The sequence below is a fragment of the Streptomyces sp. NPDC006385 genome (assembly GCF_040612485.1).
Lineage (GTDB): Bacteria > Actinomycetota > Actinomycetes > Streptomycetales > Streptomycetaceae > Streptomyces.
The window spans coordinates 1-111,654 of record NZ_JBEXQG010000024.1 but is presented as its reverse complement, the minus strand read 5'-3'; the positions used below and the strand labels follow the sequence as shown (position 1 = coordinate 111,654).

General features: G+C 70.8%; 106 protein-coding genes, 6 pseudogenes and 1 riboswitch (1 of these 113 only partly in view). Of the genes and pseudogenes, 58 read left to right on the top strand and 54 right to left on the bottom strand.

Translation table 11 applies throughout. From position 1 onward, the window contains the following. A protein-coding gene (locus tag ABZ078_RS20550) for a LysR family transcriptional regulator (RefSeq protein ID WP_356577206.1) crosses the window boundary here: on the bottom strand, positions 1-232 show its start. The gene continues 692 nt to the left of window position 1, outside the view; only the first 232 of its 924 coding nucleotides appear in the window; the start codon lies at positions 230-232; its stop codon lies beyond the left edge, outside the window. Between the two features lie 90 nt (positions 233-322). On the opposite strand from ABZ078_RS20550, the gene ABZ078_RS20545 reads away from it, so the two are divergent. Beyond that, entirely contained in the window at positions 323-937 is a 615-nt protein-coding gene (locus ABZ078_RS20545; protein ID WP_356577204.1) for a LysE family translocator, read from the top strand. A 53-nt stretch (positions 938-990) separates the two neighbouring features. On the opposite strand, the gene ABZ078_RS20540 is transcribed toward ABZ078_RS20545, so the two are convergent. The 3 genes from ABZ078_RS20540 to ABZ078_RS20530 form a co-directional block, all read right to left on the bottom strand. Then, complete coding sequence (locus ABZ078_RS20540; protein ID WP_356577203.1) at positions 991-1,464, bottom strand: C40 family peptidase; 474 nt, start codon at positions 1,462-1,464, stop codon at positions 991-993. 3 nt (positions 1,465-1,467) lie between these two features. Then, a riboswitch (cyclic di-AMP (ydaO/yuaA leader) is annotated at positions 1,468-1,677 on the bottom strand. Positions 1,678-2,017: 340 nt separating this feature from the next. Next, on the bottom strand, positions 2,018-2,326 hold the full coding sequence (locus ABZ078_RS20535) for a hypothetical protein (RefSeq protein WP_356577201.1): 309 nt from the start codon (positions 2,324-2,326) through the stop codon (positions 2,018-2,020). A gap of 7 nt (positions 2,327-2,333) precedes the next feature. Next, complete coding sequence (locus ABZ078_RS20530; RefSeq protein ID WP_356577199.1) at positions 2,334-2,969, bottom strand: ATP-dependent Clp protease proteolytic subunit; 636 nt, start codon at positions 2,967-2,969, stop codon at positions 2,334-2,336. Positions 2,970-3,037: 68 nt separating this feature from the next. Here ABZ078_RS20530 and ABZ078_RS20525 point away from each other — a divergent pair, with 68 nt between their 5' ends. Beyond that, the gene (locus ABZ078_RS20525) at positions 3,038-3,325 is read left to right on the top strand and encodes a type II toxin-antitoxin system Phd/YefM family antitoxin (RefSeq protein WP_356577197.1); all 288 of its coding nucleotides are present in this window, start codon (positions 3,038-3,040) and stop codon (positions 3,323-3,325) included. A 99-nt stretch (positions 3,326-3,424) separates the two neighbouring features. Here ABZ078_RS20525 and ABZ078_RS20520 read toward each other — a convergent pair whose 3' ends face one another. Beyond that, the gene (locus ABZ078_RS20520) at positions 3,425-4,438 is read right to left on the bottom strand and encodes an ABC transporter permease (protein WP_356577195.1); all 1,014 of its coding nucleotides are present in this window, start codon (positions 4,436-4,438) and stop codon (positions 3,425-3,427) included. Between the two features lie 146 nt (positions 4,439-4,584). Between ABZ078_RS20520 and ABZ078_RS20515 the strand changes: the two genes are divergently transcribed. The 7 genes from ABZ078_RS20515 to ABZ078_RS20485 all read left to right on the top strand — a co-directional run bounded on the left by ABZ078_RS20515 (position 4,585) and on the right by ABZ078_RS20485 (position 9,939). Then, positions 4,585-5,214 (top strand): TetR/AcrR family transcriptional regulator, encoded by a 630-nt coding sequence (locus tag ABZ078_RS20515; protein WP_356577193.1) that lies wholly within the window; start codon positions 4,585-4,587, stop codon positions 5,212-5,214. Between the two features lie 132 nt (positions 5,215-5,346). Beyond that, positions 5,347-5,649 carry an urease subunit gamma gene (locus ABZ078_RS20510; protein WP_356577191.1) on the top strand — a complete coding sequence of 101 codons (303 nt, stop codon included), beginning with the start codon at positions 5,347-5,349 and terminating at the stop codon, positions 5,647-5,649. 14 nt (positions 5,650-5,663) lie between these two features. Next, positions 5,664-5,975: an urease subunit beta gene (locus ABZ078_RS20505; protein ID WP_356577189.1), complete on the top strand. Its 312-nt coding sequence runs from the start codon at positions 5,664-5,666 to the stop codon at positions 5,973-5,975. Next, the gene (locus ABZ078_RS20500) at positions 5,968-7,689 is read left to right on the top strand and encodes an urease subunit alpha (RefSeq protein ID WP_356577187.1); all 1,722 of its coding nucleotides are present in this window, start codon (positions 5,968-5,970) and stop codon (positions 7,687-7,689) included. Before ABZ078_RS20505 ends, ABZ078_RS20500 begins: the two co-directional genes overlap by 8 nt. Positions 7,690-7,701: 12 nt before the next feature. Beyond that, entirely contained in the window at positions 7,702-8,376 is a 675-nt protein-coding gene (locus ABZ078_RS20495) for an urease accessory UreF family protein (RefSeq protein WP_356577185.1), read from the top strand. A gap of 127 nt (positions 8,377-8,503) precedes the next feature. Further along, positions 8,504-9,181 carry an urease accessory protein UreG gene (ureG, locus tag ABZ078_RS20490; protein WP_356577183.1) on the top strand — a complete coding sequence of 226 codons (678 nt, stop codon included), beginning with the start codon at positions 8,504-8,506 and terminating at the stop codon, positions 9,179-9,181. Continuing rightward, positions 9,169-9,939: an urease accessory protein UreD gene (locus ABZ078_RS20485; RefSeq protein ID WP_356577181.1), complete on the top strand. Its 771-nt coding sequence runs from the start codon at positions 9,169-9,171 to the stop codon at positions 9,937-9,939. The genes ureG and ABZ078_RS20485 overlap by 13 nt, the downstream gene beginning before the upstream one ends. Positions 9,940-9,950: 11 nt before the next feature. Here ABZ078_RS20485 and ABZ078_RS20480 read toward each other — a convergent pair whose 3' ends face one another. The 6 genes from ABZ078_RS20480 to ABZ078_RS20455 form a co-directional block, all read right to left on the bottom strand. Beyond that, positions 9,951-10,682, bottom strand: a complete 732-nt coding sequence (locus ABZ078_RS20480) for a lysophospholipid acyltransferase family protein (RefSeq protein WP_356577179.1) — start codon at positions 10,680-10,682, stop codon at positions 9,951-9,953. 320 nt (positions 10,683-11,002) lie between these two features. After that, positions 11,003-12,238 (bottom strand): SpoIIE family protein phosphatase, encoded by a 1,236-nt coding sequence (locus ABZ078_RS20475; RefSeq protein WP_356577177.1) that lies wholly within the window; start codon positions 12,236-12,238, stop codon positions 11,003-11,005. 106 nt (positions 12,239-12,344) lie between these two features. Beyond that, positions 12,345-14,804: a SpoIIE family protein phosphatase gene (locus tag ABZ078_RS20470; protein ID WP_356577175.1), complete on the bottom strand. Its 2,460-nt coding sequence runs from the start codon at positions 14,802-14,804 to the stop codon at positions 12,345-12,347. 213 nt (positions 14,805-15,017) lie between these two features. Further along, positions 15,018-16,235: an ornithine--oxo-acid transaminase gene (gene rocD, locus ABZ078_RS20465; protein ID WP_356577173.1), complete on the bottom strand. Its 1,218-nt coding sequence runs from the start codon at positions 16,233-16,235 to the stop codon at positions 15,018-15,020. Continuing rightward, the gene (gene ddaH, locus ABZ078_RS20460; RefSeq protein WP_356577171.1) at positions 16,235-17,044 is read right to left on the bottom strand and encodes a dimethylargininase; all 810 of its coding nucleotides are present in this window, start codon (positions 17,042-17,044) and stop codon (positions 16,235-16,237) included. Before ddaH ends, rocD begins: the two co-directional genes overlap by 1 nt. A 154-nt stretch (positions 17,045-17,198) precedes the next feature. Then, the gene (locus tag ABZ078_RS20455) at positions 17,199-17,684 is read right to left on the bottom strand and encodes an Lrp/AsnC family transcriptional regulator (RefSeq protein WP_356577169.1); all 486 of its coding nucleotides are present in this window, start codon (positions 17,682-17,684) and stop codon (positions 17,199-17,201) included. A gap of 78 nt (positions 17,685-17,762) precedes the next feature. Here ABZ078_RS20455 and ABZ078_RS20450 point away from each other — a divergent pair, with 78 nt between their 5' ends. The 4 genes from ABZ078_RS20450 to ABZ078_RS20435 are packed head-to-tail and all read left to right on the top strand — an operon-like array spanning position 17,763 to position 21,863. Beyond that, positions 17,763-18,512 carry a LytTR family DNA-binding domain-containing protein gene (locus ABZ078_RS20450; protein WP_356577168.1) on the top strand — a complete coding sequence of 250 codons (750 nt, stop codon included), beginning with the start codon at positions 17,763-17,765 and terminating at the stop codon, positions 18,510-18,512. A 2-nt stretch (positions 18,513-18,514) separates the two neighbouring features. Continuing rightward, positions 18,515-18,874, top strand: a complete 360-nt coding sequence (locus tag ABZ078_RS20445; protein WP_356577166.1) for a hypothetical protein — start codon at positions 18,515-18,517, stop codon at positions 18,872-18,874. Positions 18,875-18,895: 21 nt separating this feature from the next. After that, positions 18,896-20,608, top strand: a complete 1,713-nt coding sequence (locus tag ABZ078_RS20440) for a cation acetate symporter (protein ID WP_356577164.1) — start codon at positions 18,896-18,898, stop codon at positions 20,606-20,608. A 37-nt stretch (positions 20,609-20,645) separates the two neighbouring features. Then, positions 20,646-21,863, top strand: a complete 1,218-nt coding sequence (locus tag ABZ078_RS20435; protein WP_356577162.1) for a histidine kinase — start codon at positions 20,646-20,648, stop codon at positions 21,861-21,863. Between the two features lie 3 nt (positions 21,864-21,866). On the opposite strand, the gene ABZ078_RS20430 is transcribed toward ABZ078_RS20435, so the two are convergent. The 7 genes from ABZ078_RS20430 to ABZ078_RS20400 form a co-directional block, all read right to left on the bottom strand. Then, complete coding sequence (locus ABZ078_RS20430; RefSeq protein WP_356577160.1) at positions 21,867-22,037, bottom strand: hypothetical protein; 171 nt, start codon at positions 22,035-22,037, stop codon at positions 21,867-21,869. A gap of 12 nt (positions 22,038-22,049) precedes the next feature. Beyond that, positions 22,050-23,873, bottom strand: coding sequence for a protein kinase (locus ABZ078_RS20425; RefSeq protein WP_356577158.1), 1,824 nt, complete (start codon positions 23,871-23,873; stop codon positions 22,050-22,052). A 39-nt stretch (positions 23,874-23,912) separates the two neighbouring features. Then, entirely contained in the window at positions 23,913-25,310 is a 1,398-nt protein-coding gene (locus tag ABZ078_RS20420) for a DUF6777 domain-containing protein (RefSeq protein ID WP_356577156.1), read from the bottom strand. A 67-nt stretch (positions 25,311-25,377) separates the two neighbouring features. Continuing rightward, positions 25,378-26,328: a cytochrome c oxidase assembly protein gene (locus tag ABZ078_RS20415; RefSeq protein WP_356577154.1), complete on the bottom strand. Its 951-nt coding sequence runs from the start codon at positions 26,326-26,328 to the stop codon at positions 25,378-25,380. 116 nt (positions 26,329-26,444) lie between these two features. Then, positions 26,445-27,470 carry a 6-phosphofructokinase gene (locus tag ABZ078_RS20410; protein WP_356577152.1) on the bottom strand — a complete coding sequence of 342 codons (1,026 nt, stop codon included), beginning with the start codon at positions 27,468-27,470 and terminating at the stop codon, positions 26,445-26,447. 179 nt (positions 27,471-27,649) lie between these two features. Further along, positions 27,650-28,378: a glutamine amidotransferase gene (locus tag ABZ078_RS20405; RefSeq protein WP_356577150.1), complete on the bottom strand. Its 729-nt coding sequence runs from the start codon at positions 28,376-28,378 to the stop codon at positions 27,650-27,652. Between the two features lie 45 nt (positions 28,379-28,423). Further along, complete coding sequence (locus ABZ078_RS20400) at positions 28,424-29,662, bottom strand: MurT ligase domain-containing protein (RefSeq protein WP_356577148.1); 1,239 nt, start codon at positions 29,660-29,662, stop codon at positions 28,424-28,426. A 111-nt stretch (positions 29,663-29,773) separates the two neighbouring features. On the opposite strand from ABZ078_RS20400, the gene def reads away from it, so the two are divergent. Continuing rightward, a complete protein-coding gene (gene def / locus ABZ078_RS20395; RefSeq protein WP_356577146.1) occupies positions 29,774-30,313 on the top strand; it encodes a peptide deformylase in 540 nt (179 codons plus the stop codon). A 33-nt stretch (positions 30,314-30,346) separates the two neighbouring features. On the opposite strand, the gene ABZ078_RS20390 is transcribed toward def, so the two are convergent. Beyond that, positions 30,347-30,991: a TetR family transcriptional regulator gene (locus tag ABZ078_RS20390; RefSeq protein ID WP_356577144.1), complete on the bottom strand. Its 645-nt coding sequence runs from the start codon at positions 30,989-30,991 to the stop codon at positions 30,347-30,349. Between the two features lie 185 nt (positions 30,992-31,176). On the opposite strand from ABZ078_RS20390, the gene ABZ078_RS20385 reads away from it, so the two are divergent. Both ABZ078_RS20385 and ABZ078_RS20380 read left to right on the top strand, forming a co-directional pair. Next, positions 31,177-32,403 (top strand): acyl-CoA dehydrogenase family protein, encoded by a 1,227-nt coding sequence (locus tag ABZ078_RS20385; RefSeq protein WP_356577142.1) that lies wholly within the window; start codon positions 31,177-31,179, stop codon positions 32,401-32,403. Positions 32,404-32,456: 53 nt separating this feature from the next. Continuing rightward, positions 32,457-33,068: a transcriptional regulator gene (locus tag ABZ078_RS20380; protein ID WP_356577140.1), complete on the top strand. Its 612-nt coding sequence runs from the start codon at positions 32,457-32,459 to the stop codon at positions 33,066-33,068. A gap of 2 nt (positions 33,069-33,070) precedes the next feature. Here the strand turns inward: ABZ078_RS20380 and ABZ078_RS20375 are convergent, their stop codons facing one another. The 5 genes from ABZ078_RS20375 to ABZ078_RS20355 all read right to left on the bottom strand — a co-directional run bounded on the left by ABZ078_RS20375 (position 33,071) and on the right by ABZ078_RS20355 (position 37,768). After that, positions 33,071-33,304: a DUF6213 family protein gene (locus ABZ078_RS20375; protein ID WP_356577138.1), complete on the bottom strand. Its 234-nt coding sequence runs from the start codon at positions 33,302-33,304 to the stop codon at positions 33,071-33,073. Positions 33,305-33,329: 25 nt separating this feature from the next. Next, entirely contained in the window at positions 33,330-34,724 is a 1,395-nt protein-coding gene (locus tag ABZ078_RS20370) for an NADP-dependent succinic semialdehyde dehydrogenase (RefSeq protein ID WP_356577136.1), read from the bottom strand. Positions 34,725-34,800: 76 nt separating this feature from the next. Further along, a complete protein-coding gene (locus tag ABZ078_RS20365) occupies positions 34,801-35,274 on the bottom strand; it encodes an NUDIX domain-containing protein (protein ID WP_356577134.1) in 474 nt (157 codons plus the stop codon). Continuing rightward, positions 35,271-36,809: an ATP-dependent DNA ligase gene (locus ABZ078_RS20360; RefSeq protein WP_356577132.1), complete on the bottom strand. Its 1,539-nt coding sequence runs from the start codon at positions 36,807-36,809 to the stop codon at positions 35,271-35,273. Before ABZ078_RS20360 ends, ABZ078_RS20365 begins: the two co-directional genes overlap by 4 nt. A gap of 29 nt (positions 36,810-36,838) precedes the next feature. Next, positions 36,839-37,768 (bottom strand): NAD(P)/FAD-dependent oxidoreductase, encoded by a 930-nt coding sequence (locus tag ABZ078_RS20355; protein WP_356577131.1) that lies wholly within the window; start codon positions 37,766-37,768, stop codon positions 36,839-36,841. Positions 37,769-37,832: 64 nt separating this feature from the next. On the opposite strand from ABZ078_RS20355, the gene ABZ078_RS20350 reads away from it, so the two are divergent. The 6 genes from ABZ078_RS20350 (at position 37,833) to ABZ078_RS20325 (ending at position 43,143) form a co-directional block, all read left to right on the top strand. Further along, positions 37,833-38,405, top strand: a complete 573-nt coding sequence (locus ABZ078_RS20350) for an XRE family transcriptional regulator (RefSeq protein WP_356577129.1) — start codon at positions 37,833-37,835, stop codon at positions 38,403-38,405. Between the two features lie 117 nt (positions 38,406-38,522). Then, positions 38,523-39,500, top strand: a complete 978-nt coding sequence (locus ABZ078_RS20345) for an NADPH:quinone oxidoreductase family protein (protein WP_356577128.1) — start codon at positions 38,523-38,525, stop codon at positions 39,498-39,500. Then, positions 39,497-40,678 (top strand): acyl-CoA dehydrogenase family protein, encoded by a 1,182-nt coding sequence (locus ABZ078_RS20340; RefSeq protein WP_356577126.1) that lies wholly within the window; start codon positions 39,497-39,499, stop codon positions 40,676-40,678. Before ABZ078_RS20345 ends, ABZ078_RS20340 begins: the two co-directional genes overlap by 4 nt. Continuing rightward, positions 40,675-41,769: an acyl-CoA dehydrogenase family protein gene (locus ABZ078_RS20335; protein ID WP_356577124.1), complete on the top strand. Its 1,095-nt coding sequence runs from the start codon at positions 40,675-40,677 to the stop codon at positions 41,767-41,769. The genes ABZ078_RS20340 and ABZ078_RS20335 overlap by 4 nt, the downstream gene beginning before the upstream one ends. A 185-nt stretch (positions 41,770-41,954) precedes the next feature. Next, entirely contained in the window at positions 41,955-42,818 is an 864-nt protein-coding gene (locus tag ABZ078_RS20330; protein ID WP_356577122.1) for a phosphatidylinositol-specific phospholipase C/glycerophosphodiester phosphodiesterase family protein, read from the top strand. A gap of 130 nt (positions 42,819-42,948) precedes the next feature. Continuing rightward, a complete protein-coding gene (locus ABZ078_RS20325) occupies positions 42,949-43,143 on the top strand; it encodes a hypothetical protein (protein WP_356577121.1) in 195 nt (64 codons plus the stop codon). Between the two features lie 3 nt (positions 43,144-43,146). Here ABZ078_RS20325 and ABZ078_RS20320 read toward each other — a convergent pair whose 3' ends face one another. Together ABZ078_RS20320 and ABZ078_RS20315 are read right to left on the bottom strand one after the other, a co-directional pair. Then, positions 43,147-44,385, bottom strand: coding sequence for a phosphodiester glycosidase family protein (locus tag ABZ078_RS20320; protein ID WP_356577119.1), 1,239 nt, complete (start codon positions 44,383-44,385; stop codon positions 43,147-43,149). A 75-nt stretch (positions 44,386-44,460) separates the two neighbouring features. Beyond that, on the bottom strand, positions 44,461-44,820 hold the full coding sequence (locus ABZ078_RS20315; RefSeq protein ID WP_356577117.1) for a DUF779 domain-containing protein: 360 nt from the start codon (positions 44,818-44,820) through the stop codon (positions 44,461-44,463). Between the two features lie 67 nt (positions 44,821-44,887). Between ABZ078_RS20315 and ABZ078_RS20310 the strand changes: the two genes are divergently transcribed. Beyond that, the gene (locus ABZ078_RS20310; protein ID WP_356577115.1) at positions 44,888-48,049 is read left to right on the top strand and encodes a BTAD domain-containing putative transcriptional regulator; all 3,162 of its coding nucleotides are present in this window, start codon (positions 44,888-44,890) and stop codon (positions 48,047-48,049) included. A 12-nt stretch (positions 48,050-48,061) separates the two neighbouring features. On the opposite strand, the gene ABZ078_RS20305 is transcribed toward ABZ078_RS20310, so the two are convergent. The 8 genes from ABZ078_RS20305 to ABZ078_RS20270 all read right to left on the bottom strand — a co-directional run bounded on the left by ABZ078_RS20305 (position 48,062) and on the right by ABZ078_RS20270 (position 56,754). After that, on the bottom strand, positions 48,062-49,324 hold the full coding sequence (locus ABZ078_RS20305; RefSeq protein ID WP_356577113.1) for a cytochrome P450: 1,263 nt from the start codon (positions 49,322-49,324) through the stop codon (positions 48,062-48,064). 86 nt (positions 49,325-49,410) lie between these two features. Next, positions 49,411-50,358 (bottom strand): alpha/beta hydrolase, encoded by a 948-nt coding sequence (locus tag ABZ078_RS20300; RefSeq protein ID WP_356577223.1) that lies wholly within the window; start codon positions 50,356-50,358, stop codon positions 49,411-49,413. Beyond that, positions 50,289-50,969, bottom strand: coding sequence for a hypothetical protein (locus tag ABZ078_RS20295; protein WP_356577111.1), 681 nt, complete (start codon positions 50,967-50,969; stop codon positions 50,289-50,291). Before ABZ078_RS20295 ends, ABZ078_RS20300 begins: the two co-directional genes overlap by 70 nt. Before the next feature lie 233 nt (positions 50,970-51,202). Next, positions 51,203-51,835, bottom strand: a complete 633-nt coding sequence (locus ABZ078_RS20290; protein ID WP_356577221.1) for a DedA family protein — start codon at positions 51,833-51,835, stop codon at positions 51,203-51,205. A 118-nt stretch (positions 51,836-51,953) separates the two neighbouring features. Beyond that, complete coding sequence (locus tag ABZ078_RS20285; protein ID WP_356577109.1) at positions 51,954-52,973, bottom strand: peptidogalycan biosysnthesis protein; 1,020 nt, start codon at positions 52,971-52,973, stop codon at positions 51,954-51,956. After that, the gene (locus ABZ078_RS20280; protein WP_356577107.1) at positions 52,970-54,244 is read right to left on the bottom strand and encodes an MFS transporter; all 1,275 of its coding nucleotides are present in this window, start codon (positions 54,242-54,244) and stop codon (positions 52,970-52,972) included. Before ABZ078_RS20280 ends, ABZ078_RS20285 begins: the two co-directional genes overlap by 4 nt. Then, a complete protein-coding gene (locus tag ABZ078_RS20275) occupies positions 54,241-55,500 on the bottom strand; it encodes an ATP-grasp domain-containing protein (RefSeq protein ID WP_356577105.1) in 1,260 nt (419 codons plus the stop codon). The genes ABZ078_RS20280 and ABZ078_RS20275 overlap by 4 nt, the downstream gene beginning before the upstream one ends. 3 nt (positions 55,501-55,503) lie before the next feature. Then, on the bottom strand, positions 55,504-56,754 hold the full coding sequence (locus ABZ078_RS20270) for an ATP-grasp domain-containing protein (protein WP_356577103.1): 1,251 nt from the start codon (positions 56,752-56,754) through the stop codon (positions 55,504-55,506). A gap of 217 nt (positions 56,755-56,971) precedes the next feature. Between ABZ078_RS20270 and ABZ078_RS20265 the strand changes: the two genes are divergently transcribed. The 5 genes from ABZ078_RS20265 (at position 56,972) to ABZ078_RS20245 (ending at position 62,819) form a co-directional block, all read left to right on the top strand. Beyond that, entirely contained in the window at positions 56,972-58,411 is a 1,440-nt protein-coding gene (locus ABZ078_RS20265; RefSeq protein WP_356577102.1) for a radical SAM protein, read from the top strand. Next, complete coding sequence (locus ABZ078_RS20260; protein ID WP_356577100.1) at positions 58,408-59,475, top strand: DUF1152 domain-containing protein; 1,068 nt, start codon at positions 58,408-58,410, stop codon at positions 59,473-59,475. The genes ABZ078_RS20265 and ABZ078_RS20260 overlap by 4 nt, the downstream gene beginning before the upstream one ends. A gap of 160 nt (positions 59,476-59,635) precedes the next feature. Then, positions 59,636-60,325 carry a GAF and ANTAR domain-containing protein gene (locus ABZ078_RS20255; RefSeq protein ID WP_356577098.1) on the top strand — a complete coding sequence of 230 codons (690 nt, stop codon included), beginning with the start codon at positions 59,636-59,638 and terminating at the stop codon, positions 60,323-60,325. A gap of 229 nt (positions 60,326-60,554) precedes the next feature. Beyond that, positions 60,555-62,027: an ornithine decarboxylase gene (locus ABZ078_RS20250; protein ID WP_356577096.1), complete on the top strand. Its 1,473-nt coding sequence runs from the start codon at positions 60,555-60,557 to the stop codon at positions 62,025-62,027. Positions 62,028-62,111: 84 nt separating this feature from the next. Beyond that, a complete protein-coding gene (locus ABZ078_RS20245; RefSeq protein WP_356577094.1) occupies positions 62,112-62,819 on the top strand; it encodes a VOC family protein in 708 nt (235 codons plus the stop codon). A 27-nt stretch (positions 62,820-62,846) separates the two neighbouring features. Here ABZ078_RS20245 and ABZ078_RS20240 read toward each other — a convergent pair whose 3' ends face one another. The 3 genes from ABZ078_RS20240 to modA are packed head-to-tail and all read right to left on the bottom strand — an operon-like array spanning position 62,847 to position 65,634. Continuing rightward, the gene (locus ABZ078_RS20240; RefSeq protein ID WP_356577219.1) at positions 62,847-63,905 is read right to left on the bottom strand and encodes an ABC transporter ATP-binding protein; all 1,059 of its coding nucleotides are present in this window, start codon (positions 63,903-63,905) and stop codon (positions 62,847-62,849) included. A gap of 47 nt (positions 63,906-63,952) precedes the next feature. Then, positions 63,953-64,804 (bottom strand): molybdate ABC transporter permease subunit, encoded by an 852-nt coding sequence (gene modB / locus ABZ078_RS20235; protein ID WP_356577092.1) that lies wholly within the window; start codon positions 64,802-64,804, stop codon positions 63,953-63,955. After that, positions 64,801-65,634, bottom strand: a complete 834-nt coding sequence (gene modA / locus ABZ078_RS20230) for a molybdate ABC transporter substrate-binding protein (protein ID WP_356577090.1) — start codon at positions 65,632-65,634, stop codon at positions 64,801-64,803. The genes modB and modA overlap by 4 nt, the downstream gene beginning before the upstream one ends. Before the next feature lie 260 nt (positions 65,635-65,894). Here modA and ABZ078_RS20225 point away from each other — a divergent pair, with 260 nt between their 5' ends. Further along, the gene (locus ABZ078_RS20225) at positions 65,895-67,325 is read left to right on the top strand and encodes an APC family permease (protein WP_356577088.1); all 1,431 of its coding nucleotides are present in this window, start codon (positions 65,895-65,897) and stop codon (positions 67,323-67,325) included. A 153-nt stretch (positions 67,326-67,478) separates the two neighbouring features. On the opposite strand, the gene ABZ078_RS20220 is transcribed toward ABZ078_RS20225, so the two are convergent. Genes ABZ078_RS20220 through ABZ078_RS20205 form a run of 4 tightly spaced genes read right to left on the bottom strand, consistent with a single transcriptional unit; the run spans position 67,479 to position 70,918 of the window. Further along, positions 67,479-68,180, bottom strand: coding sequence for a GntR family transcriptional regulator (locus ABZ078_RS20220; protein WP_356577086.1), 702 nt, complete (start codon positions 68,178-68,180; stop codon positions 67,479-67,481). A gap of 34 nt (positions 68,181-68,214) precedes the next feature. Next, positions 68,215-68,718 (bottom strand): flavin reductase family protein, encoded by a 504-nt coding sequence (locus tag ABZ078_RS20215; protein ID WP_356577084.1) that lies wholly within the window; start codon positions 68,716-68,718, stop codon positions 68,215-68,217. Between the two features lie 29 nt (positions 68,719-68,747). After that, the gene (locus ABZ078_RS20210) at positions 68,748-69,176 is read right to left on the bottom strand and encodes an ester cyclase (RefSeq protein ID WP_356577082.1); all 429 of its coding nucleotides are present in this window, start codon (positions 69,174-69,176) and stop codon (positions 68,748-68,750) included. Positions 69,177-69,232: 56 nt separating this feature from the next. Next, complete coding sequence (locus tag ABZ078_RS20205) at positions 69,233-70,918, bottom strand: BCCT family transporter (RefSeq protein WP_356577080.1); 1,686 nt, start codon at positions 70,916-70,918, stop codon at positions 69,233-69,235. Between the two features lie 315 nt (positions 70,919-71,233). Between ABZ078_RS20205 and ABZ078_RS20200 the strand changes: the two genes are divergently transcribed. From ABZ078_RS20200 to ABZ078_RS20180, 5 genes are read left to right on the top strand one after another with little or no spacing between them, the layout of a single operon-like run. Next, on the top strand, positions 71,234-72,403 hold the full coding sequence (locus ABZ078_RS20200; protein ID WP_356577078.1) for an LLM class flavin-dependent oxidoreductase: 1,170 nt from the start codon (positions 71,234-71,236) through the stop codon (positions 72,401-72,403). Continuing rightward, positions 72,400-73,026, top strand: coding sequence for an amino acid synthesis family protein (locus tag ABZ078_RS20195; RefSeq protein WP_356577076.1), 627 nt, complete (start codon positions 72,400-72,402; stop codon positions 73,024-73,026). The genes ABZ078_RS20200 and ABZ078_RS20195 overlap by 4 nt, the downstream gene beginning before the upstream one ends. Next, positions 73,023-73,574 carry an amino acid synthesis family protein gene (locus ABZ078_RS20190; protein ID WP_356577074.1) on the top strand — a complete coding sequence of 184 codons (552 nt, stop codon included), beginning with the start codon at positions 73,023-73,025 and terminating at the stop codon, positions 73,572-73,574. The genes ABZ078_RS20195 and ABZ078_RS20190 overlap by 4 nt, the downstream gene beginning before the upstream one ends. A 4-nt stretch (positions 73,575-73,578) precedes the next feature. Continuing rightward, positions 73,579-74,346: an alpha/beta fold hydrolase gene (locus ABZ078_RS20185; RefSeq protein ID WP_356577072.1), complete on the top strand. Its 768-nt coding sequence runs from the start codon at positions 73,579-73,581 to the stop codon at positions 74,344-74,346. Then, positions 74,343-75,869 carry an aldehyde dehydrogenase gene (locus tag ABZ078_RS20180; protein ID WP_356577070.1) on the top strand — a complete coding sequence of 509 codons (1,527 nt, stop codon included), beginning with the start codon at positions 74,343-74,345 and terminating at the stop codon, positions 75,867-75,869. Before ABZ078_RS20185 ends, ABZ078_RS20180 begins: the two co-directional genes overlap by 4 nt. 171 nt (positions 75,870-76,040) lie before the next feature. Here the strand turns inward: ABZ078_RS20180 and ABZ078_RS20175 are convergent, their stop codons facing one another. After that, positions 76,041-79,688, bottom strand: coding sequence for a LamG-like jellyroll fold domain-containing protein (locus ABZ078_RS20175; RefSeq protein ID WP_356577068.1), 3,648 nt, complete (start codon positions 79,686-79,688; stop codon positions 76,041-76,043). Between the two features lie 476 nt (positions 79,689-80,164). On the opposite strand from ABZ078_RS20175, the gene ABZ078_RS20170 reads away from it, so the two are divergent. The 6 genes and pseudogenes from ABZ078_RS20170 to ABZ078_RS20145 form a co-directional block, all read left to right on the top strand. Continuing rightward, positions 80,165-81,211 (top strand): LacI family DNA-binding transcriptional regulator, encoded by a 1,047-nt coding sequence (locus ABZ078_RS20170; RefSeq protein ID WP_356577066.1) that lies wholly within the window; start codon positions 80,165-80,167, stop codon positions 81,209-81,211. Between the two features lie 136 nt (positions 81,212-81,347). Next, a complete protein-coding gene (locus ABZ078_RS20165) occupies positions 81,348-82,595 on the top strand; it encodes a sugar ABC transporter substrate-binding protein (protein WP_356577064.1) in 1,248 nt (415 codons plus the stop codon). A gap of 10 nt (positions 82,596-82,605) precedes the next feature. Continuing rightward, positions 82,606-83,589 carry a sugar ABC transporter permease gene (locus ABZ078_RS20160; RefSeq protein ID WP_356577062.1) on the top strand — a complete coding sequence of 328 codons (984 nt, stop codon included), beginning with the start codon at positions 82,606-82,608 and terminating at the stop codon, positions 83,587-83,589. Continuing rightward, positions 83,586-84,410, top strand: a complete 825-nt coding sequence (locus ABZ078_RS20155) for a carbohydrate ABC transporter permease (RefSeq protein WP_356577060.1) — start codon at positions 83,586-83,588, stop codon at positions 84,408-84,410. Before ABZ078_RS20160 ends, ABZ078_RS20155 begins: the two co-directional genes overlap by 4 nt. A gap of 97 nt (positions 84,411-84,507) precedes the next feature. Beyond that, positions 84,508-86,250: a trehalase family glycosidase gene (locus ABZ078_RS20150; RefSeq protein ID WP_356577058.1), complete on the top strand. Its 1,743-nt coding sequence runs from the start codon at positions 84,508-84,510 to the stop codon at positions 86,248-86,250. Between the two features lie 115 nt (positions 86,251-86,365). Then, a pseudogene (locus tag ABZ078_RS20145) lies at positions 86,366-86,871 on the top strand (serine hydrolase domain-containing protein); the annotation flags it as partial. Between the two features lie 121 nt (positions 86,872-86,992). Here ABZ078_RS20145 and ABZ078_RS20140 read toward each other — a convergent pair. From ABZ078_RS20140 to ABZ078_RS20125, 4 genes are all read right to left on the bottom strand, one after another. Continuing rightward, entirely contained in the window at positions 86,993-87,838 is an 846-nt protein-coding gene (locus ABZ078_RS20140) for a sensor histidine kinase (protein WP_356577057.1), read from the bottom strand. Beyond that, positions 87,831-88,526, bottom strand: a complete 696-nt coding sequence (locus ABZ078_RS20135) for a response regulator transcription factor (RefSeq protein WP_356577055.1) — start codon at positions 88,524-88,526, stop codon at positions 87,831-87,833. Before ABZ078_RS20135 ends, ABZ078_RS20140 begins: the two co-directional genes overlap by 8 nt. 76 nt (positions 88,527-88,602) lie before the next feature. Further along, complete coding sequence (locus ABZ078_RS20130) at positions 88,603-89,307, bottom strand: VanZ family protein (protein ID WP_356577053.1); 705 nt, start codon at positions 89,305-89,307, stop codon at positions 88,603-88,605. 217 nt (positions 89,308-89,524) lie between these two features. After that, on the bottom strand, positions 89,525-89,725 hold the full coding sequence (locus tag ABZ078_RS20125; RefSeq protein WP_356577051.1) for a type II toxin-antitoxin system VapB family antitoxin: 201 nt from the start codon (positions 89,723-89,725) through the stop codon (positions 89,525-89,527). A 176-nt stretch (positions 89,726-89,901) separates the two neighbouring features. Here ABZ078_RS20125 and ABZ078_RS20120 point away from each other — a divergent pair, with 176 nt between their 5' ends. After that, positions 89,902-90,237, top strand: a complete 336-nt coding sequence (locus ABZ078_RS20120; protein ID WP_356577049.1) for a hypothetical protein — start codon at positions 89,902-89,904, stop codon at positions 90,235-90,237. Positions 90,238-90,636: 399 nt separating this feature from the next. On the opposite strand, the gene ABZ078_RS20115 is transcribed toward ABZ078_RS20120, so the two are convergent. After that, entirely contained in the window at positions 90,637-91,266 is a 630-nt protein-coding gene (locus ABZ078_RS20115; protein WP_356577047.1) for a superoxide dismutase family protein, read from the bottom strand. A 952-nt stretch (positions 91,267-92,218) separates the two neighbouring features. On the opposite strand from ABZ078_RS20115, the gene ABZ078_RS20110 reads away from it, so the two are divergent. The 9 genes and pseudogenes from ABZ078_RS20110 to ABZ078_RS20070 form a co-directional block, all read left to right on the top strand. Beyond that, complete coding sequence (locus tag ABZ078_RS20110) at positions 92,219-92,977, top strand: GntR family transcriptional regulator (RefSeq protein ID WP_356577045.1); 759 nt, start codon at positions 92,219-92,221, stop codon at positions 92,975-92,977. A 121-nt stretch (positions 92,978-93,098) separates the two neighbouring features. After that, a complete protein-coding gene (locus tag ABZ078_RS20105; RefSeq protein ID WP_356577043.1) occupies positions 93,099-94,325 on the top strand; it encodes an MFS transporter in 1,227 nt (408 codons plus the stop codon). A 334-nt stretch (positions 94,326-94,659) separates the two neighbouring features. After that, the gene (coaD, locus tag ABZ078_RS20100; protein ID WP_356577041.1) at positions 94,660-95,085 is read left to right on the top strand and encodes a pantetheine-phosphate adenylyltransferase; all 426 of its coding nucleotides are present in this window, start codon (positions 94,660-94,662) and stop codon (positions 95,083-95,085) included. A 55-nt stretch (positions 95,086-95,140) separates the two neighbouring features. After that, positions 95,141-95,937, top strand: a protein-coding gene (locus ABZ078_RS20095) for an IS5 family transposase (RefSeq protein ID WP_356577039.1) whose coding sequence is annotated in 2 segments (ribosomal slippage) — positions 95,141-95,483 and positions 95,483-95,937 — 798 coding nt in all. Because the reading frame shifts where the segments join, the coding sequence is not laid out codon by codon here. 104 nt (positions 95,938-96,041) lie between these two features. Continuing rightward, positions 96,042-96,641 (top strand): SMI1/KNR4 family protein, encoded by a 600-nt coding sequence (locus ABZ078_RS20090; RefSeq protein WP_356577037.1) that lies wholly within the window; start codon positions 96,042-96,044, stop codon positions 96,639-96,641. Between the two features lie 459 nt (positions 96,642-97,100). Next, on the top strand, positions 97,101-98,057 hold the full coding sequence (locus ABZ078_RS20085) for an aminoglycoside phosphotransferase family protein (RefSeq protein WP_356577035.1): 957 nt from the start codon (positions 97,101-97,103) through the stop codon (positions 98,055-98,057). A gap of 210 nt (positions 98,058-98,267) precedes the next feature. After that, positions 98,268-99,518, top strand: coding sequence for an FAD-dependent oxidoreductase (locus ABZ078_RS20080; RefSeq protein ID WP_356577033.1), 1,251 nt, complete (start codon positions 98,268-98,270; stop codon positions 99,516-99,518). A gap of 26 nt (positions 99,519-99,544) precedes the next feature. Further along, positions 99,545-100,501 (top strand): sigma-70 family RNA polymerase sigma factor, encoded by a 957-nt coding sequence (locus ABZ078_RS20075; protein WP_356577031.1) that lies wholly within the window; start codon positions 99,545-99,547, stop codon positions 100,499-100,501. 91 nt (positions 100,502-100,592) lie between these two features. Further along, a pseudogene (locus ABZ078_RS20070) lies at positions 100,593-100,941 on the top strand (hypothetical protein); the annotation flags it as partial. A 130-nt stretch (positions 100,942-101,071) separates the two neighbouring features. Here the strand turns inward: ABZ078_RS20070 and ABZ078_RS20065 are convergent. Continuing rightward, positions 101,072-101,314 (bottom strand): DUF5302 domain-containing protein, encoded by a 243-nt coding sequence (locus ABZ078_RS20065; RefSeq protein WP_356577029.1) that lies wholly within the window; start codon positions 101,312-101,314, stop codon positions 101,072-101,074. 110 nt (positions 101,315-101,424) lie between these two features. On the opposite strand from ABZ078_RS20065, the pseudogene ABZ078_RS20060 reads away from it, so the two are divergent. Beyond that, positions 101,425-102,306: pseudogene (locus ABZ078_RS20060) on the top strand (transposase); the annotation flags it as partial. 7 nt (positions 102,307-102,313) lie between these two features. Here the strand turns inward: ABZ078_RS20060 and ABZ078_RS20055 are convergent. Together ABZ078_RS20055 and ABZ078_RS20050 are read right to left on the bottom strand one after the other, a co-directional pair. After that, positions 102,314-103,048: a hypothetical protein gene (locus ABZ078_RS20055; RefSeq protein WP_356577027.1), complete on the bottom strand. Its 735-nt coding sequence runs from the start codon at positions 103,046-103,048 to the stop codon at positions 102,314-102,316. Positions 103,049-103,214: 166 nt separating this feature from the next. Further along, positions 103,215-103,417 (bottom strand): annotated as a pseudogene (locus ABZ078_RS20050) (mini-circle protein); the annotation flags it as partial. Positions 103,418-103,747: 330 nt separating this feature from the next. On the opposite strand from ABZ078_RS20050, the gene ABZ078_RS20045 reads away from it, so the two are divergent. Next, positions 103,748-103,948 carry an SCO3870 family protein gene (locus ABZ078_RS20045; RefSeq protein ID WP_356577025.1) on the top strand — a complete coding sequence of 67 codons (201 nt, stop codon included), beginning with the start codon at positions 103,748-103,750 and terminating at the stop codon, positions 103,946-103,948. Positions 103,949-104,236: 288 nt separating this feature from the next. Here the strand turns inward: ABZ078_RS20045 and ABZ078_RS20040 are convergent, their stop codons facing one another. Next, positions 104,237-105,127, bottom strand: coding sequence for an NAD(P)-binding domain-containing protein (locus tag ABZ078_RS20040; RefSeq protein WP_356577023.1), 891 nt, complete (start codon positions 105,125-105,127; stop codon positions 104,237-104,239). A gap of 179 nt (positions 105,128-105,306) precedes the next feature. Between ABZ078_RS20040 and ABZ078_RS20035 the strand changes: the two genes are divergently transcribed. The 4 genes and pseudogenes from ABZ078_RS20035 (at position 105,307) to ABZ078_RS20020 (ending at position 107,640) form a co-directional block, all read left to right on the top strand. Next, the gene (locus ABZ078_RS20035; RefSeq protein ID WP_356577022.1) at positions 105,307-105,636 is read left to right on the top strand and encodes a helix-turn-helix domain-containing protein; all 330 of its coding nucleotides are present in this window, start codon (positions 105,307-105,309) and stop codon (positions 105,634-105,636) included. A gap of 446 nt (positions 105,637-106,082) precedes the next feature. Continuing rightward, positions 106,083-106,523, top strand: a complete 441-nt coding sequence (locus ABZ078_RS20030) for a cytidine deaminase (RefSeq protein WP_356577020.1) — start codon at positions 106,083-106,085, stop codon at positions 106,521-106,523. 354 nt (positions 106,524-106,877) lie between these two features. Next, positions 106,878-107,251 (top strand): annotated as a pseudogene (locus tag ABZ078_RS20025) (transposase); the annotation flags it as partial. Positions 107,252-107,472: 221 nt separating this feature from the next. Next, positions 107,473-107,640, top strand: a complete 168-nt coding sequence (locus ABZ078_RS20020; RefSeq protein ID WP_356577018.1) for a hypothetical protein — start codon at positions 107,473-107,475, stop codon at positions 107,638-107,640. A 440-nt stretch (positions 107,641-108,080) separates the two neighbouring features. On the opposite strand, the gene ABZ078_RS20015 is transcribed toward ABZ078_RS20020, so the two are convergent. Both ABZ078_RS20015 and ABZ078_RS20010 read right to left on the bottom strand, forming a co-directional pair. Continuing rightward, on the bottom strand, positions 108,081-108,314 hold the full coding sequence (locus ABZ078_RS20015; RefSeq protein ID WP_356577016.1) for a hypothetical protein: 234 nt from the start codon (positions 108,312-108,314) through the stop codon (positions 108,081-108,083). 374 nt (positions 108,315-108,688) lie between these two features. Further along, entirely contained in the window at positions 108,689-108,943 is a 255-nt protein-coding gene (locus tag ABZ078_RS20010; RefSeq protein ID WP_356577014.1) for a hypothetical protein, read from the bottom strand. Positions 108,944-109,302: 359 nt separating this feature from the next. Between ABZ078_RS20010 and ABZ078_RS20005 the strand changes: the two genes are divergently transcribed. Continuing rightward, a complete protein-coding gene (locus tag ABZ078_RS20005) occupies positions 109,303-109,743 on the top strand; it encodes a VOC family protein (RefSeq protein ID WP_356577013.1) in 441 nt (146 codons plus the stop codon). 83 nt (positions 109,744-109,826) lie between these two features. Next, positions 109,827-110,695 (top strand): annotated as a pseudogene (locus tag ABZ078_RS20000) (transposase). Positions 110,696-110,716: 21 nt separating this feature from the next. Here the strand turns inward: ABZ078_RS20000 and ABZ078_RS19995 are convergent. Continuing rightward, positions 110,717-111,481, bottom strand: a complete 765-nt coding sequence (locus ABZ078_RS19995) for an alpha/beta hydrolase (RefSeq protein ID WP_356577011.1) — start codon at positions 111,479-111,481, stop codon at positions 110,717-110,719. Positions 111,482-111,654 lie beyond the last annotated feature (173 nt).

Below are 111,654 nucleotides of genomic sequence, written 5' to 3'. Positions count from 1 at the left end.
GCTCCAGCTCGTCGAGCACCCGCCGGGCCCGCGCCACCAGGAGCTCTCCCGCACCCGTGAGCCGCGCCCCGCGATGATGCCGTACGAGCAGAGCGGTGCCCGCCTCGCGCTCCAGCTTGGCGAGCTGCTGGGAGAGCGCGGGCGTGGTGTAGCCGAGCCGTTCGGCGGCCCGGGTGATCGAACCCGCCTCCGCTACGGCCACCAAGGCGGCGAGGCGGGTCGGGTCGTACATGCGGGCCCCTGTCTGCCTTAAGGAATGCTTTAGGGCTTCCCAGGATATTCGACATACCTACTGAAGGCCCCCGCACGGCACGCTGGCGGCATGGACGCTCAGCTCCTCGCCTTCACCGGGGTCTCCGCCGGCCTGGTCGCCATGCCCGGGGCGGACTTCACCGTCGTCGTACGCAACGCCCTCGTCTCCCGCCGGGCCGGCGTCGCCTGTGCGCTCGGGATCGGGGCCGGGCTGCTGGTCCATGTGACGCTGGCGGTGGTGGGAGTCGCCGCGGTCCTGGCCGCCGTGCCGGCGCTGTTGCGGGCGCTGCAGGTGGTGGGCGGCGGCTATGTGCTGTACCTGGGTCTCCGGACGCTGCGGCAGCCGCACACCGACGTGGCCGACCCGCGCGAGGATTCCACCGCGCGACCACTGCGGCAGGGCTTCGTGACCAACGCCCTCAACCCGAAGGCGTCCCTCACCTTCCTCAGCGTGCTCCCGCAGTTCGTGCCCGCGGGCGCTCCGGCGCTGCCCAGGACCCTGCTGCTCGCCCTGATCGTGCTCGCGATCGCGCTGGTGTGGTTCCAGGTCGTCGTCCTGCTGGTGGACCGGCTCGGCAGATGGCTGCGCAGGCCGCGCGCCGCCCGGGCGGTCACGGTCGGCACAGGCGCCGCACTGACGGTCTTCGGCCTGGCGCTCCTCGTGGGGCCGCTGTCGGCCCTGTGAGGCCCCAGGGGCGGTGACGGCGCGTCAGGACGCCCTCACCGCCCCCGGGAAGGTCACTTGACCCGGCCGTACCAGACGCTCCTGGTCCAGATCTTCTGCAGCCTGACGACATCCCCGCTCTTCGGGGAGTGCCAGATCTTTCCCTTCCCGGCGTAGATGCCGACGTGGTAAACGTTCGACCCCGAGTGGAAGAACACCAGGTCTCCGGCCTTGCGGTTCTGCGCGGAGATGTGGCGGGTCTTGTTGTACTGCTGGGCCGCCGTACGGGGCAGCTTCTTGCCCGCCTTCTTGTACGAGTACAGCGTGAGCCCGGAGCAGTCGAACCTGTGCGGCCCGGTGGCACCCCACTTGTACGGGGAGCCCTTCTTGGAGGCCGCGATCTGGAGGGCCTTCGTCGCCGGCGTCGCGGCTTCCGCCTCGGAGGCGAAGCCGGGGGCGACGACGGTGCCGCCCACCGCGGCGAGGGTGAGAGCCGAGGCCGTACCGGCCCGGGCCATGAGCGACGGGACACGATTGAGCGCTGTCATGCGCAACCCTTCGTCAGCCGCCTGTGAAGGATGACCTGTCGGATTCGGGCTGGCGAAGTTGCCCGGCCGCGTTGCCGCGGCTTCACCCCAAGGGTTGCTCGGCTCGAACGAACGTCCGCTCCGGCGACCCGTCTTGCTCGGGTCCTCCACTCCTGCCGATCCACTCCGTCGACCGGTCATCCGGGCGGCGGCAGGACTCGGCGTCCGCTCGGATCGCCCCGCCGCTGTGGCGGGGGCTTGTCGTCAGACAGGGATCTTGACGCACGGATGAACGAAAAGCCCAACGGAACCGGGTATTTGTGGCGTTGCTCACCACTCACCCGTTCGGGTGGACACCCTCGTGTCCGGGCGGGTGTCCAGATGTCCGAGGAGCCTCGGACCAGCGGCGGAGCGCTCAATTCCACTTAGTGTCGACGGCCGTTGCGCAACTTGGAGGGGCGCGCAAACGGAGACATAGATACACCGATGGGGGGTACATCGTTTGGTCCGTTTCAGTGCGGATCCGGACGGCTCGTCAGAGGGCCGAGACGTCCGGATCGGTCTGGACGGGTCGTCAACTGTCGGAGCGCGGCGGCACCGTGACGCGAGCCGTGCGGCGTTCCCCGTCCAGCACGCGCAGCGCGCGCGCCAGCGTGGGCGCGTGCAGCTCCGTCTCACCCCGCTGGTGCATCAGCGCCAGCGCGTCCCGCAGCGCGGCCGCCTTGGCCACCAGCGCCTGGGCGGCGCGCAGTCCGCGGTAGGTGTCGCCGTACTGGGCCGGGTTGATCCGGCCCAGCAGGTCGACCACATCGAGGTAACGGTCGATCAACTCCCCCTCCGCGCGCGTCAGCGCGGGCAGGGGCGGCAACTCGGGTGGGAGCACCGACCGGTCACCTCCCCGTGGGCGGGGCGAGGGTGGCCTTGCGGCTGGGGATGATCCGGTCGACCAGCCCGTACTCCAGCGCCTCCTGGGCGTCGAGGATCTTGTCCCGCTCGATGTCGGAGGCCACCTGCTCGCGGCTGCGCCCGGTGTGCTCGGCGAGCATCTCCTCCAGGCGGGTCCGAATACGCGTCAGTTCGTCGGCCTGGATGGCCAGATCGCTCGCCTGGCCCTGCACCGGCTCCGGCAGCGCCGGCTGATGGATCACCACCCGGGCCCCGGGCAGCGCGAAGCGCTTCCCCGGTGTGCCCGCGGCCAGCAGCACGGCGCTCGCCGAACCGGCCTGGCCCAGGCAGATCGTCTCCACGTCACAGGCGACGAACCGCATCGTGTCGTAGATCGCCGACATGGCGCTGAACGAGCCGCCGGGCGAGTTGATGTACAGCGAGATGTCCTGATCGGGGCCCTTGTGCTCCAGATACATGAACTGGGCCATCACGTCGTTCGCCGAGATGTCGTCGATCCGGGTGCCGAGGAAGACGATCCGCTCCTCCAGCAGCTTCGAGTACGGGTCCTGCGTCCTGGTGCCGGAACTCGTGCGCTCGGTGAACTCGGGCAGTACGTAGCGGGCGGACGGTCGGGTCATGGCTCACGCTCCCTTGCCGGGGTGCCTGTGAAAAATGTACAGGACGTACATGACGTAATGTAGGGAGCATGGCCTACGAGATTCCGGTGACGCAAGCCAGGGCTGAGCTCGCCGACCTGATCAATCGCGTGGTGTACGGCGGTGAGCGCGTCGTCGTGACGCGCCACGGAAAGCCCCTTGTCGCCCTTGTCTCCGCCTCCGACCTCGAACGACTGGAGAAGCTCGGGGAGCCGGCGGACCTCGTCGAGGACCAGGTGGTCAGCGCGGTCTCCAGCGTCCGCGAGGTGGCGTCCGCTCCCCGCGAGCGGCAGCGGTTCGGAATCGCGGCCGAGCATCGGGGGTCGGGTCCCTCATAAGGGCGCTTTCGCACCTCGGGAGCTCCAGGAAGCGGAAATGACCGTGCACCCCCGTCCGCTACAGCGGGGGTGCACGGTCGCTCCGGTGCGGCCGGGTGGTCAGCCGACCGTGGCCGGTTCCCTCTCGCCCGCGGGTGCGGCGTCCTTCGTGCGCGCCCTGAGCGCGTTCCCCAGCAGTACGGCGCCCAGACCCACCGCGGCCCACCAGGTCAGCGTCAGGGCCGGGCCGGTCGCCGCCGCGCCGTCGAAGTAGGACACCGAACGCAACAGAGTCGTGCTCGCGCCCGGCGGCAGCCACTGGCCGATCGCGCCGGCCGGATCGGGAAGCATCTGCGGTGCCGAGGCAGCCCCGGAGAAGGGGTTGCCGAACAGCATGACGACGCCCGCCGCGATCCCGACACCCGCGGTGCCGAGGAGGGCGGCGAGCCCCGCGACGGCAGCGCTCACGGCCAGCGTCGCCAGGGCGAACACGCCGGCCTCCGCCCACCAGTCGCCGGTGAGGATCTCCAGCCAGCTGTGCGCGAGCGCGGCACAGGCCAGGCCGGTCAGGGCGGCGGCGCCGACCAGGGCGCTCACGGCGCGCATCCCGCGCAGCCCGAGCAGGGTCACCGCGGCGCCCGCCGCGATGCCGGCCAGGGCGAGCGGCAGGACGCTCGAGTTCAGAGCCGCGCCGCGCGGGTCGCTTTCGGGTGCGGGCACCACATCGACCGTCCTGACCGGGGTGCCCTCGGAGGAGGTCTGCTCTGTCACCGCCTGCTGGAGCAGTTGGGCGACGGCCGGGCTCGCGGCCGACGCGGTCAGCAGCTCGGGGCCCTGGGGGCTCACGACGACCGCGCCGTATACGGTCCGGTCCTCGATGGCCCTGCGGGCGGCGGCCTCGTCGGCGTAGCGGTGGATCTCGAACGCGCCGTCGTGCTGGGCGAGCCGCCGCTCGACCTGGGCCGTGGCGGCGGGCCCGGCCACCCCGAGCGGCACGTCGCGGGGGGCGGTGCGGGCCGCGGGCCAGGCGAACGCCCACAGGGCGAGTGCGGCGAGGACGGGGACGAGGACGACGACCGCGATCAGGTGCCGGGGTGCGGCGTTCCTGGGCGGTGTAGCGGAGGGGGTGGACATGGGGGCTCCCTGAGGACTCGGAGAGGTCGGGTCGCAGCATCCGGCCGGCGTGCGCCAAAAAGAAGGATCGTTCGTTTTCCTGTGTCACCACCGTGCTCCGGGCGCCGTTCCTTGTCAAGAAGGAATGTTCGTTTTAGTTTGGGGCCATGGCTCGCGTATCCCAGGAACACCTCGACGCCCGCCGCCGGCAGATCCTCGACGGTGCCGCCCGGCTGTTCGCCCGCAACGGCTTCCACGCCACGTCCATGCAGGACGTGCTGAAGGAGGTCGACCTCTCGGCCGGGGCGGTGTACCGCTACTTCAGCGGCAAGGACGAGCTGATCGCCGCGATCGTCAGGGAGGTGCTCGAAGAGGTCCGCGCGGCCTTCGAGGACGTCACCCGGCAGAGCCCGCCGCCACCGCCGGACCTCCTGGTCGGTCTGGTCCTGGGCCGCACGCTGCGCGTCTGGTCGTCCCTGAACGTCGACGGGGAGTCGCCCTTCCCGCGGCTGATCATGCAGGTCTGGGCGGAGACCGTGCGCAACGAGGAACTGGCGGCCGTGCTGACGGACGTGTACACGGAGCTGCGCGGCAGATGGGTGTCGGCCGTCGAGGCGTACCAGGACGCCGGCATGATGCGGGCGGACATCCCCGCGGACCATGTGGCCCGCACCATGATCGCCGCGGTGCAGGGGTTCATCGCCCAGCAGGCCCTGTTCGGCCCGGCGCCGGTGGAGGTCCTGGAGAACGGTCTTCGCGCGCTGATGAGCATGCCGGCGCCGCAGTCGGGCGCCTGAGAGATCACAGCTCGGTTAACTTGCCCGAAACGCGGTCCAACTAGCCTGCCGATCCACGCCACCAGGCACTTTGCCCCGTGGCCGAGGCAACCGGACCCCGCACGGTCCGGAGCGAGGACTGTGAGGTGGGACGTGCAACTGACCCCGCACGAGCAAGAGAGACTGCTCATCCACGTGGCGGCCGACGTGGCCGAGAAGCGCCGGGCCCGCGGGCTCAGGCTCAACCACCCCGAGGCGGTCGCCCTCATCACGTCGCACATCCTCGAGGGCGCGCGGGACGGCCGTACCGTCGCCGAGCTCATGTCCTCCGGACGCAAACTGCTCACCCGGGACGACGTCATGGAGGGCGTGCCCGAGATGATCCATGACGTCCAGGTGGAGGCGACCTTCCCGGACGGCACCAAGCTCGTCACCGTCCACGACCCGATCGTCTGACGGGGAGGTACGCCGTGATTCCCGGAGAGATCCTGTTCGCCGACGACCCGATTGCCTACAACGCGGGCCGCGAGGTCACCCGGCTGACCGTCCTCAACGCCGCCGACCGACCCGTCCAGGTCGGCTCCCACTACCACTTCGCCGAGGCCAACCCCGGTCTGGAGTTCGACCGCGCCGCCGCGCGCGGCAAGCGGCTGAACGTCGCCGCCGGCACCGCCGTGCGCTTCGAACCCGGGATCCCCGTCGACGTCGAACTCGTCCCGCTCACCGGCGCCCGCGTGGTGCCCGGACTGCGCGGGGAGACCGGAGGTGCCCTCGATGCCTGAGATCTCCCGTGCCGCGTACGCCGACCTGTTCGGCCCGACCACCGGTGACCGCATCCGGCTCGCCGACACCGACCTGCTGATCGAGATCGAGGAGGATCGTTCCGGCGGTCCCGGGCTCGCCGGGGACGAGGCCGTCTTCGGCGGCGGCAAGGTCATCCGCGAGTCCATGGGCCAGTCGCGGGCCACGCGCGCGGACGGCACCCCCGACACGGTGATCACGGGCGTCGTGATCATCGACCACTGGGGCATCGTCAAGGCCGACGTCGGCATCCGCGACGGCCGGATCACCGGCATCGGCAAGGCGGGCAACCCCGACACGATGGACGGGGTGCACCCGGACCTGGTCATCGGCCCCGAGACCGAGATCATCGCCGGCAACGGACGGATCCTCACGGCCGGAGCGATCGACGCGCACGTCCACTTCATCTGCCCGCAGATCGCCGACGAGGCGCTGTCCGCCGGCATCACGACGCTGGTGGGCGGCGGCACCGGGCCGGCCGAGGGATCGAAGGCGACGACCGTGACGCCCGGCCCGTGGCATCTGGCGCGGATGCTGGAGGCGATGGAGCAGTACCCGCTCAACATCGGCTTCCTCGGCAAGGGCAACACCGTCTCCCACGAGGCGATGCTGTCGCAGATCCGGGGCGGCGCCCTGGGACTGAAGCTGCACGAGGACTGGGGCTCGACCCCGGCCGTCATCGACGCCTCGCTCACCGTCGCCGACCGGACCGGCATCCAGGTCGCGATCCACACGGACACACTCAACGAGGCCGGGTTCGTCGGGGACACCCTCGCCGCGATCGCGGGGCGCGGCATCCACGCGTACCACACCGAGGGCGCGGGCGGCGGGCACGCGCCGGACATCATGACCGTGGTCTCCGAGCCGCACGTACTGCCGAGTTCGACGAATCCGACGCGGCCGTTCACCGTCAACACCGCCGAGGAACACCTCGACATGCTGATGGTGTGCCACCACCTCAACCCCGCGGTACCGGAGGACCTCGCCTTCGCCGAGTCGCGGATCCGGCCGTCGACCATCGGGGCGGAGGACATCCTGCACGACCTCGGCGCGATCTCGATCATCTCGTCCGACTCCCAGGCGATGGGGCGCGTCGGCGAGGTCGTCCTGCGGACCTGGCAGACGGCCCACGTCATGAAGCGGCGGCGGGGTGCGCTGCCCGGCGACGGGCGGGCGGACAACCATCGGGTACGTCGCTATGTCGCCAAGTACACGATCAACCCGGCGCTGGCCCAGGGCCTGGCCCGGGAGATCGGCTCGGTGGAGAGCGGCAAGCTCGCCGACCTGGTGCTGTGGGAGCCGGCGTTCTTCGGGGTCAAGCCGCAGCTCGTCATCAAGGGCGGGCAGATCGCGTACGCGCAGATGGGCGACGCGAACGCCTCGATCCCGACGCCGCAGCCGATTCTGCCCCGGCCGATGTACGGGGCGATCGGGCGCGCGCCGGCCGCCAACTCCTTCAACTTCGTAGCCCCGTTGGCGATCGAGGACGGGCTGCCGGAGCGGCTCCGGCTCGGGAAGCGGTTCGTGGCCATCGAGTCGACGCGTGGGGTCACCAAGGCCGACATGCGGCAGAACGACGCGCGGCCCGAGGTGCGGGTCGATCCCGACAGCTTCGCCGTGCACATCGACGGAGAGCTCGTCGAGGCGACGCCCGCCGAGGAACTGCCCATGGCCCAGCGTTACTTCCTCTTCTGACGGCGGGGTCCGATGTCAAGGGCAGCACTTCTCGTCCTGGCCGACGGCCGCTTCCCCGCCGGGGGCCATGCGCACTCCGGCGGCGCCGAAGCGGCCGTCAAGGCGGGGCGGATCACCGGGGCCGCGAGCCTGGAGGACTTCTGCCGAGGGCGGCTGCACACGGCGGGGCTGGTCGCGGCCTCGCTCGCCGCGGCGGCGGCGCTCGGCGTGGACGCGGTGGCCCTGGACGAGGCGGCCGACGCGCGGACGCCGTCTCCCGCGTTGCGGTCGGCCGGGCGCAGGCTCGGGCGGCAGTTGACGCGGGCCGCTCGGGCCACGTGGCCGTCGGAGGAACTCGATGCACTGGCACGCCGGTTCCCGAAGGGCGCGCACCAGCCGGTGGTGCTCGGGATCGCGGCTCGGGCCGCGGGGTTGGGGGTGGTCGACGCGGCTCACTGCGCGGCGTACGAGAGTGTGAGCGGGGCGGCGAGCGCGACGGTGCGGTTGCTGAGCCTCGATCCCTTCGACGCGACGGGCGTACTGGCCCGGCTGGCGCCGGAGATGGACCGGGTCGCGGATCGGGCCGTGGAGGCCGGGCGGGGGGTGGTCGACCGAGGGGTCGACGCGCTGCCCGCGGTTTCCGGGCCGTTGCTGGAGATCGGGGCGGAGGTGCATGCGGCTTGGCCGGTACGGCTGTTCGCGTCCTAGGGGTTTTCGCCGCCCCCGCTGAGGGGCTGCGCCCCGCGCCCCTCGCCCCCCTTCGGCCCTGAGCGGGCCTTGTCCTCAGCAGCCGGACAGGCTGATTTCACCGACCCACCCTCAAAAGGAGCCGTCCATGCATCTCGACCACACCCACGACGGACCCGCCGCCGTCAGCGCCGACGCCCGCCGGCCCGACGGCTCCCGCCGGGCCCTGCGTATCGGCCTCGGAGGGCCCGTCGGGTCCGGTAAGACGGCCACCGTCGCCGCGCTGTGCCGGGCCCTGCGCGACGAGTTGTCCCTCGCCGTCGTCACGAACGACATCTACACGCGGGAGGACGCCGAGTTCCTGCTGCGGGAGGCCGTGCTGCCGCCCGAGCGGATCACGGCCGTGGAGACCGGGGCGTGTCCGCACACGGCGATCCGGGACGACATCTCCGCGAACCTCGAAGCCGTCGAGGACCTGGAGGACGAGGTCGGCCCCCTCGACCTCATCCTGGTCGAGTCCGGCGGGGACAACCTCACCGCCACCTTCTCCAAGGGGCTCGTCGACGCGCAGATCTTCGTGATCGACGTGGCCGGCGGCGACGACATCCCGCGCAAGGGCGGGCCGGGGGTGACCACCGCCGATCTGCTCGTCGTCAACAAGACCGACCTCGCCCCGTACGTCGGCTCCGACCTGGCGCGGATGGCGGTGGACGCCAAGGCGCAGCGGGCCGAGCTGCCGGTCGTGTTCCAGTCGCTGCGGAGCGAGCCCGGAGTGCGGGACGTCGCCGACTGGGTGCGGGCGCGGCTCGCCGCGTGGACGGCGTGACCGTGGCCGGTGGCGTGCGGGCCGTCGCGCGGATCGCCGCCCGGGACGACGGGCGGGGCGGTACGGCGCTGCCGGTCCTCGACAGCGACGGGCCGCTGGCGCTCAGACGGACCCGGGGGAGCGGTGCCGAGGCGCGGGTCGTGCTCGTCGGCGCGATGAGCGGGCCCCTGGGCGGCGACCACTTCACCGTCGAGGCCGATGTGGAGACGGGCGCCCGGCTGCGTGTCGGCTCGGCCGCGGCGACCATCGCGCTGCCGGGGCAGAGCAAGGGGGAGGCCCGCTACGACGTACGGCTGTCCGTGGCCGACGGGGCCGAACTGCACTGGTTGCCCGAGCAGTTGATCTCCGCGCGGGGCAGTGACCTGTACGTCACGACCCATGCCGACGTCGGTGCGGCGGGGCGGCTCGTGGTGCGCGAGGAGCAGGTGCTCGGCCGGGTGGGGGAGGACCCGGGACGGCTCACCAGCCGGATCCGCGTGCGGGTCGCGGGGCGGACGGTTCTCGATCAGGAACTCGCCTGTGGGCCCGGGGCACCGGGCGGCTGGGACGGACCCGCGGGGCTCGGCGGATGCCGGGCCGCGGGCCAACTGGTCGTCGTACGCCCCGAGTTCGCGGACGCCCCGGTGGCGGCGCGGGTGCTGGACGAGAACGCCGTCGTGATGCCGCTCGCCGGGCCGGCCGTGCTGGTGAGCGCCGTGGCGGCGGACGCGTTGCGGCTTCGCGGGGTGCTGGACGAGGCCCTGGCGTCACTGGGCTGAGCCGGGCCCCGTCAACTGATGGGCAGGCGCGGGAACTTGCGGTCCTTCTCCGTGGGCGCCTTCGCGGCGGCCTCCTCGGCCTTGGCGACGGCCGCGTACTGGTCGACGTACTCCTGCTCGGACAGCGACAGGATGGCGTACATGATCTCGTCGGTCACGGCGCGCAGGATCGCCTTCTCGTTCTCCATGCCGGCGTAGCGGGAGAAGTCGAGGGGCTCGCCGAAGCGGATCGTGACCGGGTGGATGTTCGGGATGACCTTGCCCGGCGGCTGTGCCTCGAAGGTGCCGATCATCGCGCAGGGGATGACCGGGACCTGGGCCTTGAGGGCCATCACCGCGACGCCGACCTTGCCCTTGTAGAGCCGGCCGTCGTGCGAGCGGGTGCCCTCCGGGTAGATGCCGAGGAGTTCGTCCTTGCTGAGGACCCCGAGTCCCTCGCGGATGGCTGCCTGGCCCGCCTCCTTGCCGGTGCGGTCGACCGGGATCTGCCCGGCGCTGCGGAAGAAGGCCGCCGTCAGGCGTCCCTTGATGCCGGGGCCGGTGAAGTACTCCTTCTTCGCGAGGAAGGTGATGCGCCGCTTGAGCATCGCCGGCATCAGGAAGTGGTCCGAGAACGACAGGTGGTTGCCGGCGATGATGGCCGCACCCGTGTCCGGCACGTGTTCCAGGCCTTCTATGCGCGGGCGGAAGAACAGTCTCAGCAGAGGTCCCAACAACACGTATTTCAGTACGTAGTAGAACAAGGGGGTCGCTCCTCACTCCGGCGGATGGACTCGGGCCGCCGAGTTCTGGCAGGTCAACCAGCGTGCCGTGGGGCTGCCAGTGTAGGCGCAGGGGTGACAGGCCGGAACCGGGTCGGCTCGGACGGATACCGCCCCATGCCGAATTTCCTGACCAATCGTCAGCAAGTCGGCGGACGGCATCGCTCGCGGACGGGGAGGACCGCCGGACCAGCCTGGTGTCACGGCTCGGCGTGCGGCAACCGGATGGCGTGGTTTGGCGTGATCACGGTCACCTGGTGGCAGGCGCCCCGTCCTTGCGGGGAGCCGTCGCGTCTGCTCGCTCATGACAGCCGCACGATGATCAGCGCCGTGTCGTCCGTCGCGCCGCCCGGCGGCAGCAGCTCCAGCAGAACGGCGTCGGCGAGGGCCTCGGGGTCGGCTCCGCGGTGGCGGACGAGGGCGTCGGCGAGGCGGGCCAGGCCGGTGTCGATGTCCTCGTGACGGCGTTCGATCAGGCCGTCCGTGTACAGCACCAGCGTGGCGCCCTCGGCGTATGTGGTGACGGCCTGCGGTCTCGGCATCGGGTCGGGTCGGGCGTCCAGCGGCGGATCGGTGGCCATGTCCAGGAACTCCACACGGCCGTCGGCGTGGACCAGCACGGGCGGTGGATGGCCGGCGCTGCTGTAGGTGATGGTGCGGGCGTCGCAGTCGATGAACGTCGTGACCGCGGTGGCCGACTCGGCGCCGTCGACCACGTGCGCGTACCGCCCGAGGACGTCGAGCGCCTGGGCCGGGCCGTCGGCGACGCGGGAGGTGGCGCTGAGCGCGCTGCGCAGCTGGCCCATGACACCGGCGGCCGCGAGGCCGTGGCCGACCACGTCCCCCACGGACACGCCGATGCGGTTGCCGCCCACCAGGTCGATCAGGTCGTACCAGTCGCCGCACACGTTCAGCGCGCCGACCGCGGGCCGGTAGCGCACCGCCGCGCTGTGGTGGCCCACCTGCCGTCGGGCGGGCAGCATCGCCTCCTGGAGGGCCATGGCCACCTCGCGCTCGCGGGCGTGAGCCAGCCGCAGCCGTTCGTTGAGCTCCTGCAACTCGCGGGCGCGGGTGTACAGCTCCGCCTCCAGGACCCGGGCCCGGCCGTCACGGCCCGCGCCGCCGCGCAGTCGGATGAGTTCGGTGACCTCCTCCACCCGGTGCAGGACGAACGCCACCCGCCCGTCCGGTCCGTGGACGGGCGCGTTGATCGGGCTCCAGTAGCGCTCCTCCCAGTGGCCGGGGCGCAGGGGATCCTCGACGTCGTAGCGCTGGAGTGCCATGGTGTCCCGCTCGCCGGTGGCCACCACGCGCAGCATCGACGCCCGCACGTCGCGCATGCCGGTGGCGGCGGGATCGCTGGGGTTGTCGGGGAAGACGTCGAAGATGTACCGGCCCACCAGCTGTTCGCGGGTGCGCCCGGACAGGTGCTGGAAGTCCTCGTTGGCGTCGGCGTAGACCAGCTCCGGGGTCAGCAGCGCGACCATTCCGGGCAGGGCCCGGAACACCGCCTCGTAGTCGATCGCCTTCTCTTCCATGGCCTCGCCTCACCACCGGGACCTGACCAGTTTCCCACGCGGTACGGAATATGTACCGATACGCGGTGTATATACCGATGTATTGCATGCACTCCTGTACGGCAGGTCAGGACGGTGGATCCGTCAGGGGCTGCTCCGCCCAGATGATCTTCCCCTCGGGGACGAAGCGCGTCCCCCACCGCTGGGTCAACTGGGAGACCAGCAGCAGCCCGCGTCCGCCCTCGTCGGTGGTGCGAGGATGACGCAGGTGCGGGGCGGTCGCGCCCCCGTCGAACACCTCGCAGATCAGGGCTCGCTCCCTGATCAGGCGCAACCGGATGGGGCCGGCGGCGTACCGGATCGCGTTGGTGACCAGCTCGCTGACGACCAGTTCCGTCGTGAAGACCAGCTCCTCCAGCCCCCACTCCGCGAGCTGCCGGGCGGCCGTCTTGCGGGCGTCGGCGACGCCGGCCGGGTCGGCGGGCAGATCCCAGTCGGCGACCTGCTCGGCGCCCAGGAGCCGGGTGCGGGCCATCAGCAGGGCCACGTCGTCGTGCGGGCGGTCCGGGACCAGGGCGTCGATCACGGTCCGGCAGTGCAGGTCGAGGGAGGCCGCGCGCCGCTCCAGTGCCTGCCGCAGCCGGTCCCGGTCGGTGCCGACGGCCCAGTCGTACCCCTGCGCCAGCAACCCGTCGGTGTGCAGGGCGAGCGTGCTGCCCGCGGCCAGGACCAGCTCTGTCGACTCGAACGGCGGACCGCCCGCCCCGAGCGGCGGACCCTGCGGGAGATCGACGAAGGTGGCCGTGCCGTCGGGCAGCACGACGGCGGGCGCCGGATGGCCCGCGGCCGCCATGGTGCACTGCCCGTCCACCGGGTCGTACACGACGTACACGCACCCGGACCCCACGGACTGGGTCATCGCCGCCTCCTCGCCGGCCGCCTCGACGCCCTCCTCGCGGGCCAGCTGGGCGACCAGGTCGTCGAGGTGGGCCAGCACCTCCTCGGGCGGCAGGTCCAGCGCCGCGAGGGTCCGTACGGCGGTGCGCAGCCGGCCCATCGCCGCGGCGGCGTCGATGCCGTGGCCCGGAACCTCGCCCACCACCAGGGCGACCCGAGCGCCCGACAGCGGGATGATGTCGTACCAGTCACCGCCGAGGCCGGTCAGCTCGTCGGCCGGCCGGTAGCAGGCGGACACCTCCAGCGCGTTCTGCTCCGGCAGCCGGTGCGGCAGCAGGCTGCGCTGCAGGACCAGGGCGGCGTCGCGCTCGCGGGTGTAGCGCCGGGCGTTGTCGACACAGACGGCGGCGCGGGAGACGAGGTCCTCGGCCAGGTTCAGGTCGTCCTGCTCGAAGGGCTCCTGGCGGTGGCGGCGGAAGAAGGTGGTGACGCCCAGGGTGACGCCCCGGGCGCGGATCGGCACGATCATCACGCTGTGCAGACCCAGCTCCAGGAAGATGGCGGCCTGCCCGCCGCGCGCGTGCTCGGACCACGCCTCGCCGAGCGGATCGAGTCGCTCCGCGCGCCAGGACTCGGCCGTCCTGAGGCAGCGGATCGGAGGCGACCCCGCCGGATACGCGACCTCCGCGCCGATGTCGACGACCGCCTCCGGCGCCCGCTCGGTGACCGATCGCTGTCCCGCGCGGCGCAGCGACACCGGGTCCGCGTCGCCCAGCGGCCCGGCGGGGGGCTCCCCGCCCCGCAGCACCGACTCCAGCAGATCCACGGTGACCAGGTCCGCGAGACCGGGTACGGCCACGTCCGCCAGCTCCTGGGCGGTGCGGGTGATGTCGAGGGTGCGGCCGATGCGCTGGCCGGCCCGGTCGAGCAGGGCCAGGCGCTGCCGGGCGCGGTGCCGGTCGGTGATGTCCTCCACCGTGTAGTACACGCCCATGGGGTGGCCCTGGCCGTCGTCGAGCCGGGTGAACGACATCATGTGGGCGGTCTCGCGGAGCGGGGCGGAGCGCACGTGGCCGATGTGCTCGTAGCCGACGATCGGTTCGCCGGTCGCCAGCACGCGACGCATCTGCGCCTCGATGGACTCGGCGTCCAGACCGGGCTGGATGTCCGCGAGCCGCAGCCCGAGCCGAAGGGTCGGCGGGCCGCCGCCGAACTGGGCGAGGGCGGCGTTCGACCAGACGAAGCGCAGGTCGGTGTCGACGATCGCTATGCCGACGGGGGAGCGGGCCACCATCTGCTCCAGTACGGCGCGGCTCATGTCCCAGCCGGGTGCGTCCGCCAGCTCCGACAGGAGCACGAGCCATCGCGAGGACCCCTGGGTGTCGAGGGCGGACATGATCCGCACCATGACCCGGACCAGGGAGCCGTCCTTGTGCAGGGCCGTCAGCAGCCCCGCCCAGCCGCCCTCCCTATGGCACCGCTCCATCAGCTCCGGCACCCGTCCCGCGTCCTCGGCGTCGAGCAGCTCGGCGACGTTGCGTCCCACCGCGTCGGAGGCCGCGTACGCCAGCAGCCGGTGCGCGTCCCTGGTCCACCCCGTCACCAGACCCTGCGCGTCGAGCAGCAGAGGCGCGGCGTCCGCCACGTCGAACCCCTGCCTGGCAACGCCCTGCTCCTCGTGTGTGCCCACGGCCGACCTCTCTGTCGCTGAGAGCGGTCTACCACCTCTTGTCCCCATCTTCACCCTTCCGGGCAACGCCGCCTCTTTGCGGGGGCCGGGAGAGGGGCGCGGCGAGGAGGTGCGGATCCCGTCGGGGCTGGTGCCGGGGAGACGGGGCCGGAATGCCGGCGGCCCGGCCCCGGTGTACCGGTGCCGGGCCGCCGGTGAGGCGGGTCGTCTACGTCACGTCAGGACCTTCTCCAGCGCGCCGAGTGCCCCCTCCAGTTCCTCCGTCGTGATCGTCAAGGGTGGGGCCAGCCGGATCGTGGAGCCGTGGGTGTCCTTGACCAGGATCCCCTCGCGCAGGAGGCGTTCGCCGATCTCGCGGCCCGTGCCGAATGCCGGGTCGATGTCGACGCCCGCCCACAGCCCCCGCGCGCGGAAGCCGACGACGCCCTTGCCGACCAGCGCCGACAGACCGCCCCGCAGGACCACGCCCAGCTCTGCGGCCCGGCGCTGGAACTCCCCGGTCTCCAGCAGTTCGACCACCGCCGTGCCGACCGCGGCGGCCAGCGGGTTGCCGCCGAACGTCGAGCCGTGCTCGCCCGGCCGCAGCACGCCGAGGACGTCGCGGCGGGCGACCACCGCCGACACCGGCACGATGCCGCCGCCGAGCGCCTTGCCCAGCAGGAGCACGTCCGGGACGACCCCCTCGTGCTCCAGGGCGAGCGTACGGCCCGTACGGCCGAGGCCCGACTGGATCTCGTCCGCGATGAACAGGCAGCCCTTGCGGCGGGTCAGTTCCCGCACCCCGGTGAGGTAGCCGTCGTCGGGGATGAGGACGCCCGCCTCGCCCTGGATCGGCTCCAGCAGCACCGCCGCGGTCGTCTCGTCGACCGCCGCCTCCAGCGCCGCCAGGTCGTTGTACGGCACGACCCGGAAGCCCGGGGTGAAGGGGCCGAAGCCCTGCCGCGCCGTCTCGTCCGTGGAGAACGACACGATCGTCGTCGTACGGCCGTGGAAGTTCTCCGCGGCGACCACGATCGTCGCCCGGTCGGCCGGCACGCCCTTCACCTCGTACGCCCACTTGCGGGCCACCTTGATGCCGGACTCGACCGCCTCGGCGCCGGTGTTCATCGGCAGCACCATGTCCAGGCCCGTCAACGCCGCCAGCCGCTCGGCGAACTCGGCGAGGCGGTCGTGGTGGAAGGCACGGGAGGTCAGGGTCAGCCGGTCCAGCTGGCGGTGCGCCGCCTCGACCAGCGCCGGGTGGCGGTGGCCGAAGTTCAGGGCCGAGTAGCCGGCCAGCAGGTCGAGGTAGCGGCGGCCCTCCACATCCTCCACCCACGTGCCCTCGGCGCGGGCGACGACCACGGGCAGCGGGTGGTAGTTGTGCGCCAGGACCGGCTCCTCGGCGCGGATCAGGTCGGCGGACGAGCGGGTGGTGGCGGGAGCGGTCATCAGCGGATCTCCTGGGTGCAGCACTTGATGCCGCCGCCGGCCTTGCGGAACTCCGACAGGTCGACGGGGACGGGGACATAGCCGCGGTCGGCGAGTGCGGAGGTGAGCGCCTCGGCCTGGGGGGCGATGAAGACGTTGCGGCCGTCGGACACCGAGTTGAGGCCGAACGCCAGCGCGTCGTCGCGGGTCGCGAGCACCGCGTCCGGGTACAGCCGCGCCAGCACCTCACGGCTGCCCGGCGAGAAGGCCTCCGGGTAGTACGCGATGTTGTCGTCGTCCAGGACGAACAGCGCCGTGTCCAGATGGTAGAAGCGCGGGTCCACCAGCGTCAGGCTGATCACCGGGTGGCCGAAGAACTCCTGCACCTCGCGATGCGCCTCGCGGGTGGTACGGAACCCGGTGCCGGCGAGCACGTACCGGCCCGTCCAGACCAGATCGCCCTCGCCCTCGCAGACGGACTCCGGGCGGTACACGTCGTAGCCCGCCGTCTTGAACCAGGTGTCGTAGTGCGTGGACTCCGGGCGCCGCTCCGGCGCGTGGAAGAGCGAGCCGAAGACACGGCCGTCCACGACGACCGCCGAGTTCGCCGCGAAGACCATGTCCGGCAGACCGGGCGCGGGCTCCACCGTGTCGACGGTGTGGCCATGGGTCCGGTAGGCGCGGATCAGTGCCTGCCACTGCTCCTGGGCGAGGTCGATGTCCACGGGGGTGTCGGGATGCATCCAAGGGTTGATCGCGTACTGCACGGCGAAGTGTCTGGGTTCGCAGACGAGGTACCGCCGCCGGCGCGGCACACGGGAGTCGGACACAGAGGGGTTCCTCCGCTTCCTCGAAATGTCGACTGGGGTTGACACCAAAGTAGGAAGTACCGCCGAGGAGCGACAAGGAAAAAATATTGCGTGTCCGCGCAGGAATGCTGCGTAGTTTCTTCCGTGGACGCAGCGCTGCTGCGCCGGGAAGGGTTTACTCGGGCGCCGGCTGACTCGCGCCCGCCTCCGGGCTCTCCGGCAGCAGATGGGACAGCACCATCACGCTGATCGTCTTGCGGATGAACGGCTCGACGCGGATCCGTTCCAGCACCTCCTCGAAGTGCTCCACGTCCCGCGCCCGCACATGCAGCAGCGCGTCCGCGCCCCCGGTCACCGTCATGGCCGCGGTGATCTCCGGATGGTTGCGGACCACCTCCGCGAGCCGCCGCGGCGGGGCCGCGCCCTCGCAGTACACCTCCACGTACGCCTCCGTGCGCCAGCCCAGCGCCGACGGCTTGACCGTGGCCGTGAACCCGGTGATCACGCCCGTCTCGCGCAGCCGGTCCACCCGCCGCTTGACCGCCGTCGAGGACAGCCCGACGGCCGCGCCGATCTCCGCGAAACTCGTCCTGGCATTGGCCATCAGCGCGGTGATGATCTTCCGGTCCAGCTCGTCGAAGGGCGCGGGCCTGCTGTTCATGGCGGCACTGTATCCAGCGGGAACGTCCGCACGTCCGCACGTGTGCAGGCGTGCGATTTGCTCATACACTCCGGATTCATGCTGCGTGCCCTGGCTGTCGACGACGAACGCCCCTCGCTGGAGGAGCTCCTCTACCTGCTGAACGCGGACCCCCGCGTCGGCAGCGCCGAGGGCGCCGGCGACGCGACCGAGGCGCTGCGCCGGATCAACCGGGCCTTGGAGTCCGGCCCGGGCGGACCCGAGGCCATCGACGTCGTCTTCCTCGACATCAACATGCCCGGCCTGGACGGCCTCGACCTGGCCAGGCTGCTCACCGGCTTCGCCAACCCGCCGCTCGTCGTGTTCGTCACCGCCCACGAGGACTTCGCCGTCCAGGCCTTCGACCTCAAGGCCGTCGACTACGTCCTCAAACCGGTCCGCAAGGAACGCCTGGCCGAAGCCGTACGACGGGCCTTCGAGCTCCGCGACAGCGCGCCCCGCATCCCCGTGAGCGAGCCCGACCCCGACCACATACCCGTCGAGCTCGGCGGAGTGACCCGCTTCGTCGCCGTCGACGACATCACCCACGTCGAGGCCCAGGGCGACTACGCCCGGCTGCACACCGACAAGGGCAGCCACCTCGTCCGCATCCCCCTGTCCACCCTGGAGGAGCGCTGGCGCTCCCGCGGCTTCGTCCGCATCCACCGCCGCCATCTCGTCGCCCTGCGCCACATCGGCGAACTCCGTCTCGACGCGGGCACCGTCAGCGTCATGGTCGGCTCCGAGGAACTCCAGGTCAGCCGCCGGCACACGCGTGAACTGCGGGACCTGCTGATGAGGAGGCCGTGACCATGCCGCTGAGCCCCGCCGACCGCCGCGTCGTCGTCACCGGCCCGCCCCGCCGCACCCGCCGCGTCTCCGGCTACTACCGCCCGCGCACCGAGATCGACGAGCAGACCACCCTCGGCCACACCTACGTCCGCTCCCTGATGCGCAGCCAACTGCGCACCGCCCTCGCCGTCCTCGCCGTCCTCGGCCTCCTCGTCGGCCCCCTGCCCCTCCTCTTCGCCGCGATGCCGCACGCCCGCCACCTGGAATGGGCGGTCCTCGGCTTCGGCCTGTACGCCCCGCTCGTCCTGCTGGCCCGCTGGTTCGTACGCCGCGCCGAGCGCAACGAGCGGGACTTCGTACGGCTCGTCGAAGACCGCTGAGCCAGAGGAAACACCAGGGCCGTGAACTCCAGCTACGCCGTCCCCGCAGTCGCCCTCGTCGTCCTGGCGACCGTCCTCGTCGGCGCCTTCGGCCTGCGCATCTCCCGCACCACCTCCGACTTCTACGTCGCCTCCCGCACCGTCGGCCCCCGCCTCAACGCGGCCGCGATCAGCGGCGAGTACCTCTCCGCCGCCTCCTTCCTAGGCATCGCGGGCCTCGTCCTCGTGCAGGGCCCCGACATGCTCTGGTACCCCGTCGGCTACACCGCCGGATACCTGGTCCTGCTGCTGTTCGTCGCCGCCCCGCTGCGCCGCTCGGGCGCCTACACCCTCCCCGACTTCGCCGAGGCCCGCCTGTCCTCCCAGGCGGTGCGGCGACTCGCGGGCGCCTTCGTCGTCGGCACCGGATGGCTGTACCTGCTGCCCCAGCTCCAGGGCGCCGGGCTGACGCTGACCGTGCTGACGGGGGCGCCCGACGGGCTCGGCGGAGTGATCGTCGCCGTCGTGGTGGTCGCCATCGTCGCCGCCGGCGGCATGCGCAGCATCACCTTCGTGCAGGCATTCCAGTACTGGCTCAAACTCACGGCCCTCCTCGTCCCCGCCCTCTTCCTGATCCTCGCGTGGCAGGGCGACGGCGCCCCCAGCCGCGCCTTCGACGAACCGGCGACCTTCCGAGAACGCAGTGTCGTGCGCGTCGACGACACCCTGGACCTCAAGCTCGACCGACCGCTGACCGTCACCGTCAGCGGCACGATCGACGGCCGCGCCCACGACGACGACCGGATCCGGCTCCCCGCCGGCACCCACCGCGTCGAGGACGGCACCCGCCTCACCTTCGCCAAGGGCGCCGACGTCCCCGAACGCGACCGCGGAGCGGGCGGCGACCTGTCGCCCTCGCAGGCCGAGAGCCGCGGCGAACGCCCGCTGTACGCCACGTACGGACTGATCCTCGCCACCTTCCTAGGCACCATGGGCCTGCCGCACGTGGTCGTCCGCTTCTACACCAGCCCGCACGGCGTCGCCGCCCGCCGCACCACCGTCGCCGTCCTCGGCCTGATCGGCGCCTTCTACCTGCTGCCCCCGGTCTACGGCGCCCTCGGCCGCCTCTACGCCCCCGAACTCACCCTCAGCGGCGACGCGGACGCCGCCGTACTGCTCCTGCCCGACCGCGTGATCGGCGGCCTCGGCGGCGACCTGCTCGGCGCACTGATCGCCGGGGGCGCCTTCGCCGCGTTCCTGTCCACCGCCTCCGGCCTGACCATGGCCGTCGCGGGTGTGCTCACCCAGGACGTGCTCCCGTCCCGGGGCGTACGGCACTTCCGGCTCGGCACGGTCCTCGCCATGGCCGTCCCGCTCGCCGCGAGCGTCCTGGTCGGCGGGCTCCCGGTCGCCGACGCCGTCGGCCTCGCCTTCGCCGTGTCGGCGTCCTCGTTCTGCCCGCTGCTCGTCCTCGGCATCTGGTGGCGGCGGCTGACCCCGCCCGGCGCGGCCGCCGGGATGCTGGTGGGCGGCGGCTCGGCGCTGCTCGCCGTCGCGGCGACGATGGCGGGCCTCCCGGGCTCCGGGACGCTGCACGCGCTGCTCGCGTGGCCCGCGCTCTGGTCGGTGCCGCTGGGCTTCCTCACCATGGTGCTGGTGTCGCTGGCCACCCCGGGCAGGGTGCCGGCCGGGACGGCGGCGATCCTGGCGCGGTTCCATCTGCCGGAGGAACTGCGGGCGGAGGTGAAGGCATGACGGGCCTTCTCGTCGGACGACGCGTGGCGGTGACCGCATGAGCGGATTCATCGCGGGCCTGTGTGTGGCGATCCTCCCGCTGCTCGCCGCCGGCTTCTGGCTGGGCCGGCGCACCGCCCGCCCCCAGAACCTCGGGGGCCTCGGCACCCCGGTCGAGCACGCCACCTTCGAGACCCTGCACACCGCCTCCCTCGCCGCGCCCCCGCTGCGGTCCGGCCTCACCGAGGAGACCGCCCGCAAGTCGGCCCGCCGGCTGCGCTCGCTCCTCGGCACCGACGCGCTGTGCCTGACCGACCAGAAGAAGGTCCTGGTCTGGGACGGCGTCGGCGGCCATCACCGTACGGAGATCATGGGACTGCTCGCCGGCCCTCTGGAGTCGGGCCGCGGCGAGGCGTTCCCGCTCATCTGCGACACCCCCGACTGCCCGGTGCGCTGGGCGGTCGTCGCCCCGCTCACCGTCGACGACCGGGTCCACGGCGCGCTCGTGGCCTGCGCGCCCCGGGAGTCGGCGGTGCTCGTGCGGGCGGCCGGCGAGGTGGCCCGCTGGGTCTCCGTGCAGCTGGAGCTGGCCGACCTCGACCAGTCCCGCACCCGTCTGATCGAGGCCGAGATCAAGGCCCTGCGGGCCCAGATCTCCCCGCACTTCATCTTCAACTCGCTCGCGGTGATCGCGAGCTTCGTCCGCACCGACCCCGAGCGCGCCCGCGAACTGCTCCTCGAATTCGCCGACTTCACCCGCTACTCGTTCCGCAGGCACGGCGACTTCACCACCCTCGCCGACGAACTCCACGCCATCGACCACTACCTGGCGCTGGTGCGGGCACGCTTCGGCGACCGCCTCTCCGTCACCCTCCAGATCGCCCCGGAGGTACTGCCGGTCGCCTTGCCCTTCCTGTGCCTTCAGCCGCTCGTCGAGAACGCCGTCAAGCACGGCCTGGAGGGCAGGGCGGGGTCCACCGCGGGCAAGAGCCACATCAGCATCACCGCGCAGGACGCCGGCGCCGAGGCCCTCGTCGTCATCGAGGACGACGGCGCCGGAATGGACCCCGCCCTGCTGCGCCGCATCCTCGCCGGCGAGATCAGCCCGTCCGGCGGCATCGGGCTGTCCAACGTCGACGACCGGCTCCGGCAGGTCTACGGCGACGACTACGGCCTCGTCATCGAGACCGCCGTGGGGGCAGGCATGAAGATCACCGCCCGGCTGCCGAAGTACCAGCCGGGGGTGCACTCCGCCGGGCGGCTCACCCGGGACTGAGGCTCAGGTGCTGCGGCTGACGACCATCCCCAGCGTGATCAGCCCCAGCACCACCCACCCGAACCACAGCCAGCCGTTGCTCCCGAGCGCCACCGTGTAGGCCGTCACCACGACGAGGCCGCCGACGGTGAGCACCCCCATCGCCTTCGTAGAACCGTCCGTAGAACCGGGCATCGCAACACCCTCCTAGGGTTCGTCCCCCTCCATGGTGCCCCCGTTCTGCCTCCGCACGGTGCACACGACGAAATGAGTGCCCGTCTTCCAGGCCCCCTCGCTCGTCCAGGAGCCGGCCGCGTACACGGAAGGATCGAAGCCGTAGTCGCGTGGCGGCACCTCCCGGGCACACGCCGTGTCCGACTCGGTGCGCGCCTCGGTCAGGGTGACATCGCTGCTCAGCCGGGTGAATCCGAGCACCTGCTCGTCGTGCGGGCCCGCGCAGGACACCAGGCGGGCGTCCCGCCGGGAGCGGACGTCCAGACAGTCCCGGCGCTGCATGGTCGCCGTGTCGGCGAACGCCGACCCGGGCTCGCGGTGCTCGCCCAGCGGACCGTACACCGGCCCGTGCGCGCCCAGCACGAGACAGGCGGTGCGCCGCCCGGCCCGCTCGAACCCCGCCTCCGTCGGCACGACGGCGAAGCTGCGGACGTCCGCGAGCCTGTCCCGGATGTCCTGCGTCCGCTCCTCGCACGCCGCGGGCCCCTCCGCACGCGCCTCGGCGGCCGAGGCGGCCGGGGCGAAGGCCATCACCTGCCCGTCGGGCGCCTTGTCCCGGCAACTGGGATCCAGGCTCAGCCGGGGCGTGCCCCGGAAGGGGACCGGCCCGGGCCAGCCGGCGAGCACGCAGTCACCCTCCTTCAGGGGAGCGCCCAGCCCGACGGCGTCGCCGTACGGCCGTGCCGTCCCGCCCGTGCCCGGCGACTGCGCCACGGCGTACCAGACGCCCGCCCCCGCGACCGCCAGCCCGAGAAGGCCGGCGAGGACCGCGTGCAGGACGCGGGGGCGGGGGGACGCGGGCAGGGAGCCGGACGGGGAGCCGGATGGGGAGCCGGACCCCGCCACGTCCGGTGCGTGCCCCGACGGCGGCGCCCCGCCCCAGTGCGGCTGTGAACCGACGTCGGTCCGGGTCCGCGCATACGCGTCGACCTCCGGCGTCACGATCCGCGACAGCGCCGCCTCCGCCCGCGCCGCCGACATCCGCCGTGCCGGATCCTTCTCCAGCAGCCCCCCGAGGACGGGCCCCAGGGCCCCGGCCCGCGCCGCCGGCCGGGGCTCCTCCGTGACCACCGCGGTGAGCTCGGCCAGAGGCGACTCCCGGTCGAAGGGACCCCGGCCCTCGACGCCGTAGTACAGCGTGCACCCCAGCGAGAACAGATCGGCGGCCGGCGTGGGAGCCCCGCCCGTGACCCGCTCCGGCGCCAGATAGCCGGACGTGCCCACCAGCACCGACGCCTGCGTGTACCGCGTCTCACCGGCGTCCGGCCGTACCGAGATGCCGTAGTCGGTGAGCAGCACCCGGCCGTACGGTGCCCCGGTGCGGTCCGGCGCCAGCAGGATGTTCGCCGGTTTCACGTCCCGGTGCAGGACGCCCCGCTCGTGCCCGGCGGTCAGCGCGTCGAGCACGGCGAGCCCGATACGGGCGCACTCCGCGGGCGCCGGCGGGCCGCTCCGGTCGACCAGATCACGAAGATCGACGGCACCCGCCACGTACTCCATGACGATCCACGGCAGCCCCTCGTGCTCCAGCACGTCGTGCACGGTCACCACGTGCGGATGGCCGCGCAGCCCGGCCGCGTGCCGGGCCTCGGCGCGGGCACGGGCCACCCGGGCCTCGCGCTCGTCGGCCTCGGCCGGGTCACGGAACACGATCTCCTTGAGCGCGACCTCGCAGGCGAGTCTGCGGTCGTGGGCGAGCCAGACATGGCCCATACCGCCGCTGCCGAGCCGGTTCAGCAGCAGATAACGGCCGGCGATGACCCGGCCCACTCCCGACGTCGGTGTTCCTGAAGGCATCCCGTGACTCCCGGGTTCTGCGGGGGCGCTGCGTGATTGCTAGGCGGTCGTGCTCCCGGTGGGCGCGGCCGTGGACGGCGGCGCGCCGGTCGCCGGTTCGGAGGTGGCGGGCGGGTTGGTTTCGGGCGGGCCGGTTTCGGGCGGGGGCGCGCTGCTCGTGACCGGGGCGCTCGTCGGGGGCGGGCTGGTGGTCCGGGGCGGTGAGCCGGTCGCGGGCGGGGGCGGGGGCGAGGACGGGGGTGGTGAGCCGGGTGCGGGGTCCTTGGTCGAGGGCGGTGGCGTGGAGCCGGCCGGAGGGCCGGAGGAGGGCGGCGTGGGGGTCGCCGGAGCCGAGGAGACCGGAGCCGAGGACGCCGGGCCGGAGGACGGCGGCCCGCTCGTCGGACCGGGACTGCCGGGCCTGGAACCGCCGGATCCGGAGGACGAGGGCCGGGACGTCCCCGAGCCCGGGGGAGTGGACGAGGGTCCGGTGGAGGTCTCCCCGGCCACGCTCAGCGTCACGTACGCCCCGAACCGCAGCTCGGTCCCGGCCGGTGGATCCGACGCCGTGACCCGGGCGTCGTCGGACGGCAGCCCGCCACCGTCGAGGGCGACCGCCAGCCCCCGGTCGGACAGCCGCCGACTCGCCTGAGCGAACGTCGTCCCGGTGACGTCGGGCACCGCGCGCCGCTCGCGCGTGTCGAACGTGGTGTCGTCCTGGCCCGTGGTGCCGACCGGACGGTTGATGCCCCGACCGGGTTCCTGGACGTCGACGAGAGCGAGCCGCACCACCTCCCGCGTCGCCGGACGCACGGCCACCACGGACGACTGCTCGAATCCCTTCCACTTCTCGTTGCGGTCGTCGAACTCGACCTTTGTGCGAGTCGTGTCCCCCTCGAAGGGGCGCAGCGGATTTCCGCACGAGCACTTCACGGCGGGAATACCCCGCTCGTCCACGAGAACCGCGATTCCCGCCTGGAGCAGCGCGTGGAAAGGTGCCGCCTTTCCCTTTTTGTAGTCGTGGTTCTTCACGAGGGTGTCGTGACGCAGAAGAACGGGAGTGAGGCGATCGAGATAATCCGGAATCTCGGCCGTGGTGAGGGAGAGCGCGGCCGCCCACGCCCGCGCCTTCCGCTCCTGCGCGGGATCGGTGAGGAACTCCTCGAGCCGTTCGACGTCACAGATCGCCGGCTGCTCGGACCCTCCGTACAGACCAGGAGTGTCGCCCTGCTGAAGGCCGCCGTGCGCCGTCCTCGCCCGGACCTGCGCGTCCCGCCCCAGCCTCTCGCCCTCGTCGAAGAAGGGCGCGAGCGACGGGACCCCCGCGGCCACCGCCTTCACCACGAACGACGGTACGTCCCGATCGCACCCGCCGATCACCAGAACGAGGACCAACAGGACGGCGATCCTCCGCATCACCGATTTCCCGGCCCTGCGCACGCACACACGAAGCGTCATCACCGCTCCCCCCGGCGGTTCCCCCGACGCGCTTCATGCTACTGAAAGGCGCAGCCTTCCGGTTTCCTCAGTTTCCGCGTGCGTTCAATGAGGCCAAATAGGCGTTGTACGCCTCGAGTTCCTTGTCGCCGTCCCGGTCGGCGGCCCGGTCCTTCCGCCTGGCCTGCCGCTGTTCCGAGCCGTACCACTGGAACAGCAGTGCGATCAGCACCAGTACGGACGGAATCTCGCTGAACGCCCAGGCGATACCGCCGGCCGCGTTCTGGTCGGAGAGCGCCTCGATGCCGAGCGAGGCGGGCGGGTTCTTGAACGTCTCGACCATCGGCTCCGACGCCATCATCAACGCGATACCGAAGAACGCGTGGAACGGCATCCCCGCGAACAGCTCCAGCATCCGCATCAGATACCCCGGCCGGTGCGGTCCCGGATCCACGCCGATGATCGGCCAGAAGAACACGACGCCCACCGCGAGGAAGTGCACCATCATCGCGATGTGCCCCGTCTTGGAGCCCATCAGGAAGTCGAACAGCGGCGTGAAGTACAGCGCGTACAGGCTGGCGATGAACAGCGGGATGGTGAACGCCGGATGCGTGATGATCCGCATGTAACGGCTGTGCAGCAGGGCCAGCAGCAGCTCCCGCGGCCCCTTGCGCCCCCGTCCGGCCGGCGGCAGCGCGCGCAGGGCCAGCGTGATCGGCGCGCCGAGCAGGACCAGGATCGGCGACAGCATGCTGATCACCATGTGCTGCACCATGTGCACGCTGAACATGACCATGCCGTAGTCGTTCAGCCCGGTGCACATGACGAGCATCACGGACAGCACACCGACGACGTACGAGACGGTCCGCCCCACGGGCCACGCGTCCCCCCGCCGCCGCAGCCGCAGGACCCCCCACGCGTACAGGGCGAGCCCCACCAGACAGGCGACGAGGAAGAACGGGTCCGCCGACCACTGAAGCCCCCGCCCCAGCGTGAACGGCGGCAGATCCATCATCGTGCCGTGCCCGCTGTGATCCATCCGCCGGCTCCTGTTTCGTGGGGGTTGTGCAAGTCTGTCCGCCCCAGAGTAGAACCACCCCCGGCCACCCTCGTGACCGGGGGTGGGACAGCCTCGGCACCCCTACGGCAAGACCCCTAGAGCACGCACTCGGCCTCGTCGTACCGCTCCTCGGGAACGGTCTTCAACGTCTCCACGGCCTCCGCCAAGGACACCATCACGATGTCGGTCCCCCGCAGCGCCGTCATCTTCCCGAAGTCGCCCCGGTGCACGGCCTCCACCGCATGCCACCCGAACCGGGTCGCCAGCACCCGGTCGTACGCGGTGGGCGTACCACCTCGCTGCACGTGCCCGAGAATGACCGGCCGCGCTTCCTTCCCCAGCCGTTCCTCCAGCTCGATCGACAGCTGACGCGCGATGCCGGCGAACCGCTCGTGCCCGTAGATGTCCTTGCCGCCCTCGTCGAACTCCATGGAACCGGGCCGCGGCTTGGCCCCCTCCGCCGCCACGACGATCGCGAAGCGCTTGCCCGCCGCGAACCGCTCACCGACCCGCTTGGTCAACTCGTCGATGTCGAAGGGCCGTTCCGGTACGACGATGGCGTGCGCGCCGGCCGCCATGCCGGAGTGCAGCGCGATCCAGCCGGTGTGCCGGCCCATGACCTCCACGACCAGGACACGCTGGTGGGATTCGGCGGTGGTCTTGAGGCGGTCCAGGGCCTCGGTCGCCACGGTCACCGCCGTGTCGAAGCCGAAGGTGACGTCGGTGACCGCGATGTCGTTGTCGATGGTCTTCGGCACACCCACCACGGGCAGGCCGCTGTCCGACATCAGGCGGGCGGCCTTGAGCGTGCCCTCGCCGCCGATCGGGATGATCGCGTCGAGGCCGAGTTCCGCGACATGGCCCTTGGCCCGCTCCACGCCGTCCCGCAGATGGGAGGGCTGGACCCGGGAGGAACCGAGGATCGTGCCGCCGCGGGCGAGGATGCCGCCCACCGCGTCGAGGTCGAGCTTGAGGTAGTCGCACTCCAGAAGGCCCTTCCAGCCGTCCCGGAAGCCGATGACCTCGTCGCCGTGGTCGGCCACGGCGCGGTGCACGACGGACCGGATGACGGCGTTCAGGCCGGGGCAGTCGCCGCCGGACGTGAGGACACCAATGCGCATAGCCCGAATAAACCTTCTCAATGTGGGCCGGGACCGGACCGCGCTGTCCGGCTCGAATCCCCGCCACCCTAGCGGCATCAGGGGGCGGGGCCGAAGCGTGCGTCCGCCTGCTGGACGGCCCCGCTCACCTGTGCGGACGGGGCGTCAGACGGGCTGCTCTCCTCGGGTCGGACCGCGGGTTACGCGGGCTGCTGGGCGGCCGCGATGCGCTCGTTGCGCAGTGCCTCGTACCAGCGGTCGTCGGTCGGCGGCAGCGCGTTCACGTCGAGCGCGAGCTTCAGCAGCAGGTCGGCGATGAGCGGGTTGCGCGCGAGCACCGGGCCGTGCATGTAGGTACCGAAGACGGTGTCGTTGTACGCCCCCTCCGTGCCGTCGCCCGTGCCGTTGCCGTTGCCGAAGCGGACCTGGGCGAAGGGGCGGGCGGTGGGGCCGAGGTGCGTGACGCCCTGGTGGTTCTCGAAGCCGGTCAGCGGGGGCAGGCCGAGGCGCGGGTCGATGTCGGCGAGCACGTCGCCGACGCACCGGGCTCCCTCACCGCGTACGGACACCACGTCGATCAGGCCGAGGCCCGGCTCGCGCTGCCCGAGGTCGTTGATGAACTCGTGGCCGAGGATCTGGTAGCCGGCGCAGACCGAGAACACGATCGCGCCGTTCTCGACGGCCCGGTGCAGACCGCCGTCCCGGCGCAGCCGCTCGGCCGCCAGGCGCTGCGGACGGTCCTCGCCCCCACCGATCAGGTAGATGTCGCCGGAGGTCGGGATCGGCTGGTCGCTGCGCACGTCGAGGCGGGCCACGTCGAGGCCCCGCTGGCGGGCCCGGCGCTCCACCACGAGGACGTTGCCCTGGTCGCCGTAGGTGCTGAGCAGGTCCGGGTAGATCCAGACGACCCGCAGACTGTTGTCGCTCATGAAGTCACTGTCCTTGTGAGTACGTCGTGCGTACGTCTGAGTCCGTCAGTTGCCGACGCGGCGGCGCAGGTCCTGGAACGCGGTGTAGTTGGCGATGACCTCGATCCGGCCCGGCGGGCACGTCTGCACGGCCTGGTCGAGGTTCTCGCAGACCTGGAACTGCTGGTCCGCGACCTCCAGGCGCACCGCGAGGTCGAGCTTGCGGTCGCCGATGACACAGATCGGGTGCCCGGTCAGCCGCGTGTAGTCGACGTCCCACAGCCAGGAGGTGTCGGTGCCGTCGGCGCTGCGCGCGTTCACGGAGAGGATCACCGGGGTCGGCGGCGGGTCGATGAGGGAGAACGTCTCGAGCCAGCCGGCCGGGTTCTTGGCGAGCAGCAGCCGCAGATCCCGGCCCTCGAACTGGACGACGTCATAGCGCCCCGCGACGGCCTGCACCTGGTACATGCGCTCCAGGGCGACCTGCGGCGGCACCCCGAAGACGGCGGCGACGGCGGCGGAGGAGGCGGCGTTGGCCTTGTTGGCCCGCCCGGGCAGCTGGAGGTGGATCGGCCAGGCGGAGCCGTGCGGGTCGAGGACGTGGTCCCCGGACAGCGCCCAGCTCGGCGTGGGACGGCGGAAGCCGCACTCGCCGCAGAACCAGTCGTCACCCGGCCGCTGCATCACACCACCGCACGACGGGCAGGACCAGGCGTCGTCCTTCCACATCTGCCCGGCGGCGACCCAGATCACATTGGGGGAGGAGGAGGCGGCCCACACGACGAGCGGGTCATCGGCGTTGGCGACGACCACGGCCTTCGAACCGGCGAGCCCCTCGCGCCAGTTCTCGGCGAGCATCCGGGTCTCGGCGGCGCGGTCGAGCTGGTCACGGGAGAGGTTGAGCAGCGCGATGCACTTCGGGTCGGTGTCCCGGGCGACCCCGGCGAGGTACTTCTCGTCGACCTCGATGACGCCGTACCGCGCGTCCGAGCTGCCCGCGAGCGCCGAGGTGATGCCGGCCGGCATGTTGGCGCCGAGCGCGTTGGACACGACCGGTCCGGCGGCCCGCAGGGCCTCCGCGATCAGCCGGGTGGTCGTGGTCTTGCCGTTGGTGGCCGACACCAGGACCACGTCCAGGTTCTGCGCGAGCCTGGCGAGGAGGTCGGGGTCGAGCTTGAGTGCCACCCGGCCACCGATCACCGAACCGCTGCCGCGCCCCGCGGCGCGCGATGCCGCCGCGACCGCCTTGCCCGCGGTCACGGCGAGCTTGGCCCGCGGCGTGAGCGGGTCCGAGTTCCCTGACATCAGTTCTCGATCCTCCTTGCGTACGCGCCGCGCCTCCGACTGCCGGCAACGTGGTGGTGGTCAGCCTATCGAGATCCATTCGCACTCCCGAATCGCCGTACCCTTGCGGCCATGCGAAACGCCTCCATTCCGGGCGCGCACGGGCGCGTCCGTCCCCTCACCCTGCTCGGCGACCCGGTGCTGCACGCACCCTGCGAGGAGGTCACCGACTTCGGCACCGAATTGGGGACGCTGGTGGAGGACCTGTTCGCGACGATGTACGCGGCGCAGGGAGTGGGCCTCGCGGCGAACCAGGTGGGGGAGTCGCTGCGGGTGTTCGTGTACGACTGCCCGGACGACGAGGACGTACGACACCTCGGGCATGTGGTGAACCCGCGGCTGGTGGAGGCGGACGGGGTGGTGATCCGCGGTCCGGAGGGCTGCCTGTCGCTGCCGCGGCTGGAGGCGGGCACGGAGCGCTACGACCACGCGGTGGTCGAGGGGTTCACGATGACGGGCGAGCCCGTGACGGTTCACGGCACGGGCTTCTTCGCCCGCTGCCTCCAGCACGAGTGCGATCATCTGGAGGGGCGGGTCTACGTCGATCACCTCACGGGGTGGCGCAGGCGACGCGTGCTGCGGCAGGCCGCGCGGGCGCCGTGGGGGCGCTGAGCGTCGCGTGGCCGCCGCTTCCTCGTGGCCGGTTCAGAACCCCGGGCCGCCCATCCTGTCCCCGGCCGCGGCGAGCCGACCCCACAGCAGGTCGGCCAGACTGCGCACCAACTCCGCTCGCGAACAGGGCCGTTCGCCGAGCCACCAGTCCCCGGCGGCATGCATCATCCCGACGATCCCGTGCCCCCACACCCGGGCCAGTTGCTGACTGTTGGGCCCCAGATCCAGCCGCTCCTCGATGACGGTGGCCAGCTCCTCGCCCATCCGGCGCAGGAGCGGCGCGCTGTGCTTGCCTACGTCGAACCCCTGGTCCCCCACCTGGCCGCCCTCGGCCGGATGCATCAGGAACCGGTACACCTGGGGCCGGGCCTCGATCGCCGCGAGGTAGGTGTCCAACGTGGCCTCGACCCGCTCACGCCGATCCGCGGGAGCGTCCAGCGCGGCGCGGAGTGAGTCCAGCAGGGCGTCGGTGTGTCTCTTGGCCAGGGCCGCGTAGAGTCCGCCCTTGTCGCCGAAGTGCCGGTACAGAATCGGCTTCGTGATACCCGCCTCGGCCGCGATCGCGTTCATCGAGGCCTGCGGGCCGTCGCGCAGCACCACCCTGTCCGCGGCCTCCAGCAGCTCGCGCCGACGGCGGTCGGCGGACCGCTGCTGATCGGTCCGCTGCGTGGTGTCCATGAGCTCTCCCCACCCGTGGTGAATCGATGACGCCTGCGCAAACTAGCACTCAGCCTGCCTCGACCATCGAACGGGCTGCCGACCGGTCATCGCGGGTTGACTTTACCTACTCGCTGGTAACAAACTAGGGTTACCGCTAGTAACAAGCATGCACGCAGTCATGCACGTACGCCGCTGGAGGGGACATGGCCGAGTTCACGATGGAGCTCAACGACGAACAGAAGGAGGTCCGGGACTGGCTGCACGGCTTCGCCGCCGATGTGATCCGCCCCGCGGCCGCCGAATGGGACGAGCGTGAGGAGACTCCCTGGCCGGTCATCCAGGAAGCCGCCAAGGTCGGCATCTACTCCCTCGACTTCTACGCCCAGCAGTACTTCGACCCCACCGGCCTCGGCATCCCCATGGCGATGGAGGAGCTGTTCTGGGGTGACGCGGGCATCGCCCTGTCGATCGTCGGCACCGGCCTCGCCGCCGTCGGCGTCCTCGCCAACGGCACCGAGGAGCAGATCGGCACCTGGGTGCCCCAGATGTACGGCGACGCCAACGATGTCAAGCTCGCCGCGTTCTGCTCCTCCGAGCCCGACGCCGGGTCCGACGTGGCCTCGATGCGGACGCGTGCCGTGTACGACGAGGCCAAGGACGAGTGGGTGATCAACGGCACGAAGACCTGGGCGACCAACGGCGGCATCGCCAACGTCCACGTGGTCGTCGCGGTCGTCGACCCGGAGCTCGGCTCCAAGGGCCACGCGTCCTTCATCATCCCGCCCAACACCCCGGGCCTGGCCCAGGGCCAGAAGTTCAAGAAGCACGGCATCCGCGCCTCGCACACCGCCGAGGTCATCCTGGACAACGTACGCGTACCGGGCTCCTGCCTGCTCGGCGGCAAGGAGAAGCTGGACGAGCGCCTCGCGCGGGCACGGGAGCGGGCCAAGGCCGGCGGCGAGCGCCTGAAGAACGCGGCGATGGCCACCTTCGAGGCGAGCCGCCCCGCGGTGGGAGCCATGGCCGTGGGTACGGCCAGGGCGGCGTACGAGGTCGCCCTCGACTACGCGATGACCCGTGAGCAGTTCGGGCGGCCGATCATCGACAACCAGGGGGTGGCCTTCCAGCTCGCCGAGATGCGCACGCAGATCGACGCGGCGCGGCTGCTGGTGTGGCGTGCCTCCTGGATGGCGATCAACGGCAGGCCGTTCACGGCGGCCGAGGGGTCGATGTCGAAGCTGTTCGCGAGCGAGACGGCGAAGAAGGTCACGGCCCAGGCGATCCAGATCCTGGGCGGCAACGGCTACACGCGGGAGTACCCGGTGGAGCGGATGCACCGGGATGCGGCGATCTACACGATCTTCGAGGGGACCAGTGAGATCCAGCGGCTGGTGATCGCGCGGACGTTGTCGGGTATGCCGATCCGGTAGCGCCCCGCGGCGCCTCACGGTGTCGCCCGCATCCGAGTCGATGGAGGACGTCGATGACGGCCAACCCCCTCGTACCCCTGATCGCTCGTGGCGAGGCGGACCGCACCACCCTCGCCTCGCTCGCCCTCGAACAGACCCGGGTGATCCCCGCCGACCGCCGCGCCTTCCTCCGTCTGGCCGAACGCGCGGTCCCCGGCGCCCCCGAGTCCGCCGCCTTCTTCACCCTGCTGGCCGAGGGCGAGGTGCTGGCGGGGGAGCGCCTGGGGGCGTTCGCGGCCGCGTGCGGGGTGACGGAGGCGCGGGCGGCCGCCTACGAACCGCTCTCGGGCTGCCAGGCTTACCCCTCGTACGTGGCCTGGCTGGCCCTGAACGCCTCACCACCGGAAGCGGCGCTCGCGCTGACGGCCAACTTCGCGGCCTTTGGCGGGTATTGCGCAACGATCGCCGGGGCGCTGCGCCGCCACTACGGCTTCACCGACGAGGCCTGCGCGTTCTTCGACTTCTTCGCGGAACCTTCCCCGGAGCTCGACCGGAGGGCGACGGCCGCGATCCGGGCGGGACGGGATGCCGGGCAGGTCGACGAGGCACGCGCGCGGGAGTACGGCCGCTTGCTCCAGTCCTACGAGGAGCTGTTCTGGTCGACGCTGCGGGGACCGACCTGCTAGCCCTACGGCGTACTCCCACTGCTGTGCGCGATGCACGCCACATCAATACGATCCGCAAGCTTCGCCAGCTCGATGGTCAACGCGGCCACCGTGTCCTCGTCGAGCCCCTCCCCGGCCTCGACAAGGTGCAGCCACCGACCACCCACCGTACGCAGCAGCTTGCTCACATCGGCCGCGGCCACCTGCAGGGTCCCGCGGTCGTCGACGATCAGCGGCAGAGTAACTTCGCGGTTCACACCCGGGATCGTAGCCGCGCGGCGCTCACGCACCGTGCCAAACCGTAGTGATGTTGCAGAACTCGCGGATTCCGTGCCCGGACAGCTCACGCCCGTACCCGGACCGCTTCACCCCGCCGAACGGGAACGCCGGATGGGAGGCCGTCATCCCGTTGACGTACACGCTCCCGGCCTCCAGGTCGCGTACGAACCGGTCGACCTCCGCCTCGTCCCGCGTCCACACGTTCGAACTCAACCCGAACGGCGAGTCGTTGGCGATCAGCACCGCCTCGTCGACGTCGGCCGCCCGGTACAGCGTGGCGACCGGCCCGAACGCCTCCTCCCGATGGATCCGCATCTCACGGGTGATGCCGGCGAGGACCGTGGGCGGGTAGTACCAGCCCGGCAGCTCGGGCCGGCGCAGCCGGTGGCCACCGCACAACACCGTCGCGCCGCCGCGCCGCGCGTCCTCCACCAGTTCCTCCAGGTCGTCGCGCCCCTTCTCGCTCGACAGCGGCCCGACCTCCGTCTCCTCCCGCATCGGGTCGCCGACCACCAGCGCCTTCATGCCCTCGACGAACCGCTCGGCGAAGGCGTCGTAGACGTCCGTGTGCACGATGAACCGCTTGGCGGCGATGCACGACTGCCCGGTGTTCTGCACGCGCGCGGTCACCGCGACCTGGGCGGCGCGGTCGAGGTCGGCCGACGGCATGACGACGTACGGGTCGCTGCCGCCCAGCTCCAGCACCGTCTTCTTGATCATCTCCCCGGAGGTGGCGGCGACCGCGCGGCCCGCGGGCTCGCTGCCGGTCAGGGTGGCCGCCTTCACGCGCTCGTCGCGCAGGATGTCGTCGACCTGCGCGGAGCCGACGAGCAGGGTCTGGAAGCAACCCTCCGGATAGCCGGCGCGGTGGAACAGGTCCTCCAGGTAGAGGGCGGTCTGGGGGACGTTCGAGGCGTGCTTCAGGAGGCCGACGTTGCCGGCCATCAGCGCCGGGGCCGCGAACCGGATCACCTGCCAGAGGGGGAAGTTCCACGGCATCACCGCGAGGACCGGTCCGAGTGGGCGGTAACGCACCCGAACGCGTGACGCGCCCGAGTCCTTCACGTCGGAGTCGGCCGGCTCCTCGTCGGCGAGCAGTTCCTCGGCCCGGTCGGCGTACCAGCGCATCGCCTTGGCGCACTTGGCGACCTCCGCGCGCGCCTGCTTGATGGGCTTGCCCATCTCGGTGGTCATCACCCGGGCGATGTCCTGCTGGTCCTCTTCCAGGAGATTCGCGGCCTGGATCAGCAGGCGAGCCCGGTCGACGAAGCCGGTCGTCCGGTAGGTGCGGAAGGTGGCCTCGGCGAGCTGGAGCCGGCGCTCGATCTCCTCCTCGCCCATGGCCTCGTACGTCTTGAGCGTCTCGCCGCTCGCCGGGTTCACCGTTGCGATGGGCATGACCGACCTCCTGGAAACGGGCTGATGCTTCGACCTTCGCGCGCGGCGGTGGGTACCGCAACGCGGGTACGGCTGCTCAGGCCGAGTGCTCAGCCAGCCGGTCGAGAAACGCGGCCTGGGCCGTGACGATGATCTGCCGCGCCCGGTCGACGGACAGCCACTCCACCCGGTCCAGCTCCGGGAACTCCTGGGTGCGGCCCGAGCGGGGCGGCCACTCCATGACGAACACGCCGGGGACGACCGTCGCCGGGTCGAGGTCGGCCTCGACCGCCCACACCGTGACGATCTTGCCGTTGCTCTGCCGGACCTCACCGAGGGGCATGGCCTCCCCGTCGGGCGGCGGCAGCCCCAGCTCCTCCTGGAACTCGCGGCGGGCCGCCTCCAGGGCGGGCTCGCCGGGTTCGTACTCCCCCTTGGGGACCGTCCACGCCCCGGCGTCACGCCTGGCGAAGAACGGGCCGCCCATATGGCCGAGCAGCACCTCCAGGCCGTCGGCGGTGCGGCGGTACAGCAGCAGGCCGGCGCTGCGCTTCGCGCGGGACGCGGTCACGGCTTCACCTCGGGGTGGGCGGCGAGCAGGGTCTCGACCGTGTCGGCCTCCTCCGGCCGTTTGTCCTCGCGGTAGCGCACCACGCGGGCGAAGCGGAGGGTGACGCCGGCCGGGTAGCGGGTGGACCGCTGAAGGCCGTCGTAGGCGATCTCGACGACGAGCTCCGGGTGCACGGTCACCCCCCACCCCTCGTCCTGCACGGCCAGCTCCTGGAGCCGTTCGGTCTGCCACGTCAGCATCGCGTCGGTCATGCCCTTGAAGGTCTTGCCGAGCATGGCGAAGCCGCCGTCCGCGGTGCGGGCACCCAGGTGGAGGTTGGAGAGCTTTCCGGTCCTGCGCCCGTGGCCCCATTCGGCGGCCAGCACCACCAGGTCGAGGGTGTGGACGGGCTTGACCTTCAGCCAGGAGGCGCCGCGCCGGCCCGCGCTGTAGGGGGCGTCGAGGGACTTCACGACGACGCCCTCGTGGCCGCGCTTCAGGGTCTCGGCGAGGAAGTCCTCGGCCTGCGGGAGGTCGTCGGGACCGGACACCAGCGCCCGGCGGACCCGCATCGGCTCGGGGACCAGGCGGGCCAGTTCCGCGTGCCGCTCCGCGAACGGGCGGTCGAGCAGGTCACGGTCGTCGACGGACAGGGCGTCGAAGAACACGGGCGAGACGGGGACCTCCCGGGCCGCCGTCGCCACGTCCACCCGCGAGCCGACGCGGCCGGCGGTCTCCTGGAAGGAGCGGGGGCGGCCCTCCTCGTCGAAGGCGATGACCTCGCCGTCGAGAACGAACCGCTCGCCTCGCAACTCCAGCGCGGTCGCCGTCAGTTCCGGCAGACGGTCGGTGATGTCGTCCAGGGTGCGGGTGTAGATCCGTACGGCGTCGCCGTCCCGGTGCACCTGGACGCGGATGCCGTCCAGCTTCTCCTCCACCGCGCAGGCGCCGAGCCTGTCGACCGCCTCGGCCACCGAGGAGGCGGAGTGCGCCAGCATCGGCAGGACCGGGCGGCCGACGGTGAGCCGGAAGCGGTCGAGGGCGGCGGGGCCGTCGGCGAGGAGGGCCTCGGCCACCGTCTGGAGCGACCCGGCGAGCATCACGGCCCGCCGTACGTCCGCCGGCGGTGCCCCGGTCGCCTGGGCCAGGCCCTCCACCGCCACCGCGTCCAGGGCGCCCTGCCGTACCTCGCCGGTGATCAGCCCGAACAGGAAGCGCTGCTCGTCCCGCGTGGCCGCGCCCATCAACTCGCCCACGAGACGGGCCCGTTCGGCCTGCGAGCCGGCGCCGGACACCTTGCCGAGCTCGGTCAGCCGGGCGTCCACCTCGCGCACCGTGAGGGTCGGCTCGGCGGCGGGGGCCACCGGGCGGCTCAGCACCTTCCAGCCGACGCCGAGCCGCCCCTGGGGCAGCCGTCCCGCCAGATACGGGGTGACGATCGGTACGTCCTCCGCCTCGGCGTCCCGGAACAGCTCCGCGAGCAGAGCGATCTTCCGGGAGCGCGCCGAGGTCGCGGCGACCTCCTGGGACACCTGGGCCAGCCGGGTCAGCAGCATGCAGCCATGGTGCAACGGAGGCGGGCGCTCTACACCCCCACGGCCGCGTCGAGGTCGGTCATCAGCAGTTCCCCGTTGACGGTGGCCCCCGCCCGGTAACCGCCCGCCGCCGCGTTCGCGACCTGCTCGGCGAAGCCCATCGCGTTGCCGACCGCCCAGACGCCCGGCACCGAGGTGAGCCCGGTCGGGTCGACCACCGGGTAGGAGCCGACGGGGGTCTCGCGCAGCTCTGCGCCGAGCTTCTCCAGCAGCCCGGTCCGCGGCACCGCCCGGGGCGCGACGAACAGCACCTCGCGCGCATGCGTCGTCCCGTCCGCGAGCCGCACTCCGGTGATCCGGTCGTCCTCGGTCACGAGCCGCGCCACCTCGCCGGGAACCACCTTCACCCCGGCCGCGGCGAGCCTGCGCAGGTCGTCGTCCGAGAGGTCGGACTCGGCGACCCGGTGCAGGAAGAAGGTCACGTCCTTCGACCACTGCGACACCATGAGCGCCTGGTGCACGCTCGTCGGGCCGGTCGCCAGCACGCCGAAGGCCCGGTCGCGGACCTCCCAGCCGTGGCAGTACGGGCAGTGCAGCACATCCCGGCCGAAGCGCTCGGCGACGCCGGGGACGTCCGGCAGCTCGTCCTTGAGGCCGGTGGCGACGACGAGCCGGCGGGCGTGCACGGTCCGGCCGCTCTCCAGGACGACGGCGAAATCCGCACCGCGTGTGACGTCCACCGCGCGGTCGCGGATGAGCTCGACGCCGTACCGCGCGATCTCCTCGCGCCCGACGGCCAGGAAGTCGGCGGGCGGCATGCCGTCCCGGGAGAGGTAGCCCTGCATGTGGGCGGCGGGCGCGTTGCGGGGTTCCCCGACGTCGACGACCAGGGTGCGGCGCCGGGCGCGGCCCAGGACGAGGGCGGCGGACAGGCCGGCCGCGCCGCCGCCGATCACGATCACTTCGTATGTCTCGGTCATACCGCCACGGTCACTCCGAGGGTGCGGGATTGACAAACGTCTTTGCTGATTCTGCAATACGTCCATGACTACCGATGACGTTCTCGCGGAGGTCGGACCGAGGCTGCGGCGGATCCGGAAGGACCGGGAGGTGACGCTCGCGGCGCTGTCCGAGGCGACCGGGATCTCGGTCAGCACCCTGTCCCGGCTGGAGTCCGGTCTGCGCAAGCCCAGCCTGGAGCTGCTGCTGCCGATCGCGCAGGCCCACCAGGTGCCGCTGGACGAGCTGGTCGGGACGCCCCCGGTGGGGGACCCGCGGGTGCGGACCAAGCCCCTCGTGCGACACGGCCGTACCTACTGGCCGCTCACCCGGCAGCCCGGCGGCCTCCAGGCATTCAAGGTGCTGGTGCCGCAGCGCAAGGAGGAGCCCGAGCCGCGCACCCATGAGGGCTACGAGTGGTTGTACGTGCTGTCCGGGCGGCTGCGGATCGTCCTGGGCGAGCACGACGTGGTGCTCACGGCAGGAGAGGCGGCGGAGTTCGACACGCGGGTGCCGCACTGGTTCGGGTCGACGGGGGAGGGGCCGGCGGAGTTCCTGAGTCTGTTCGGTCCGCAGGGGGAGCGGATGCACGTACGGGCGAAGCCCCGGCAGTCGTGATGCCCACTACTGTCCCGCGCCACCTGTTCCGCGGCTACCTGTTCCCTGATCGGCAAGCGACCGCTTAGTATGCGAACGACCCCGGTCAGACGAAGCAGTCCCCCGTGGAGGCCCCGCATGCAGGCATGGCAAGTGCACGAGAACGGCGAGCCGAGCGAGGTGATGCGCCTTCAGGACGTCGAGACGCCCACGCCCGGCGACGGCCAGGTCCTGCTGAAGGTGCGTGCCGCGAACATCAACTTCCCGGACGCGCTGCTGTGCCGGGGGCAGTACCAGGTCAGGCCGCCGCTGCCGTTCACGCCGGGCGTGGAGATCTGCGGCGAGACGGCGGACGGGCGCCGCGTCCTCGCCAACCCCGCGCTGCCCTACGGCGGTTTCGCCGAGTACGTCCTCGCGGACGCCGCCGCCGTCCTGCCCGCGCCCGACCCGCTGGACGACGCCGAGGCCGCCGCCCTGCACATCGGCTACCAGACCGGCTGGTTCGGCCTGCACCGGAGGGCCGGGCTCGAAGCCGGCGAGACGCTGCTCGTCCACGCTGCCGCAGGAGGGGTCGGCAGCGCGGCCGTACAGCTCGGGAAGGCCGCCGGCGCCACCGTCATCGGCGTCGTCGGCGGCGCGGACAAGGCCGCCGTCGCCCGGGAGCTGGGCTGTGACGTCGTGATCGACCGGCGCGGCGAGGACGTCGTCGCGGCCGTGAAGGAGGCCACCGGCGGCCGGGGCGCCGACGTCGTCTACGACCCGGTCGGCGGCGCGGCCTACGCCCAGTCCGCCAAGGTCGTCGCCTTCGAGGGCCGGATCGTGGTCGTCGGCTTCGCGAGCGGCTCGATCCCCAGCCCGGCCCTCAACCACGCCCTGGTGAAGAACTACTCGATCCTGGGCCTGCACTGGGGCCTGTACAACACCAAGAACCCGAAGCTGATCCAGCACTGCCACGAGCAGCTCACCGAACTGGCCGCCCGGGGCGCGATCAAGCCGCTGGTGAGCGAGCGCGTGCCGCTGGCCGGGGCGGCGGCCGCCGTACAGCGGGTCGCCGACGGCGTCACCACGGGCCGCGTCGCCGTGATCCCGGGACTCACCGAAGGAGGAGCGGCATGATCGACGCCGCAGAACTGCGCCGCCGTACGGCACAGTTGCTGGCCGCGCACCCGCCGGCCACGACCGACCGACTGCACTTCCTCCGGGCCCGCTTCGACGCGGGTCTCGCGTGGGTGCACTACCCCGAGGGCCTCGGTGGCCTGGGGGGACCGCGCTCCCTGCAGGTCGTCGTGGACACCGAGCTGGAGGCCGCGGGCGCCCCCGACAACGACCCCCGGCGCATCGGCATCGGCCTCGGCATGGCCGCGCCGACGATCCTCAAGTACGGCACCGACGAGCAGAAGCAGCGGTTTCTGCGGCCGCTGTGGACCGGTGAGGAGGTCTGGTGCCAGCTGTTCAGCGAGCCCGGCGCCGGATCCGACCTCGCGGCGCTCGGTACGCGCGCGGTCAGGGAGGGCGACGACTGGGTCGTCAACGGGCAGAAGGTCTGGACGTCCAGCGCCCACCTCGCCCGCTGGGCCATCCTCATCGCCCGCACCGACCCGGACGTGCCCAAGCACGCGGGCATCACCTACTTCCTCTGCGACATGACCGACCCCGGCATCGAGGTCCGGCCGCTGCGCCAGATCACCGGCGAGGCCGAGTTCAACGAGGTGTTCCTGACCGACGTCCGCATCCCGGACTCGCGTCGCCTCGGCGAGGTCGGTGACGGCTGGCGCGTCGCGCAGACCACGCTGAACAACGAACGCGTCGCCATCGGCGGCATGCGGCTGCCCCGCGAGGGCGGCATGATCGGCCCGGTCGCGAAGACCTGGCGCGAGCGCCCCGACCTGCGCACCCACGACCTCCACCAGCGGCTCCTCAAGCTCTGGGTCGACTCCGAGGTCTCCCGGCTCACCGCCGAACGCCTCCGCCAGCAGCTCGTCGCCGGCCAGCCCGGCCCCGAGGGCGCCGGCATGAAGCTCGCCTTCGCCCGTCTCAACCAGGAGATCAGCGGCCTGGAGGTCGAACTCCGCGGCGAGGAGGGCCTGTTGTACGACGACTGGACCATGCGCCGACCGGAGCTGGTGGACTTCGTCGGCCGCGACGCCGGCTACCGCTACCTGCGCTCCAAGGGCAACAGCATCGAGGGCGGGACCAGCGAGGTCCTGCTGAACATCGTCGCCGAGCGCGTCCTGGGCCTGCCGTCCGAGCCGCGCACCGACAAGGACGTCGCGTGGAAGGACCTCGCCCGATGAGCACCCAGAGCACACAGCCCGACCTGCTCTACTCGGAGGAGGAAGAGGCGCTCCGCGCCGCAGTACGGGACCTGCTCACCGACCACTGCGACGCGCCCGGCGTCATCGCGCGCACCGAGTCGGACACCCCGCACGACCCGGCGGCCTGGAAGGCGCTCGCCGACGGGATGGGCCTGGCCGGGCTGCTCGTCCCGGAGGAGAAGGGCGGCCAGGGCGCCACGCACCGCGAAGCCGCCGTGGTCCTGGAGGAGTTGGGGCGCGCGGTCGCTCCGGTCCCGTATCTGACCAGCGCGGTCGTCGCCACCGAGGCCCTGCTGGCCTGCGCGGCCGAAGGCGGCCTGCTGGCCGAGCTGGCGTCCGGGCGGCGGATCGGCGCCCTCGCCGTCGCGCTGAACGTCGCTCCAGGCAGCGCCTACAACGTCGTACGACACGAAGACGGGGCCCTGCACGGCGAGTTGACCGGCATCGCGGACGCGGCCGTCGCCGACACGCTGCTCGTGCCCGCGGACGACGGCGGGCTGTACGCGGTGGACGCGGACGCCGTGACCGTCACCCCGCAGGTGTCCCTGGACCGGACCCGGCCCGTGGCGACGGTCACCCTGGACGGTGCGCCCGGCCGGCTGCTGGGCGACGCCGAACCCGCCGTACGACGCGCGCTGCGCGCCGGCGCCGGGCTGCTCGCCTCCGAGCAACTCGGGCTCGCCGACTGGACGTTGAACGAGACGGTCCGCTATCTGAAGGACCGCAAGCAGTTCAACCGTCCTGTCGGCGGCTTCCAGGCCCTCAAGCACCGGCTCGCCCAGCTCTGGCTGGAGGTCGTCAACCTGCGCGCGGCAGCCCGGGGCGCCGCCGACGCGCTGGCGACCGGCGTGGACGCGGACGTGGCGGTCGCCGTCGCCCAGGCGTACGCGGCGCCCGTCGCCGTGCACGCCGCCGAGGAGGCGCTGCAACTGCACGGCGGTATCGGGATGACCTGGGAGCACCCGGTCCACCTGTACCTGAAGCGGGCCAAGGCCGACTCGATCGCCTACGGCACCGCCGGCGCCCACCGTGCGGCACTGGCCGAACTCGTCGACCTCCAGGCTCCCTGACGTACACCTGAGCGAACCACGCGGAAAGCCCGCCCGACCTGGGGCGGGCTTTTTCGTGTGCCTGGCCCGGGCGAAGTGAACATGGGGCGGCGGTTCAGCCAACTCCCCGCTCGGCTCTGCTGTTCGCGGCCCTCGGAATCGCATACTCGCAGCGGTCCCGTCCGGCCCCATCAGGGAGGCAGAGCATGGCCGTCACCACCCGTCGCAGAGCCCTCACCACCCTCGGCGCCGCCCTCGCGGGCACGGTCGCCCTGCCCGCCACCAGCGCGTTCGCGAGTGAACAGCAGCACCGCCCACGCCCGTTGTGGCGGGCGCACGCCCACAACGACTACGAGCACCCGCGCCCCCTCCTGGACGCCCTCGACCACCGCTTCGGCAGCTTCGAGGCCGACATCTTCCTGGTCGGCGACCAGCTCCTCGTCGCCCACGACCCGGAGGACCTCGACCCCGCCCGCACCCTTGAATCGCTCTACCTGGACCCGCTCGCCGCCCGCGTCAGGGCCAACCACGGCTCCGTCCACCGGGGCCACCGCAAGCCGGTCCAGCTGCTCATCGACATCAAGACCGAGGGCTCGTCGACGTATCTCGAACTGGACAAGCACCTGAGGCGCTACAAGCACCTGTTCACGACGTACACCCACGGCCGGGTGTTCCCGGGGCCGGTCACCGCCGTGGTCTCCGGCGACCGCGCCGCCCGGGCGCCGATGGCGGCCCAGAAGGTGCGGCGGGCCTTCTACGACGGCCGCCTCGCCGACCTCGGCAGCTCCGCGCCCGCCTCCTTCATCCCGCTGGTCTCCGACAACTGGACGCTCACCTTCACCTGGCTGGGCGTGGGCGCCTTCCCGGACGCCGAGCGGCGGAAGCTGCACGGCATCGTCCAGGCGGCCCACTCCCGGGGGCAGAAGGTGCGCTTCTGGGCCACCCCGGACACCGCGGGCCCCGCCCGGGACGCGCTGTGGCGCGAACTGCTCGCCGCGGACGTCGACTTCGTCAACACCGACGACCTCGCCGGTCTGGAGGCATTCCTCGACGCGCACCGGACCGTCTGAAACACGCCGCGCGCGGAACACCACACGTTCGGAGGACAGGTCAGCCGCCCGGATGAACCCTCCGCTACGCCACACTTGCGGCGCAACGCCGTGTATCAGGACAAGGCGGCGTGGCGGAGGGAGGTTGACGATGGCCATTTCCATCTCTGTGGTGTTGCTGCTGTTCATCCTGGCGGTGATCTTCGTACGCAACGGCGGCCTGAAGATCACGCACGCGCTGGTGTGTCTGCTGCTGGGCTTCTACCTGGCCGGCACGAGCATGGCGCCCACCATCAGCAGTGGACTGACCGCCACGGCGGACATCGTCAGCAGCCTGAGACCGTGACCATCACGGAGCCGAGAAGACCCCGATGCCGTTCGGGACGGGGCGTTCCACCCCGTCGGACGGGTGGTTCCGTACGGAGACCGTGTCCGCTCCCGGCTCCCGGGCGACCAGCGTCGAGGAGCCTCCGCCGTCCAGACTGAAGGCGTCCACCGAGCCCAACTCCCTCATCACGGCCGCCACTTCCGCGATCGTCAGACCGGTGCGGTAGGCGCGGGCGCCGTCCAGCGCGAGCAGCACCAGCCGCCGACCGCCGTCCGCGATGCCCACGGCCGTGCGCACGGCCGAGGTCCTGTCGTCCAGGCCGGGCAGCGGCCGGCCGTCGTCGAGCACGGGGTAGCCGCCGAGGGCGAAGCGGTACGGGATCCGCGACGCCGACGCCACCAGCCGGTGCCGTACCTCCACCGGCTCGCCCGCGGCCAACTTCCGCAGCTGCTGCGCACCCGCCTCCCGGCCCACCAGGACGGTGGTGCCCGGCGCGATCGGCCCGCTGCCGGGGGTGCCGGAGGCCGACACGACCCGGCCGTGGCGGACCGTCACCTCGTGGGTGTCGGTGCTGCACGGAGCCGACCGGTCCGTGTCCGTGCCGCAGGTGGCGCGCACCCGGGAGGCGCTGCCCCACGTGGCGGTGAACGCCCCGATGGATCCCACCGGCAGCGCGTACTGGTTGAGTCCGCGCAGCGGCAGCCGGCCCTCGGGTGTGCGGATCGAGCCGACGAGACTCAGGCCGTCCAGCCGGGCCCGGCGATCGACGCCCACCCCGAACACGTCCCGGGTGCTCGTGCCGGGCGGCAGGGCGGGTCCGAAACGCTGGCCGTCGGGCACCGCCGCCTTCAGCGCGAGGCCGCGCGCGATCGCCGGTCCCACGCTCGCGCCGGTCGCCTGGACGCCCGGGTGCTGGGCCTCGCTGATGTTGAAGAAATCACCGTTCACGCCCGCCACGGCACCCTGTGCGGTGGCCTGCCGGGAGATGGTGGCGCGGGCCGCGACCGCCCCCGGGTGCAGCAGATCGAGACGTACGCGCGGATGGCGCAGATCGACGGTGAGCACATGGGCGTGGGCCGGGCCCTTGGCCGCCGCGATGTCGAACTCCTCGTACCCGACACCCGGCGCGATCTCGGTGCCCCGCTGAGCGGCGCCGGCCGGTGCCGCCCCCGTCACGGTCGCACCGGCCAGCGCGCTGAGTGCCGTGAGCAGCGTGAGCGCCGCTCTGCCCACCCCGAACCTTTTCTGACGGTATGTCATGACCCCCCCTGATGTCTCGTCAAATGTCCCAGGACTCAGGGGGAGTGCACCAGACGGCGATGACCTGCCGGGATGCTAGGCGCCGACGACCCGCGAACGGGTGAGGAAACGTACCCCCGCGGGCGCCTCCAGAGAGAAGCCGCTGCCCCGGCCCTCGACGACGTCGACGATCAGCCGGGTGTGGCGCCACACCGCGTACTGACTGCGCGACATCCAGAACGTGACCGGCTCCGGCACCCCCTCGACGGCCAGCTCCGCGAGCAGCACGTCCGCGTCACCCGTGCGGAACTCGCCCTCCGGGTAGCACATCGGCGCGCTGCCGTCGCAGCAGCCGCCGGACTGGTGGAACATCAGCGGGCCGTGCGTCGCGCGCAGACGGCGCAGCAGGTCGGCGGCGGCCGGAGTGAGCTCGACGCGCGGGATCTCCTCATACATGGCGGCAAGGGCAGCACAGGCGACGTTGCGAGAGGGTTGCACCCGTCCCCCTGACTAACCTGCTGAGGTGACCATCGAGTTGACGCTGCTGACGTCCGTCGCCCACCAGGGCAAGGAGATCACCGCGCCCCGCCTGCGTGCCCTGCTCGCCTTGCTGGCCGCGGAGCCGCGGACCGGATGCGGCACCGGCCGGCTCGTGGCCGGGCTGTGGCCGCACGAGCAGCCGGAGAACCCGACCAAGGCCCTGCGGATCCTGGTCTCGCGGGCCCGCTCACTGCTGGGCGCCGAGGTCATCGCGAGCACGCCCACCGGCTACCGCATCGCCCTGCGCGAGGACCAGGTGGATGCCTGGGCCGTCCAGCTGCACGCCGCCGCGAGCGCGGAGAAGGCGCGGGCCGGGGACCATCACGGCGCGGTGGCCGAGGCCGAGGAGGGGCTCGCGCTGTGGGACGGCGGCCCGCCGGAAGAGGGGCCCCTCGACGACCCGGTGGCGGCGCTGCGTCTCGAACTCGCCGCCACGTACCGGGCGCTGTCGCGGGCACGGGCGCTCTCGCTGGCGCGTTCCGGTCGGCGTACGGAGGCGGTGGCGCCGCTCGGCGAGCTGGTCGCCGCGTCTCCCCTCGACGAGGAACAGCTGCTGGAGCTGATGCGCTGTCAGGCGGCCGGCGCGGGCGCGGCCGTCGCGCTGTCGACGTACGACACCTACCGGCGCCGCCTGCGCGACGAGCTCGGCACCGATCCGGGGCCGGCCCTGCAGGAGCTGCACCAGGAACTGCTGCGCGGCCAGGCACCCGTGGTGCGGCGCGGGGTGCCGCACGAGCCGAACCCGCTGCTCGGGCGGGAGGCCGACATCGCCGCCGTGACCGGGCTGATCCACCGTTCGCGGGTCACCTCGATCGTCGGGCCGGGCGGCCTCGGCAAGACGCGTCTCGCGAGTGCCGTCGCCCGCGACACCGAGCACCGGGTCGTGTTCCTGGTGCCGCTCGCCGGGGTCGGCCGGGATGCCGACGTCGCCGCGGAGGTCGCCTCGGCCCTGGGCGTCGGCGAGAGCCCGCGCGCCCCGTCCCCCGGCTCCGGGCCGCCCGCCGACGTGCTCGCCGGCATCGTCGGCGCCCTCGGCCCCGGCCCCGCGCTGCTCGTGCTCGACAACTGCGAGCAGGTCGTCTCCGGCGTCGCCGACCTCGTGCGGGCCCTGGTGTCGACGACCCGGAACGTCAGCGTCCTCACCACCGGCCGCGCCCCGCTCGGACTGTCCTCCGAGGCCGTCCACCCGCTGCCCGAGCTGGACCTCGCCACCACCGTCGAGCTTTTCCGGCAACGCGCCCGGGCCGCCCGCCCCGACGCCGAACTGCCCGCCGACGCCGTGGCCGACCTGTGCCGTCGCCTCGACGGGCTGCCGCTCGCCACCGAACTAGCCGCCGCCCGCGTACGGGTGATGTCGGTCGCCGAGATCGGCCGCCGCCTGAAGGACCGGTTCGCGCTGCTGCGCGGCGGCCCCCGGGACGCGCCGCGGCGCCACCACACCCTGCACGCCGTCGTCGACTGGAGCTGGAACCTCCTCGAACCGGCGGGACGGACGGCGCTGCGCGCCCTGTCCGTCTTCCCCGGCGGCTTCACGGCGGCGGCCGCCGAGCACCTGCTGGAGCCGTTCCCCGACGGGGACGACGTGCTCCGCGTCCTCGAAGACCTCGTCGACCAGTCCCTGCTGAAGGTCACCGACACCGCGGCGGGCGCGCGCTTCCGGATGCTGGAGACGGTGCGCGAGTTCGCCGCCGCCCACCGTGAACGAGCCGGGGAGGAGGACACCGTCACCGACCGGTTCCGGGGCTGGGCGCGGGACTTCGGCGTCACCCACCACGACGCGCCGTTCGGCCCCGACCCGGTCGCCTCCTGGCGGCTGATCCGCGCCGAACAGGAGAACCTGGTGCACGCGCTGCGGCTCGCGCTCGCCCGCGACGACACCGAGACCGTGACTGCCGTGGCCGCCGTGCTGAGCGGTCTGTGGACCACCGAGGCCAACTACCCCCGGCTGATGACCCTGGCCGCGGACACCGTCCCCCTGCTGTCCCACCACCGGCCCGACCGCGACCACGTCGAGCCGACGCGCACCGCGGCGGCCCTGCTCACCGCCCACCTCCTCCTCGGCCTCGGCCCCGGCGCCGCACGCACCCTCCTCACCCTGCGCAGGCTGCCACCCGCCGAACCCGACACCCTGGTACGGGCCATGGCGGCCGTCCTGCGGGAGCTGCCGGAACTGCTCGCCGACGACAAGGCCCTGCACGCCCTGTGCGATCGTGACGAGCCGCTGCTCGCGGGCGTCGCCCACTGCGTGGCCGGCTACGTCCGGGAGAGCGAGCACGACCCCGACGGGGCCCTGGACGCCGCCCGCCGGATGGTCGCCTCCCTCGGTGAGCCGGAGATCCCGCTGCTGAGGTTCTGGCCCGCCTCACGCGTCGCCGAGCTCTGCCTGCGGACCGAGCGCGGTGCGGAGGCGATCGGCCACCTGCGGGGCGCGCTCGCCGCGCTGGAGGGGTACGGAGAACCGGGCGACGCGATCGGGCTGCGCTGGGGGCTGATGCTCGCCCACCTCCAGACCGGGGACCTGGACGAGGCCGAGCGCTGGCTCGAACAGGCGCTGCGGAACCAGCCGGAGAGCACCGCGCCCGACGTGTTCGCCCCCGACCTGGGCGCCCGCGCCGAGATGGCCCTCGCCCGCGGCGACGTCGACACCGGGCTCGGCCTGTGGCGCGGGGCGATACGGCGCCTCGATCGGGGCGCGAGCCCGGTCCCCGGTGAGCAACTCGCCCTGGAGCCCTGGATACTGGAGCTACAGGCGGTAGCCGTCACCGCGCACGCCCGGCACGGCCGTACCGACCTCGTCGCGGACCTGGCCGCCGCGTTGCCCGACCGGCTGACCGCACTGCTGACCGCTCCGAAGGACACCCCGACGCACCGGGCCGTGGACCACCCGGTGTGCGGGGCGCTGCTCCTCGCGCTCGGCACCGTCGACCTGGCGGGCGGCGACGCGGCGCGCGGCGTACGGCTGCTGGCGTTGTCCGAACGGTTCCGCGCCCTGCGCAACTTCCAGCCGACGATGTCCTCGGCCCGCGCCCGCGAGGACGCCCGGCACGCCGACAAGGCGGCGTACGAGGACGCGGTGTCCGGGTACGCCGCCCTGGGCGCGGAGGCGTTGTGCGAGGCCGCGCTCACCGTGCTGCGGGGGCGCTGACCGGCCGGCCCGTCACAGCCGCACCGGCAGCCGCAGCAGGTGGAATCCGTCGCCGGGCCAGTGCCCGAACTCCACGTCGGCGCGGTCCACGGCCAGCTCGGGGGCGGTGGGCCGGCGGATCAGCAGCTCGTCGAGGACGACGCCCGTCACCAGCCGGCCCAGGGCCGCGCCGATGCAGTAGTGCGGTCCGTGCCCGAAGGCGAGATGGCCGTCGCCGCGCCCGAACTCCCGTGTGACGTCGAGGGACTCGGGGCTGTCGAACTCGGCCGGGTCGTGGTTCGCGCCGAACAGCGCGACCGTCACCGCCTCGCCCTTCCTCAGCTCCGTCCCGGCGAACTCGAAGTCCTCGGTGGCGTACAGGGTGGCGCCGACGCGCACCAGCGTCACGTACCGCAGGAGTTCGGCGACCGCGCGCGGCAGCAGCTCCGGCTCGGCGCGCAGCCGGGACAGCTCGCCGGGGTGGTCCAGCAGGGCGAGCACACCGTGCGCGAGGAACAGGGCGGGCGGGGTGATACCGGTGTGGATCAGCAGGAAGAACACGGTGACGATCTCGTCGTCGCTCATGCCGCCGTCCGCTAGCAGCGCCGACACCAGGTCGTCGGCGGGCTCGGCGCGGCGCCGTGCGACCAGGTCCTTGGTGTACTCGACGAGGCCCGCGAGCCCCTCGGCGAGGCGGCTGCCGTCGCCGTACGCGAAGTCCCGGATCCAGCCGCACACCCGGTCCTGGTCGGCCGTGTCGACGCCGACCAGCTCGCAGATGACCGCGGTGGCGAGCGGATAGGCGAACTCGCCCAGCAGATCGGCCTGTTCCCGCTCGGCGAGGGCGGCCAGCAGCTCCCGCGCTGTCTTCTCGACGAACGGCCGCTGCGCGGCCACACGGCGTGCGGTGAACGCCCGGGTGAGCGGGTGCCGGCGCCGCGTGTGCTCGTCCCCGTCGAACAGGGCCAGATGCCCCGAGAAGTACTGGGCGTACTCCTCGGGGAACCCCTCGGCGCCCTGGGCCAGCAGCTCGGCCTGCGGATCGGGCATCCCGGATCCGCCGGGGACGGTGGAGCGGTCCCGGACCAGGCGGGGTTCGGTGAGCGCGGCCTTCACATCGTCGTAGCGGGTGACCAGCCGTACCGGGGTGGTCAGACCGGGCAGGACGGCGTGACCGAGACCGGGCCGTGAGCGCAGGTCGGCGTAGCCGCGGACGGGGTCTTCGAGCAGTTCGGGGGTCAGGTGCAGGGCGGTCGTGGCCGGTGTCCGGCTGGTGTGCTGCCGTGGTGAGTTCATGCCGCAGAGCCTGCGCGGGGCCGGCTTCGGTTCGGTTTCAGCACGGTTTCAGCGGCACCAGCCGGATGTTCCTCGCCGGAAGGTGATCAGACGCCCGGATCGGCCGCGGCGCAGCGGCTTCCGTCGGCCGGGACCCTCAGCTCCACCAGGTAGTCGTCCACCGCGTCGCGGGTGCAGTCACTGCGTCGGTAGACGCTGTGTCCCGCCCCTTCGTACGTCAGCAGGACGGTCGTGCCACGGGTCTGCCGGTGCACGTTGGTCGCCCACGCGTGGGGGTTGGCCGGGTCGTGGCGGGAGTGCAGCATGAGGATCTTGGGTGCCTCGGTGATGCGCAGGCGGTGCTGCGGGTTGTTCACCTCGTCCGGCCAGCCGACGCACCCGGCCATCGCGGCGTGCACACGCGGTGAGCCCCGCATGTGCGGCGCCGCCCGCAGCTCGGCCTCGGTCAGGCGGGCGAACTCCCGGTGGTCCTTCGCCCGGAAGCGCCAGTCCTGGCAGAACACCGCGTAGAACGGTTCCGCCTTCGTCCGCCCGCCGGTGTCCGGGGCCGCGGGCGGCTTCGACGCGGCCGGCGGTGGCCCGGTCCGCGGGGGGCTCTGCCGCCGCTGTGCGTCGAGTCCGGCCACGTACGCGGCCGCTTCTCTCCAGTACGGGCCGTAGAACTTCCTGAAGACGGCCTTGGCGATCTCGTTCGCGGTGAGGGCCCGGTCGGGCTGGTCCGGGTCCCGGATCTCGCCCCGGTCGGCGCGGGCGAGAAGACCGTCCCAGACGGCCGTGACATTCCGGCCGTGCAGGGCGCACGACGGCGAGCGCTCGCACCACCGCACGAACTCGTGGAAGGAGTCCTCGGCGGTGGCCGCGGAGGAGACCAGGAAGTCCCGGGCGTTCAGGCTGTGGTCGATGTTCGCGGTCAGGGCCATGGCGCGGATCCGGTCGCCGTACAGTTCCGCGTACTGCTCGCCGATCAGCGTGCCGTAGGAGTGGCCGAAGTAGTTGATCCTCCGTTCGCCCAGTGACCTGCGCAGGGCCTCCATGTCCCGGACGACGCCGAGCGTGTCGGCGTGATCGAAGATCGGGCCGCTGTGCCGCCGGCAGTCCTCGCGCAGCTCACGGTTGTAGGCGGCCACCGGTCGAACTCCGTCTCGTTCCGCGGGTAGGCGGAGGGCGCCCGGCCGAGCAGGTCCGAGGAGCACATCACCGGTTGGCTGGCTCCGACACCGCGTGGATCGAAGCCGACGATGTCGAACCTCGCCTGGATGTCGGCGCTGAACTGGGCCGGGGCGTCGTCGAGGGCGAAGCCCACGCCCGAGGCGCCCGGCCCGCCCGGGTTGACCAGCAGCACGCCGACCCGGCGATCAGGGTCGGTGGCCTTGCGACGGGCCACCGCCAGGTCGAACGTCTCGCCCGCCGGGTGCGCCCAGTCGATGGGCAGCCGCAGGGTGCCGCACTCGGCCGTGCGGTGGTCGGGGCAGGGCTTCCAGTCGATCGGTGCGGGCGCTCCGGACGGGCCCACCGGTAAGCCGCCCGCCACGCCTGGTGTACCGGGCGTGTCGGCGCCCGCCACGCCCGGGCCCAGCACCAGCGCGCCAGTCGCGAGCACGCCGGCAGCGAGCGCTCCGGCGAGCGCCTTGATGATCGGTTGCACAGAGTTCCTCCTGATACTCCATCGACCACGGATCACAGGAGTGGCCACCCCTCGACGAGCCTCACAGCGGGCCGAGGGGACTGGCAACAGTCCAGAGCCGGGACCAGGGCGGAACCAGGGAACGTCCGGAGCAGCGCTCAGGGTCGGCCCTCATGGATCTGAGGGCCGACACGCCGGTGGGGGACGGGCCGGTGGCGTAGCCGCGGCCAGTCCCAGGAGCAGCGACGCGGCGGTCAGCGATCGCGCCGCGCGCGGCGGGCCTCGGTCACCAGGGGCAGCAGCGGCAGCAGCGAGACCACGACGACCAGGGCGACCAGCGGCAGCAGGTAGTCGTCGATGTCGGGGACGGAGGCTCCGAGGAAGTATCCGGCCAGGACGAGACTCTGCGACCAGAGCAGGCCGCCGACGGTCTGCCAGACGGTGAAGCTCCGCGTGGGCACGCCGAGCGCACCGGCCGCCGGGTGCAGGACCGTCCGCACCATGGGGACGAAACGGCCGATCACGAGGGCCTTGCCGTAGCCGTAGCGGGCCAGGAGCTTCTCCGTCCGCGCCACGGCCTCCCGTACCCGGGGTCTGGAGGTACGGGCCAGCAGGGCCCGCCCGCCGTGCCGCCCGAGCAGGTACCCGACCTGGCCCCCGGCGACCGCGCCGACGGCCGCGCACAGCAGCACCTGCCAGAGCATCAGACGTGGCGCCTGCCCGGCGCTTCCCGCGCACAGCACACCGGCCGGGAGCAGCAGCGTGTCACCGGGCAGGAAGAACCCGAAGACCAGCAGACCCGACTCCGCGAAGATCACCACGAGGACACCGAGGGCGCCGAAGGTCGCCAGCACCGAGGCGCCGTCCATCGGGTTGACGGCGATCATCGCCACCACCTCCAGGCCGCCCTCGTCGATCGTCCTCCCCTCAAGCATCCCGTGCCGTCGGGTCGGGCGCCTGCCCCGGCCGCGGGCACGACAGGTGCGAGACGCGTATCGCCCCTGGTCAGATGCCCTTTGCGGGGTCCCTCGTGTCGTACAGCGCGTACAGCCCGCTGACGTGCGCGCCGCGTCGGCGCTTGGCCTCCATGGCCTTCATCCCCGCGTGCAGCGCGGTGGTGCCGTGGCGGTACGCGTCCTCGACGGGCGCGTAGTAGGTGAGGGCGAAGTACGCGAAGGGGGCCGGGCGGTCGGGGGCGAGACCGACGGCGCGCAGCCAGGTGGTGCCGCCGTGGTGGTAGTAGAGGCAGAAGCCGGTCATCGAGGGGCCGTCGTAGGCGGCGACCACGCGGGCGTGTTCGCCCATGGCGTCGGCCTGTCGTTTCAGCAGGCCCGTCATCGCGTCGGTGTCGTGGCCGTGGCCGTGGGATCGCTGAAGCGCCGCGAGGAGGCGTCCGGCGTCCTCGTAGCAGTCGGCGAGGCCCTGGCGTCGTACCTCGAGCCCGGCCGCCTCGAAGGCGGCGCGTTCGTGACGTATCGCCACGCGGCGCTTGGAGGGCAGCGCGGCCAGATAGTCGTCGAAGCAGGTGCCGGGCAGGGGAATCGTCGCGTCGTCCTCCAGGCGATGCGCGGGCGTGCCGTAGAGCGGTGCGAGCCGTCGGGCCGCGGACTCGGTCAGATAGGGCCACCAGTGCGTGGTCCCGTGCCGCTCGGCGTGGGACCGTGCGGCCTCGCGCAGCAGCGCCAGGCACGCGGCGCCGAGGCCCTCGGGAAGCCGCGGGTCGATCAGGGGCGTGTTGTGGTAGCCGCGCCGGGCACCCGCGACGACACGGGGTTTCTCCGTGCCGGGAGGCAGGTGCGCGGGCTCGTAGTAGGCGTTGGGCTCGTCGTGCACGAGGTACAGGGGCGCGGCCGCGACGAGCGTGCCGTCGCGGTCCCGGACCAGTGCGTACGAGGCGGTCGCGGTGGGGTCGCTCTCCTCGCCGGCGAGCCAGCGGTGCGAGAGGTACACCGCCGCGTGCCGCGCGAGCCGGTCCCAGTCCGTCACGGGCACGGCGTGGACGCTGCCGACGATCTCGGTCTTCACAGGGGCTTCCTTCCGCCTGGCGAGGCAGGGGACCTGAGGGCGGGAATCGCGGCGAGGGCCGCCAGGCACGCCAGGCCCTGCACGGCCCAGGGCAGCAGGGCATGGGCGGAGAGCAGGCCCGTGAACAGGGCGGGGGCGACGATGTTGCCCACGGACCAGGACAGTTGGTACAGGCTCTGGCTGCCGCCGCGCGCGGCGCCGGGAGTGAGCGTCACGGACAGTTCGCTCACGGCCGGCGCGTACAGGATCTCGGCCAGGCTGAACAGGACGATCCCGGCGACCAGCGCCGGCCATGCGGCGGACTCGGCCCCGGGCAGCGCGGGAGCGGCGAACGCGAGCATGGCACCCACCAGCAGGACGTGTCCCAGAGCCATGCTGTGCCGGGGCTGCCGGGGCGCCACGTGCGCCGTCAGCGGACTGGTGAGGGTGGAGACCATCGCGGTGTTCACCACGAGCAGGAGGCTCGCGGACCAGGCGGGCAGCCCGAGTGCCTCGGTGGCGTACACGGCGATGAGCACCGCCGGCATCGCCTGGGACAGCACGAACGGGATGTTGCACGTGACCAGGAGCAGGTAGCGGCGCGTGTCGCCGACGCCGGACCGCCGGCCTGCCGCCGGGTCCTCGCCCGGCGGACCCGCGGTGGCCGGCTCCGGCGGAGGGCTCGTGGGCAGGCGGGCGAAGCAGGCCGCGGCCAGCAGATACAGCGGTGCCGCGATGACCACGAGCCACGTCAGGGCGCTCGTGCCGAACAGGGCGAGCGCGCCGGCCGCCAGCAGCGCCCCGACGCCGATGCCGATGTTGCGCAGGCTGCCGGTGAACGCGAACCACCTGCGTGTCTCCGCGGCCGGGGTGGCGTGCAGGATCAGCGTGCGCTGTGCCGTGTAGTAGGCGTTGACCCCGGACTGCACGAGCAGGTAGGCGCAGGCGATCTGCCAGGGCCGGTCGGCGAGGAGGAAGGAGAGGAAACCGGCGGCGCCGGCCACGTTGGCGAGGACGGTGAGGCGCCGGGGACCGTGCCGGTCCATGAGCCGGCCGGCGACGAAGACGACGGGCAGGGCGGCCAGCTGGCCCACGGTGACGGCCGCTCCGACCGCGGCGAGAGGCAGGTCGCGCAGGGTCGTGAAGTACAGCAGCCCGAGCGGCAGGAGCATGCCGTTGCCGAGCGAGTCGATGAGGTTGCCGGTGATGAACCGGCCGTGGCCGCGGGTGACCGGAAGGCCGAGCACGCGACGCCACCGGGACGCGCGGGGCGAGGTGACGGTGTGGGTCATGGGGTGAGCAGGGCCCGCGTCTTGTCCAGGATCTCCTGGCGCGGCCAGCCCGTCGTCCGATGCAGCTCCTCCAGGTGCTTGACGGTCTGCCGCTCGTCGCCCTCGGCGAAGGTGAAGACGACGATGTCGCCGTGACGCACCTCGTCGATGACCAACTCATGGGCTGTGACCAGGTTCAGACGGGCCGTCAGCTCAGCGCGCACCGCCTTGGGCAGCCGCTCGGGGGAGAGGAACTCGATGGCCCATCCCGTACGACGCACCGGCGCCGGCGTGTACGCGCCGCGCGCCATGTCGGCCAGGGCGTCGAAGGTGTTGGTGCCGGAGGCGGCGCAGGACAGCGTGGTGGCGCCGCCGATACGCGGGTTGATCTCCAGGACGACGTACCGCGACCCGGTGTAGATCATGTCCACGTTGACGGACCCCCGGACGCCGAGGTCCTCGCACAGGGCGACCAGCTTGGCCGCGACGGGCTCGAAGTCGGCGTCGGCCCGCGGCCGGGGCCCGCACCAGCGCAGGTCGGCGAAGGTGAACACGGGCTCGCTGCCCGCGGTGCCGGTCCAGCACACCGGCAGCACCCGGTACGCGCCGGGCTCGCCCACGATGTCCACCGAGCACAGCGCGCCGGCGACGCACTCCTCGATCACCGCCGACACCCCGGGCGGATCGGCGAGGTACGCGTCCAGGGCCGCGGCGTCGGGCAGGGCCCTGATGCCCATGCTGGTGGAGTCCCACAGCGGCTTGGACAGGAGCGGATAGCCGATGCCGGCGGCCGATGCGCGCAGGGCGTCCGCGTAGGCGGGAACCGGCACGCCGCGCCCGGCGAGCAGATCGGCGTCGGCCTTGACGCCGCGTGGGGTGTCCAGGCCCGCACGGACGAGGAGTTGCTTGGTCTCCCACTTGTCGCACAGGGCCAGGGTCGAGGGCAGCGGGGTCATGACGGTGGGGATGCCCCGGGCGTCGAGGAGTTCCTTGACGGTGGCGTCCCGCAGGGCGTTCTCGCACGGCAGCGAGATCGACACGGCGGCGTCCGCGCCCCACTGCGCGACCTCCCGGGCCACTTCGGCGGGCGTCACGGCGGCATCGAGGCGGCGGCGGGTGCCGGGGAAGTCCCCGTCGTCCGCGGTGCCGTGCGTGTGGAACAGGCAGCTCTCGATGCCGAGTCGGGCCAGGTCACGGACGCAGCGCTGGATGTACGGGTCGGCGCGGCGGATGTCCACGGACCGCAGGAACGCGATCTTCTGCACGGGCTTGCGCACGGATCAGCTCACTTTCACTCGGGAGTCGGCGATGACCTGGCCGGCGAGTCGGCGGGCCTCGTCCACGGACGCGGCGCGCGCCACGACATGCCCGACCCGGCCGGAACTGTCGGCCGGCTCGGGCACCGGCTGTCCGGGACGGATGTGGATCTGGCTGTGGGTGCCGGGCACCTCGGGGATGACGACCTCCTGGAGCAACCCCGCCCGGTCGGGCAGCAGGAAGCGCAGCGCGGCCGCCGCGTCGCGGGTCGGCGCGGTGCGCGGCGCCCGCCCGGTCACGGCCCGCAGATAGGCCTCCGCCTCGCTGACGCCGGTCGCGGCCTCGACGATCTCGCAGATGTTGTCCCCGGGCAGCCGGGCCCCGGTCTCGATGACGACCGGTTCACCGCCCGGGAGGATCTTCACCTCGGTGTGCGCGATGCCGTTGCGGACACCGACGGCGAGCGCGGCGCGGGCCGCGGTCTCCTGGATCGACCACACGGTGCGCGGGTCCAGCCCGGCGGGGCAGGAGTGCCCCGTCTCCACCCGGTATCGGCCCGCCGTGGTGTCCTTGCGGACCACGGGCAGCGGGTGGGGCACGCCCTCGTGCACGACCGTGTCGGCGGAGAACTCCTCGCCGGGCACATAGCTCTGCAACAGCACCCGCGCGTCCAGCGGCAGACCGTGCGGCTCGGCGTGGGTGAACCGCCCGGCGGCGGCCACCGCGGCGTCCAGTCCGTCCGGGCCCGCCACCACACTCACGCCCCAGGAGCCGCCCTGCTCGGCCGGCTTGACGACGAGCGGCCACCCCAGCCGGCCGGAGGCGGCGACGGAGTGCGCCTGCTCGGACGTGGCGACCACCGCCTGCGCGGGGGCCGGTACGCCCGCCGCCCGGAACGCCTCCGCCATGGCGATCTTGTTGCGGGCGGCCCTGGCCCGCAGCGGATCGTTGCCCGGCAGCCCGAGGCGCGCGGCGAGCAGGGCCGCCAGCGGGGTCAGCAACTCCCAGCAGACCGCGACCCCCGCTATGGGATGCGCCCGGCAGAAGGCCTCCATGTCGTCCAACGCGCTCGCGGTGTCGGCCAGGTCGGTCAGGCACACCCCGTCCAGGCAGCGGGTCAGCCACGGCTCGTAGCCGGCGTACACACGCTCGTCGGTGGCCGCGTACAGCCGCAGGCCCAGCCGGGCGGCGGCCCGCGCGAGGAAGGGTCCCGCGTTGCCCATGGGCTCGATCACCATCACGCCGGTCACGCCCGGCTCGTCGCTGAAGTCCACCAGGCAAGTGGACCGGCCGCGGCGGCGGACCGTCCATCGGGCTGTTCTCTGAAAACAACTCGCTGATGACAGGCGCGAGTTGGGCGAAGCCACAACGATCACCCCCGGTCGGCACGGGCGAGTTGGTACACAACACCGATAGCTTCAACAAAATGTTGCGTGTTCGGATCGGTGGGCACGGTCAACCGAACGGCATGGTGCGAAGGAGTCATCCATCGTGAACAGCCCGCACGACCAGCTCGCCGAGTACATCCGACAGGGCGTCATCCCCCCGTACCAGTACTCGTATCCGCCCCGCTCCACCTACCGGCCGCTCGACGAGGGCGCCTGGGACGTCCACGACGTATGGGCGAAGGACCTGGCCACCTACCAGGTGCCCGAGCTCAACCTGTATCTGCACGTCCCGTTCTGCCGGTACAAATGCGGGTTCTGCAACCTCTACACCGTCATATCCACCGACGAGGACCTGTACGACGCCTACACCGACGCGCTCTGCACCCAGCTCCGCGACCACGCCGACATCATCCGGGCGCGCCGGCTGCGTACCGTCTACATCGGCGGCGGCACCCCCGCGCTGCTGTCCACCCGGCACTTCGAGCAGATCTTCACCACCCTCGGCGAGATCTACCCCAACTGGCGTTCCACCGTCGAGGAAGTGGCCCTGGAGGCCACCCCGGACTCCATCGTCGCCGACCCCGACGGCTTCGGGCGCCTGCTCGACCTGGGACTGACGCGCGCCAACATCGGGATCCAGTCACTGGTCCCGCAGGAGATCCGCGAAGCCGGCCGGGGCCAGGCGGGCGAGGACGTCATCCGCAAGGCCGTCGAGATCGTCCACGACCGCGGCCTGCCGGACCTGTCCACGGACCTGATCATGGGATTCGCCGGCCAGACCCCCGAGACCTGGCGGCACTCGGTGGACGAGCTGGCGAAGCTCGCGCCGACGACGATCTCCACCTACTTCCTCACGGTGCGACCGGACGCGTGGTTCTCCAAGACCGGCGCGTACCAGTACATGTGGAAGCCGGAGCTGTACGAGCGCTACGACTACGCCCGCGACGTGTTCACCGCCCACGGCTACGTCCAGGAGGGCTCCGTCCGCTACAAGAAGCCCGGCCGCGGCGGCTACGTGCAGAAGGTCCTCACCTTCCACGGCGTGCCCCTGCTCGGCCTCGGCGTCGGCGCACGCTCCTACACCTCCGTCCTCGACTACATGACCGGCAGCGTCAAGCCGTCCATGGCCGAGGTCGCCGACTACATCCGCAGCGCCGAGGCACATCGCCTGCACCCCACGACGGGGTTCGTCCTCACTCCCGAGGAGATCGTCCGCAAACGCCTCGTGCTCGACACCTTCGACCTCGACCTGTCCGAACTCGACCGCTTCGGCCTGGACGCGATCGCCTCCGAAGTCGAGGAGATCCTCGACGCCGCCCAGGCCAACGGACTGATCCACCGCGTCGGCCCACGCCGAGTCCAACTCACACCGAAGGGCTTCAAGTACCGCGACATCCTGTCCTGGATGTTCTACTCCGACCGGGTCAAGGACCTCGACCGCGCGTACTACGAGGACCTCCACCAGGCCAACGCGCGGGCGCGTAGGAACATGGGCACGCCGGTGCGCATCACCGGGATCGGCACCGCCCGGGAGACCGCGTGAGCGACCTGTTCATCGCCGCGGGCGGCGGCGGGGACCCCCTGGGCACCGCGATCACCGCGGCCACCGTGGGCCGCTGCGTCACCGCCACGCCCCTCGGCGAGGCCACGATCGCCACGTACGCCTGGGAACGCCTGGAGGTCGATCCCACCCCCGGCCCGCTCGGAGCCACCCACTTCACCGGACTCGCGTACCGAGCGGGCGTCCCGGTGATCACCCCGGCCGCACGGCCGATCACCCCCGCCGGCTCCACGCTGCCCGCCCTGGCCGCGGACCTCGGGGCCCGGCTGGTCCTGCTCGACCCCTGGCAGGGGCTGACGGCACTGGCCGAACAGATCCGGCGCCTCGTGGACACCGGATACGACCACGTCCGCGTCGTCGACGTCGGCGGCGACATCCTCGCCCACGGTGACGAGAGCACCCTGTGCAGCCCCCTGGTGGACGCGCTGGCCCTCGCCGCCTGCCGGCTCGCCGGAGTGCGGGCCACCGTGCACGTCGCCGGTCCGGGGACCGACGGGGAGATCCCCCAAGGCGACGTCCTGCATCGCCTGGACGGCGACGTGCTCACCCCCCTCGCCTCGGAGGTGGCCGCGCTCCGAACGGCACTGTCATGGCACCCCTCGGAGGCGTCCGCCCTGTTCACGGCGGCCGTGGACGGCGTACGCGGACCCGTTCGCACGGTCCACGGCCTCGTCCCGCTCACGGACGCCTCCGCGCGCATCCACTCCACCACCCTGGACGGTGCCCTCGCCCACAACACGGTCGCGGTCCACCTGCTCTCCTCGATGCCACCGACCCTGGACGCCGCCGCCGACCTCTCGGCCAAGCTCACACAGATCCACGAGCTCGACCGAGAGCGCCTCGCGGCGGCGCAGCCGCCCACCCCCGCCGGGGGAGTCCTGCCCGGGAACGCACAGGTCGCACGGGAGGCGATACGCGAGGCGGCACAAGGCGCACCGCACGTCACCCTCCGCTTCGCCGCCCGCGCTCTCGGGCTGACGTGGCACCGGATCCCCGCGCTACGCGCTCTGCTGGGCGCCGATGGGCCGGTGCTCGCCCTGGCGTGAAGCGAACCCGTGCGGGACGGCCCCCGCGGGACGGACCCCTGCGGGACGTGCCGTACGGCACGAGGCCCCTGCGGCACGGCGGCGTCCACGCCGCCGCCGTGCCGCTCGCGTGCCAAGCTGGATACGAGGCGTGCAGCCGAAGCGGGCAAGGGAGGACGGGTTGGACTGGGGCCGGTTCGCGCGGCAACTGGCGTCGTTGGCGCGAGACCTTCTGGCGCAGGATTCGGTGGACGCCACGCTCGACCGGATCACCGCCTCGGCCACCGAGCTGGTCGGCGGCTGTGACGCGGCCGGCATTCTCGTGCTCCACGGCAAGCACGTGGCGACGCTCTCCCCCACCGACCGGCTGGTCATCGACAGCGACCGGCTCCAGGAACGGCTGGGGGAGGGCCCCTGCTTCGACGCCGCCCGCACCTCGCAAGGGGCGCGGGTCTTCCGTATCGCCGATTTCACGGACGAGCAGCAGCGGTGGCCCGCCTACGCCCCGCGGGCCCGCGCGCTCGGTGTGGGCAGCATGATGGGCTTCCTGCTGTTCACGGAGGACGAGGACCTCGGCGCGCTGAACCTGTACTCCCGCAAGCCCGGCGCGTTCACCGAGGACAGCGAGCTGGCCGGCTGGCTGCTGGCCTCCCACGCGGCGGTCGCCTTCTCCAGCGCCCGCTCGCACGCCCAGTTGGAGCGGGCCGTCGCCACCCGCCATGTCATCGGCGAGGCCATGGGCATCCTCATGGGCAGCCACCGGCTCACCGAGGAGCAGGCCTTCGACGTGCTGCGCCGCTACTCACAGGAGAACAACATCAAGCTCCGTGAGGTCGCCCGCCAGGTCTGCGAGCGGGGCGGCGTCGCCTGACGGGAGGGGCGGCTTCCCCAGCTCCTGGTCTGAACCAGAGAAGCCTGGACCGGGCCAGCCCCCAGGGGAACTCGCTGGGCCCGACCTGCCCACCAAGTCCCCTGCCGGGCCCTGGGCCACACCTGAAATCCCCACTCGTGACCTGCCGAGCCTCGCACACCGTGCGTCCGGACGCGATCACGCGGAGCGGCGGCGGCATGCCGGCCGAGGTCCGGGGAACCCGCCCCGCATGGGTGCGAACCACGCCGAGGCTCCGATCCTTGAAGCCCTCTCCCGGTATCAGAACGCCGACGAGCTGGGCTTCACGCCCCCTGGCCACAAACGGGCCCGCGGTGCGGATCCGCGGGCCCGTGCGGTTCTGGGCGACGCCGTCTTCTTCGGCGACGTCCTGGCCAACGGGGGGATGGACGACCGGCTCGCCCGGGGACAAGTGCTCACGCGGGCCGAGGAACTCATGGCCGACGCGGTGCACGCGGACCACACGTTCTTCTCCACCTGCGGCAGTTCCCTGTCGGTGAAGGCCGCCATGCTGGCGGTGACGCGCCCCGGCCACCGGCTGCTGGTCGGGCGCGACGCCCACAAGTCGGTGGTGGCCGGGCTCATCCTGTCCGGTGTGCAGCCGGTGTGGGTCGAACCCCAGTGGGACGCCGCCCGGCACATCGCCCATCCCCCCTCCGCGACCGCCTACGAGAAGGCGTTCAGGGAGCACCCGGACGCCGACGGAGCCCTGGTCACCAGCCCCACGCCGTACGGAGCCGCGGCCGACCTCGCGGGCGTCGCCGAGGTCTGCCATCGGCTCGGGAAGCCGCTCATCGTGGACGAGGCATGGGGAGCGCACCTGCCCTTCCACGACGATCTGCCGACGTGGGCCATGGACGCGGGCGCCGACATCTGCGTCACCAGCATCCACAAGATGGGCAGCGGTCTGGAGCAGGGTTCGGTGTTCCACCTCCAGGGGGAGCTCATCGACCCCGCCGAACTGGCCTCGCGGGCGGATCTCCTCGGCACGACCAGCCCGAACGTCCTGATCTACGCCGGCATCGACGCCTGGCGCCGGCAGATGGTCCAGCACGGCCACGCACTCATGGGCGGGGCCATGGAATTGGCGGCACGCACCCGCACCGCCATAGAGGCGATCGACGGCCTGCACGTCAACGACGCCGAGGACTTCTGCGGTCCCGGCCTCGCCGCCGGCTTCGACCCGCTCCCGGTCGTCATCGACATCAGCGAACTCGGCACCAGCGGCTACCGGGCGGCCGACCGGCTGCGGGCCCGCCATCACCTCGACGTCCACCTCTTCGACCACCGGCGTGTCAGCGCGCAGCTCACCCACGCCGACGACGAGCGGACCACCGAGCGTCTCCTCACGGCACTGCGCGACCTCTCCGACCACGCCGACGAACTGAGGGACGCCCCGCAGGTCGTCGTCCCGCCCCCCGCCGACCTGCGGATGGAGCAGGCCGGCCTGCCCCGGGACGCCTACTTCGCGCGGCATGCCAAGGTCCCCACCGCCCGGGCCGTCGGCAGGACCGCCGCCGAGATGATCACTCCCTACCCGCCCGGCATCCCCGTGGTCCTGCCCGGCGAACGCCTGACGGAGCCGGTGCTGAAGTACCTGGTCACCGGAGTCGAGGCCGGCATGTTCCTCCCGGACGCGGCGGACCGGAGCCTGAACACCGTACGGGTCGTCGCGGAACCCTGACCGGCGTCCCGCGGCGGCGGAAACCCGCTTGCGAAGTCGTCCGGCCACCCGACAGGCTGCATCCTGGACGACAGGGAGCAGGGGATGACCACCCGTCTGGGTTCGGTGAACGAGTTCTGCTGGATGGACCTCAAGACGCACGACCCGCCCGGCACCGCCGCCTTCTTCTCGAAGGCCCTGGGCTGGAGCTTCGCGGTGGACGAGGAGGACTGGCGCCGGGCCACCAAGATCGCCGTCGACGGCCGTCGGATCGGCGGCGTGAGCGACCTCGCGCATCCGGTCTATCCACCGGACACCCCCGCCCACATCGCCTACTACCTGGCCGTCGACGACGTCGACGGCCGCACCGAAGCGGCGACGGCGAACGGCGCCCGCCTCGTCGTCGCTCCTTTCGACGCGGGTGATCAGGGCCGTATGGCGACATTGACCGATCCGGTGGGCGCCGCCTTCTCCCTGTGGCAGCCATACCGGTTCACCGGTTGGGCGTTTCCGCCCGGCTGTGCGGGGGCACCGCGACGCATGGTCCTCGCCTGTGATCAACCGGACCGAGCCCGGCACTTCTACCGAGAGACGCTGGGCGCCCGCCTCGCGTGCGCCGACTTCGTGGCGGAACGCGGACCCGAGGGGTCCACCCCGCGGTGGGAACTCGCCGTCGGCGTCGACGACCCCGACAGCGTCGCACGTGCCCACCCCTCAGGTGTCGTGCTCTCCTCTGAGGAGGCCGGCCGCCCCGTCGTGCGGTTGAGCAGCCCGGAAGGCCTGACCGTCCGACTTCACCACCTGGACCCATGAGGCGGTGCAGCACCCATCTCGTCGGCGTCAGACGGGGTAGGCGTGGGTCTGTGTCGCCTTCACCGTCGCCCAGACCTCGGCGCCGGGATGCAGGTCGAGTTCGGCGGCGGCGACCGTGGTGAGGTCGGCGGCGAGGGGGAGTTCGCCGGTCAGGTCGGCGCGGATCTGGTCGCCGTGGGTCTCCAGGCCGGCCACCTCCCCGTGCCAGAGGTTGCGCGCGCTGGAGCCGGTCGGGCGGTCACGGTGCAGGGTGACGGCGCTCGGCGGGAACGCCACGAAGACCGGACCGGCCAGGGCCTCGGCGATGGTGAGGGCAGGGCCGGTCCCGAGCCGGACCGTGTGGCCCTCGGCCTCGCCCCGGTAGAGGTTCAGGCCGACCAGTCGGGCGATGTAGTCCGTGCGCGGGTGGCGGGCGATGTCGGACGGGCTGCCCTCCTGGACGACGCGGCCGTCCTCGACGACGACCAGACGGTCGGCCAGCACCATGGCGTCGAGCGGATCGTGGGTGACCAGCACGGCCACGGCCTCGAACTCGGCGAGATGGCGGCGCAGTTGGGCCCGCACCTCCAGGCGGGTACGGGCGTCCAGGGCCGCCAGCGGCTCGTCCAGGAGCAGCAGTCGGGGGCGGGTGGCCAGGGCGCGGGCGAGGGCGACACGCTGGGCCTGGCCGCCGGACAGCCTGCGGGGCTTGGCGCCGGCGTGGTCCGCGAGACCCATGCGGTCCAGCCACTCGGCGGCCTGCGCGCGGGCCTCCGCCTTGGCCGCGCCCTGGCAGCGGGGGCCGAACGCCACGTTGTCGAGGGCGGTGAGGTGGGGGAAGAGCAGGTAGTCCTGGAAGACGACGCCGACCGGGCGGGACTCGGGCGGCATACGGTCCATCTCCGTGCCGTCCAGCCGCAGACGGCCGCCGGTGAGCGGGGTCAGACCGGCGAGGGCGCGCAGCGCGGTGGTCTTGCCCGCGCCGTTCGGGCCGAGCAGCGCGACCACCTCACCGGGCGCCACGGCCAGCGCCACGTCAAGACGGAAGGCGCCGCGCTCGACGACGAGGTGGGCGTCGAGCCCGGCGGCGTGCTCGGTGTCGGTCATCCCGCCGCCATCGGTGTCGGTGGTGTCGGTGGTGCCAGTGGTCTCGGTCATCCTGCTGTCATCCAACGGTCGCGCAGCCCGGCCAGGACCGCGATGGACACGGCCAGCAGAACCAGGCTGAGGGCGATGGCGGCCTCGGGGTCGCTCTGCAGGGCCAGGTAGACGGCGAGCGGCATGGTCTGGGTCCGGCCGGGGAAGTTGCCGGCGAAGGTGATGGTCGCGCCGAACTCGCCGAGCGCCCGGGCCCAGGCCAGCACGGCACCCGCCGCGATGCCCGGCGCGATGAGCGGCAGCGTGACCCGGCGGAACGCGGTGAAGCGGGAGGCGCCCAGGGTGGTGGCCGCCTCCTCGTAGCGCGGGTCGGCGGCGCGCAGCGTGCCCTCGACGCTGATGACCAGGAACGGCATCGCCACGAACGCCTCGGCGATCACGACCCCTGCCGTGGTGAAGGGCAGGGTGACGCCGAACCACGAGTCCAGCCACTGCCCGACGATGCCGTTGCGGCCGAGCGCCATCAGCAGCGCCACACCGCCGACCACCGGGGGCAGGACCAGGGGGAGGGTGACGAGGGCCCGTACGAGGCCGCGGCCGGGGAACTCGACGCGGGCCAGCAGCCAGGCCAGGGGCACGCCGATCACCAGGCTCACCGCGGTGGCGGCGGTGGCGCACAGGAGGGACAACTGGAGCGCCTGCCACACTTCGGCGCTGGTCAGCTGCTGGGGCAGGCTGTGCCACGGGGTCCGTACGAGAAGGGCGATCAGCGGCACGATCAGGAAGGCCAGGCCGATCAGCGCGGGAAACAGCAGGGGCAGCGGGACGCCCGTCCGGACGCGCCGCCGCCGTGGTCCGCCCCGGAGGGTGTCGGCCGTGGCGGCGGCGGACTTGTCGGCGGAGGTCACGGCGTGAGGAACCCGGCCTCGGTGAGGACCTGCCGGCCCTCGGCGGACCGCACCAGCGCGATGAACGCCCGGGCGGCCTCGGCGTTGGGGGCGTCCTTGAGCTGGACGATCGGGTAGTCGTTGACGGCGTCGGCGGACTCGGGGAACTCCACGCCCTCCACCTTGTCACCCGCGGACCGCACATCGGTCCTGTAGACCACGGCGGCGTCGGCCTCCTTCAGCTCGACCTTGGTCAGGGCGGCCTTGACGTCCTGCTCGTAGGAGACGGGTGTGAGGTCGAGGCCACCGGCGTCCAGGGCCTTCTGGGCGGCGGCGCCACAGGGCACCTCCTGGTCGCAGAGCACGACCTTCAGGCCGGACTTGGTGAGGTCCTTGAGGGCGGCGATCTTGTCGGGGTTGCCCGGCAGGGTGGCGATCTCCAGCTGGTTGCGGACAAAGGTGGCGGGCGCGCCCGACGCGTCCCCCGCGTCGGTGACGAACCTCATCGTCCTGGGGCTGGCGGCGGCGAACACGTCCGCCGGGGCGCCCCCGGTGATGCTCGCGGCGAGCGAGTCGCTGCCGCCGAAGCTGAAGGTCACCTTGGTGCCCGGGTGCTCCTTCTCGAACCGCCGGCCCAGCGTCGTGAAGCTCTCCTTCAGCGAGGCCGCCGCGAAGACCGTCACCGTTCCGGAGACCCCGCCCGAGTCGGAGGCGGCGGACCCGGCGGAGTCCGACTGCGCCGACGAGCTGTCCGAGCCGGACGACGAGCAGGCGCTCAGCGCCAGCAGCGCGGCGGCGCCTGCGCCGGCCACCTGCGCGGTCCGGCGGTTGCGACGCGCGGTACGGGTCATCACGGCTCCACTCCCTTTGGGTCCTGACGTGCCGATGATAGTGCCGCAGATGCGAGGAGAAAGTCTCCTGTCGCTTCGCATGAGCCGGGACCGTGATCTGCCCGGTTGGCATGTGCGTTTGTACGGGACGCGCGTCCAGGACCCGCCAGACCACTGCTCACCGCTCAGCCGAATTCCCGACCCCGCACCGGGTAGGTCGATCAGGTCACCAGCCCGTAAGTGACGAAGGTCCACGGCCGCCAGCTGACAAGGAGTACGTCATGTCCCCAACGGATTCGCCGAGTTCGCCCCCGACGAGCGCCGACGACCGGCCCGGGCTGAAGCGGGTGATGGGCCCGAAGCTGCTGTTGCTGTTCATCGTCGGTGACATTCTCGGGACCGGGATCTACGCACTGACCGGACAGGTCGCCGGCGAGGTCGGGGGCGCGGCCTGGCTGCCGTTCGTCGTGGCGTTCGCCGTCGCGCTGGTCACCGCCTTCTCCTACCTGGAGCTGGTCACCAAGTACCCCCAGGCCGCGGGCGCCGCCCTGTACGTGCACAAGGCGTTCGGCAAGCACTTCCTGACCTTCCTGGTGTGCTTCGCCGTGATGTGCTCCGGCATCACCTCGGCGTCGGCGGCATCGCGGGCGTTCGCGGCCAACCTGGTCACCGGCTTCGGGCTCGACGCGGGTGACGGCCTCATCCTGCTGATCGCCCTCGGCTTCATGTGCCTGGTGTTGTTCGTGAATCTCCGGGGCGTCACCGAGAGCCTCAAGGTCAACGTGGTGCTGACGGCAGTGGAACTGGCGGGACTGCTCCTCGTCATCCTGATCAGCGGCTACTTCATCGTCGGCGGGAACGCTGACTTCTCCCGTGTCGTCGCCTTCGAAACCGCCGCCGACAAGAACGTGTTCCTGGCGGTGAGCACCGCGACGTCACTGGCCTTCTTCGCCATGGTCGGCTTCGAGGACTCGGTCAACATGGCGGAGGAGACCCGGGAACCGGCGCGGATCTTCCCCCGCATGATGTTCACCGGACTGGGCATCACGGGCCTGATCTACGTCGTGGTGTCCATCTGCGCCGTCGCCGTCGTACCGGTCGGCCGACTCGCCGCCAGCGAGACCCCGTTGGCCACGGTGGTGCAGACGGCCGCACCCGACTTCCCCATATCCGACCTGCTGCCCTTCATCTCCATGTTCGCCGTCGCCAACTCCGCGCTGATCAACATGCTGATGGCCAGCCGTCTGCTGTACGGCATGGGCAAGCAGGGGGTGCTTCCGCCGTTTCTCGCCAAGGTGCATGCCGTACGGCGCACTCCGCAGGCGGCGATCCTGTTCACCACCGCCATCGCCTTCGGTCTCATCACCTTCGTCTCGCTGAATCCGGACAGCCCGGTGGTGGCCCTGCTGGGCGGGACGACGACGCTGCTGCTGCTCACGGTCTTCGCGGGCGTCCATCTGGCGGTCCTCGTCCTGCGCCGGGACGAGGTCGAGACGCCGCACTTCCGGGCGGGCCGACTGCTGCCCGTGGTGGGCATGATCACCTGCCTCTACCTGGTCCTGCCCTGGTCCTCCGGACGCCCCACCGACCAGTACCGCATCGCCGGCATCCTGCTGCTGATCGGTGTGGCCCTGTGGGCGGTCGCCTGGTTCACCGCCCGCCGCACCGCCGTCCCCGGCGCCGACGAACCGGACAAGAGCACACACCACTGAACCGGGGGCCTCGGCATACGACCCACCAGGCCCGGCCGGCCGTCGTGCCGGCGGCCGGCCGGGCGAACACCCGTGTGCGGACCGGGGGTTCGACCCGCGCGCGGACCGTCGGGAGCAGACCGACCGGAACCATCGGCTCCGCGTGGACGGTCCTCACGCGCGGTTCTGCTGCCGCGTGCTGTTCGCGGCCGAGTCGAGCCCCGCCATGAGCGCCAGCCGGCTCGCGCGAACGTGATCGCGCATCACCCGCTCCGCGCTGTGGCCGTCCTTGGCGATGATCAGCTCGAGTACGTGGTGGTGCTCACGGTCGGACTGGAGGGCACGGCCGGGCTGACTGAGCGATGTCGTCACCAGCCGGGAGTAGGCCAGCTGGTTCATGAGGATGCGATAGTGCGCCTCCAGCTTGGCGTTGTCCGCCCCCGTGATCAGCAGGTCGTGGAATTCCTCCACGAGTTCGGCGTAGCGGACCTTGTCGTCGGCCGCGACGGCTTCGTCGGCCTCGATGAGGTTCTTCTCGAGGCGGTCGAGCTCGGGGACGCGGCCGCGCTGCGCCAGCAGCCTGGCCGCCGCGCCTTCGAGCAACTCCTTCATCTCGAACAGTTCGGTGATCTCACGACGCGAAGGTGCGGTGACGAAGGTCCCCACGCGTGGCCGGATTTCGACAAGCCCTTCGGTCTGCAACTGCTTGAGTGCCTCACGCACCGGCGTCCGGCTGACCCCGAAGGCCTCTGCCAGCGCGATCTCGGACAGGCTGCCGCCCGCCGGGAGTTCACCGCTGATGATGCGGCGCCGCATCTCGGCGATCACGCGGCCCTGCATACTCCCGTTGTCGGCCGCTTGCTTGACTCTCTTCATCGAGCCTTTCCCTCAATCGCGCTGCGCATGACGTTCAACTTAGAGCGGTGAGCGCACCGCCGTCGAAGAAGCCCCCGGCGCTGTAGACCATCGGCGTCCGGTCGGTGACGGTGGCGTCGACGACCCGGCAGATGAAGATGGTGTGCGTGCTGGCCTGGAGCCGCTCACGGATCTCCACCTCCATTTGGGCGCTGCTCCGGTCGATCAGCGGGCTGCCGAACCGACCGGGTTCCCAGTCCAGACCGCTGAACTTGTCGTCGGACTTGGTGGCGAAGCGGGTGACGACGTCCAGTTGCTCGGTCGAGAGGATGTTGATCGCGAGGTGTTCGGCCCGGAACAGACACGCGTACGTCGACGAGGTGCGCTGCACGCACACCATCACCGTCGGCGGGTCGAGCGAGATGCTGGCGAAGGCGTTCACCGCCAGACCCTTGGGCCGGTCGCCGTCCATGGCGGTCACCACCGTCACCCCGGTGACGAACTGACGGTTGACCTGCTTCATCACGTCCGGGTCGGGCTTCACGTGGACACTGTTCATGGGAGCCTCCGCGGCTTTCGACGTGACGGTCATCGGTCCTCCCCGACGCTGATGATGCCGAGTGCGGTGAGCAGTGACCGAGGGTCCCAGGTGACGAACTCCTCGACCACCAGGTCGCCTTCGAACCGTGCGAAGGTCGCCCCGTTGACCTCGACGGACCGGTTGGTCGGCGGTACGCCGAGGAAGGACCCCTCGTGCGTGCCGACGCTGTGCCAGCGCACCGCCAGACGGTCACCCTCCGCGGTGATCTCGTCGATGGTCGTGGTGAGGTCGGGGAAGGCGCTGCGGGCGGCGAGGATCGACGCCTTGAACTCGGTCAGGGACTGGCCCTCCTCCGCGGGAGCGCTCCGTCGGCGGTAGCGCGGGCTGAGCAGGCTGTCGAGCGCGTCGACCTCGCCGCGGTCCCAGGCCGCGGCCCAGGTCTTGATGACCCGCCCCTTGCGGACGTCGTCGGACATGTCACTGCCTCCTGGCTGTATACCGGGGTTGGGGCGATCGGGCTGTCGCCTGTGGGTCAGCGGACGGGAGTGGTGGGAGCCGGCGGGGAGTTGAGCTCGGCCTCAGCCGCGCCGGAGCCGTCCTGCGTGTCGGTGCCGTCCTCGGATGCGGATTTCGCGCCCGTGAGGGCCTGCTCCGCTTGCCGGCGGTCGGAGATCAGCTCCTTCCAGAAGGAGACCGCCAGACCGGCGATGATCACAAGGAAGGGTGCCGAGGTGACGATGACCGTGTTCTGCAGGGCGTTGAGGCCACCGGCGAGGAGCAGGGCGATCGCGGTGGCGCCGGTGAGCACGCCCCACAGGACGAGGACCCAGCGCCGGGGATTGAGCGAACCGCCCGAGGTCATCATGCTCAGCACGTAGGTGTTGGCGTCCGCTCCCGAGACGAAGAACATCACGACCAGGACGATGGCGACCACGGACGTCACGGTCGCGAGCGGGTAGTGGTCGAGGGTCGCGAAGAACGCGCTGTTGATGTCCGCGGCCGTCTGCTTGGCGATGGTGCCGTCCTCGAACATGTCGATGTGGATGGCGGTGCCGCCGAACACCGTGAACCAGGTGAAGAACACGACTGTGGGGACCACGAGTACGCCGGTGATGAACCCGCGGATGGTGCGGCCGCGGGAGATGCGGGCCAGGAAGACTCCGACGAAGGCTCCCCACGACACCCACCAGGCCATCATGAAGTAGGTCCACCACTGCATCCATTCGAGGCCGCCGAAGGCGGTGCCCTGAAGGCTCATGCGGAAGAAGTCGCTCGCCCAGGTGCCCACGGACTCGATGTACAGGTTGGCCAGGAACACCGTGGGTCCGACGACCAGGACGAAGAGGAAGAGAGCGATGGCCAGGATCGAGCTGCCTTCGCTGAGGAGCTTGATCCCCTTGCTGACACCGGTCACTGCCGACAGCGTGAAGACGGCGGTCACAAGGGCGATGATCAGTACCTGGCTGACGGAGTTGACGGGCATCCCGAACAGCGTGCCGAGGCCGTTGTTGACCTGGAGGGCACCGAGACCCAGCGACGTCGTCGTGCCGAACAGCGTCGCGAACACCGCGAGGATGTCGATGGCCTTGCCGATCGGCCCGTTCACGCGCTCGCCGAGCAAGGGGTGGAACAGCTGGCTGACCAGCGCGCGGCGGTCCTTGCGGTAGGTCGAGTAGGCGATGCCCAGTCCGAACACCGCGAAGATCGCCCACGCGTGCAGCCCCCAGTCGAAGTAGGAGTACTGCATCGCCCGCACAGCGGCCTCGGGCGTGCCCGCCTTGGCCAGTCCGTGCGGCGGAGTGGCGAAGTGCGAGATGGGCTCGGCCACGCCGTAGGAGACCAGTCCTATGCCCATGACCGCGCTGAGGATCATGGCGAACCAGGCGAGGGTGGAGAACTCGGGCCGGTCGTGATCCTTGCCCAGCCGGATGTCGCCGGCCGGGCTGAACGCGAGGAAGACGAGGAAGACCAGGATGCCCAGCGTCACCACGAGGTAGGCCCAGCCGAAGGTCTCGGTCACCCAGTTCAGCGATGTGTTCGTCACCTTGGTGAGGTTGTCGGTGAACAGCATGGCCCAGGCGACGAAGAGTGCCGAGACGCCGACCGAGGTCCAGAAGACCGAGCCGAGCCGTCCCTTCTCGGTGCCGGGGGCGGACGGCGCCGGCGGTGCTGAGGCAGGCTCCGGAGCCTGTGGCTGCTCCGATATCTGACTGGACATAGGTCGCTCCTTGCGCGCTGTGGCAGCAGTCAAGCCGAGGCTGCTTGCATGCCAGCGGACGTTATGCACGCCACAGGGCACTGTCAAGAAGTCGAGACGGGGGAACTTTTCCGCTCCGGGTATGAGTGATTCGTCAATGTATGTGCATGTTTGCCCGCCTGCTGATCACCGCTAGATGCCGGAATTGCTGGATGGGTTGACTCCCATACCGACGCCGCCCTACCGTCCCTTGCATGCCACAGCGCGGGTCTGCGTCATCTGGTATGCCAACGCCCCGCCTGGTACCGGCCCATCCCCACCGAAAGGAACACGTAGATGCGCTTCTCGATCTTTCACGGGATGGGAGCCCCGGGTCGTCTCGCCGACTACCACCAACTCATGGACGAGGCACGGGAGTTCGCCGTCGCCGCCGACCGTGCGGGGTTCTGGTCCATCTGGTACACCGAGCACCACTTCGGCCACGAGGGCCAGGAGCTCACCCCCAACCCGGTGCTCATGGGTGTCGACATCGCGGCCCGGACCTCCCGTATCCGGATCGGCCAGGCCGCCAGCATCGTCACCTTCTGGCACCCGCTGCGCCTCGCCGAGGACCTCGCGCTGCTCGACCAGCTCTCCGGCGGGAGGGTCGAGGTCGGCGTCGGGCGCGGTCTCTACGGACGTGAGGCGCTGAACCTCAACCCCGTGGCCGACCCGCGCGACCAGCAGAAGAACAGGGCCCTCTTCCAGGAGACCCTGGAGGTGCTCAAGGCGGCGTGGAGCGGTGAGTTCTTCTCCCACAAGGGCGAGTTCTTCGAGTTCCCGGCTCCCGGCGTGAAGTGGAACCACCCGCTCTCCCCGCCGTCGCCCGACTTCATGACCGACGGTGTCATCTCCAAGCTGATGGTGACGCCGCGCCCGCTCCAGCCGGAGCTCCCGCTCTGGCAGGTCATCGACACACCCCCCTCCATCGAGTGGGCCGCCCGCAACGGCGTCAAGGGCATCTTCTGGCTGCCCCCGGTGTCGGCGCTCAAGGGCCGCTTCGAGCTCTACCGCGACGCGGCCAGCGAGGCCGCCGGCCGGGAGTTCGCGCTCGGTGAGGGCATCGGGCTGGTCCGCGACGTCTTCGTCGCCGACACCATGGAGGAGGCGCGCGCGGGCTTCGAAGAAGCCGTCATGAACACCTACCGGTGGGTCTGTCACTGGCGTGGCCTGTCGAACCTGATGGAGGACGGCGAGGAACTCACCGACGCCCACCAGCTCAGCTTCGACTTCCTGCACGGCCGCAACCAGCTCGTCGGCACCCCCGAGTACGTGGCGGAGAAGATCGCCGAACTCCGTGACGAGCTGAACGTGCAGGACCTGTTCCTGTGGACCACCCACCCCGGCCTCGACCACCGCAAGGCGATGCGCAGCCTCGAACTGTTCAGCGAGAAGGTGATGCCGCAGTTCACCGGCTCGCAGGGCTCCGGCGGCACCGACGCCGCCGCACCGGAGGCCCGGTCGTGAGCGTCCACATCCGCCGGATCTGCACGGTCTTCGAGGACCTGGTCACCGAACTCGGCGTACCGGTCGCCGGCCCGGTACGCCGGGCGGCCGTCGCGGCCGTCATCACCAACCCGTGGGCCGGCCGAGGCGTGGTCGACGACCTGAACGACGAGGTCGTCAAGGTCGCGCCGCCGCTGGCGCACGAACTCACCTCACGCCTCGTCGACGCCCTGGGCGGGGCGGACCGTGTCGAGGCGTTCGGCAAGGCCGCGATCGTCGGACTCGGAGGTGAGACCGAGCATGCCGGTGCGCTGATCCACACGCCGTACTTCGGAAACCTCCTCCGGGAGATCACCGAAGGCAGTTCGGTCATCGTCTTCTCCGACGACCGGGCCGAGGCCGGGGCGCCCCTCACCGTGCCGATGTGGCACAAGCTCCACGCCACGACGCGGTCCCACTACCAGACCATCACCGTCCGCGTCCCCGACGCACCGCGTGCCGACGAGATCGTCGTCATCGCCGCCGGGTCCTCCGGCGGGCGACCCAACGCCCGGATCGGCGACCGCTCCGCCGACCCGCAGGTGAGACTGGCGGACCACCCCCGTAGCCGATACAAGATCGAGAACCTGGAGACCGTTCGATGAACGTCCGCAAGATCGTCACCTACGTCGACGAGGTCGTCACCGAGGGCGGCCGTCCCGTCACCCCGCCGGCCCGCAGCGCCGTGGTCGTCGCCGTCATTGAGAACCCCTGGGCGGGGGAGGGCTTCGTGGAGGACCTCGCGCCCGGTATCGACGCCACCGCCTCCGACCTGGGCAAGCTGCTCGCACCACGGGTCGTCGAGGCGCTGGGCGTCCCGGTGGAGGCATACGGCAAGGCCGCCATCGTCGGGCTCGACGGGGAGATCGAGCACGGCTCGGCCCTCATCCACACACTCAAGTTCGGCGACCACTTCCGCAAGGCCGCCGCGGCCACCACGCTGCTTCCCGCGGTCGAGAAGCGGGCGGGCGCCGGCACCGTGTTCGACATCCCGCTCAAGCACAAGACCGACGCCACGATCCGCTCGCACCACCAGAGCATCGAGGTCCGCGTGGCCGACGCCCCGCACGGGAACGAGATCGTCGTCGCCCTGGCGGCCGCCGGGCAGGGACGCCCGCAGGCGCGTCTCGCGCCCCTGTCGACCGAGCAGTGACACCGTGATCCACCACTCCGTCACCGGGACCGGCCCGGACGTCGTGCTCCTGCACGGCGTCGGGCTGGACCACACGATGTGGCGGCGGTGCCTGCCCGCGCTCGCCGCGAACCACCGGGTGACCAGGGTCGACCTCCGAGGCCACGGCGCCTCGCCCCCCGCGGAGCCGGGGACCTCCCTGGCCGAGCTCGCGGCCGATGTCGCGGAGGTCCTCGACCACATCGGCGCCCCGCGCGCCCACCTCGTGGGCTTCTCGCTGGGCGCCCTCGTGGCGCAGCACATCGCCGCCCACCACCCGGCTCGCGTCGCCACGCTGTCCCTGGTGAGCAGCGTCGCCCTGCGCACCCCGCAGGAGCGCGCAGCGGTCGAACGACGGCTCCATGCGGCGCGGACCGACCCGGCGGTGACCGCGGACGCCGCCGTGGAGCGCTGGTTCGACGAGGCGTGGCGGCTGCGGGAGCCGGACCTCGTGGCGGACGTACGAAGGACACTGCTCGCGAACGACCACGCGTCCTACCTGGCCTGCTACACCGTCTTCGCGACCGGTGACAAGGAGGTCGGCCCGCTCCTCGGCCGGATCACGGCGCCCGCCCTGGCCATCACCGGGAGCGAGGATCCGGGATCGACCCCGGACATGTCCCGCCGGCTGGCGTCGGCCATCCCCGACGCCCGCGTCCGGATCGTGGCCGGCGCCCGCCACCTGCTGCCGCTGGAGCGGCCGCGGGAACTGACCGCGGCGCTGACCGAGCACTTCGAGAGGATCACGCCATGACCGTCCACAGCGAGGCCGTTCCGGCCGGCGACAGGCCGGCCGCGCTTCCCCGGCGCGACCACTTCATCAACGGCGAACGGGTGGCTCCCGCCGAGGGCGAGTACTTCGCGAGCGTCAACCCCACGACCGGGACGGCCTTCTACGAGGCGGCCCGGGGCAGCGCCACCGACATGGACCGGGCCGTGACAGCCGCACAGGCGGCGTTCGAGAACCCGGCCTGGCGCGATCTCTCCCAGACGCGTCGCGGTCGGCTGCTGCGCCGGCTCGGCGACCTGATCGGGGAGAACGCCGAGTCGCTCGCCCGCACGGAGACACTCGACAACGGCAAGCTGCTGCGCGAGATGCGCGCCCAACTGGCCGCCCTTCCGGAGTACTTCTACTACTTCGCCGGCCTGGCCGACAAGATCCACGGCGAGGTCATTCCGGGGTCCGCCCGCAGCCTCCTCAACTACACCCTGCGCGAGCCGGTCGGCGTCTGCGGCGCCATCACCCCCTGGAACTCACCGCTGATGCTCACCACCACCAAGCTGGCCCCCGCGCTCGCCGCGGGCAACACGATGGTGGTCAAGCCGTCCGAGCACACCTCCGCCTCGCTGCTCGAACTCGTGGAGCTGCTCGAACAAGCCGGTTTCCCCCCGGGCGTCGTCAACGTCGTGACCGGGTTCGGCGCCGAGGCCGGCAGCGCCCTGGTCGCGGACCGCCGCGTGCAGAAGATGTCCTTCACGGGGAGCACCGCCACCGGGGCGCTGATCGCGCGCGCCTGCGGCGAACGCTTCATCAAGGCCACCCTCGAACTCGGCGGCAAGTCACCCAACATCGTCTTCCCCGACGCCGACATCGCCTCCGCCTCGATGGGCATCGTCGCCGGAATCTTCGCCGCCGCCGGCCAGACGTGCGTCGCCGGGAGCCGGGTGTTCGTGCACCGCGACGTCTACGACGAGACGGTCGAGCGGGTGGTGGAGCGGGCCCGCACCATCCGCATCGGCGACCCCCTCGACCCCGGGACCGAACTGGGTCCGCTGGCGATGGCGTCCCAGCTCGCCAAGGTGGAGGAGTACGTCGCGCTGGGCCGGAAGGAAGGGGGCCGGGTCGTCACCGGCGGCACCAGGGCCGACGTCGGCCTCGACGGGTACTTCTACCAGCCGACCGTCTTCGTCGGCACCGACAACGGGATGAGGGTCAGCCGGGAGGAGATCTTCGGCCCCGTCGCCTCCGTCATGCCCTTCGACACCGAGGAGGAGGCGGTCAGGCTCGCCAACGACACCGACTACGGCCTCGCCGCCGGTGTGTGGACCAGGGACCTGGCCCGCGCCCACCGGATGGCCTCGGCGCTCGACGCCGGAACGATCTGGGTGAACACCTACCGGGCCATGTCGCCGATGTCGCCGCGTTCGGGCTTCAAGAACAGCGGGATGGGCGTCGAACACGGCACCGAGACCATCAAGGAGTACACCCGGCTCAAGTCGGTATGGGTCAACACGAGCGACGAACCCCAGGGCGACCCGTTCGTGCTGCGCTCCTGAAAGAGCGGGGCCTGCCGGCAAAGCGCCCGGATCCGCCGATCGTGCCGGATCCGGGCGCTCTGCTCGCGGCAACCGGCGGCGACCTGGGCGCGCGCCTGCCGGGCCGGGTGGGACATGGCGTCCCGCTACCCGGTGTCCGTGCGCGTCACGTCGCCGCCGGCCGGGATCACCTCAGCGCACCTCCCGCGCGTACGGGGCGACGGTGATCCGGTCGATCAGCGGCGCGAAGCGGGAGCGGAGGAGTACGCCGGGGAAGGTGTCCGAGGCGTAGGTGGTGCCGTCGAAGTTCGGCAGTTCCTCCGAGCGGAAGGCGACCGTGTTCTGACCCTTCTTCAGAAGGACGGGGACGGTCAGCTCCCAGAAGTTGTTCTGGTGGAAGCTGTGCGGGAAGCTCACGCGCCGCGCCTCGCCGCCGTTGACGCTGATGTCGGCGTGGCGGGCGAGCGGGTCCGGGTTGTAGTGCGTGGCCTCCGACTGCTCCGGGTTGGAGTAGCGGATGCGCATCGCGTACAGGCCCGCCCGGTCGGCCTTCACGGTGAACGTCGCCGTGTTGCCGTTGCCCGGGGCGCCGCCGATGCCCGTGATCGCCGTGCCGCCGGTGGCCAGGGAGAGCGGGGTCAGGGTGGCCGTGCCCGCGAGCTTGGCGTCCTGGGCCTCGTACGTGCGTGCCGGCAGCGCGCCCTCGGTCGGAGTGACGCGGACGCGGTCGACGAGAGTCGTGGCCGAACCGCCGGTCACCGTCACCTTGTTGACGCCACCCGAGAGGGAGACCGCCGCGCCGCTCGTGCCCCGGCCCAGGCGCCGGACGTCGTGCCCGTTGACGGAGAGCCGGGCGCCCGAGCCGGCGAGGGTGTCGACCTTGAGGGTGGCCTCCCGGTCGGCGGGCGAGTAGACCCAGAACGTGGCGGTCTGGCCCTTGGCGAGCCGGGCCGCGCCCGATCCGGTCGCCGCCGGCTTCGGCAGGTCGTAGGCGGGACGGGCCCCGCCGCCCAGCCAGGCCAGCTCACCCTCGTACACCTGGGTGTTCGCCGATGCCTCGGGGAGGGAGAGGGTGAGGCGGTCGACGATGGCGTCCCCCTTGGTGGCGCGCTTGCCGTCGAGGCTCCTCGCGGCGAGCGTCAGGGTGTGCTTGCCCTTGGTGAGCTTCACCTTGGTGTCGGTGTGGTCCCACACCACCCACTTGTAGCCCAGCGGCAGGTACAGCTCCTGCTCGCTGTCCGCCCTGCCGTCCACGCTCAGGAAGACGTTGGTCGGACCCTGCTCCTTCACCCTGTCGAAGGTGTTGAGGGAGTTGGCGAAGACGCTCAGGTCGTACGTGCCGTCCTCGGGCACGTCCACCGTGAAGTCGAGCTTGACGTCGGAGCCGGAGCGCAGGCCGCCCACGTCGTAGCCGCCCGAGGTGTAGAACTTCGACACGTCGCGGGGCGATCCCTCCGGGCCGTTCTTCGAGTAGCCCGTGCCGGTGTGGGCGGCGTCCTCCGCCTCGTACGACCCCTGCCAGCGGGCGGGCGGCGCCTGCGTGCCCTTCGCCTTCCCGGCCGGGCTGAGGACGATCTCGTACGCCGAGGACTCCTTCAGCTTCGGCAGCGCGCCGTCGCCGAAGTCGACGACGACCTTGCCGTCGTCACCGACCTTCAGGTTCCGCTCGGCGAGCAGCTTCGGGCCGGAGTTGTCGCCGACCTGCCCGCTCCACTCGATCTCCTTCACCCAGGCGTGCACGCGGTTCCCGAACACCGTCTTCGGGACGTTGTCGAAGGTGATGTGGCCCTTGCCGGTGGAGCCGCCGAAGATCAGCCGGGACTGCTTCTTCTTCTCGTCGAGCGTGGCGACGCCCTGCATGGTGTAGTTCTCGCCCGGGAACGGCGGGGTCACCTTCACCGTGTGCCCGCTCATCGAGGCGTACGAGTTCAGCAGCCACCACTGGCCGTTGCCGCGGCCCGACTGCACCGCGGAGTCGGAGAGGTTGCCGTCGATGTTCCAGTACGCGATGTCGGCGTCCACCTTGGACTCCTCGATCGCGGACACCCACTGGATCATCTGGCCGGGGACCGAGGTGTGGTAGTTGAAGGCGTACTCGTTGATGTTGATGGGGAGTCGGGTGCCCTCGCGGTCGGTGCCCTTGAACAGGTCCTTCTCCCACGCCCGGTACTTGGCGACGCTCTCGCGCACCGCCTCCGGGTGGCTCAGCTCGTGCCAGGTGATGACGTCCGGGAGGGTGCCGGCGGCCAGGGCGTGCTTGAGGAAGCCCTGCACCTGGTCGAAGAGGATGCTGGTGTTGGGGCCGGCGATGCGGGCCTCGGGCATCTTGCCCTTGATGAGCTTGTAGAAGTCGTCCCAGGCGGCGAAGTAGTCGGCCGGCTTGTCGAGCCAGCTGACCTTGTTGTAGCTCCACTCACCGGTGCCGAACATGTTGCCCTCGGGCTCGTTGAACGGCACGAAGACGATGTTGTCCTGGTACTCCTTCGGCAGCTTCAGGACCTGGTCGACCTGCCCCGCGATCTTCTCCCGGTAGAGCTTGAGCTTCTCCTCGGGGGTGCTGCCCGGCCACTGGTACGGGAAGCCGCGGTGGATGTCGGTCATGTAGATGTACACGTCACCGTCGGTGGAGTCGGCCAGCGGCTTCACCACCTCCAGCGCGTCGGCGCCGGGGTGCTGCGGGCCGTCCTGGGCCTTGGTGGAGACCGTGCGCAGGCCCATGCCCTCGATGAGGTTGTTGGTGGGGACGTCCGGTCCGTAGACGCCGTAGAGGGTGCCGGAGGCGCCGCCGTGGAACTTGCCGGTGTCCGAGCCGAGGTCGACGTCGAGCTGGCCCTCGCGGACCACGGTGACGGTGGCCTTCACGGCCCGTCCGGCCGCCGTTCCCGCGACCGTGAAGGTGCCCGGCTGGGCGTACTTGTCGGCCGGTACGGCGTCCCAGGTGACCGGCGTGTCCCGGTCATAGCCGTCGGAGAAGGTGGACCGGACGGCGGCGGGGAGGGACGGGGCGGTCCCGGTCGTCGTACGGACCTCGAAGGACGTCTTCGAGAGGTCCTGGAGGGTGGGCACGGTTGCGACCGTACCCGCCACCTGCTCCGGGCTCAGCGCCGAGTGCCACACGGTGAAGTCGTCGACCGCGCCCTTGAGCAGCGGATCCGGCCAGAAGGACTTGCCGATGTAACCGGCGGCCGTGGCCGAACCGTCCAGTACCTCCCTGGCCTTGATGCCGGTCTCGGTGGAGGAGACCGCCACGCCGTCGAGGTAGGTGGTGAGTCGGCCCGCGGTGCTGTCGAGGGTCACGGTGACGGTCCGCCACTCGTTCGCGGGGAGCATGGCGTAGCCGTTGACCTGTGCCTCTCCTCCGCCGTTGGTGAGGGCGGTGCGCAGCGTCCCGTCGCCGCTGTACGGGGTGGCGAAGAGGTACTTGGTGGTGTTGGTGCCCAGGTCGAAGATCCGCTGCCAGGGCGACTTGTCGCCGCTCCACTTCACGCGTGCGGAGACCGTCAAGTCGGTTGCGTCGCCCACCACTTCGCGGGGCAGGCGGACATACGCGCCGTTGGAGGTGGGCGCCCCGCCGGGCAGGGCGAGCGCTTTGCCGCCGTCCGCGCCGGCGACGGACTGGGCGGTGGAGCCGTTCACCAAACTCGCCGTCAGGCCGTTGCCGGAACTGTCCGTGATCTTCCCGGAGGCGAGGTCGTCCTGGTCGAAGGTGTAGCGGGCGGTGGGCTGGGGCGTGTCGGCCGCCTGCGCCGGGCCGGCCGGCGCGGCCAGCAGCCCCGCGCCGACGGCCAGGGCCACGGCGGCCGGGGCCCTGCGGCGCGCGGATCTGTCAGCGGATGGCATGGATTGCGTCCTCAATCCTTGAGTAAGGGTTTCCGGTCGGCCCACATCGGTCGGCTGCTCGTCCACATGCCGTTGTCCGGTGCGGAGATTCCGAGGTGGGCGAGTCGAACCGGTTCGATCGCCTGCGCCCCGAGACGAGAGAGTCTTCGAGGTGGCAGGGATGGTGATCCCGCGCCCCGGGGAAGGTGCGGATCGAGCTCGCGGTTGCCGGAAGGATCGCTTCATCGAACCGGTTCGGGCGAAGCTAGCACCGGGAAACGCGGCCAGCAATCCCTTCGACGCAAGGATCTCCCGGTCTTTCGCCGTGGTGCGGAAATGCCGTCAGAGGTGTTGACAGGCGTGAGGTCAGTTCCTACCTTCGCTTCACGCGAACCGGTTCGACGACCGGTCAGTGCTCCTCGTCCCACCCCCATCCTCACGGCCGGCGGACGCTCCCTCCTCCTGGGTGTCGAACCGGTTCGAGCAAGGAGTTCCACGTGAACATCGGTGAGATCGCCCGGCGGGCCGGTGTCTCGCGGAGCACCGTGTCCTACGCGCTGAGCGGTAAGCGCCCGGTGTCGGAGGACACGCGCCGGAAGATCCAGCAGGTCGTCGACGAGCTGGGCTACCGGCCCAGCGCCAGTGCGCGCGCCCTGGCCAACGGGCGGACCAGCACGATCGGCCTGGTCTTCCCACCGGCCGGGAACCACTACACGGGGATGCAACTGGACTTCATCGGCAGTGTGGTGGAGGCCGCCGCGGTCTACGACTACGACGTGCTGTTGTCACCGAGCGGCGTGGACAGTGACCGCTCGTTCCAGCGGCTGCTGGGGGAGCGGCGGGTCGACGGCGCGATCCTGATGGAGATCAGACTGGAGGACGACCGGGTCGATCACCTGGCCGTGCTGGACTTCCCCGCCGTCGCCATCGGCCGCACCGCGCATCCGGAGGGCCGATGGTGGGTCGGCCTGGACCACACCGCGCTGGCCGAGGCCTGCGTCCACCACCTCGCGGACCTCGGCCACCGCAGGGTCGCCTTCGTCAACCGGCCCGAGCAGCTCCTGCGGGCGGGGTACGAGTCCGCGCACCGGGGACTGGACGGATTCACCAAGGCCGCGGCCGAGCGCGGGCTGACGGTGCGCACGTACTGCTGCGGGGACGACGCCGCCTCGGGCCAGGCCTGTGTGGCGCGGATCCTGCACGACGACCCGGAGACCACGGCCCTCGTCACGCTGAACGAGGCCGCGCTGGGCGGGCTCTACCGAGGGCTGGCCCGGGCGGGCCGCCATGTGCCGCGCGACTTCTCCGTCACCGGGGTCGTGGCCAGCCGCTGGGCGGAGACGGTGACCCCGCAGCTCACCGCGGCGGACGTACCGGCGGCCGAGATGGGCCGGCTCGCCGTCGAGCTGCTGGTGGAGCGGCTCGACCATCCCGCCGCGCCGCCCCGGCACCACCTCCTCACGCCGCCCATCTCCCTGCGGGCCAGCACCGGGCCCGCGGGAGCCACGCCCACCCCGGACACCGGACCCGCATCGACGCCCTGACCACGCCCCACGGGACACCCCGCCCTCCTGCCTCACTCCGCCGAACGTTCGAACCGCACACCAGTGCCGTCAGGCATGCCCGCCCCCACCAACCCCTCGCCCTCGGCACCCGCATGCCAGAAACGAAGGAACCGCGATGAACAGCTTCTCCAGAAGGCGCCGTCTGACTGCCGCGGCCCTGACCGCCCTGGCCGTCGCCACCAGTGCGACCGCCTGCTCCTCCGGCTCGGGCAGCACCGGCGCCAAGGGCGCGGACAGCGGCACGTACACCATCTGGGACCCTTATCCGCAGTTCGACAAGAACTCGAACTGGGTCAAGCTGCTGGACAAGTGCGGCACCCAGGCCGGCGTCAAGGTCAAGCGGACCGGCTTCGACACCAGCGACCTGGCCAACAAGACGCTGCTGGCGGCACAGCAGGGCAACTCCCCGGACGTCCTCATCGTCGACAACCCGGTGGTGTCGACCCTGGCCGAGGCGGGCGTGCTCACCACGACCGACGACAACAAGCTGGACACCTCGAAGGTGGACCCCAACCTGCTCGCGGCAGGCCAGTCGGGTGGGAAGACGTACGGCACACCGATCGGCGCCAACACCCTCGCCCTCTACTACAACAAGGAGGTGCTGAAGAAGGCCGGCGTCGACATCTCCTCGATCAAGGACTGGAAGTCGCTGACGGCGGCGCTCGAAAAGGTCAAGAAGGCGGGCAAGAAGGGCATCACGTTCTCCGCGATCGGGACGGAGGAGGGCAGCTTCCAGTTCCTGCCGTGGTTCTGGGGCGCGGGCGCCGAGCTGACCGACCTCGACTCCGCCCAGGCCGTCTCCGCGCTGTCGCTCTGGAAGGACTGGCTGGAGAAGGGATACGCCCCCAACTCGGTGCTCAACAACACCCAGACGACCAGCTGGCAGGAGTTCGCCAGCGGCGACTACGCGTTCGGAGAGAACGGCACCTGGCAGCTCGCAGGCGCCGAGAAGGCGGGCTTCGACTACGGCGTCCTGCCCATCCCCGCCGCCACCGGACCCAACGCCGCCGCCCCGACCGGCGGCGAGTTCGTCACCCTCCCGGTCCAGGACGACACCGGCCGCTACGCCACCTCGCAGAAGCTGGCGACCTGCCTGACCAGCACCCAGAACCTGTACGACACCGACACCACCCTGTCGTACGTGGCCCCCACCAGCGAGGTCCAGGACAAGCAGGTGGCGGCGAACCCCGACTTGAAGCCGTGGGTCGACGCGGTCAAGACCGCCAAGGGACGCACGAGTGACAACCTCGGCACCAAGTACCCCAAGATCTCCGAGCAGATGTGGAAGGCCGTCCAGTCCGCCCTCAGCGGGGCCAAGTCACCCAAGGACGCGCTCACTTCGGCTCAGAGCGCGGTCAAGTGACGAGGACCCGATGAAGCAGACGACCCATCCGCCGGACCAGCGGTCCGTGCGCGCCCGGAACGGGGCGGCCCCCGCCGCCCCGCCCCCGGCCCCCGCCAGGGCACGCCGCCGGCCCAGCTCCACCCAGTGGGCCGCCTGGGGATTCCTCGCCCCGGTGACCGTCTACCTCGCCCTCTTCTACGCCTATCCGCTCTACCGCAACATCGACCTCAGCCTGCGCGACTACACCGTTCGCTCCTTCGTCCAGGGCGACGCGCCCTTCACGGGCCTGCAGAACTACCAGACCGTCTTCGACGACCCGACCTTCGCCCCGGCGCTGCTCCACACCGTGGTGTTCACCGCCGTGTGCCTGGTCTTCCAGTACGCCATCGGCCTGGCCCTCGCGGTCTTCTTCAACCAGCACTTCCGGCTGTCGGCCACCCTGCGCGCCCTGTTCCTGGTGCCCTGGCTGCTGCCACTGATCGTGTCGGCCTCCACCTGGTCGTGGATGCTCAACAGCGACTCCGGGATCGTCAACGCCGCCCTGCACGCCCTCGGCATCGGGCCGGTGAACTGGCTGACCTCACCGTCGTGGTCGCTGACCTCGGTGATCATCGCCAACATCTGGATCGGCGTCCCCTTCAACCTGGTCGTGCTCTACAGCGGCCTGCAGTCCATCCCCGCGAGCCTGTACGAAGCGGCGTCGCTCGACGGAGCGAACGCCTGGCAGCGCTTCTGGCGCGTGACGTTCCCGCTGCTGCGCCCGGTGTCGGCGATCACGCTGCTGCTGGGCCTGGTCTACACACTCAAGGTCTTCGACATCATCTGGATCATGACCAAGGGCGGCCCGGCGGACTCCTCCACCACCTTCGCCACCTGGTCCTACCAACTGGGCTTCGGCAACCTCCTGCCGGCCTTCGGCCCCGGCGCGGCCGTCGGGAACCTGCTCGTCGTCGCGGCCCTGGTCTTCGGCCTGGTCTACGTGAAGGTCCAGCGAAAGCAGGCGCTGTCATGAACCGAGGCACCAGCCGTACGTGGGGGAAGACAGCCGTCGGTCTGATACTGACCGCGGTCATGCTCTTCCCGGTCTACTGGATGTTCAACGTCTCCCTCACCCGCGACCAGGACATGCGCAAGAGCCCTCCGGACCTCCTGCCGGTCCACGGCACCCTGTCCGGCTACCGCACCGTCCTCGACGAGCAGTTGCCCTATCTCGGCACCAGCCTGGTCATCGGCCTGGGCACCGTCGTCCTGACCGTGGCGCTGGCCGCGCCCGCCGGCTACGCACTGGCCAAGCTGCGCCCGCGTGGCGGCGGCGTCCTGAGCTTCCTGCTGCTGGCCGCCCAGATGATCCCCGGCATCATCATGGCGATGGGCTTCTACGCCATCTACCTCAGCCTCGGCATGCTCCAGTCCGTCCCCGGGCTCATCGTCGCCGACTCCACCCTGGCCGTCCCCTTCGGCGTGCTCATCTTCACCGCGTTCATGTCCGGGATCCCCGGCGAACTGCTCCAGGCCGCGAAGACCGACGGCGCGGGCCCGTTGCGCACCTTCTGGTCGATCGTCCTGCCGATGAGCCGCAACGCGGTCGTCACCGTGTCGCTGTTCGCGTTCCTGTGGTCCTGGTCCGACTTCGTCTTCGCCAGCACCCTCGTCAACGGCGGCACCCATGAGCCGATCACGCTCGGCATCTACCACTACATCGGCAACAACAACCAGGAGTGGAACGCCATCATGGCCACCGCCGTCGTGGCCTCCCTGCCGGCCGCGGTCATCCTCGTCCTCGCCCAGCGCTATGTCGCCGCCGGGGTGACCGCCGGCGCCGTCAAGGACTGACTTCCCCGAGGACTGACTTCGCTTCCCCCTTCGCCACGGCCTCACCGTCCCTTCGCCGGACGGCCGGCCCCCCTGCCCGAGAAACGAGTGACACCTCATGACCGCCGCCCGATCCGGCCCGGCCTTCTCCGTCCACGACATCCCGTTCAGCATGTACGGATCCTGGTTCGACATCTCGCCCGTGGTGGCGGAGAAGACGTACGCCGAGGACCTCCACCTCGTCTCCCACCAGAACGGCATGCATGCCGTTCTGCGCCTGACACCCCTGGACACGGCGACGGGCGACCGCGCCGAGACCCGCGTCGAGGCGACACCGGCCCTGCTCAGCTGGATCAGCCCGGCCGGGCGCGTCGACCTCGCCTACGAGTCGCCGGACACCGTACGCCTGCGCGGTGCGGGGCTGCCCCTGCGCGTCTGCGCGGCCGCCCCGACGCTGACCCCGTTCAGCGGCACCTACTTCTTCCACGACGCGGCCGCCCACGCGTACGTGTTCACCTCGTACGAGACCGGACGCCGCTACCGCGTCACCGTGCTCTCCGGCACGGTGGCCGACACCTTCGGCAGCCAGGCCCTGGGCGGCGCCGACCGCGGCCTCACCCTCGCCGCCGACACGGACGCGCGGGCTCCCTGGGAAATCGCGATCGAGGAACTCGACACCGCCCGCCCGCCGTACACGCCCACGGAAACCTTCGACAAGATCGTCGAGGCCGCGCAGAACTCCTTCGCGGACTTCGTCGACACGGTCGCCCCCTGGCGCTCCTCCGCCACCCCGGCCGCCGAACTCGCCGCCTACGTCGTGTGGTCCGCGACCGTGCGTCCGACGGGGCTGGTCACCCGGCCCGCCGTCCTGATGTCCAAGCACTGGATGGACAAGGTCTGGAGCTGGGACCACTGCTTCAACGCCCTCGCCCTGGCCCCGGGCCACCCGGAGCTGGCCTGGGACCAGTTCTCGCTGCCCTTCGACCACCAGGACGAGACCGGGGCGCTGCCCGACTCGGTCACCCACTCCGAGGTCCTCCACAACTTCGTCAAACCGCCCATCCACGGCTGGGCCTTGGGCCACCTGCGTCGTCGGCTGACCACGTCTCCCAGCCGGGCGGAACTGACCGAGACGTACGACAGGCTGTGCCGCTGGACGGACTTCTGGATCACCGCACGGCGCGCTCCCGGCTCGGCACTGCCCCACTACCAGCACGGCAACGACAGCGGCTGGGACAACGCCACCACCTTCGACCCCGAACGCGTGGTCGTCACCGCGGACCTGGCCGCCTTCCTCACCCTCCAACTGCACGAACTCGCCGACCTCGCGACGCACTTGGACAGACCGGACGAGGCCCGCCAGTGGACGAGAGCCGCCGAGGCCACCCGGACCGCGATGCTCGACCACCTCTGGACCGGTGACCGCTTCGTCGCCCGCGGAGTCGACAGCGGCGACACCTGGCACACCTCCAGTCTCCTCGACCTGATGCCCATCGTGCTGGGCGAGCATCTGCCGGACGACGTCAAGGGCGTGCTGGCCGACCGCATCGAGGCCCACCTGACCCCGCACGGCCTGGCCACCGAGCTGCCGACCTCGCCGCACTACCTCTCCGACGGCTACTGGCGCGGCCCGATCTGGGCTCCCGCCACCGTCCTCATCGAGGACGGCCTGCGCCGCGCCGGCCACCTCCGACTGGCCGACGACATCAGCGCCCGCTTCCGCGCCCTGTGCGAAACCCACGGCTTCGCCGAGAACTTCGACGCCCTCAACGGAACGGGCCTGCGCGACCGCGCCTACACCTGGACCGCCAGCAGCTACCTCCTCCTCGCCGAAGCCCACGCACACCGCGGCGGCCACTGATTCCGAGGGCCCGCGATCGGCGGAGTTGATGCGATGCGGCAACGTGCGGCGGTCACTGCTGTCAGGGCCATACGGTGTGAGGGAATGACCTCAACGCGCGTGTCACGGAGGGCCTTCAACGCAGGCCACGATCGACGACTTGGAGCATCCGCCGTCGACCGCGGCCCAGTCGCGAGTCGGCGGCACGGCCGGCCGCCGGTGCGGCGCGTCCTGCCGGGGCAGCTGCCGCGCCGCTTCGCGGCTGTCACCGTGGCGCACCTGCTGAACCACACCAGCGGACTGCCCGATCACGTCGGCATCCCGGAGCCGGAGACCGCGGAGGAGGTGTTCTGCCACCGCTTCGACCACTGGACGCCGCAGGAGTGGGTGGCGACCGCGACGCACGGACCGCCGAAGTTCGCCCCGGGCACCCGGCAGGAGTATCGCGGCATCAACTACTTACTGGCAGCACTGATCGTCGACAAGGTGACCGGCCGCCCGTACGGGGAGGCCGTCACGGCCCGCATACTGCGTCCGCTGGGCCTGGCGCGCACCGTCGTGCCCGGCGACGAGCCGCGCATCCACGGCCGGCATGTGCACGGCTATCTGCGGATGGCCGACGGCAGCCTGCGGGACATCACTCCGTGCAGTTCGAGGTCGTCCTGGACCGATGACAAGCGCACCGTCCACCACAGGGCGACCGCCCTCCCAGCGGCCCTCGACGAGTGAGCAAGTCGGCGACCGAGCGACCTGAAGCAGCTGCCTACGGCGTGCCGGGAAGCCGAACCATGACGAGGAGACCGCCGGCGGGGCGGGGGACGAGGTCCAGGGTCCCGCCGTGGGCGCGCACGATGCTGTGCACGATGGCAAGGCCGAGGCCGACGCCCGTCGTTCCACCGGTGACGTCGAGCGTGATCCCGCGCTGTTCGGCGAGGGGGAGCAGGGTTTCGGCGGCCTCTTCGGCGACGAGGGAGAGATCGACGCTCTCGCGGGTGAAGTTCCCGCGGTCGCTGCGGCTGAGCAGCAGGAGGGCCTCGGTGAGGTCGATCGCGCGTACGTTGACGGCCTGCAGGCGTGCGAGGAGTTCGTCTCGGTCCCGCGAGGGGTCCCTGCGGGCGACGTCGAGCAGCGTCTGCGAGATGGCCAGCGGGGTGCGCAGTTCGTGGGAGGCGTTCGCGGCGAACCTCCGCTGCTCGGCGACGTGCGACTCCAGTTGTTCGAGCATGGCGTCGAACGCGTCGGCGGATTCACGGAATTCGTCCTGGCGGCCCGCCATGCGGATCCGGTGGGACAGCGATCCGTTCCCGGCCCTCCGTGCCGCGGCGGTGATCTGGGTGAGCGGTGCGAGCATCCGGCCGGCGAGGATCCATCCCCCGACGAGGCCGAACACGAGCAGGAGGACCATCGCCACGGCCGCGGCGGGGAAGAAGGTGCGCACAAGGAGGTAGCGGTTGGGTGAGATCCCGAGAAGGCCCTGGGAGTTGTCGGGTACGTAGCGCAGCAGGAACCCCCACACCACGGCCAGCAGGAGAGCGCCGGCTACGGCGAGGAACCCGGCGTAGCTGAGGGTGAGTTTCAGTCGGACGCTCAGCCCTGGGCGTCTACGCACGCGTACTGCCGGGGCGGGTGGTGTCTGGGCCGGCGGCGATGCGGTAGCCGACACCCGGCACCGTGGCGATGATCCACGGTTCGCCGAGCCGTTTGCGCAAGGCCGAGACGGTGATGCGGACGGCGTTGGTGAAGGGGTCGGCGTTCCCGTCCCAGGCCCGCTCCAGCACCTCTTCGGTGCTGACGACCACGCCTTCGGCGGCGACGAGGACTTCGAGCACGGCGAATTGTTTGCGGGTGAGCGCGACGTAGCGTCCGTCGCGGAAGACCTCCCGGCGGAAGGGGTCGAGCCGCAGGCCCGCGATCTCGCGGACCGGAGGCCGGGCGTACGCGCGCCTGCGGTCGAGCGCCCGCAGCCGCAGGACGAGCTCCCGCAGCTCGAACGGCTTGGTGAGGTAGTCGTCGGCGCCCAGCTCGAAACCGGACGCCTTGTCGTCGATCCGGTCGGCGGCGGTGAGCATGAGGATCGGGATGCCGCTGCCGGAGGCGACGATACGCCGGGCGACCTCGTCGCCGGTCGGGCCGGGGATGTCGCGGTCGAGGACCGCGAGGTCGTAGGAGTTGACGCTGAGCAGTTCCAGGGCGCAGTCGCCGTCGCCCGCGATGTCGGCGGCGATCGCCTCCAGCCGCAGACCGTCACGGACGGCTTCGGCCAGGTAGGGCTCGTCCTCCACGATCAGTACGCGCATGTCCGAAGCCTAAGCAGCACCACATATCGCCGACGTATGCGAAGGCGTGTGCCCACCGTGCACGCCGGACACGCGCTCAGTCCGCCGGCGCGAGCGCGGGGCGAGGCCGGTCCGACGGCGCTTGCGCCTCCGCACGCCACCAGCGGCGTGACGCCAGTCCGGCCAGCACGGCGCCGGCGGCGTTGACCAGTACGTCGTCCACGGAGGACACCCGGTCCAGCCGCAGGACGTACTGGGCGGTTTCGACCAGGACCGAGCAGCCCGCCCCGAGCGCCAGGATCCGCGGCACGGACGCCAGCGCCGCGAACCGTATCGGGGCGAAGAACCCCAACGACGCGAAGACCAGCAGGTTGCCGACGATCCCGAGCGACCCCATCATGACCAGGTCCCGCAGCGGTACCAGGCTCACCCGGGCGGGCACGGTGCCGGCCCCTGCGCCCGGAATCATGGTCAACCACAGGAACGGCACCGTCCCGTGAACCATGCCCACCTCGGCCAGCGACATCCGCCACGCCGATACGACGCCCGCGGCACGCCGACGGCACGCCAGAACCCACACCACCAGCGCGGCCAACGGCAGCGCCACCAACGTCATGAGCACCACACCGTTGAACGTGTCGAAGCAGCCGTGCCACCGCCCGGCCATGCACCTCGGAGCGGACATCATGAGCGGCCGCCGCACGACGAACACGGCGCTCGCCATACCGAGGATCGCCAGGCCGAGGAACACGACCCTGCGCGTGCGGCGGGGCGGTGCTGACAGGGATGCGTTGTGGTCCATGCCCCCATTGCAGACGGCGGGCCGTTGCGGCGGCGTATGCGAATGTCGATACCCCCGCGATACACGGAATCCCCCGCATCGAGGAACTGGCGCAAGCCGGCGGCGAGATGCTCCCGCCGCTGGTGATCGCGCCTGCCCAGCTACTGCGGGTGCCGGAAGATCGCGCTGCTGAGCGTCTGCGCCCGCGTTCGGCCAAGCCGTCGCCGGCTGACCGGCATCAGCCCTGCGGTTCCTGCGGTTTCACCTCGGCCTCACGGAGATTCTGGTCCCTGAGCTCGACACGTGCCTCCGTGCGATGGCTGCGCGCGATGTAGTCGCGTACCACCACTTCGATGGCGTCCTGAGGCGATCCGACTCCGGCCAGGACCATCACCTCCACCACCAACTCCGCATCGAGACTGATGTTGACTTTGGCCACGGCTCTCCCCTTCGTCACGTCGCCCCCGGACTCTAACCGCTCAAGACCCGTTCCCGCGCGACTGATTGCTGTGACTGCTGTGACTGCTGTGTCTGCTCTGGCTGCCCTGAAGGCCCGCACCGCGTTTGAGTCAGACCTCCTCGGCGTCCCAGGCGAAGACGAGTCGGCTGTGCTGCTTGTCCAGGATGAGCCCCTCGGACATCTGCCGGACGTCGGTGCCGACGGGTTACACGGCCAGTTGCGGACAGCCGTGGCCGCGTACGCGCCGGTCCCAGTGCGGAACCGCACTCTTCCTTCTGGGCTACGCGGCTCTGAGGGCCGTGCTCGGCACCGGCCGAGTCAGGGACCGGCTGATCGGCGCCGCTGCCGCCGTCCCGCTGGGCTGGGCCACCTCGTTCGCAGGCTGGGCGCCCATGGCCGCCATGACCGCCGTCCTGGAGACCGTCGCTGTCATCGACCGCCTCACAGCCAACGGCCCTCAGCCGCCGGGCGACGCCGACACGGGCGCCTAGGTGCCTTCTGATCACTGGATCGTTGGTGCGGTCGTGAGGGATGGGGGAGACTCTGACGCCGCGTGGGAGGTGACCGCGCCGTTGCCGCCGCCCGCGGGGCGGGCTCGTGGCCGGTGGCGGGATCACGGCCAGGTTCTCAAGGGCATCATGTTCAAGTTCCGCACCGGCCACCTGCCCTGAGGAGACCTGCCCGAGACGTGTGGCCCGCAGCAGACCGTCCACGGACGCTTCGACAAGGCCGCCTACCGGCGCCGCAACTTCGTCGAACGCTGCTTCCACCGGCTCGCAAATGGCACGGCATCCAATGGCACGGCATCCAATGGCGTGGCATCGCCACCCACTACGACCTCACCAGGAAGGGCACTTCCTGGTGAGGTGGCTGTTTCGCTGACCGAGGGGCTACTCGAACGGCACGTTGACGCAGGCAAGGCGCGCACCGGCCGTTCCGGCGTGGCCCTCGTGCGACGAGGTGGCCATCTCGTGCAGCACCACCGAGCGGGCGCCACCTTCGCGGAACCGCCAGTCGACGATGGCTATGGAGCGGTCCGAACCGTCCTTGTTGGTGGTCAGGTCCAGCCACACCTCGTTGCGCGGGTTGGCGAAGTCGGGGTCGACCGAGGGCTGCACCGGGTCCAGCTTGTTCTGGTAGTGCGGCCCGGAGTCCGCGGGCAGTTCACCGCAGGGCTTGGTGTGGACGTGGGCGCCGTAGACACGGTGGGGGACCAGATCCCTCAGGCGCAGTTCGATCCTCGTTCCGCCGCTGCGTCGCAGTTCCTCCTTGACCTGGACCCTGCTGGACGCGGGCACCAACTCGGTGTCGTAGGTCACGGCTTCAGCCTTGGGCGCTGCGCTCACCGGGGAGAAAGTCGTCTTGACAACGACCTTGCGGACGGGGGACTTGGCTTCCTTCGACTCGGTTGCCCCGGCGGTCGCCACTACGCCGATGCCGATGGCGGCGGCACCGACGCCGGCGACAGCGGCGAGGAGACCCTTGTGCTTGATGGTGATCCTGTGCTTGGGCAAGGTCATACTCCAGTTCAGGGGGGTGAAGCGACGTGCAGGCAGGCGGCGTTGAGGACAGCCGCAGGTAGCGCGTGTGCCGATGAGGGCTGAAACCATGGTGATCTCTGAGGTGCGCGTGATGAAGAGGCGTGAGCGTCGCGTCAGCATTCGGTAAGCACTGCCGCCGCCGTCCTCGTCCCACGCCGATCGGTCCCGTGTCCCCGAAGCGCTTCGATGTTGCTGCGAAGCCTGCCGATGGGCGCCGGGGCGAGGGCATGTACGAGCGGTCCGTCGCCAACGTCGTCGAGAACGTGGCTTCCCACTCACACCTGACATCCAGCTCAGCGGCCAGCCGCCAGCCGCCTGCCGTCTGGCGCCTGACGCCAGCCACCCAGCGACAGCGGCCAAGTGACTGTCTCGCCCGGTTCGCCGCCGATGCCGCCGCGCTCTGCTCGGCACCCTCGCCGGGGTAGGCGTCGCGCTGCCGACGGCCCTCTGCTGCGCCAGACCCGTGATGCCGGTCGGCGATGCCCAGGCGGAACTGGACCGGTCGGTACCCGATGACCGCCCACCGGGCCGGCCCGCCGGGGCTCAGTTCCGGACCGGGGGCGAGCACTGCAAAGGCGTGGAGAGCGTCGGCCGGATCCGAACTGGACCACCGCGCCGGGGGAGACGTCCGGGCGGGCCGGGTGCAGGCGTGCGGCGTGGCGCCATCGGCCGATGCTGTCACTCCGATTACGGCGTATCCACCTGTGCACGGCAGCCAGGGGATCTCGGGGCCATCCGGCGCGCTGGATGCCCAGCGCGACTCGGCGCCGGGTCTCGCTACGGGGACCACTGGCACGCTGCTGCGAACCTCCGTAGGCGCATGGACGCCGAGCGTATTTCTACTCCAGCAGCTTTTCCCGTGTGCAGTAACTTGCCAACGCGCCCTGGGAACAGCCAGTCGTCGCAAAGCAGAACAACCGGAGGATCGCCCATGCCCCGAGAGGCTCCGTACCTCGCCGTAGCCGACGTGCTGCGCGCACGGATTCTCGCGGGAGAGTGGGAGATCGGCGAGCGCCTGCCGTCCCGGGCACGGCTCGCCGAGGAGTACGGGGTCGGGCGCAACGTCATGCAGAGGGCGATGGCCCGTTTGATCATCGATGGTCTACTCGAAGGACGCGCAGGCTCAGGCACCTACGTCCGCACCCCGCGCGAGCGCCTGCGGCTGGTCCGCTCGCGGCACCGCGAACGCCGACGTGGCTCCTCCCCCTGCTCCGAGGCGAGGGAGCGGGGCAGGGCCGATGCCTGGGATTCCCACAGCCAGGTGCGCGTCCCCGCCCCTGAAGAAATCGCCGAGCGGCTCGGGATCAGGCCCGGAGACCTCTGCGTCCACACCCAGTACGAGTTCCTCGCCGACGGGCAGCCCGTCCAGCTCTCCGAATCCTGGGAGCCGATGGCTATCACGGAGGGAACGCCGATCGTGCTGCCCGAGAGAGGCCCCCTGGCAGGGAAGGGGGTGGTCGAGCGCATGCGCTCCATCGGCGTGGTCATCTCGACTGTGGTCGAGGTTCCGCGCCCGGCACGTGCCACCCAGGCACAGGCGAACCTGCTGGGGATCAGCGTGGGGGACCTCGTTCTCCAGATCGAGCGCACCATCTACGACACCGACGGACGCCCGGTGGAGACCGCCGACATGGTCATTCCGGACGTGCGTCGGGAAGTGGTCTACGAGTTCGGAGTCGACCGTCCGTAGCCGTCGTAGCCGTCGTAGCCGTTGAAGCCGTTGAAGCCGTTGAAGTGCGTGAGGCCGGTGAGGCCGGTGAAGCTATAGGGCGGTTGGGGCGACTTTTCACTTCCGACCGCAGGAGACACGAATGTCAAAAACATCCCGGCTCGGACTCCTGGGAGATCGGGACTTCGGGCGTTTACTTGCTGCCACCGCGCTCGGTCAACTGGGCGACCGCATCATCTTTTTGGCGATGCCACTGGTTGCCGTCATGGCATTGAATGCTGACGAGTTCCAGGTCGGGTTACTGGCCGCGATGACGACAGCGGGCTCGCTCCTGGTCGGGCTGCCGGCAGGCGCGTGGGTGGACCGGATGCGGAAGCGATCGGTGATGATCAGCACTGATCTCGTTCGCGCGCTGGTCCTGTTGACGATACCGGTGGCGTGGTGGGCCGACCTTCTTACCGTCTGGTGGCTTTACGCAGTTGCCTTGGTTCACGGGGTGCTGACCGTTTTCTTCGACGTCGCGTACGTCAGCTATCTCCCGCACTTGGTGGGCCGCAGCAGTCTTATGGAAGGAAACTCAAAACTTTCTGCAGTGCGCTCGGTGACCAGTATAAGTGGGCCCACGGTGGCGGGGCCGCTGGTCGGCCTGGTTGGTGCCCCTGCAACGCTCCTGGTGAGCTCCGTCGGCATGGCTGTGTCGGGGCTCCTCGCTCTCACTATCCGCAGACGTGAACCGAAGCCAGAGCCGAGTGAGCGTCCTCAACTGGGGCGAGAAATCAAGGAAGGATTGAGGTTCGCCCTCAAGCATCCCGTCCTACGCGCGATCATGCTGGCAGATGCGATATTCAACCTCTTCCTGGTCATGTACCAAACCATGTTGCTGGTCTTCTTGGAGCGCGAGATAGGTCTCCAGCCTTTCGGTATCGGCCTAGTTCTGTCCGGGATGGGGTGCGGCGCCTTGCTCGGCGCAGTGGTGGCAACCAGGATCTCCAAGTGGACCGGACAGGGTCGGGTCATCTGGCTCGCGGCACTGGTCACTTGTCCGTTGACCTTCCTCATGCCGTTGGCGCGACCGGGCTGGAGTGTGTATGTGGCGGCAATCGGACTTGCGGCTCTTTCCCTGGGCGGAGTCGTTCGCGTTGTGGCTCAATCGAGCTTCCAACAGGCCCTGACACCGGATCGACTCTTGGGGCGGATGACCGCAACAGCTCGGTTCGTGTCCTGGGGTGGTATTCCTGTCGGTGGGCTTTTGGGTGGAGTTTCGGGTTCTGTGTTCGGAGCAACAGGCACCTTGTGGATCGGTGCAGCCGGTATGACGGTGAGCGTCCTCCCGAACTTCCTGTCGCCGCTCCGAACCATGCGTCGCTAGGAGTTCGAGCAGCTGTGGGCTGAGGGAAAGGCTGACTCTCGGCGGTTCGGCCTGACCTGGCGGGCTGGGGCTCGCTCGAAGCAGGTGTCCTCGGTGTGATGCTTGCCCTGGGCGATCTTCCGGCCGTAGTGCCCCCGCGAAGCCGGGTTGGCGCGGGCGGCGAATGCGGAGGGGAAGTAGAGCCGCTTTGGACCGTCCCACGTGGCCGTGATCTACGTGCCACGTCGCGGTTGTCCCGTCCCGCTAGACGTTCTCCCTGTCACGCTTGATCTTGGTGGTTTGGCTGCCCTGACACTTCACTACCGGGGGCGGCCGCTTGTTACTCTTTCCGATCATGCGAGCCCTCTTCCCAGGATCCTTCGACCCGGTCACTCAGGGGCACCAGGACGTACTCCGGCGCGCTGCCCCGCTGTTCGACGAGGTCGTCGTATGCGTGATGTTCAATTCGAACAAGACCGGCCGCTTCCCCATCACGGAACGGCTGGACCGGCTCCGCGCGGCAGCAACCGACTTGAGCAACGTCACGGTCGACTCCCACACGGGCGGCCTGTTGGTCGACTACTGCCGCCGAGTCGGAATCGACGTCGTCATCCGGGGAGTCCGCGGCGTTCCCGACCTGGACTACGAAATGCCGATGGCCCGCATGAACCACGAACTGGCCGGAGTCGAAACGTTCTTCATCGCCGCAGACCCCGTCCTGGCCCACATCTCCTCCACCCTCGTCACCGCGGTGAGTCAAAAGGACCGCGTCCGCGAATGATGATTTAGAGATCGTCTCAACTGGCTTGATCACTAGGCTGGCGACTGTGGTAGCGATGGTCGAGCGTCTGGTGCCGGACGGGTTGTGGCAGCTGTTTCAGCGGGTGGTGCCAGCCGCTCCGGTACGGCCTCAGGGCGGAGGCAGGCGCAGGTATGGAGACCGACAGGTGCCGGCGGCCATCGTGCTCGTGGCCACGACAGGCTGTACATGGCGCCAACTGCCGCTTTTCTTCGGACCGTCCGGTGCGACCGCGCACCGGCGCTTCACCGAGTGGAGCCGGGCCCGGGTGTGGGGCAAACTCCACCGCCTGATTCTGGACGAGCTCGGTGCTCGCGGCACCATGGACTGGTCGCGGTGCGCGATCGACTCCGTCAACATGAGGGCAGCGAAAGGGGGGATCTCACGGGTCCGAATCCTGTAGATCACGGCAAGAAGGGATCAAAAATCCACTTGCTCACAGAGCGGACCGGCCTGCCTCTCTCAATCGGCATCTCCGCCGCGAACACCCACGACAGCCAGCGGCTGGAGCCCCTTGTCCGGGGTATCCCTCCCATCCGCTCCCGACGCGGACCCCGGCGGCGACGTCCGGCCAAGCTCCACGGTGACAAGCGCTACGACTACGACCACCTGCGCCAATGGCTCCGGTCCCGGAACATCACCCCGCGCATTGCCCGCAAGGGCATCGAGTCCTCCCAGCGGCTGGGCCGCCACCGTTGGACCGTGGAACGGACGGTGGCGTGGCCGGCGGGGTGCCGCCGCCTGCACCGTCGTTATGAACGCAAGGCCGACCACTTCCTGGCCTTCGCCGATCTCGCCGCTGCCCTGATCTGCTACCGAAGACTGGCGACCTGACCGACGACGGACGGCAGCCTGGCATGATCCGTAACGTAATCCGGATGATCCCGCACTGCCGCTGGCCTGCTGCTCAGCGTCGATCCATCCCGACGAGGTGCCCCATGACCCACTACCTGGCTGCCACCATGGCCATGCTCGGGCCGGCCCAGAACCGCTATGCAGAGCCGTCGGCATGGGACCGCCTCCACGCTGATCTCGGCATCCAGCTGCCGCCCGACTACCGGGCCATCGTCGACGCCTACGCCCCGGTCCAACTCAACGGCCACCTGTACCTCTCCCACCCGGCGACCAAGCGCTGGAACCTGGGCCAGCAGATCCGGGACACCGTCCAGGCGTGGTCCGAGGTGCCCTGGGACGAGCTTGACCTCGACGCGGATGAGGATCCCCGCCAACTCTTCGGACTCGAGGAGTTGAGCTTCGGTACCCGCAGCGGCCTGTGGCCGATCGCCAGCACCGACCGAGGAGAAACAATCTTCCTTGACGCAGCGGCCGATGCCACGAGGCTGTTGGTCAACTATGACGAAACCTGGGTAGAGCACCGCACGAGCTTCACGGAGTGGCTCTATCGCTACCTGGTCGGCGAAGACATGACTGGCCCCAACAGCTCAGCCTTCTACCCCGGCTCTGTGAAACTGCAGCACCTCCCCATGTCCGCCGACGAACGCCCCGAGCCCTGGTACGGCCCAGACCGCGGCATGTGAGACGCCTGCACGGCCGGGGATGGCCCCAAACGAGACGTCCTCTCGCTGTTTGTTGCCCTGGTCCTCTACACCGACGGGCTCATCGAACGCCGCGTCGAGAGGACCTCGACGTCGGTCTGGGCCGGCTCACCGACCCGCTCGCCGCCCACCCCCTCACTGCGCTCCCGGGCCCTTGGCCGACGTCCCGTTGTCCCGCCTCGGCTTCAGCGGGGGCGGGGGCGGGGGCGGGGGCGGAGACGACGACTTCGCCCTCGTGGTCGTCCGGCCGTAGTCCTCGTACAGCGTCATCAAGGGCGCTGACCAGGCCGTTCGAGGACTGGAGACCGAGGACCATGCACGTTCACGGTGGTACCGCGCCGAGCAGCCCGACGCCCTCCCGCGGGGCCTCCTCCGCCGCGAACGGCCTCGCTTCCGCCCCGAACTGCCCAACAGCCGGAAACCTGTTGAAACGATGGAGTCATGACCACCTTCCTGACACCACAACAGCTCGCCGGCCGCACCTCCGCCGCCGTCGACGCGGCCGTCGCTGCGGGGCGCGAGCTCGGCCTGACCGTCACCGACGCCACGGTGCTCCACGACGTCTTCTCCGTCGTCGTCCACTTGGCGCCCTCGCCGGTCGTGGCCCGGGTTCCCACTGTCCTGCCGCACCCGGACGACCTGGCCGCGCTCGCGCGCCGCCAGCAGGATGAGCTGGATGTGACACGCTGGCTCGCCGACCAGGGAATCCCCGTGATCGCGCCCAGCCCGCTCGTGCCGCGGGAACCCGTGCGGCGCGACGGTTTCTCGATGACGTTCTGGCCGTTCGTCCCGGAGGACCGGGACAAGGAACCCGACTACGTGGCGAACGCCGAGAGCGTCGCCGACCTGCACGCGGCCATGCGCACCTACCCGGGCCGCCTGGAGTTCCTGTCCGCGGCCGATCCGCGGTTCATCGCAGAAAGTCTCGCCCTGCTCGACCGACACCCCGCCCTGATCGGCGCGGCGGAGTTGGACCGCGCCCGCCGCGAGTGGGAGGTCCTCGAACCTCTCGTGCGCTCACGCACGGCCTTCGAGGCCCGGTTCCCCGGCATCGACCTCCAGCCCATCCACGGCGACTCCCCGCCCGCGAACATCTTCTCCGGGGTGGACGGCGACCTCTACGCCGACTTCGAACTGGTCACGCTGGGACCCGTCGAGTGGGACCTGGCCGCTCTCGGACCGGAGCACGCATCCGCCTACAACCGCGGCGCGCGGCGCAACGGCACGAGGCCGCTCGACGAGGAGGTCCTGGGCTTCGTCAACGCCCTGGGCATGCTGCGGGTCGTCGCCGCTCTCACGCTGGTCCCGCAGTTGCCCGAGCTGACGGAGTACCTCAGGCCCGCCGTCGACCACTGGCAGACGACGCCCTTCGCGGGCGGCATGAACGGCTGTCCGTGAAGCTGGCGAACCTCTTGAGTGCGAGATCGAGTCCGGCCGTCATTTCCCATTCCCATCATTCATCTCGGCGTCATTCCTCTCGGCATCGCGAGCATCGTTGGGCGGCGCCTCCCGTCGCTCTGTGACCCATGCCACACGCAGTTCCTGTCAGCAATCGGGGCGCTGTTCCGCTCAACCCACCGGGAGCAAGCGAACCGACAGGAGTGACACATGAAGCACCGCATCGTCGTCCTCGGCGCCGGCTATGCCGGGGCCTACGTGGCCGGGAACCTGGCCCGCCGGCTTTCCCCGGCGGACACCGAGATCACCGTGGTCAACGCTGAACCGGAATTCGTCGAGCGGCTGCGGCTGCACCAGTTCGCGGCCGGCCAGGAGATCGAGGCCCGGAAGCTCGCCGACGTCTTCGCGGGCACGGGGATACGGCTGCGCCTGGCCCGTGTCAGCGCCGTCGACCCCGACCGTCAGGTCGTCGCCGTAGCCGGTGCCGGTGCCGGTGCCGATGTCGATGTCGACGGCCGCGGCGAGCTCGGCTACGACACGCTTTGCTACGCGCTCGGCAGCCACGTCGCCGACCGCGGCGTGCCCGGCGTGGCCGAGCACGCCTTCGACGTCACCGGCCGGCCCTCGGCGCTGCGCCTGCGCAAACGCCTGGACAGCCTGGACGGCCGGGACAGCCGGGGCAGCCGGGGCAGGCGAGGTGAAGGCGGGAGTGTGCTGGTCGTCGGCGACGGGTTGACCGGTATCGAGACCGCCACCGAGATCGCCGAATCCCGGCCCGGCCTGTCCGTGACGCTGGTCGCCCACGGCGAGCTGGGCGCCCGGCTCTCCGCCGGAGCCCGCAGCCACCTGCGCCAGGCATGCGACCGGCTGGGCATCACCGTCCTGGAGCACACCAGCGTCGAAGCCGTAGAAGCGACGCGGGTGCTGTGCGCCGACGGCACCGCCCTGGCATCCGACGCAACCGTGTGGACGGCCGGGTTCGCGGTCAGCCCCATCGCCGCCGCCAGCGGGCTGGAGGTCACCGAGAACGGTCGGATCGTCGTCGATCGCACCATGCGGTCGGTCTCGCACCCGGACGTCTACGCCGTCGGCGACAGCGCCCACGCCATCGGCGACAACGGCCGGCCGCTGCCGATGTCCTGCGCTTCGGCCGGCTACACGGGCCGGCAGGCCACGGACGCGATCGTGGGACGCCTGACCGGCCGCAAGATCGCGAACATCAAGCTGGCCTACCCGGGCAATCACATCAGCCTCGGGCGCCGGGACGGGATCCTGCAGATGGTCGACGAGGAAGCGCAGGCAAAGCCGGGGTATGTGGGCGGCAGGAAGGCGGCGCGGATCAAGGCGGGCATCCTCAAACTCTCTCTGTGGGGCATCTCGCACCCGACCTTCGGCGTGCCCAGGCGCCGGCGCCGCCTGGCCACCACGCCGGATACGTCCGTCGAGAAGGCGGTCGCGTAACTGTCCAGCCGCCTAGGGTGATCCCCGTGGACAACACCGCCACTGACCGCTTCGACACCAGCCGGTTCGAGGCCAGCCGGAACCGGCTGGCCTCCCTGGCGTACCGGCTGCTGGGCTCCGCCGCCGACGCCGAAGACGCCGTGCAGGACGCCTTCCTGCACTGGCAGGCCGCCGACCGGCAGCGGATCCAGGTGCCGGAAGCATGGCTGACCAAGGTCGTCACCAACCTGTGCCTCGACCGGCTCCGCTCAGCACGAGCCCGCCGCGAACGCACCGTCGGCGCCTGGCTGCCCGAACCGCTCCTCGACGGCGACCCGATGCTCGGCCCGGCCGACACCTTCGAGCAGCGCGAATCGGTCTCCCTGGCCGTACTGACTCTCATGGAGCGCCTGTCACCCCTGGAGCGGGCCGTCTACCTCCTGCGCGAAGCGTTCTCCCACAGCCACGCCGAGATCGCCGAGATCCTCGACATCACCGAGTCCGCGAGCCAGCAGCACCTCCACCGTGCCCGCCGCCGCATTACCGCCGCGCGCCGCCGGGGCGGCGGCGAGGTCGATCCCGCATCCGCCCGCAGGGTCGTCGAGGAATTCCTCGCCGCTGCCACCTCGGGCCGCACCGAACGGCTGGTGGCGCTGCTCACCGACGACGCGACCGCGATCTCCGACGGTGCCGGCCTGACCAAGACGCTGCTGCAGTACGACACTCCGCAGCGCATCGCCGCCATCGCACGGGCCGGCTTCAAACCCACACCGGCGAAACGGCGCCTTGCCGGCGGCACGCCCGCCATCCACTACGCGCTCGTCAACGGCGCCCCCGCCATCCTCGCCGTGGTCGGCGACCAGGTCGTCGGCGCCGTGACGTTCGACATCGCCAACGGCAAGATCGCAACCGTGCGCGGCATCGCCGCCCCCACCCGCCTCGCCCGCCTCACCGGAGCCTGGCGGCAGCACGAACCGGACACGCCGCTCATCGCCCAGTGGTGAGCCGACGCCGACCGCGGCCAGGCGCAGAGGTCCCACCCGACTGCGACGAACCGCTCCCGGGCTGTTCGGACGTCACCAGCCGCCTGCGGACAGCATGCAGCGGCTCGCCGCCGTCCCGCCCGCCACCGTTCAGCGGCTGCTGGGCGGCAGCGACGGCCGTACCGCGGCTGACCGGGCTCGTGGCATCGACCCGCGTCCCGTCGTGCCCCGCGCCTTGCCCGCTCCCGCGACCGTCCCCACCGTCTCGACCGCCACCTCCTGGCGGGGGCCGAAGTTCGTGCTGCTCTGCTCTGCTCTGCTCTGCTCTGCTCTCACCGAGCCGTCCGCCCACGAAGACGGCCTGCGCAGTGCTCGCCTACCAGCTGATGGACGCCGCCGACCTGCAGCGTGGCCGCCTCACAGCCGTTGTACTGAAGGGCGAGGACCTCGTCGAGGCCGATCACTGAACGGAGGCGGCCTGCCTCACCACGCGGCAGGACCGTGCAGGACCTGGCAGGACCCGGCAGGACATGATCGGCATGGCGGCCGGCCCGTGTCCTGTCGAGCCCTCTCGGGCGGCCGCTATTGGGCTCAGCCGCCGCTCTTACGGCGAAACGACCGCTGGCTCACCGCCGGGGCGTGCGTGCCGCGGACTTTCGACGCGTCGGTGTTCGCCGCAAGATCGGCGGCGTCCGCCTGCAAGCCGCGCTTGCGTGCCAGGGCCTCCCGAAACTTGCGCTTCAGGTCGTACTGGCCGTCGTCGTCGGGCGAAACGGCAGAGCTGTCGGCGTCAACCGGCTCCGAACCTTCGCGCGATGGAGACTCTGCAGCCATGGTGACCTCCTGGGTTCGGCAGTGGAAAGCACAGCTTGTCATGCCGGACACCGCTCGAGGCGCCCGCGCCCAGTATCGCCGGCCACCGTGGGCCACCGCCCAGCTCGCCAGAGGTCCTGCCGCTGCTCTACCTGCACGGCCTGTCGTCCGGGGACTTCGTCCCCGCCCTGGAGCAGTTCCTCGGCGGTACCGCCGGCCTGTCGCCCGCCACCGTCACCCGGCTGACCAAGCAGTGGAGCGACGACCACGCCGCCTTCCAGGCCCGTGACCTGTCCGACCGCGACTACGTCTACGTCTACGTCTGGGCCGACGGCGTGCACCCCAAGGTCCGACTCGGGCAGACCCATTCGTGCGTGCTGGTCCTGCTCGGCGTGCGGCTGGACGGCACCAAAGAGCTCATCGCCTCGCCCTGGCCGAGGGCCTGCGGGAGTCCACTGAGTCGTGGGCTGACCTGCTGCGCGACTGCCGCCGACGTGGCATGTGCGACCCCGAGCTGGTCATCGGCGACGGCGCCATGAGCCTTTGGCGGGCGCTCGCTGAGGCAAGAGATCTACAACGCCGAGGACCGCGGCCACGCCGCGAAGGCGATCGAGGCGTTCGCGAAGACCTACGGCGCCAAGTTCCCCGAGGCCGTCGCGAAGATCACCGACGATCGGGAAGCACTCCTCGCGTTCTACGACTTCCCGGCCGAGCACTGGATCCACCTGCGGACCACAAACCCGATTGAGTCGACGTTCTCCACGGTCAAGCTCCGCACCAAGGTCACCCGAGGCGCGGGCAGCCCGGCGGCCGCGCTCGCGATGGTGTTCAAGCTGGTCGAGTCCGCTCAGGCGCGAGGGCGCGCGATCACCGGCGCCCACCTGGTGCCCTTGGTTCGCGCCGGCGCCCTCTTCGAGAACGGCCACCTGGTTCGAACGCACCGAGTCGACCGCCGCCTGACCTGGCTCGACAGATCGACAGAGATCGGCAACCACGATCCCGGTCAGACGTGACTGTCCGTCACATGTGCTGTATCCACACGTTGGGCTCCACGTAGATGCCCTGGTCGCTGTCGTCGACATGGAGCAGGCTGAGACCCCGCGGGATGACGTATTCGCCCGGCTCCGGGAAGGCCATTCCTGTCCACTGCTCCCACTCGGAGACCGTGCCGGTCATCGTCTGCGAGGCCGGGGCGGCGGCGATGATGCGCGCGCCGAGACGTTGGTGGGTGCGGATCCACGGGTCGAGCGAGGTGCCGTCCGGGCGGGTCCATCCCATGAACGACTCGATAGACGCCAACGGGTACTGCGACTTCAAGGTTGGGCGGACCGGGGCGATCACCCGCGGCCAACTCTGCTCCACGGCGAGTTGCCGCAGCGCAGTGAGCGTCTCGCCGGCCAAGCCGCGGCCCTTGAGGGAGGGGGTGACCACGGCGCCGCAGATCACCAGAGTGTCGGGCTCGATGCCCTGCTCACGGTTCTCAACGGCGCGAATGGTGGCGTCTGTGTAGCCCGAGGGCAGCGTCTCCACTTTCCCGTCCCAGCGGATAGGTATCCCCCAGCCGGCGGCGACCGGCACGCCGCGCTCGTCGACCAGCATGAGGTTGAGCTCGGTGAACCACTCCCGGACCCGGCCGATGTACTGCTTGGCCAGCCGGTCAGCGGTGATGAACTTTGGGAATCCCTCGCTGAACAGCTCTTCTAACTGCTCGTCGGGCCACTCGTGCGCGTCAAACAGCTCCGTGATCAATTTCATGGGCAGTTTGTAGCGCATCTCAGCTCACACTGGCTAGGCGGACCGGCACCGCGATGCGCTGCAACGATGCCTGGCCGACTGGGGCTGACTCAGATCAGAACTGGAGGCGAAGACTCAGATCTCCTGAGCGGCATCACACGCGATCCACAACTCTTGACAATTGCTCGGGCAACGGAATGTCGACCGCTGTCCGCATCTCGGGGTCGGGGACAGGGGCGTCGTCGCTCACCTGCGTGAGCGGACCGGCGGGTTCCTCCCCCAGGAACATCACTTGGACCCAGTGGTACTCGACCCACCGCAGATGGCTGATCAGCCCGCACAGGGCGTGCGCTCGTCCCAGGTGGGAGGCGTATCGGTTCGTCGCGTCATCGTGGGGAGCTTCCCGCAGGTCGGAGGGGCGGTCGAGTGATTAATGAGCGGGACTCCGTCGAGTGCTGCTTCATCCGTCGTGGGCACGGCGGCCTGGCAAGATCCGGCGGACAGCACACCTAGGCGCGTATCGAGTCGTGATCAGTCTGTCGATTCGCTCCCCGGCGAGGCCTGGGCCGGTAGGTCGTCTTCCGTGTCGCGGGTCCAACTCGCGGACGCCGAGAGGGACTTGGTGCATGGCTGGCCGTCCGCAAATCACTTCCCGCAGTGACATCGCCATGCGTGTAGTCTCGGTCTTGATCAATCGTCACATGGCTTGGAGGAAGCACCATGACGAAGGCCCCGTTCGTCGCCATGGCCGCCGCTACCGCGGCGCTTGGGACTGCGCTTGGTTCCCTTGCGCTCCAACTGCGCGCACATGGCTACGAGCAGTACGTCGAATCCGTAGCCACCTTCAGCATGCTGATGTTCGTCACCTCAGCTCTAGTTGTAGTGACATGGGTTCGAGACGGTCGGCCGCACTCGAATTGAGTTCTTGGGGACTCGATACGCGTCTGAAGGGAGTCCCCCAATTGAGCCGGTAGTGCACGGCAGCGATGGTCTTCGCTCAACGAACCGTTGTGCATGCCGAGCGTGGCGACAAGGATGATGTTTGTCGGGATACGTGCTGCCCAGCGAAGCTGTCCGGGAAATGGCGTTGGCCCTCACGCAGGCTGGTCTCGCAGGATGCTTGGCCGGGCAGTAATTGAGCGTGTCCGCCTGCGGTCTCGGTAGCTGGGTGATTGCTCCGCTTCCCACCTAGTTGTGCGCCGTCCTGGGCTATCCGGTCTGCCCAGGGCGCTTGAGGATTTCTGTCAGGGCAGAGATGCTGTGGTCGCCGTGGCCGGCGTCGACCGCTCGCTCGAGCAGGTCATGGAAGGGCTTGTGCCAACCCACGTCGAGGTTGGCTTCCTTGCCGAGTTCCTCGTCGTGGGCAGCTCCGGCCAGGAAGAGGTTTACGGAGGAGGCGGGCTTGCTGTAATCGCCGCGGTCAATCTCCTCGGCGAAGACCGGCAGTACCGAGTTGATCATTTCGAACCACTTGATGCTGAACCGAACCATCGAGGCCGCCGTGAGGCCACGGGCCTGCATTGCTGCCGCGCCCTGGAAGAAACCGACGAGCGCGGGCAGCAGGGTGCCGCCCACCGCCATTTCGTACAGGGCGGCGAGGTCGGCGTCGGCACCGAGATAGACCGTGTCGCCACCCAGCACCCGCAGTGTCGCAGCGAACTCGTCGAAGACGCTGCTGTCGCCGCCGTAGTACAGGAGGGTTTCCTCGGCGCCCACGGCGGACGGCACATTCTTGATCGCTCCGCTGAGGTAGCGTGATCCGTGCCCAAGCGCCCACTCGGCCATCTGCCGGGCCCCGGCTGGTGAACCGCTGTTCAGGGTCACAAGGGCCCGTCCCTTGAGCCCGGCAGCGGCCGGTTCGAGGGCCTCGATGGTGTTTTCGTATGTGGTCAGGCAGGCGATGACCAGCGGACTCGCCGCGATCGCCTCGTCCATCGTGCGGGCGTGAACGGCACCCTTGGACACGAGCGGCGCGGCCTTCGACGGAGTCCTGTTCCAGACGGTGGTCGGGTGTCCGGCGTCGATGAATGCCTCAGCCAGTGCGCTGCCCATCGAACCAAGCCCGACGACGGTCACGGGAGTGCGTTGATGCCCGGTCATACATTGCTCCTGCCTGAGACGGATCTTCATGAGCGCCTGAAACGACGTCAAAGAGGGCTCAGTCGCACGGAGTTGTCGCCATCTCGGCGCGATGCCCACTCCATGCTGTGGGCGTACCAATACTTCTGCAAGTACCTACAATTTTGTCTGGTACCCACATTTTTGTTAGGGGAGTGCTGATGAAAAGGCGGAGCTATAGCTGCGGGCTGGACGCTGCCATCGACGTCATGGGAGGGAAATGGAAGGGGCTGATCCTGTTCTGGCTCGGCGAAGGACCGCTGCGCTTCGGCGAGTTGCGCCGGACGGTGTCCGGTATCAGTGAACGGATGCTGATCCTGCAACTGCGGGAACTGGAGGCCAGCGGCCTGGTGCACCGCGAGGTCCATCATCAGGTCCCACCGAAGGTGGAGTACTCGCTGACTGACTTCGGTCACTCGCTCATCGAGGCTCTCGTCCCACTCGGCCAGTGGGGCGAGGAACACATGGAGCGTCTCGAGGCCCTCCCGTGAGCCGGTCAGACAGGAGGCACGTCGGGATCGGCGCTGCTCCAACCGGACACCTTTAAGAGATCTCGAAGTGGGACCATCCTGGGCCTTGTCGCAGCGGGTTGCGATGCCTCGCCACCTTCATTCTTCTCCCGGTTGGTGGTCTGGTCCCTTTTTCCGGAATCACCACCTTGACGGCGGTCGCTTACGCAGGTAGGCGCGGTGACCGCGATAGGAGTAAGCCCTGTCTCCGGCGACCGCGTCGGGCCGGGGCGCGGGGACGGCTGACAGGCCCACTCCACCGCCCTGCGCTACTTCACTCTCGACGGCACCGACCACTCCACCCACAAGGTCAAGGCAGCATGAAGCGCACTACATCACCGGGCGGAACGCGCACACCGCACGATATCCGTTTGGGCACCATCGTCACTCGCGCCGAGGTCGCCTGACACCGTACGAAGGCAGAGAAGATGACGACCACACATCCCCACCACATCGACCACGAGCTCATCCAGGCCGCAGCCCACGTGGCGCGCACTCGATGCCGTGGCGACAACCACACCATGGCGGCCGCGGCCCGCGCCCGGGACGGCCGGATCGTCACGGCGGTGAACGCCTACCACTTCACGGGAGGCCCGTGCGCCGAGTTGGTCCTCATCGGCGCGGCAGCTGCCCAGGGCGCTTACGAGCTGGACACGATCGTCGCCGTGGGCGACCGCGACCGGGGGGTCGTTCCCCCGTGCGGTCGGTGTCGCCAGGTCCTTCTCGACTACTTCCCGACCCTGAAAGTCGTCGTCGGCGCAGGCGACCGCCTCCGAACCGTCTCTGTCACCGACCTGCTCCCCGAGAGCTACGTCTGGGCTGACCACCAACTCGACGCTGAGCAAACCACGCCACTGAGCACGAGCTGACGGCCGTCCGTAGCGGGGCGAACGCTGTCTGATGCGCCACTGGGTGGGGCTTCTGTCTTGAGGCCCCAGGTTGTTGTCCGTGGACGACAACGTCGTGAGCTCCCGCAAGGTCCATGACACGTAAGAAGTCCCGCGCTCCTGAACTATTCGCCAGGATGCGGGCCTTCTTCGTGGTGTTCCCAGGAGCTGGACGGGGCGGCCGTTCGCGGTGGCGCGCAGTGTGGCTGTGGGACCGCCTGGAGCCGCTACTGCCGCTACTGCCGCGACGTGAGCGGCGCTTCCGGTCTCCGGGCCGCAAGCCGCTGCCTCACCGGCAGGTACTGTGCGGACCCTGCACGTGCTGCACACCGCACCCCGCTCGCGGTCCTGCTGATCGGCGGCAACCGTAACGACGTCACCCCACTGCTGCCCCTGCTCGACGCCATCCCACCGGTCCGCGGCCGTGTCGGCCGTCCCCGCCGCAAACCCGACTCTGTTCTCGCAGACCGTGGCTATGACCATGATGTCTACCGCGACCAGATCCGCGAGCGCGGCATCGTGCCGACGATTGCCCGTCGTGGAACGCGGCACGGCACCGGGCTGTGCACCTACCGGTGGGTGATCGAGTGGAGTTGCGCGTGGCTGTACCGCTTCAGACGCCTGCAGATCCGTGGGAACGCCGGGCCGACACGCATGAGGTCTTCCTCAGACCGGGCTGCTGCCTCATCACCTGCCGACGAGTGAGATCCTTGTGTCAGCTGTTGTGCGCTGCCGGCCGGAGCTCAGGCATCTCGGACCGCAGCCGACAGCCGCGCCGTTGCCCGTGCTTGACCTGTCATGACAGCCGCCGAGACTAGCCAGCCACGGGAGTGGGGGAGCGACGAGTACCTGTCCGTCAGCACGCCTCCCGTCCAAGGATCGCCCTACGGAGATCTTCTGGCTGCGGAAGGGCGCACCTGACAGTTGGAGGGTGGCCACTTTTCGGAGGCAGGCGCAGCACGGGGCGAACCGTTGGACGGTCTTCGACGGTGGCATGGCACAGTTCTGCCTGGCCGTCCTGACCGGCGTAGTGGATCCGTTCAGCGAGCGGATCGCGGGATCAGGCCCGCACATGTTCGTGAACTGGCGGGAGATGTAACCATCAGGCGGACTCGTGCGATCACCTGAACGTACGGCTGTCCTCGTAGGAGCCGGTAGACGACTCACGTCATTGTGTCAGCCGTTGTAAGCCCGCCCCGGATTGCGGCCCGGCGCGCGCTCAGTGATCCCGCCCGGCCCGGTCGCCGCGGCGTGTCACGCCGTAGCGGCGCCGGAGGTGTCAACGGGCGGCGGCAGACTGTGCAGCCGTTTCCGTAGATCTGCCACGCACTCGGCGGGGCGGGCAGCGAGCAGGCTGGCCAGGCGGCCCAGCCGGTTGCGGGCCGTGGCGCGCACGCCTCCCGAGTCTGGGTGCCGCTTGGCTGCGGCTCGCGGGCGGCGCATTGCGACGGGGGTTCGGCATCAGTCGCGCGCAGGCGTACCGGTTGCTGGAGGTCGCCGGCGTACTGGCCGCCAGGGGGCGGCAGCCCGGACCTACCGCTACTGGAGGCTGCCGCTGTCGACGATCACGGCGCAGGGGTCGACAGGCTGGGACCCTTGATCAGGGCTGAGGACATCGAGGATCGCGAGGGCATGGATGTGGGAGACGAGGTTGCTGATGAGGCACCGCCCATTGGAAAGGCGGTGTGACTGGGCGGCGGCTGCCGTACCTGTGCCGCTGATGAGCATGGCTGCGGTGAGGGTGACTGAGGTGAGGATCGAGCGGATGCGCATGATTGCCTCCTGTGAGCGGGATCGCTGCTCCGAGCCTCGTTGAGGGGGCGACGCGGCAAAAGCGCTGATAGGCCGATGGAGGGGGACCGGAGTTGGCCGCGTAGTGCAGCGAGTGAGGCTGTGGTGGACGCCCGAGAGGCCGTTTCCGGGGCATTTGGGGTCCCGGAGAGCGGCCTCACTGCCTCACTGGAATGGACGGCACTTGTCTCCGGTCCAGGTCGGGATGAACCGGCCGAGGGTTCGGGCATACGGACGACGCGACGCCCGTCTGGGTGACGCCGCGGCGTATGCGAGGTCGGCTGACCGGCGGCCGGACAGGCGTACGTACGTACGGTATGTACGTCACGGTGCGCGAGTTCCAGCCGGCGAAGGCTTCAGGGCGTCAGCTCGCCGAACGTCTGACTGGGCGTGAACGAGTTGTCGTCGCACTGCTCCTCGTAGTTCGTGAGGGCGGTGAGGCGGGCCGCCACGCCGTGGAGAAGCGAGGAATCTTCGGCGCCGCACGGCCGGTTGCTGCTGCTGGTGGGGGTGCCGGTGGGGGGCAGGTCTGTGGCGTGGGCGACGGTTCCACCTGTCAGGGCGAGTACACCGGTAAGAAGGGCCGTGGTGGCGAAGTTCCGTGTGCGCATGAGGTGCCTTACTGGTAGCGGCGCGGCTGGGATACCTCCATCAAACCGAGGCCGCACGTCGGCTGCCTGCTCGGTTGCTCCGTTCGGCTCCCTGAATGGACGACCCGGCCTCTATTCCGTCACCCGAGGAGCCGTATTTCCTCGGTTCCCCCAGGTTCTGACTCTTTGGTCAGCGTCGGGTCCGGATGAGGATGCTCGGGAGGTGGAGTGCGGCCTGGTAGGCGATCGAGAGCCGTAGGTCGTCGGGAAGGTGAAGCACCCAAAACATCGACGCTTCCGGGTGTCGAGAATGCGGCGCCGGCTCCGTCCCAGGGGTACCAGTAGCCAGAACGGACCGCGCGACGAAGAAGGAGCACCCCGTGACGCTTCAGCGGATGGACAACGTAGGCATCGTCGTCGATGACCTGGAGGCTGCCATCGCCTTCTTCACCGAGCTCGGCATGGAGCTGGAAGGCGAAGCGCAGATCGAGGGAATCGCGGCAGACCAGATGCTCGGCCTCGACGGGGTCCGCAGCGCCATCGCGATGATGCGCACCCCGGACGGCCACGGCAAGCTGGAGCTGACGAAGTTCCACACCCCCGCGGCGATCACTGCCGGACCGCTCGACCCGCCACCCCACACTCTGGGCCTGCACCGGGTCATGTTCGCCGTTGACGACATCGACGACACGATCACGCGCCTGCGCCGCCATGGCGCCGAACTCCTCGGCGAGGTGGCGCAGTACGAGAACGTCTACCGACTCTGCAACCTCCGCGGCCCCTCGGGAATCATCGTCGCTCTGGCCGAACGGATCGGCTAGTGCAGTGACCGGGAAGGTTCGCCGGAGTGCTGGCTGAGCCGGTTGGTTGTAAGGCCACATCCGGTCTGGCGGATGGAGGCGCGGTGGCAGAGCCCGTCCGAGTACGCAGACTGACCGATCAGGAGGGGCACCAGCTGCAGCGGATCGTGAGGCGGGGCAGTACCAGTACGGTGCGCTACGGCGGGCGATGATGCTCCTGGCCTCAGCTGGCGGGAACCGTGTGCCGGTGATCGCCCAACTCGTCCAGGCGGACGAGGACACCGTTCGCGACGTGATCCACCGATTCAACGAGATCGGGCTCGGCTGCCTGGACCCTCCGCGACGCCAAACTCGACCGGATCGAGCACGTCTTGGCCCATTTGCCCGACCGGGTCTTCGCCTTCGACGAGTTCGTAACGCTGGGTATCCGGCCGACCGGCGGGTCCTGCTGGGCCGAGCAGGAAGGCCCAACCGTCATCCGGCGACCTACCATCGCACCCACGGAGTCACCTACTTCCACGGCTGCTACTCGGTCGGCGACGACACCCTGTGGGGCGTCAACCGCAGCCACCAGGCGCGGCCCCGTCCTTAGCTGCGCTGAAAAACGATCCGGACCGCGCGTCCGGACGGCGCCCCGATCTACGTGATCCTGGACAACCTCTCCGCTCACCAGGGCAGCAAGATCCGCCAATGGGCTCGGAAGAACAAGGTCGAGCTGTGCTTCACCCCGACCAACGCCTCCTGGGCCAACCCGATCGAGGCGCACTTCGGCCCGCTGCGGCAGTTCACCATGGCCAACTCCCACCATCCGAACCACACGGTCCAGACCCGTGCACTGCACGCCTACTTGCGCTGGCGCAACTCCAACACCCGCCATCCCGACGTGCTGGCCGCCCAGCGCAAGGAGCGTGCCCGCATCCGCAGCGAGAAGGGCATCCGCTGGGGCGGACGCCCTCTCCTCAACGCCGCATGACAGGACGGGCCGCGAGCAGGCTCAACCGACAGGGACTCTCTCCTTGAGAAAGCCGATCAGCAGATCGGTGACGGCCGATGGCCGCTCCAGGCTGGGAAGGTGACCTGCCCATGGCAGTTCGACGTGGTCGGCGTTCGCGAGCAGATGCGGCAGTCGGGCAGCGATCTGTCGGAAGTCAGCCAGATCATGCGCGCCCGACAGGACAAGGCAGGGCGCTTGAATTGCCGCCAGATCAACTACGGCCTCGACTGGCTCGAACTCCTCAGCGGCGGCCAGCTGCAGCTCGAAGGCGTGTCGCTGCATCTGGCGTACCGCCTCGCGGGCGGTCTCGTCGGCGTCCGGGCCGAGCCAGGTTTCGACCATCAGTTCCGTCGCGCCGACGATGTCCCCCGCCTCGATCAGCGCTTCCTCGCGCTCCCCGAGCGCACTCAGTTCGGCAGAAGGTTCATGACCGGGCAGGGCGGAACAGATCAACCCAATGGCGCTCACCCGATCCGGCCAGCGCGCGGCGATCTCCAAGGCGACCTGCCCGCCGTACGAGGATCCCACCAGTGCCGCCTGCGCGATGCCCAGACTGTTCAGGAGGGCCAGCACATCCTCGGCGTCGCTGTGAGGCCGGTCCGGCGCTGGAGTCTCACCGAAGCCTCGAAGATCACAGCGCACCAGCCGGTAACCGGCGTCGATCAAGGCCGGCCACTGGGCATCCCACATCCGCCGGTCACACACCCCGGAATGCAACAGCACCAGCATCGGACCGTCTCCGGCCACATCATGAGAGAGCGTCATCCAGCAAACCCTACGCAGCGGCTGTTCGAAACGCCTCCCGATTAGCACCGCCACTTCCCCGCCCATCAGCCCGGCGAACCATGCCAATCACAGCACTAGTAGTGCTTGGTCAGGTCGGTATCAGTTGTGGCTTGTCGCGGTGACAGGTGGGGCAGGCGCTTCGACTTCGCGGA

What these genes read in the sequence shown, in the direction of transcription:
- ABZ078_RS20410 (WP_356577152.1), bottom strand. Translation starts at nt 27,470, where the DNA reads ATGCGCATTGGTGTCCTCACGTCCGGCGGCGACTGCCCCGGCCTGAAC.
- ABZ078_RS20360 (WP_356577132.1), bottom strand. Translation starts at nt 36,809, where the DNA reads ATGCTGCTGACCCGGCTGGCCCAGGTGTCCCAGGAGGTCGCCGCGACC.
- ABZ078_RS19995 (WP_356577011.1), bottom strand. Translation starts at nt 111,481, where the DNA reads ATGACGCTCTCTCATGATGTGGCCGGAGACGGTCCGATGCTGGTGCTG.
- ABZ078_RS20245 (WP_356577094.1), top strand. Translation starts at nt 62,112, where the DNA reads ATGACCACCCGTCTGGGTTCGGTGAACGAGTTCTGCTGGATGGACCTC.
- ABZ078_RS20405 (WP_356577150.1), bottom strand. Translation starts at nt 28,378, where the DNA reads ATGAGCGACAACAGTCTGCGGGTCGTCTGGATCTACCCGGACCTGCTC.
- ABZ078_RS20135 (WP_356577055.1), bottom strand. Translation starts at nt 88,526, where the DNA reads ATGCGCGTACTGATCGTGGAGGACGAGCCCTACCTGGCCGAAGCCGTC.
- ABZ078_RS20475 (WP_356577177.1), bottom strand. Translation starts at nt 12,238, where the DNA reads ATGGAAGAGAAGGCGATCGACTACGAGGCGGTGTTCCGGGCCCTGCCC.
- ABZ078_RS20015 (WP_356577016.1), bottom strand. Translation starts at nt 108,314, where the DNA reads ATGCGCATCCGCTCGATCCTCACCTCAGTCACCCTCACCGCAGCCATG.
- ABZ078_RS20330 (WP_356577122.1), top strand. Translation starts at nt 41,955, where the DNA reads ATGGCCGTCACCACCCGTCGCAGAGCCCTCACCACCCTCGGCGCCGCC.
- ABZ078_RS20200 (WP_356577078.1), top strand. Translation starts at nt 71,234, where the DNA reads ATGCGCTTCTCGATCTTTCACGGGATGGGAGCCCCGGGTCGTCTCGCC.
- ABZ078_RS20280 (WP_356577107.1), bottom strand. Translation starts at nt 54,244, where the DNA reads ATGACCCACACCGTCACCTCGCCCCGCGCGTCCCGGTGGCGTCGCGTG.
- ABZ078_RS20520 (WP_356577195.1), bottom strand. Translation starts at nt 4,438, where the DNA reads ATGTCCACCCCCTCCGCTACACCGCCCAGGAACGCCGCACCCCGGCAC.
- ABZ078_RS20345 (WP_356577128.1), top strand. Translation starts at nt 38,523, where the DNA reads ATGCAGGCATGGCAAGTGCACGAGAACGGCGAGCCGAGCGAGGTGATG.
- ABZ078_RS20115 (WP_356577047.1), bottom strand. Translation starts at nt 91,266, where the DNA reads ATGACCTTGCCCAAGCACAGGATCACCATCAAGCACAAGGGTCTCCTC.
- ABZ078_RS20545 (WP_356577204.1), top strand. Translation starts at nt 323, where the DNA reads ATGGACGCTCAGCTCCTCGCCTTCACCGGGGTCTCCGCCGGCCTGGTC.
- modA (WP_356577090.1), bottom strand. Translation starts at nt 65,634, where the DNA reads ATGACCCGTACCGCGCGTCGCAACCGCCGGACCGCGCAGGTGGCCGGC.
- rocD (WP_356577173.1), bottom strand. Translation starts at nt 16,235, where the DNA reads ATGACCGCTCCCGCCACCACCCGCTCGTCCGCCGACCTGATCCGCGCC.
- ABZ078_RS20215 (WP_356577084.1), bottom strand. Translation starts at nt 68,718, where the DNA reads ATGAACAGTGTCCACGTGAAGCCCGACCCGGACGTGATGAAGCAGGTC.
- coaD (WP_356577041.1), top strand. Translation starts at nt 94,660, where the DNA reads ATGCGAGCCCTCTTCCCAGGATCCTTCGACCCGGTCACTCAGGGGCAC.
- ABZ078_RS20320 (WP_356577119.1), bottom strand. Translation starts at nt 44,385, where the DNA reads ATGACATACCGTCAGAAAAGGTTCGGGGTGGGCAGAGCGGCGCTCACG.
- ABZ078_RS20045 (WP_356577025.1), top strand. Translation starts at nt 103,748, where the DNA reads ATGACGAAGGCCCCGTTCGTCGCCATGGCCGCCGCTACCGCGGCGCTT.
- ABZ078_RS20350 (WP_356577129.1), top strand. Translation starts at nt 37,833, where the DNA reads ATGACTACCGATGACGTTCTCGCGGAGGTCGGACCGAGGCTGCGGCGG.
- ABZ078_RS20110 (WP_356577045.1), top strand. Translation starts at nt 92,219, where the DNA reads ATGCCCCGAGAGGCTCCGTACCTCGCCGTAGCCGACGTGCTGCGCGCA.
- ABZ078_RS20455 (WP_356577169.1), bottom strand. Translation starts at nt 17,684, where the DNA reads ATGAACAGCAGGCCCGCGCCCTTCGACGAGCTGGACCGGAAGATCATC.
- ABZ078_RS20290 (WP_356577221.1), bottom strand. Translation starts at nt 51,835, where the DNA reads ATGATCGCCGTCAACCCGATGGACGGCGCCTCGGTGCTGGCGACCTTC.
- ABZ078_RS20420 (WP_356577156.1), bottom strand. Translation starts at nt 25,310, where the DNA reads ATGACGCTTCGTGTGTGCGTGCGCAGGGCCGGGAAATCGGTGATGCGG.
- ABZ078_RS20175 (WP_356577068.1), bottom strand. Translation starts at nt 79,688, where the DNA reads ATGCCATCCGCTGACAGATCCGCGCGCCGCAGGGCCCCGGCCGCCGTG.
- ABZ078_RS20515 (WP_356577193.1), top strand. Translation starts at nt 4,585, where the DNA reads ATGGCTCGCGTATCCCAGGAACACCTCGACGCCCGCCGCCGGCAGATC.
- ABZ078_RS20085 (WP_356577035.1), top strand. Translation starts at nt 97,101, where the DNA reads ATGACCACCTTCCTGACACCACAACAGCTCGCCGGCCGCACCTCCGCC.
- ABZ078_RS20540 (WP_356577203.1), bottom strand. Translation starts at nt 1,464, where the DNA reads ATGACAGCGCTCAATCGTGTCCCGTCGCTCATGGCCCGGGCCGGTACG.
- ABZ078_RS20335 (WP_356577124.1), top strand. Translation starts at nt 40,675, where the DNA reads ATGAGCACCCAGAGCACACAGCCCGACCTGCTCTACTCGGAGGAGGAA.
- ABZ078_RS20240 (WP_356577219.1), bottom strand. Translation starts at nt 63,905, where the DNA reads ATGACCGACACCGAGCACGCCGCCGGGCTCGACGCCCACCTCGTCGTC.
- ABZ078_RS20390 (WP_356577144.1), bottom strand. Translation starts at nt 30,991, where the DNA reads ATGGACACCACGCAGCGGACCGATCAGCAGCGGTCCGCCGACCGCCGT.
- ABZ078_RS20400 (WP_356577148.1), bottom strand. Translation starts at nt 29,662, where the DNA reads ATGTCAGGGAACTCGGACCCGCTCACGCCGCGGGCCAAGCTCGCCGTG.
- ABZ078_RS20370 (WP_356577136.1), bottom strand. Translation starts at nt 34,724, where the DNA reads ATGCCCATCGCAACGGTGAACCCGGCGAGCGGCGAGACGCTCAAGACG.
- ABZ078_RS20065 (WP_356577029.1), bottom strand. Translation starts at nt 101,314, where the DNA reads ATGGCTGCAGAGTCTCCATCGCGCGAAGGTTCGGAGCCGGTTGACGCC.
- ABZ078_RS20220 (WP_356577086.1), bottom strand. Translation starts at nt 68,180, where the DNA reads ATGAAGAGAGTCAAGCAAGCGGCCGACAACGGGAGTATGCAGGGCCGC.
- ABZ078_RS20340 (WP_356577126.1), top strand. Translation starts at nt 39,497, where the DNA reads ATGATCGACGCCGCAGAACTGCGCCGCCGTACGGCACAGTTGCTGGCC.
- ABZ078_RS20160 (WP_356577062.1), top strand. Translation starts at nt 82,606, where the DNA reads ATGAAGCAGACGACCCATCCGCCGGACCAGCGGTCCGTGCGCGCCCGG.
- ABZ078_RS20105 (WP_356577043.1), top strand. Translation starts at nt 93,099, where the DNA reads ATGTCAAAAACATCCCGGCTCGGACTCCTGGGAGATCGGGACTTCGGG.
- ABZ078_RS20430 (WP_356577160.1), bottom strand. Translation starts at nt 22,037, where the DNA reads ATGCCCGGTTCTACGGACGGTTCTACGAAGGCGATGGGGGTGCTCACC.
- ABZ078_RS20355 (WP_356577131.1), bottom strand. Translation starts at nt 37,768, where the DNA reads ATGACCGAGACATACGAAGTGATCGTGATCGGCGGCGGCGCGGCCGGC.
- ABZ078_RS20130 (WP_356577053.1), bottom strand. Translation starts at nt 89,307, where the DNA reads ATGGACCACAACGCATCCCTGTCAGCACCGCCCCGCCGCACGCGCAGG.
- ABZ078_RS20325 (WP_356577121.1), top strand. Translation starts at nt 42,949, where the DNA reads ATGGCCATTTCCATCTCTGTGGTGTTGCTGCTGTTCATCCTGGCGGTG.
- ABZ078_RS20040 (WP_356577023.1), bottom strand. Translation starts at nt 105,127, where the DNA reads ATGACCGGGCATCAACGCACTCCCGTGACCGTCGTCGGGCTTGGTTCG.
- ABZ078_RS20385 (WP_356577142.1), top strand. Translation starts at nt 31,177, where the DNA reads ATGGCCGAGTTCACGATGGAGCTCAACGACGAACAGAAGGAGGTCCGG.
- ABZ078_RS20450 (WP_356577168.1), top strand. Translation starts at nt 17,763, where the DNA reads ATGCTGCGTGCCCTGGCTGTCGACGACGAACGCCCCTCGCTGGAGGAG.
- ABZ078_RS20495 (WP_356577185.1), top strand. Translation starts at nt 7,702, where the DNA reads ATGTCAAGGGCAGCACTTCTCGTCCTGGCCGACGGCCGCTTCCCCGCC.
- ABZ078_RS20300 (WP_356577223.1), bottom strand. Translation starts at nt 50,358, where the DNA reads ATGGAGGCCCTGCGCAGGTCACTGGGCGAACGGAGGATCAACTACTTC.
- ABZ078_RS20415 (WP_356577154.1), bottom strand. Translation starts at nt 26,328, where the DNA reads ATGGATCACAGCGGGCACGGCACGATGATGGATCTGCCGCCGTTCACG.
- ABZ078_RS20010 (WP_356577014.1), bottom strand. Translation starts at nt 108,943, where the DNA reads ATGCGCACACGGAACTTCGCCACCACGGCCCTTCTTACCGGTGTACTC.
- ABZ078_RS20380 (WP_356577140.1), top strand. Translation starts at nt 32,457, where the DNA reads ATGACGGCCAACCCCCTCGTACCCCTGATCGCTCGTGGCGAGGCGGAC.
- ABZ078_RS20190 (WP_356577074.1), top strand. Translation starts at nt 73,023, where the DNA reads ATGAACGTCCGCAAGATCGTCACCTACGTCGACGAGGTCGTCACCGAG.
- ABZ078_RS20090 (WP_356577037.1), top strand. Translation starts at nt 96,042, where the DNA reads ATGACCCACTACCTGGCTGCCACCATGGCCATGCTCGGGCCGGCCCAG.
- ABZ078_RS20165 (WP_356577064.1), top strand. Translation starts at nt 81,348, where the DNA reads ATGAACAGCTTCTCCAGAAGGCGCCGTCTGACTGCCGCGGCCCTGACC.
- ureG (WP_356577183.1), top strand. Translation starts at nt 8,504, where the DNA reads ATGCATCTCGACCACACCCACGACGGACCCGCCGCCGTCAGCGCCGAC.
- ABZ078_RS20435 (WP_356577162.1), top strand. Translation starts at nt 20,646, where the DNA reads ATGAGCGGATTCATCGCGGGCCTGTGTGTGGCGATCCTCCCGCTGCTC.
- ABZ078_RS20530 (WP_356577199.1), bottom strand. Translation starts at nt 2,969, where the DNA reads ATGACCCGACCGTCCGCCCGCTACGTACTGCCCGAGTTCACCGAGCGC.
- ABZ078_RS20035 (WP_356577022.1), top strand. Translation starts at nt 105,307, where the DNA reads ATGAAAAGGCGGAGCTATAGCTGCGGGCTGGACGCTGCCATCGACGTC.
- ABZ078_RS20525 (WP_356577197.1), top strand. Translation starts at nt 3,038, where the DNA reads ATGGCCTACGAGATTCCGGTGACGCAAGCCAGGGCTGAGCTCGCCGAC.
- ABZ078_RS20445 (WP_356577166.1), top strand. Translation starts at nt 18,515, where the DNA reads ATGCCGCTGAGCCCCGCCGACCGCCGCGTCGTCGTCACCGGCCCGCCC.
- ABZ078_RS20205 (WP_356577080.1), bottom strand. Translation starts at nt 70,918, where the DNA reads ATGTCCAGTCAGATATCGGAGCAGCCACAGGCTCCGGAGCCTGCCTCA.
- ABZ078_RS20055 (WP_356577027.1), bottom strand. Translation starts at nt 103,048, where the DNA reads ATGAAATTGATCACGGAGCTGTTTGACGCGCACGAGTGGCCCGACGAG.
- ABZ078_RS20150 (WP_356577058.1), top strand. Translation starts at nt 84,508, where the DNA reads ATGACCGCCGCCCGATCCGGCCCGGCCTTCTCCGTCCACGACATCCCG.
- ABZ078_RS20080 (WP_356577033.1), top strand. Translation starts at nt 98,268, where the DNA reads ATGAAGCACCGCATCGTCGTCCTCGGCGCCGGCTATGCCGGGGCCTAC.
- ABZ078_RS20305 (WP_356577113.1), bottom strand. Translation starts at nt 49,324, where the DNA reads ATGAACTCACCACGGCAGCACACCAGCCGGACACCGGCCACGACCGCC.
- ABZ078_RS20180 (WP_356577070.1), top strand. Translation starts at nt 74,343, where the DNA reads ATGACCGTCCACAGCGAGGCCGTTCCGGCCGGCGACAGGCCGGCCGCG.
- ABZ078_RS20030 (WP_356577020.1), top strand. Translation starts at nt 106,083, where the DNA reads ATGACGACCACACATCCCCACCACATCGACCACGAGCTCATCCAGGCC.
- ABZ078_RS20210 (WP_356577082.1), bottom strand. Translation starts at nt 69,176, where the DNA reads ATGTCCGACGACGTCCGCAAGGGGCGGGTCATCAAGACCTGGGCCGCG.
- ABZ078_RS20250 (WP_356577096.1), top strand. Translation starts at nt 60,555, where the DNA reads ATGGGTGCGAACCACGCCGAGGCTCCGATCCTTGAAGCCCTCTCCCGG.
- ABZ078_RS20425 (WP_356577158.1), bottom strand. Translation starts at nt 23,873, where the DNA reads ATGCCTTCAGGAACACCGACGTCGGGAGTGGGCCGGGTCATCGCCGGC.
- ABZ078_RS20155 (WP_356577060.1), top strand. Translation starts at nt 83,586, where the DNA reads ATGAACCGAGGCACCAGCCGTACGTGGGGGAAGACAGCCGTCGGTCTG.
- ABZ078_RS20500 (WP_356577187.1), top strand. Translation starts at nt 5,968, where the DNA reads ATGCCTGAGATCTCCCGTGCCGCGTACGCCGACCTGTTCGGCCCGACC.
- def (WP_356577146.1), top strand. Translation starts at nt 29,774, where the DNA reads ATGCGAAACGCCTCCATTCCGGGCGCGCACGGGCGCGTCCGTCCCCTC.
- ABZ078_RS20315 (WP_356577117.1), bottom strand. Translation starts at nt 44,820, where the DNA reads ATGTATGAGGAGATCCCGCGCGTCGAGCTCACTCCGGCCGCCGCCGAC.
- ABZ078_RS20225 (WP_356577088.1), top strand. Translation starts at nt 65,895, where the DNA reads ATGTCCCCAACGGATTCGCCGAGTTCGCCCCCGACGAGCGCCGACGAC.